This window comes from Mesorhizobium sp. WSM4307 (assembly GCF_007003945.1).
GTDB lineage: Bacteria > Pseudomonadota > Alphaproteobacteria > Rhizobiales > Rhizobiaceae > Mesorhizobium.
The window spans coordinates 400,860-514,061 of the sequence record NZ_VFTB01000005.1 but is presented as its reverse complement, the minus strand read 5'-3'; the positions used below and the strand labels follow the sequence as shown (position 1 = coordinate 514,061).

Sequence of the window (113,202 nt, the reverse complement as noted above, 5' to 3'; positions counted from 1 at the left end):
AAAGGAGAATATTCATGCGCGTCCTGTTGATCGAGGACGAACCGGAAATGGCCTCCGTGCTGAAGGCCGCTCTCGAGCGTGTGGACATCATCGTCGACCATGCCGCGACATTGGCCGATGCCGAGGCGATGGCCCGCCTGGGCTATCACGACGCGGTGGTGCTGGACCGCCGGCTGCCGGATGGCGACGGTCTCAGCCTCATACCGCGCCTGCGTGCCTTGCATCTGGATGTGCCTGTCATCGCATTGACGGCGATGAGCGGGCTGGACGACCGGGTCGCCGGGCTCGATGCCGGCGCCGACGATTACATGGTCAAGCCCTTCGCCACGGTGGAACTCGTCGCGCGGCTTCATGCCTTGCACCGGCGCTCGTTCACATCGCGCGCCAACCAGACAATGGTCGGCCGCCTCACCTATGATTTCCGCCATCGCGAGGCGCTGATCGAGGACCAGGCGCTCGATCTGCCGCGGCGCGAGAGGCTGGTGCTGGAAACGCTGATCCGCCGGCCGGGCCGGACCATCATGCGCAGCGCGCTGGAAGAGGCTGTCTATGCCCTCGACGACGAGATCGGCTCCAATGCGCTCGATGCGCATATTTCGCGGCTGCGCCGCAAGCTCGACGATGTCGCCGCCGGCATCGAGATCCGGGCGATCCGCAATCTCGGCTATCTCCTGCGGGCGGTCTCGTGAAAAAGGTCCGCACCGGCTCGCTGCAATGGATCCTGGTCCGGCGGCTGATCCTGCTGCAAGCGGCGACGCTGCTCATCTTCATCGTGCTTTGCGCGGCAGCCCTTTGGATCGCCAATCCGCGCCTTTTGATCGACAACGAGGCCGCCGTCGCGGCCGTCAAGGATGCCGTCGACCGGGACAAGGACGGCAGGCTGATCGTGCGTGAAACGGAGGAACTCACCGCGTTTCGCGAGAGCTTCCCCAATGTCTGGTACCTCGTTCGCGATGGCAGCGGCGAGAGCGTCCGTGCCGGCAACATACCCGACATCTACACCAAAGGCTTCGACGAGTTGCTTGGTGCGGCCGATCACGCCACGATCGGGTTCTCCGACAAGGACGTGCGGCCGGAAGCCTATATCGAAAACGCTTCGACCAAAGCCGGCATGGTGCAGATCATCGCCGCGACGCAGTCGTCGCGCCAGCAGACCGACGGCCTCGAAATCAACATTTCGGCCACCGTCGAAGTCGCCCGCAATCCGGACGGCAGCAGGAACTGGGAGCGCGCCCTGCCGGCGCTCGCGCTCGTCATCGCGATCCTGCTTTTGCCCATCATTCTCGTCATGGGCACGACGACGCTGGTGACGACGCCAGCCGTGGTGCGCCGTTCCTTCGCCGGCCTTGTCGAAACGGTCCGCCAGGCGGCGCGCATCGACATCGGCACCCGCGCCATGCAACTGCCGGTCAAGCAGGTGCCGCAGGAAATCGCGCCGCTCGTGCATGCCTTCAACGAGGCGCTTGCCCGCCTCGCCCAGGGTTACGACCGCCACAACCGTTTCCTCACCGACGCGGCGCACGAACTGCGCACGCCGATCGCCATCCTGCGCACACGCGCTGAACTTTTGAAGGAGGAACCGCAGAGCGCGCGGCTGCTGCGTGACATCGAACGCCTGTCGCATCTTGCCCAGCAACTGCTCGACCATCAGTTGCTCGACCGCCCGTCGGACCAGCGCCAGATCGTCGATCTCGACGATCTCGTCAGCCGGGTGGCGGCCGACTTCGCACCGCTCGCCATCGAGGCCGGCTATGACCTTGCCTTCGAACCGTCGCCAAACAAGGCCCGAGTAGAGATCAATGTCCTGCAGATCGAGCGGGCGCTCGCCAACCTCGTGCGCAACGCAATCGAGCATGGCGGCGGCAGCGGCACGATCACGATTGCCATCGACGCGGCCGGTGGCATCGAGGTGCGCGACGAGGGGCCGGGCATTCCCGCGGAAGAGCGCGAGAACGTTTTCGAGCCCTTCTACCGCTTGCAGCCGCAGTCGCGCGGCGCGGGGCTGGGACTGAACCTCGCCCGGCAGATCGCGCTGCTGCATGACGGGACGATCCGCATCCTGACGGGCTCCTGGCGCGGCGCCCGCATCCGCATGGAGTTGCCGGTGCGTTCGTGACGTGCCGAGCCCATCGCGTCGGCCGGCCGATGATCCGATGTCGATCCCTGGCTTATCTGTTTTCTAACCAATTGCCGCTATTGCCATGGCAAGAGCGGGAGCCAGGCTTTGGTGGGAACGGGAAAAATCGGCGCGCACCGCGCGGTCACGCTGTCGGTCGTCGTGCCATGCTACAACGAGCGCGACGGCGTGGCCGAGCTTCACCGACGCGTCAGCGCCGTATGCCTCGAGCAAGGCCGTTCCTACGAGATCGTGCTTGTCATCGATGGGGCGACCGACGGCACCCGCGAGGCCATTTTCGAACTGGCCGAAAAGGACGACCATGTGGTCGCCATCGACCTTGCCCGCAATTACGGCCACCAGATCGCCTTGAGCGCGGGGCTGGAATTCTGCCGCGGCGAGCGCATCCTCATTCTCGACGCCGATCTCCAGGATCCGCCAGAACTGCTCGGCGCGATGATGGCGAAGATGGATGAAGGCTTCGACGTCGTCTACGGCCAGAGGGTCAAGCGCGACGGCGAAGGCTGGTTCAAGCTGGCCTCCGCCTCGATGTTCTACCGCCTGCTCGGCCGGATGGTCGATGTCGAGATCGCACCGGACTCCGGAGACTTCCGGCTGATGAGCCGCCGGGCGCTCGACCATCTGAATGCGATGCCCGAACGCTACAGGTTCATTCGCGGCATGGTGAGTTGGATCGGGCTCAGGCAGGTCGCCTTTCCTTACGAGCGGCACCGGCGCTTTGCCGGCACCACCCACTATCCGCTGAAGAAGATGATCCTGCTGGCGGTCGACGCGATGACCAGCTTTTCGATCGTGCCTTTGCGGTCTGCCTCGATGCTGGGGATAATGTTCGGCCTGCTCGGCCTGGTCGTGCTCGGCTACACGCTGATCGAATGGTCCAGGGGCAACGTGGTGCCCGGCTGGACGAGCCTTGCCGCGATCATGCTGATCCTGGGCAGCGTCCAGCTTCTAGTGCTCGGCATTTTCGGCGAGTATCTCGGCCGCATGTACATGGAGACGAAGCGGCGGCCGCTGTATTTCGTCAACGAAATCGTTTCGCGCGACCAGCCGGCCAAGGACAGCGACCTGCCCGTCCATCGCCTGCAGGAGATGGCGAAAAGAGCCGCGCGTGGCTGAGGCGAAGGGCGAGCGGATGCAACGGGAACGGCATGGGCAGGATGCGGTCGGCTCTTCCGTTTGATGTCTCGCGGATGCTGCGCTTTGGCGCCGTCGGGCTTCTCTACTCGGCGCTCGGCTATGCACCAGTCGTGGCGGCGACGCCGCCACCTGGAGCCGCTACATGAACCAGACCACGGCAATCGCGGCGGCGAGGCCGTCGCTCGGGGACGCGCAACGCATCAGGCTGATACTCTGCCTTCTCTGCGCCTGCCTGGTGGCCTATCTGCTTGCCACCTTGGCCAGCGCGATGCTTCAGGATCCCGACAGCTGGTGGCAGGTGAAGGTCGGATTGGACTTTCTGGAAAACCGGACGTTTCCCGTCGTCGACCCCTATTCCTATACGTTCGCCGGTCAGCCCTGGATCGCCAAGGAATGGCTGGGGCAGGTCTTTCTGGCCCTCGCCTACCGTGCCGGCGGCTGGAATGGCGTCGTCACACTGATCATCGCCACGGTCAGCCTGACGGTCTTCCTGATGGGATGGTTCCTCAGCGCATGGCTGAAGCCGACACTGGCGATAGCGCTGGCCTTCGCCGCGGCTTTGCTGATCGCCCCGATCTATACGGCCCGTCCACACGTCTTCACCTTGCCGATCATCGTCGTCTGGACGGCAATGCTGTTTGGCGCCGCGCAGGAAGAGAGAGCCCCGCCCCCGTGGCTGCTGGTGCTTGTGGTCTTGTGGGCCAACCTTCATGCCACGTTCACCTTGAGCTTCGTCATCGCTGCCTTTGCCGGGCTCGATCTCCTGGCGCGCTCGGGCCTGTCGAAACCCGCCCTCCTGGCAAAATGGGTTGCTTTCGGCCTGCTCTGCCCGCTGGTCAGCCTGATGCATCCCTATGGGATGAAAGCCATCCTGGCGACGTTCACGGTGGCCTATGGCAACGAGGCGGTGCCACTCATCCTGGAGTGGCGGGCGTTCAACGCGCAGGAGCAGATCCTCCAGGAAGCGGTGATGCTGTTGGCGCTTTTTGGACTTTTGGTATCGAGGCTGCGGATCGGTTGGGCCAAGGCAGTGTTCATCGTCTTCGCCTTGCATGTCTATCTCGCCCATCTGCGGTTCGTATATCTGCCCTTCCTGCTGATCCCCTTGGTGATCGCGGTCGAAGTCGCCCGGCAATACCCCTCGGTCTCGACCCCGACCTGGCTGGCGGAAAAGCGTGACGGACTGGAAAGACTCTTCGCCAGCCAGTTTTACGCGATCTGCGGCGCAATCGCTGTCCTGCTGATCGGTGCGGTCGTCATCCTCGGCAGTGCCTACCAGGTGGCGCCGAGCCCGAAGACAGCGGCCAACGGCGCCCTCGCATACGCACGCGATCACCAGCTTTCCGGCAATGTGCTGAATTCCTATAATTTCGGCGGCACGCTGATCTTTCACGGCATCAAGACCTACGTCGACGGCAGGACGGACCAGCTGTTCCTCGGCGGCTTCACGAAAGCCGAGGACGCGACGGGACACAGCGACGGAAAACCGCTGCTCGAGGCCCAGTTGAAGAAATACGCGATCGGCTGGGCACTCCTTACGGCCGACGATACCCGCATCCCATTCTTCGCGCAGTTGGGCTGGAAGCGAGCCTATGCGGACGACGACGCGGTGATCTACCTGCCTCCCGCCTGATCCACAGCCTCCGTTCGAAACCGGTTTCGTCAGCGTTCGAAGATCTGGCATCTGCCTTGACATGGATGTTGCAGTGCAGCAAACTTGTGTTGCAGAGCACAGTCCGTGAAACCCAAGAGCCACGATTTTTCGAACGACGGGGACATCGCCGCATGAGGAGCATGTCAGGTTCCGCCGCACGTCTGCCAAGGGCCATGGCGTACGGACCCGCCGAATGAACTACAGGCGTGATATTGATGGCCTGCGGGCCGTTGCGGTGCTGCCCGTCGTGCTCTTCCATTTCGGCGTATCGGCCATTCCCGGCGGCTTCACCGGTGTCGATATCTTCTTCGTCATATCGGGCTATCTGATCAGCGGCAGCCTACTCGACGACCTCGAGCGCGGCCAGTTCTCGATCGGCCGCTTTTACTGGCGCCGCGCGCGGCGCATCCTGCCGGCGCTGACCTTTGTCATCCTGCTCGCCAGTATCGCCGCCTGGTTCATCCTCCTGCCGTCGGATCTCCACGAGTACAGCCTCAGCGTGATCGCGGCCTCGACCTTCTGGTCGAACATCTATTTCTGGAAAACGACCAACTATTTCTCCATCGACGCGGAACTACGGCCGCTGCTGCACACATGGTCGCTTTCGGTCGAGGAGCAGTACTATATCTTCGCACCGGTCCTGGTGTATCTGATCTACCGATACGCCTCGAAGCGCTGGCTGACGATATTGCTGCCGATTGCCGTAGGCAGTTTTGCCCTGGCGGTCATGGCAACCACGCTGGCGCCGACCGCCGGCTTCTACCTGTTGCCGACGCGCATCTGGGAGCTGGCGCTGGGCGCCATGCTGATGCTGAGAAAGCCGCCGGCGCTTGCCAGCCGTCCGCTGACGGAACTGATCGGGCTGGCCGGTTTTGGCCTGATCGCCTTCGGCTTTCTGACGATTTCGGAAAGCGATCCGTTTCCGGGCTACAATGCCCTGTTTCCCTGCATGGGAACGGCGCTGCTCATCTATGCTGGCCAGCCCCATGCGGACAGGCCGGTCCCCGTCGCCACGCAGGTGCTGCGGCTCGCACCGCTGGTGTGGATCGGCCTTATCTCCTATTCGCTCTACCTCGTTCACTGGCCGATCAATTCGTTCGTCCGCTATCTCTCGCTCAAGGCCATCGGCGTGCCGACGATCATGGCGATGATCGTGGCGAGCGTCGCGCTGGCGACGTTCTCGTGGAAATATGTCGAGCAGCCCTTCCGCCAGAAGCGAGCCTTCACCGCCCCCCTGCCCATCTTCGCCTTCTCGGCCGCGGCGATCGCCCTGCTGTGCGTCGGCGGCCTGGCCGGTGCGCTGGGCAAGGGTTTTCCGCAACGGTTCCCGGATTTCTCGACGGAATGGGTCCTGGTGGGTGACTGGCGCAATGGCGTCTGTTTCAACGAGGGCGCGAGCCGGATCGAGAACTGGAACCTCGCCGACTGCACCCGAACGCACGGCTTTCCCACCAATGTGCTGCTGTGGGGCGATTCCTTCGCCGCGCACTACGTGTCGGGGCTGGAAGCCAATGCGCAGAAAATCCAGGCCAATATCATCCAGTATACCTATGCCGGCTGCCCGCCCAATCTGAGCTACTTTTCCTATGCCCGGCCGGCCTGCACGCGTTTCAACGAACGGGCGTTGTCGATCATCCACGATGCCAACATCCAGGCGGTGATCCTGAGCGGCCGGTGGACCGACTATCAGGCAAGGGGCTTCGACGGCCTGCAGAAGACAGTCGACCGGCTGCGCGACATGGGCGTCAAGGTCTATGTCATCGGCCAGTCTCCGGAGTTCATCGCCGACGTCCAGAAAATCGCCTTCTTCGCAAGAAGGGAGCACGTCGCGAACACATCCTGGCCGATGGCCATGGATCCGGACATCAACAAGCAGGTGCTGCCATTCGTCAAAGGGGCGACTTTCATCGACCCGCTGGCCTATCTGTGCGACGCGGCCGGCTGCTCCTATGCCGACGCCGGCACCAGGCAGTTTCTCTACTTCGACTACGGTCATTTCTCGTCCGCCGGCGCGACGCTCGCCATCTCGAAATACTGGCCAAGCTTTGCCGCCAGCAACAAAGTCGCCAAGGCAAAATAGGAATCACGGCCAGCGCCGAGGACCAGCGAAAGCGTTTGTTCGAGGGAACCGCTTTGCGATTGCCCGAAGGCCGAACCTCATGGTAACGAGGGCACGCGCGGGTATGATGTAATGGCAGCCTGTCAGCTTCCCAAGCTGAACGCGCGGGTTCGATTCCCGCTACCCGCTCCAGCTTGCGGACAGGGACCGCAACTCCTGAGCCTGTCTGATTGAAATTGGGATTGGTTTCCGCCACGTTGCGTCTCCTGGGGCGGGAGCGCAATGCGGTCTCTTAACCGGGCGCGCCTTTTGCTGGTTGCACCCGATATCATTCAAACTGGCGTAAAGATTCGGTCAGGCAACTCTATTCTTGTAAGGACGCGCTTGCCCGCATTCCTGATCGCCTGTTCGAATGATGCCAGCCTCTTGGGTTCGGCGCATTTTTGCCCCAGCCGGCGGCAACCCACATACCCCAACAAACCGCCGGTTAGGCCCGGCTGCTGACCAAGTGCCCCAATCGTCAACCGCCGGGCCGCCAGGGCTTATGCTCCATGCAGAGGAAAGCGCGGAATTGGTCGATCCGCCTGGCGTGATGGCGCGACGCCGGCGCCATGCTGGTGCCGGTTTTTCAGGTAGCCCGCAAAGATCGACAGCTTCTTTTCATAACCTATGCGCACCATAGCTTTGCAGCTGTCGCATCTGAAGCTTCCGATTGTGCGGAGCCAGGAACCAGGCCTTGCCATAGGGTGTGAGCAGGCCGGACAGTGGAACTCCATCGTCACGTCGCTCAGTTCATCGCACAAAGCCATTTCCGTATTTCTCCCAACCGGTGTCCCATTGAGAACAAACAAGAGTGGCGGAAAATGTTCCAGGCTGGGCCTTCTGGCGGATCGGGAAGGGACTTCAGTCCTTTGATGGAGGCCGGACTTGACGCCCCAGCGGTCGATCGCGGTCCACATGAGCCCCGGGAACAGGCCGCTTCAACCGACATGCGGGTCGACAAGGAACGACGCGGCAATCAGGTCGTCGCCCTCGATACGCCCATGGACATCCTCCAGAAGGGCAGCCACCTTCTGGAATGTCTCGATCTCGCCGTCTGTAATGTTCGCGTCGAGCATTCGGGTCTTGAGATCGACGACGCGCGACGCCAAAGCCTCGGAATTCCCAACCTCACGATGTGACATGGTGATACCTATCGCAATTCCTCGTAAAGCCCGCCGCCAATGAAGGCGACGAGCTGTTACATCAGATCAGTTGTAGACCTTGATGATCTTACGCGTGCTCGGTTCCACAAGAACCGTCCGGTTGTCGATCACAACGTAGCGGTATTTGACGTTCGGAACCTCGTGCAACTCGACCGTATCCGGCAGAGCTGTGCCGACGTTGAGTTCCACTCCCGGAAGCTTGACGGAAGCCAGCGGCTGCTTCTTCACGTATTCGCGTACTACGGTATCCTGCTCAGGTGTGATGACAACATCCTCCGCGGCCACTGCGCCAACGCCGGCAAGCAGGACGAGCGCCGCCGCGGCGCTGGTTAGATGCATTCTCATAATTTTCTCCTCTTGTAATCTGACGACAGCGGGACCTTCCGCCCGCCGCTGTTCCGAACTTACCGCCAGCGGCATGGTTCCCTGACGGCGGACTTCAGTCGGATACTGGTCGGACCAAAGGCCCATCTTGCTCTCGCGCGGCCCTTTGGAGGGAACTTAAGTCAGGAAAGACGCTTACTGGCCCATGGGCACACATGGCGTTGAAATCTTCGCCAAACCGGTTTCACCGGACCATCTATCCGATGATCCGTTGGTGGCGACCCATATATCAAACAGGATTTTAGAGGCGGCTGAGAATTCCGAGACAGCGGCGAAGTCAGAGCGGGCAGGGGCGACTGAGGCGACTGAGGCGACTGAGGCGACTGAGGCGACTGAGGCGACTGAGGCGAACAAAACTCCACGTATCGGAGTGGTAGGAAACAAAGACGAGGTATTGCACAATGAAATTTCGAACCCTCTAGTCCGGATGATCCTGACAGCCTACCGCAGTGACTTTTTCCCCATCCTTTTACTCCTTGCGGGCTATACGCTGTTTGCGTTGGGTGCGGCTCTGTTCGTTCTTCTAGTGTGGATCGTGTATGCTGCCTAGAAAGGCGCAAAATAGGGTGCCGTCAATCGGAGCTTCCTAGAAGGACTTTCCAGCCCGCATCCTGGCCCGAGCAATGGCAAGCTGTGTTTCCGTCCTCGCGTACTTTGTCTGGGCCATGTTGTCAGCCGCGATAGTAGCCCCAAAAGTAATGTTATCAGTGACTTATATCACGATTGGCTAAAAGCTCGACAAGGCTGGCCTTGAAGGAATGGTATCGAAGCGCCGCGACAGCAAGTCCGCGGCGGTCCGTCGACGACTGGCTGAAGGCGAAATGCTACCCGGTCGATGAATACGAGTTGCTCGGCGTCGAGCGCAAGGCTCGAAGGCCGGCCTTTGCCCTGATGGCGGATCGGGCGACCGGCCGCTATGTCGGGTCGGCCTTCATCAATTCCAGCCGGGCCATGCGAAACGGGCGGCTGAGGCCAGGCATTCCTGGCGAAGAGATCGATGAAGAAATTGGCACGATCTACATATTCATGATGCAGGGATGCGCTAGTGGAGCGCTGGGAACCGAGTTCGGTAATCCACGTTTTTTCCCAAGGTCATGCTGAATGACCCAACGACGGAGGAAACAATGAATATCAAGATGCTCACAATGGGCGCGATGGCGCTTGCGATGATGACCGGTTCGGCTCTTGCCGCCGGCAACACATCTGCACTCGACGATCCGGCAAAGATGTCGCCGTTCTTCACCGATGCCGGCATGAAAACTTTGAAGACGGAAAAGGATTTCAAGGCCGCATGGACGGCCATGAAACCCGATGAACAGAAAGCGGTGTTGAAAGATTGCGGCGATACCACGCTCAACAAGTCGCACGCAGATTTCTGCGCCATGGCAAAGAAGATGGGCGGCTGAATCTAGGCTGGACTCGAAGGCGGGCCTAGGTCCGCCTTCGAGTAACGGCGGCTCGTGCCGTGCCTACAATTCCTCAGCTATAAAGGCTTCCCGGCTCGCATCATGGCCCGAGCAATGGCAAGCTGTGTCTCCCTCCTCGCGTCCTTTGTCTGGGCCATGCTGCCCGCCGCGATGGGTAGCAATAAAATGTAATGTTATCAGTAGCTTATGTCACGATTGGCTAAAGGCCCGACAAGGCTGCCCTTGAAGGAATGGCATCGAAGCGCCGCGACAGCAAATACCACAGGCGAAATGCTACTCGGTTGACGAATACGAGCTGCCCGGCGTCGAGCGCGCAAGGCTGGAAAGCCGGACTTTGACCTGATGGCGGATCGGGCGACAGGCCGTTATGTCGGGGGCCATCCGAGAGCGGTTGTGGGAGCGCATCCGGGAGCACGCCGGGCCGGCGCCGAAGGGCATGAAGCACCCGGCGACGCGATGGGTGAAGCCCGCAATCATCGGCCGGATAAAGCACTTGCGCGGCGAAGAAGACTTACGGCATGGTTCCCTTCAGGATTTGCGGGAGGAAGATCATGCCAATTCGGCGAAAGGCGACTGAAGCCGGCATTTTCGACGCAACCGAATTGGCGCTCTTCGGCAGGGTTTTCGACAAGCTGAAACTTGAGCATCCGCCACCGGACACCCTCGACATGATCGCATCGCGGGTTATCGCAAATTATATGGCCGGCATCAAAGACGAGGCTGAACTCGTCTCGCTTTCGCGATGGCCGCTCGGTCGCTAGGAATCTTCGAGGCGGCCCGGCCAGCCTTCAGGTTGACACAGGATGACTAGCCGGGCCGCGCCGGCCGTTTGAGGAAGCCGGGCGAAGAGCCAAAATCCTACTCTCCTGTCGTCTCATTTCAATTGAAAATGAATGTACGATTTTTACGGTGTCGTGATTACCTAAAGCAACTTGCCCGCGCGCATCATGGCCCGGGCAATGGCAAGCTGTGTCTCCGTCCTGGCACGCAGCGGTGGCCGGCCTTTTCGTCAACGGGTCGTCACAGCCAGACGCGGAGCCACACCCGCTCGCGCCAGCAACGCACATGACGGCGTCCATGGCGCCAATACCGACGGCAAACCCTTCTCCAGCCGCGGCGCCGCCGCCGCCTCTCTCCGTAATAGCGATCTCCGTAGTAGCGATGATGCCAACGACGGTGAGAGACCTTTTCCACTTCGAGGTCGTCATCGCCTTCGAAGACAGCCGGATCCGGCTTGTCTAGTTCATCGAGAATTCCGTCGCCCTGAGGAATGCCGGCAACCGCGCTGCCAGGTCCGGCTATGCCCGCAAACGCCACGGCCCCCGCAACGCCCAGCATTCCTGTGAGAAACAACCGACGTTCCATCAAAATCTCCCGAGTTGTTGACATCGGCATCTCGTTCCCTCGCCCAAAACGAGCTCCAGCGAGCATGCCGTTTGGCCTGAACGTGTGACTGCACTTCTTGTTCCATCACCCCACTTCGCGCAGGATGAAATCGTGCAGCATCTTGGCGGCCGGCGACAGCGCGCGATTCCTGACCGTGATCAGGCTGTAGGGCCTGACCTCGATGTCGAACTCGGTCTGGACGACATCGATGGCGCCGGCGAGTCCGTCGGGATTCTGGATGAATTTCGCCACCTGCACCGAGACCGGCGCGATGGCGTCGGACTGCGCTACCATGACCAGCGTCAGGAGCAGCGAACTGGTGTTGAGGATCCGGTCCGGCAGCGCGATGTTGCGGTTGAGGAAATTGCTCTCCATCGCCTGACGCAAGGGCGAGCCGCCCGACTGGAAAACCCAGTCATAGGCGGCAGTGTCTTCCAGCCGCACCACACTGCCCCTGGTCAGCGGGTGGCCACGACGCACGATCAGGCAGGCTTTCTCGACGCCGATGACACGCGATTCGAACAGCCGCGGATTGAGATCGTCGGGGATGCGCGCAATGATGAAATCATGGCGCGAGGCGATCAGTTCGCGCGCCAGCACATTCGAGGTCTCGACCTGCATGGTGATCTCGATGCGTGGATAGATGCGGCGGATTTCGCGGATCGCCGGCACCGCCAGTTCGATCGCCGGCGCCGTCACGGCACCGAGAAACACGGAACCGCCCTTGCCCGCCTTGAGCTCGGAAATCTCGCGATCGACCTCGCGCATCTCCAGCAGGATCGAACGCGCACGCCTGGCCAAGGCCTTGCCGTAGGGCGTGAGCGTGATGCCGCGCGGCAGCCTCTCGCACAGCTTGACCGCGAGCACCGCCTCCATCTCGGCAATCATGCGCGATGCCGCCGGCTGCGAAATGTTCATGACCTGCGCCGCCGCGCTCACCCGACCGTGATCGTCGAGCGCGACGATCATGCGCATATGACGCAGGCTGAGGCCGCTGCGCAGCAGGGTTTCGCCATCGCCTGGGGTCTCGTTGTAATCATTTGAACCCGCAGCCGGATTCCGTAACGCCGCCATGGTTTTTCCTGCCTCCGCCCGCCGCCCGCAGGCATTTGCCAGCAGCCCGTCAAGCGTCATAACATATACCACTTGCGGTATAGCAACCATCAAAGATCGCATTTGACAGTTATGGCAAAAGGACGGCAACGTCAGCCCGTTCCGAGACGCAACGGTCGCCGACGATAAAATCGTATCGATTGAAATCAGCGGCTCGGGGCCATGGGAGGATACCGGAGATCGATATGACGGCAGCAGTGCCTTGGCGCTTCTGCACGATTGCGCGGCCCGCGACCCCCGGGGTGCTGCGTCCATCAACCAGGGAGAGTTACGTGAAAATCATCAAGACACTGGCCGCAGTCGCGGCGCTTGGCATCGCTGCCATGACCTATTCGTCGGCGCACGCGGCCGACAAGGGTCTCGTCGGCGTGCTGATGCCGACCAAGACTTCGCAGCGCTGGATCAATGACGGCGACGCCGTCAAGTCCCAGCTCGAGGCTCTCGGCTACACCGTCGACCTGCAATATGCGCAGGACGACATTCCCAACCAGCTCAGCCAGCTGGAGAACGAAATCACCAAGGGCCCGAAGGCGCTGATCATCGCCTCGATCGACGGCACCACCCTGTCGGATGCGCTGCAGAAGGCCGCTGACGCGGGCGTCGTCGTCGTTGCTTATGACCGTCTGATCAAGAAGACCGCCAATGTCGACTATTACACCACCTTCGACAATTTCGGCGTCGGCGTGATCCAGGCGAATTCGCTGGTCAAGGGCCTCAAGGAGCGCTTCCCGAACACCAAGCCGTGGAACGTCGAACTGTTCGGCGGCTCGCCCGACGACAACAACGCCTTCTTCTTCTACAACGGTGCGATTTCCGTCCTGCAGCCGCTGATCGACGACGGCTCGATCAAGATCAAGTCCGGCCAGACCGGTATGGACAAGGTCGGCACGCTGCGCTGGCTGGCGGCAACCGCCCAGGCGCGTATGGACAACCTGCTGTCGGCCAACTACTCGGACGGCAGCCGCGTCGATGGCGTTCTGTCGCCCTATGATGGCCTGTCGCGCGGCATCACCGCCTCGCTGCGCGCCGTGGGTTACGGCACGGCCGCTCAGCCCTGGCCGATCGTGACCGGTCAGGACGCCGAGACCGCCTCGGTCAAGCTGATCATCTCGGGCGAGCAGTATTCGACCGTGTTCAAGGACACCCGCGAACTGGCCAAGTCGACCGTCGAACTGGTCGACAAGGTGCTCTCGGGCGGCAAGCCTGACGGCCTCGACACCAAGACCTACAACAACGACGTCAAGGTCGTTCCCTCGATCCTGCTGACGCCGCATGATGTCGACAAGTCGAACTACCAGAAGCTGGTCGTCGACTCCGGCTACATCAAGGCCGAAGACCTGAAGTAATCTCTGTTATGAAATCTGGGGTCCTGCGCGACGCAGGGCCCCTTTTCGTTCACAAGCGACCCCGGTATTGTTACTGCCGGCCTAGAGCAATTCCAGGAAACGCGCGTAACGCTTTCCCCTGGGAATTGCGTAAAAACAAGAAAGTCTAGGAGCTTGCCCTGATGACCTCGACGATTTTGGAGATGCGCGACATCACCAAGACGTTTCCCGGCGTGAAGGCGCTGTCGAATGTCAACCTCAGCGTCGAGGAAGGCGAAATCCACGCCGTGGTCGGCGAGAACGGCGCCGGCAAGTCGACGCTGATGAAAGTGCTGTCGGGCGTCTATCCCGCGGGCACATATGAAGGCCAGATCATCTTTCAAGGCCAGGAATGCCAGTTCAAAGGCATCCATGACAGCGAACACAAGGGCATCGTCATCATCCACCAGGAGCTTGCGCTGGTGCCGATGCTGTCGATTGCCGAAAACATTTTCCTCGGCAACGAACACGCCAAATACGGCATGATCGACTGGGACGCCAACGAGGCGCGCACCAGCGCGCTGTTGAAGAAGGTGGGCCTCAAGGAGGACCCCAAGACGCTGATCACCAATATCGGCGTCGGCAAGCAGCAGCTGGTCGAGATCGCCAAGGCGTTGAGCAAGGAAGTCAAACTGCTGATCCTCGACGAGCCGACCGCATCGCTCAGCGAGAAGGACAGCCAGGCGCTGCTCGACCTTTTGCTCGAGTTCAAGCGGCAAGGCATGACCTCGATCCTGATCTCGCACAAACTCAACGAGGTGAACCGGGTCGCCGACAAGGTTACCGTCATCCGAGACGGGCGCACCATCGAGACGCTGGCCAAGAAGGATATCTCGGAAGACCGAATCATCACCTCGATGGTCGGCCGTTCGCTCGACGACCGCTATCCGCCGCGGGAACCAAAGATCGGCGAGGTCGTCTTCGAAGTGAAAAACTGGTCGGTCTATCACCCGATTCATGCCGAACGGCAGGTGATCAAGGGCATCGACATCAATGTGCGCAAGGGCGAGGTGGTCGGCATAGCCGGGCTGATGGGCGCCGGCCGCACCGAATTCGCCATGAGCCTGTTCGGCCGCTCCTATGGCCGCCACATCAGGGGCGAGGTGCTGCTCAAGGGCAAGCCGATCGATGTCTCGTCCGTGAGCAAGGCGGTCGAACACGGCATCGCCTACGTGACCGAGGACCGCAAGACTTACGGTCTCAACCTGATCGACCATATCAAGCACAACATCACGCTTGCCAATCTCGGCGGCGTGTCGCGTCACAGCGTGATCGACGATCTGGGCGAACTCGCCGTTGCCAACGATTATCGCAAGAAGACCAACATCCGCGCTTCGAGCGTCTATCAGATGACGGGCAATCTTTCCGGCGGCAACCAGCAGAAGGTGGTGTTGTCGAAATGGCTGTTCGCCGATCCGGATTTGCTGATCCTCGACGAGCCGACGCGCGGCATCGACGTCGGCGCCAAGTACGAAATCTACACGATCATCGCGCGTCTTGCCTCGGAGGGTAAGGCGATCGTGGTCATCTCGTCGGAAATGCCGGAATTGCTCGGCATCACCGATCGCATCTACGTCATGAACGAAGGCCGCATCGTCGGCGAAATGCCCGCGGCGGACGCAAGCCAGGAAAAAATAATGCGCGCCATCGTTCGGGGAGAAGGAAAAGCAGCATGAGCACCGACAGCGCCCCCGCCCCGCAGGGCAACATCGCCGAGGACCAGCGTCCACGCATTGCCGTCTCGGCGCTGACGACGAACCTGCGCGAATACGGTCTCATCATCGCGCTGATCGTCATCATGCTGTTCTTCCAGTTCACCACGTCGGGAACGCTGTTCAAGCCGGTCAACCTCAGCAATCTGGTGCAGCAGAACTCGTTCATCATCGTGATGGCGCTGGGCATGCTGCTGGTCATCGTTTCCGGCTATATCGACCTCAGCGTCGGCTCGGTCGCCGGTTTCATCGGCGCCCTGGCGGCAAACATGATGGTCATCTGGCAGCTCGGGCCGCTCAGCAATCCGCTGGTGGTTTCGATCGTATGCCTCATCGTGGGCGGCCTGATCGGTGCGGCGCAAGGCTATTGGATCGCCTATCACCGAATACCGAGCTTCATCGTGACATTGGCCGGCATGCTGATCTTCCGCGGCATCTGCCAGGCGCTGCTGGGCGGCGGCTCCTCGGTGGGCCCGCTTCCAGACGGCTTCAAGGCGCTGAGCTCCGGCTTCATCCCGGACGTTATCGGCCCGCTGACGTTGATCCCGCCCACGGTGAACGCCGCCGGCAAGACCATCGTGGGCAGCGGCCTGACGCTGCACATGACGACGGTCGTGCTCGGCCTGATCGCCGTGCTGGCCTATGCCTATTTCGGCGTGAGGACACGACGCAAGCGCGAACGCCACGGCTATGAAGCCGAGCCCTTCCCCCTGTTCGTCGTCAAGACGCTGGTCGCCAGCGCGCTGGCACTGTTCCTGGTCTATGAGTTCGCCAGCTACAGGGGCCTGCCGGTGGTGCTGCTCGTCATGGGCGTGCTGATTTCGCTGTTCGTCTTCGTCACCAAGCGCATGACCATCGGTCGCCGCATCTACGCGATGGGCGGCAATCCCAAGGCGGCGCAGCTGTCGGGCATCAACACCGAGCGGCTGACGCTGCTGGTGTTCATCAATATGGGCGTGCTGTCGGCGCTGGGCGGCCTGATCATCGCGGCTCGCCTTGGCCAGGCCGTGCCGGCGGCCGGCCTGGGCTCAGAGCTCGACGTCATCGCCGCTGTCTTCATCGGCGGCGCCTCGGCGATGGGCGGCGTCGGCCAGGTCATCGGCGCCGTGGTCGGCGGCTTCATTATGGGCGTGATGAACAACGGCATGTCGATCATGGGCGTCAATGTCGACTGGCAGCAGGTGGTCAAAGGTCTGGTCCTGCTCGGCGCCGTGATCTTCGACGTCTACAACAAGAACAAGGCCTGACAGGAACAATTCCGGGAAAGCGCATCGCGGTTTTCCCACGGGAATTGCGTGAAAACAAAATACCGGGAGCGGACCGAACCGCTCCGGCGAGGCAACGAGGAAGGCATACGGGTCACATCGCGGCGCTGCCGGCAACCGACCGGCACGAAGAAGTTCCCTCAAGGAACCAGGCCCCGCGAGCGCAATCCGAACGGAGAATTTCACCCGTGGCATGGGCGACGTCCCAGCCGCGCTTGGGAAGGTTTGCCGCCGCGGCAGCCATGCCAAGGCACATGAGAGAGGATTGATCATGCTGATCTCGCAGATTCTCGATGACGCCGAGACCATCCGCGTCGTTGCCCGCAATGGCGGCAAGACCCGGATCATCAACGGCGCGCGCAGCGTCTATTCGCTGGCGATGGAGGCGGCCCGCACCGGCGTCGGCCTGGCCACCCTGATCGAGCGCAAGGGGCTCGGCGAGACGGTCGACCTCGATGCCGCCTACAAGAAGGGGCGGCTGTTGTCGCCGATCAATCACCCCGATCCGGCGCATCTGCACCTCACCGGCACCGGCCTGACCCATCTCGGCTCGGCGGCGACGCGCGATTCCATGCACAAGAAGCTCAGCATCGATGGCGAGGAGCAGCTCACTGATTCCATGAAGATGTTCCGCATGGGACTGGAGGGGGGCAAGCCCGCCAAGGGCCAAGTCGGCGTGCAGCCGGAATGGTTCTACAAGGGCAACGGCACGATGGCCGTGGCGCCGGGTGCCGCACTCCTGTCACCGGCCTTCGCCAAGGACGCCGGCGAGGAACCTGAGATCGCCGGCATCTATGTCATCGGCGATGACGGCGCCGCCTTCCGCGTCGGCTTCACGCTGTCGAACGAGTTTTCCGACCACGTGACCGAGCGGGTGAACTATCTCTTCCTCGCCCACTCCAAGCTGCGCAACGCCTCGTTCGGACCGGAGATCCTGATCGGCGACCTGCCTTCCGACATCCGCGGCACCTCGCGCATCGTGCGCGACGGCAAGACGCTATGGGAAAAGCCGTTCCTGTCGGGCGAAGCGAACATGTCGCACACCATTGCCAATCTGGAACACCATCACTTCAAATATTCGGCGTTCCGCCAGCCGGGCGACGTGCATGTGCATATGTTCGGCACCGCGACACTGTCCTTCGCCGACGGCGTCAAGACCGAGGCCGGCGATGTGTTCGAGATCGAGGCCGGGGATTTCGGCCTGCCGCTGCGCAACCCGCTCGAGATCGAAAAACCAGTAAAGGTGGCGGTGAAGGCGCTTTGAGATAGCGCCAATATCCTGGGAGAGAAAATGAACGGGATGGGGCTTGGTTTCATCTTAGCGGGCTTGGCCCTATCCCTCGCCTGTTCTTCCTCCGTGGCTTACAGCGCCGGGCGGCGCCTGCCGCCGACAGGATCCATTTCGAGATCTGCATTTTCTTGTTCGCCTTGAGCGCCGCCATCCCGACGACCGACAGGCCAGCCACGCATGATGTGCCGGCAGGCAAGTATCTTGCCTGGCGGCAATCGGGGTTCAGCGCGCGGCGCGGAAATGCTTGGAGAGCTTCAGGCCCTGTGCCTGGTAGTTGGAGCCGAGATCGGTGCCGTAGAGCGCCTGCGGCCGCTTCAGCATGTGCTCGTAGACCAGCCGGCCGACGATCTGGCCATGGTCGAGGATGAACGGCACTTCGTGGCTGCGCACTTCAAGCACCGCCCGGCTGCCGGTGCCACCGGCCGCCGAATGGCCGAAGCCCGGATCGAAGAAGCCGGCATAATGGACGCGAAATTCGCCGACCAGCGGGTCGAAGGGCGTCATCTCGGCAGCATAGAGCGGCGGCACATGCACCGCCTCCTGGCTGACGAGGATGTAGAATTCGTCCGGATCGAGCACCAGTTCGCCGGCGCCGCTCTTGTGGATGGGTTCCCAGAAATCGACGACGTCCTGCGCGGCGCGCTTGTCGACATCGACAAGGCCGGTGTGATGCTTGCCGCGATAGCCGACCAGCCCGTCACCGTCGCCCTTGAGATCGATCGACAGCGCGATGCCGCCGCCCGAAATATTCGGCGGCTCGGTGGCGACCAGCATCTGCGCGCGGTGCAATTCATGCAATTCGGCTTCCGAGAGCAGCGCGTTGCCGGTGCGGAAGCGGATCTGCGACAGGCGCGAGCCGGTGCGCACGACGATCGGAAAGGTGCGCGGGCTGACTTCCAGGTAAAGCGGACCGTTGTAGCCGGCGGCGATCTTGTCGAACTCGTGGCCACGGTCGGTCATGACGCGGGTGAAAATGTCGAGCCGCCCGGTCGAACTCTTCGGATTGGCCGAGGCGGACACGGTTGGGGGCAGCGCAAGGCTTTCCAGCAGCGGCACGATGTAAACACAGCCCGTTTCCAGCACGGCGCCGTCGGCGAGGCTGAACTCATGCAGCTTCAGCCGGTCGAGTTTGTCGGCAACCCGATGATCCGGACCCGGCAGGAAGGACGCCCGCACCCGCCAGGCCTTGTCGCCGAGCCTGAGATCGAGGCTGGCCGGCTGGATCTGGTCGGCATCGAGCGCGCGCGGCGACTTCAGCGCGCCGGACTGGAACAGCGCCGAGATATCCTGATCGGGAAGAATGCCTGTCTGCCGCAAGGCTCCGCTCCTAGGCCAGACGATTTTCCTGCCGCAGGTTCTCGCCGCAAAACCGTGAAACGCTTTTGCGGAACCTGCTTGGTACAAACCTCTTAATGAAGCCGGCAATTGACGCAAGCGTGGTACGGGTCTAAAGGGTCGTTATCCCGTGGTGATTTGGCCGGTCGGCTTGCAGCCACGTTAAACAAGTCGCTAAAGGACCGTTGGCCGCGAGGCCGTATGGACCGGTTGCGACTTTCGCGACCGGTTTTTTTGTGTCTGGAACAAAAGCAATGAGCAGCAAGAAGCGCAACTGGAAGCCTCAAACAGCCCTCGTGCATGGCGGAACCCTGCGTTCCGGCTTTGGCGAGACCTCCGAGGCGATGTACCTGACCCAGGGCTATGTCTATCAAACGGCGCAAGCCGCCGAAGCCCGCTTCAAGGGCGAGGAGCCGGGCTTCATCTATTCGCGCTACGCCAATCCGACCGTCGACATGTTCGAAAAGCGCATGTGTGCGCTCGAAGGCGCCGAGGATGCGCGCGCCACGGCATCGGGCATGGCGGCAGTAACGGCGGCGCTTCTTTGCAGCGTCAAGGCCGGTGACCACATCGTGGCGGCGCGCGCGCTGTTCGGCTCCTGCCGTTGGGTGGTCGAGACGCTGGCACCGCGCTACGGCATCGAGGCGACGCTGGTCGACGGCACCGATATCGCCAACTGGGAAAAGGCGGTCAGGCCCAACACCAAGCTGTTCTTCCTGGAAAGCCCGACCAACCCGACATTGGAAGTGGTCGACATCGCCGCTGTGGCTGCGCTCGCCAATTCGATCGGCGCGCGGCTTGTCGTCGACAATGTCTTTGCCACGCCTCTCCAGCAGAAGCCGTTGCAGCTCGGCGCGCATATCGTCGTCTATTCGGCCACCAAGCACATCGATGGCCAGGGCCGCTGTCTCGGCGGCGTGATCCTGTCGGACAAGAAGTGGATCGACGAGAATTTGCATGACTATTTCCGCCACACCGGCCCCAGCCTGTCGCCCTTCAACGCCTGGACGCTGCTGAAGGGCCTGGAGACGCTGCCGCTGCGTGTGCGCCAGCAGACGGAGAGCGCCGGCAAGATCGCGGATTTCCTCGCCGAGCAGCCGCAGATTGCCCGCGTCATCTATCCCGGCCGCGCCGACCATCCGCAGGCCGAGATCGTCAAGAAGCAGATGTCGGGCGGCTCGACGCTGATCTGCCTCGACGTCAAGGGCGGCAAGCAGGCGGCTTTCGCCCTGCAGAACGCGCTCGACATCGTGCTGATCTCGAACAATCTCGGCGACGCCAAGAGCCTGATCACCCATCCGGCGACGACCACGCACAAGAATTTGAGCGAAGAGGCGCGCGCCGAACTCGGCATCGGGCCAGGAACGCTCAGGCTGTCGGTCGGCCTGGAGGATACCGACGACCTTCTGGAAGACATCGCCCAGGCGCTGAAGGGCGCCAAATAGGGAGCCGTCGAGGCAGCGTCGTCCGCGCCGCGATCAGGCGCGCGACGACGCCTCTTCCAGTTCGGCGGCCTTGGTGCCGATGATCATCGCATTGCCGCGCCAGTCGACGGCGCCGCCGAGCCAGCCGCGCGCCCACATGGTTGGAAGCATCAAGTCCCGCGCAATCATCGCCGCGACCGTGCGCGGCGACAGGTGCCAGCCCTTGGACCAGGCCAGGGCGCATTCCGGTAGATAAAAGGCCGCCAGCACGGCGATGGCCGTCAGCGGCAGGCTGAAGCCGGCGCTTGCCGCCGCAACCAGCGCAAGCGCCAGCGGCACCACCGCGCCCGTCAGGATTTCCGGCGCGAAGAACCGCGGGAAGGTTACGCGGCGCAGGCGCGCCCAGCGGGCCTGGCGTGACCAGATCGCGCCAAGCGTGCGCCTGCCAAGCGGCTGCTCGAAGGGTGCCGCGACGAGATTGACGCATAGGCCAAGCCCATTGACCAGCTTGGTCGCGGCGGCGTCCTCGGCGATTTCGGCGGCCAGCGCGCGGATGCCGCCATTGGCATCCAGCATCGGCTTGTTCCACAGCATGCTCTTGCCCTGGGCAAAGCCAAGGCCGAGCGCCTCGCCGGCATATTGCCAGCGGGCCTGCAGCGTGTTGAGGAAGGCGCATTCGACCTCGGCCCAGAAGCCCTCCGGCCGCGAGCCGATCGGTGTCGAGCAGACAAGGCCGGTATCCGGCTGCCACGCCGCCATCAGATGCTGGATGTAGTCTCTCGGCATCAGCACGTTGGAGTCGGCGAGGACGACCCAGTTGTGCCGCGCGGCTTCCCAACCCTTGACGCAATTGTTGAGCTTGGGATTGGCGCTGACGCGGTCGTCACCGATCAACAGCCGGGCCGGCACTTTTGGAAAGCGGCCAATGGCGGCGCGGATCAACCTGACCACCGGATCGTCGCCATGGGCAACGCAGAAGATCAGCTCGTAGCGCGGCCAGTCGAGCGAGAAGGCGCGCTCCAGCGTCTCCTGCGTGAACGGCTCGACGCCGCGCGAGGGTATGACGATCGATACCGGCGGCGATTTGCCGACCGGCGGTGCGATCGCGGTGCGCCGTCTCAGCTGTGAGGCGGCGAGCAGGATGCTGGCGAGGTTTGAGGCAATGAGAGCGGACGACAGCGAGGCGGTTATGAGGGTGAGTTCCATCGAGATCCGGTCACTCCAGAAAAACCAGCCGGTGTGGCGGCCGTTTTCGACAGTTCGACAGAGCGCCCGAGTCGCCCGGCATTGGTCGGCGCACCCCATCATTGTCATGTGTCACTTAAATGACATTCTTTGCCGGCACCTGCGTTTCAAGACGAGGCGCGACAAGACGCGCTCGTTGATCTGCTCGCCGGGAGCGCCGAAAGGTATCGGATCGTTTTGGAGCCGCTTATGTACCGCGCCGTCACGCGCAACATCGAAGTGCAGGTCAGGCCGTTCTACCTCGAGGACCGCTCCGATCCTTCCGAGAACCGCTATGTCTGGGGTTATCAGATAACGATCGACAACCAGTCGGACGAATTCGTGCAGCTTCTGTCGCGTTATTGGCACATCACCGACGGTGCCGGCAGGGTCGAGGAAGTGCGTGGCCCGGGTGTCGTCGGCGACCAGCCCGAACTCAATCCCGGCGACAGCTATCAATACACGTCCGGCTGCCCGCTCTCGACGCCATCAGGCATCATGGTCGGGCACTACACGATGCGCAACAAGCGCGGCGAGACTTTCGACATCGCCATCCCGGCATTTTCGCTGGATCTGCCGGGGACCAGGCGTACGGTGAATTAGCGTCCTTCTCCCCGTTTTACGAGGAGAAGGACTGGCTTTATTGCGCGGCAAATTCCGCCGGATCGAAGTCGTACTGTGTCGAGCAGAATTCGCAGGCGACGTGGATGCCGCCATCCTCGGTGCTGTCCTTGATCTCCTGCGCGGAGAAGCCCTCGAGGATGCCGCGGATCTTGTCGCGCGAGCATGAGCACTGGTCGGCGACGGGAACGCCGCCGAAAACCCGCACGCCATGCTCGTGGAACAGGCGATAGAGCAGCCGTTCGGTACCGATCGTCGGATCGATCAGCTCAGTCGGCTCGATGGTGCCGAGCAGCGCCAGCAATTCCTGCCAGGAATTGTCGGTGGGATCATGGATCTCCTCGCGCGGATCGCCATCGCCGCCGTGCAGGTCCGGAACGCGCATGCGATCGGACGCCTGCGGCAGGAACTGCGCCAGGATACCGCCGGCGCGCCATTGTTCGCGCGCGCCGCCGACGCCGGGCGTCAACAGCTTGGCCACGGACAGCCTGATATCCGTCGGGATCTGCTCCGACTGGCGGAAATAGGTGCGCGCCGCGTCTTCCAGCGTTTCGCCGTCGAGCTGGACGATACCCTGATAGCGCTGCGTATGGGCGCCCTGGTCGATGGTCAGTGCCAGCACGCCACCGCCGAGCAGTGTCTGCTGGGACGTTTCGCCTGCGGCGACCAGTGCCTCGAGGCGATCGGCATCGAAGCGCGCATAGGCACGCAGCGCCGACGGCGTGGTGAAATCCGCCACCAGCATGTCGACCGGCCCATCGGTGCGGGTCTGCAGGATGAACTTGCCCTCGAATTTGAGCGAGGTGCCGAGCAGCACCGTCAGCACACAGGCTTCCGCCAGCAGGCGGGCGACCGGCTCGGGATAATCGTGGCGGCTGAGAATGGCGTCGAGCATCGGCCCGAGTTGCACGGTACGGCCGCGCACGTCGAGCGGGCCGACCTCGAACGGCACGACATGGTCGTCGCCGGCATAGCCGAACTCGCCGAGTTTGGGGTGATGTTCAGTCACTTGATGCGTTTCCAACATGACAAAGCTCCAGGGCGCGGCCATGCCGCCCCCTGGGGTGCATGCGTCCAAACGCGCTTGATTTGCGTGATGCGGCGCAGATAGGCATCGCGCCTCCGCAGATCAAGCGCCCGGACCTTTCAAACCCCAAGCCACTTCGAACCCCAAGACACTTCAAGCCCCAAGACACCAGGCAAGCACCGCCTTTTGGGCGTGGAGCCGGTTCTCGGCCTCGTCGAAGACCACCGAATGGGGTCCGTCGATGACCTCGTCGGTGACTTCCTCGCCGCGATGCGCCGGCAGGCAGTGCATGAACAGCGCGTCCGGCTTGGCATGCGCCATCAGCTTGGCATTGACCTGGTAGGGCGAGAAGACGTTGTGGCCGCGGGCGCGATGCTCCTGGCCCATCGACACCCAGCAATCGGTGACGACGCAGTCGGCCTGGTCGACGGCTTCCTCGGGCGAGCGGGTGAAGTGCAGCTTGCCGCCATGCGCCTTGGACCAGTCGATATGCTTCTGCGCCGGCTCGCTGCCTTCCGGCACGGCGACGTTGAGGTTGAAGCGGAACCGCGCCGAGGCCTCGAGCAGCGAATGCAGCACATTGTTGCCGTCGCCGGTCCAGGCGATGGTCTTGCCGGCCACCGGACCGCGATGCTCCTCGAAAGTCATGATGTCTGCCATCAGCTGGCAAGGATGGGTGTCATCCGTCAGCCCGTTGATCACCGGAACCGTGGCGTTCTCGGTCAGCTCCAGCAACCGTTCATGCGAGGTGGTGCGGATCATGATCGCGTCGACATAGCGCGACAGAACCTTGGCGGTGTCGGCGATGGTTTCGGAGCGGCCAAGCTGCATTTCGGTGCCGGTCAGCATGATGGTCTCGCCGCCGAGCTGGCGCATGCCGACATCGAAGGAGACGCGCGTGCGCGTCGACGGCTTGTCGAAGATCATCGCCAGCACCTTGCCTTCGAGCGGCCGGGTCCGCTCGCCGGCCTTGAGGCGCGCCTTTCGCACCACCGCGTCGTCCAGCATGAAGCGCAGGTCGCCTTCGGAAACGGTGGAAAGATCGGTGAAATGGCGAACTGACATCGGCAATTTTCCGGAATTACTTCGCGGCGGCCACGGCGATGGCATCCGCCAGGCCTTTGGCACCGGCGCGGATGCGGTTGAGCGCTTCGTGGATCTCGGCGTCGGTGACGGTGAGCGGCGGCAGCAGGCGAATGACGTTGTCGCCGGCCGGAACCGCCAGCAAATGCTGGTCGCGCAGCGCCATGTTCACCTTGGTGTTGGGCATGGCGCATTTGAGGCCAAGCATGAGGCCGGTGCCCCGGATGTCTTCGATGACATCGGGAAACTCGTCGGCGATCGCCGCCAGGCCCTGCTTGATCAGCAATGCCTTGCGCTGGACGTCTTCGAGGAAGCCCTCTTCCAGCACTACGTCGAGCACGGCGTTGCCGACCGCCATGGCCAACGGATTGCCGCCGAATGTGGTGCCGTGCACGCCAGCCGTCATGCCGACGGCTGCTTCGTCGGTTGCAAGGCAAGCGCCCATCGGAAAGCCGCCGCCAATGCCTTTGGCGATCGCCATGATGTCGGGCGCAACACCTGACCATTCATGCGCGAACAGCTTTCCGGTGCGGCCGATGCCGCACTGGACCTCGTCATAGATCAACAACAGGCCGTGCTGGTCGCAAAGCTGCCGCAGTCGCTTCAGGGACTGCGTCGGGACCGGGCGGATGCCGCCCTCGCCCTGCACCGGTTCGATCAGGATCGCGGCGGTTTCCGGCGTAATCGCCTTCTCGGCGGCATCGATGTCGTCGAAGCCGACCTGGTCGAAGCCTTCGACCTTGGGGCCGAAGCCTTCGAGGTATTTGTACTGGCCGCCGGCCGCGATGGTCGCCAGCGTGCGGCCATGGAAGGCGCCTTCGAAGGTGATGACGCGGAAGCGCTCGGGATGCCCCTTGACGAAATGGTAGCGCCGCGCCGTCTTGATCGCGCATTCCAGCGCCTCGGCGCCGGAATTGGTGAAGAACACCTTGTCGGCGAATGTGGCATCGGCCAGGCGCTCGCCAAGCCGGCTCTGCCCGGGAATCTCGTAGAGATTGGAGACGTGCCACAGCTTTGCCGCCTGCTCGGTCAGCGCAGCGACCAGATGCGGATGGCCATGGCCGAGCGAATTGACCGCGATGCCGCCGGCGAAATCGAGATATCGCTCGCCCTTGTCGGTAACCAGCCAAGTGCCTTCCCCGTGGTCGAAAGCCAGGGGAGCGCGAGCAAAGGTCTCGTAAAGCGCCGAACCGCTCATTATATGCGTCTCCGGTACCGGAAAATCAAAAAAGCCGCCAAAGCGGCGGCCTTGTGCGGCTTATCGTGTTTTTCGGCCATGAAGTCAACGAAAAGGTCGCGTAGTGGCACGCGGCAAGCCCCCTGACGAGACGCCGGCTCATAAGCGACCGGCAAGTTGGGGAAAACCGAAAAAACCGATTCGTGTTGCACTTGGGACTCTTGTCACCGAGTCTGCGCATAAGGTAATTGTAGTCGAGAAATAACTAGATTTCGTGCGGCGGACCTAATCACCAGATATATGTGGTGTCTGCCCCAGCAGTGGTGCTGGGTCGGGAAAGGATTCTGATTGCCGCACGCTTAGCAGGAGCGCGGTCTCATGAACTGGACTGACGAGCGGGTCGAACTTCTCAGAAAATTGTGGTCGGAGGGTCTGAGCGCAAGCCAGATTGCTGCCCAGCTTGGAGGGGTGAGCCGAAATGCCGTCATCGGCAAGGTGCACCGTCTGAAGCTGTCGGGCCGCGGCCGCGCAACGGCGACGCCGGCACGCCAGAAGAAGACGACACAGAGCTCGACCGTTCAGAAATCGGTGGCGCGCGCCGCGAGCACGGCTCGCCACGTCACGACATCGATCGGCGCGACCGCCCTTCAGACGCAATTCGACGCCGAGCCGGTGGCGCGGCATTATATCCGCCCAGTCGAGAATGTCGTGGTACCGATCTCACGGCATCTGCAACTCGTCGAGCTGACCGAGCGCACCTGCAAATGGCCGAACGGCGATCCGCTATCGGAGGACTTCAACTTCTGCGGCAACGAGGCCGCCGAAACCGGTCCTTATTGCAAGTACCACGCCCGCGTGGCCTTCCAGCCAGCGGCGGAGCGGCGGCGGAGTCGGTGAGTAGTGAGTAGTGGGGCGCGTGGAGCACTGTTCACTCCTCACTAATTTCTACTGGCCTCCTTTCACAGCCACCCATTCTTGCGAAACCGCCAGTAGAGAAACGCGCAGATCGCCGCGATGGTGGCCAGCACGATGGGGTAGCCATATTCCATCTTCAGTTCCGGCATGTCGGTGAAGTTCATGCCGTAGATGCCGGCGAACGCCGTCGGCACCGCCAATATGGCCGCCCATGAGGCGAGTTTCTTGGAAATCGCCGTTTCCTGGCTCTGACCGACCAGCAGGCTCGCCTCGAAGGCGAAGGCCAGCACCTCGCGCAGGCTGTCGATCTTTTCCTGGACGGTGCGGATGTGATCCGTCACATCGCGAAAGAGCGGGTGCATGGCTGAATGGATCTGCGGCAGGTCGGCGCTGGTCAGGCGGCGGCAGACCTCCACCAGCGGAAGCGCCGCATTGCGCAGGCGCAGCAGATCGCGGCGCAGCATGTAGAGCCGCTCGATATCGGGGCCGGTCATCGGCTTCAAAAGCACCCGGTCCTCGATCACCTCGACCTCGTCCTCGATCTGTTCGAGCACCGGCATGTAGTTGTCGACGATGAAATCGAGAATGGCGTAGAGAACGAAATCCTCGCCCTTGGCCAGCGAATGCGGGCAGCTTTCCCAGTGCTGGCGCACGGCGGCGTAGGAGGTCGACGGGCCGTGCCTGACGCTGACGATGTAGCCCGAGCCGACGAATAGATGCGTCTCGCCGAAAGTCACCCGTCCTTCGATCAATTGCGCGGTGCGGGCGACGATGAACAGCGCATCGCCATATTGCTCGATCTTCGGCCGCTGGTGCGGATGCTCTGCATCCTCGATCGCCAGCTCATGCAGATGGAACTGGGCCTGGACGCGCAACAGAAGCTCGCGATCCGGTTCGAGCAGCCCGATCCAGACGACATGTCCCGATTTCTTGGCCCATTCGCCGGCTTCCTCGATCGAAATGTCCGCGATGCGCCGCCCGGCCATGTAGACACTGGAGGCGATGATGCCTGATGTCGGCGCCGCGGGCTTGAACTCTCGGACATATTCCATCGCAGCCTCCTGAAAGCAGGCCCCTTATCAAGGCCTGAGAAGCTTAACGCCGGGATAGTTTAGCGCAATATGATCTGGCGTTCGAGAGGATGAACGTTCATTTCGCCGGAAGCGGCGCCGAAAGGCTGATCTTGTCCGTCTTGTCGCCTTTCGGCCGCTCGGCCGGCATCTGGTCGCCGGTGACGATGTAATAGATGGTCTCGGCGATGTTGGTGGCATGATCGCCGATGCGCTCGATGTTCTTGGCGCAGAACAGAAGATGCGTGCAGGGCGTGATGTTGCGAGGATCTTCCATCATGTAGGTCAGCAGTTCGCGAAACAGCGACGTGTACATGGCATCGATCTGATCGTCACGGTCGCGCACGAAGCCGATCTTGTCGACCGAGCGCGATGCGTAGACGTCGAGAACTTCCTTGAGCTGGGTCAGCGCCAGATTGGCCAGGGCCTCCAGACCGCGAAACAGGCTGGTCGGCTGGCGGCCGTCGGTGACGGCGACCACCCGCTTGGCGACGTTCTTGCCGAGGTCGCCGACGCGTTCGAGGTCGGCCGAAATGCGGATGGCGCCGACGATCTCGCGCAGGTCGGTCGCCATCGGCTGGCGCTTGGCGATGATGATGATCGCCTTGTCGTCGATCTCGCGCTGCCCCTCATCCAGCACTGCATCGTCGTTAATGACCTTCTGGGCCAGCCCAGGATCGGCATTGACGAGAGCGGCGACCGCCTGCTCGACCATGCGCTCGGCATGGCCGCCCATCGCCGCGATGCGCTTCGACAGATATTTCAGCTCCTCGTCAAAGGCGCTCATTATGTGCACGGACTGCATGGACGAAATGCCTTCCCACGGGTTCTTGAGTCGTTTCCTCGAATCCCCGCTGATACGCTAGCCGGATGACAGAAAAAAGAAACGCTTCCAGGGGAAACTAGGGCACTATCAGTGCGTCGGCAAATGAACCGAGAAGGCGGCGCCCTTACCGACCTCGGATTTGATCGTCAGCCTGGCATTGTGGCGCGTCAGGATGTGCTTGACGATGGACAGGCCAAGGCCGGTGCCTTTCTGGGTCCGGCTGGTCTCGACATCGATGCGATAGAAGCGCTCGGTGATGCGCGGAATGTGCTCCTCGGGAATGCCGGGACCGAAATCCCGGATGGTGACGTCGATGCCGGGTTCGGAACCGTCATCGGCGCGCGCGATCGAGACCACGACACGGCCGCCGGACTGGCCGTATTTGCAGGCGTTTTCCAGCAAGTTCTCGAAAACCTGGAACAGCTCGTCGCGATCGCCCGGCACATTGAGTGGTCCCTTGGCGAAATCACGCTCGATGACGACGCTATTTTCGCGGGCAAGCGGGGCCAGTGAATCGATGACGCTGTCGACGGTCTGGCGCAGGTCGACCTCGGTTCCGGGCTTCAGATAGGGCTTCATCTCCAGCCGGGACAATGACAGCAGGTCATCGATCAGACGCGCCATGCGGCCGGTCTGGTTCTGCATGATCTGCAGGAACTGCTCGCGCGCCGCCGGATCGTTGCGGGCCGGTCCGCGCAGCGTTTCGATGAAACCGGCGATCGAGGCGAGCGGGGTGCGCAATTCGTGGCTGGCATTGGCGATGAAATCGGCGCGCATGCGGTCGATCCTGCGCGTTTCGCTCTGGTCCTTGAACACCAGCACATACAGGTCGGTGCCGTGCCCGACCGAGGACGCGCTGACCCGGTAGGCCCGTTCGACCGGGAGCTTTTCGGTATAGTCGACCACATCAGAGGCGATACTGCCCGACAGCACGCTGTCGAGCAGCGTCTGCATTTCCGGCGCCCGGAATTTCAGCGGCAGCGACAGGCCCGGTGCGATGCCGCCGAAAGCGGCAAAGGCGGCGGCGTTGGCATGGACGATGGTGGCGGAGCGGTCGAAAATGATCAGCGGATCGGCGACGGCGGCCGCAAGATATTCGCCTGACAGGCGTTGCAGGCCGATCGCCTCGATCGCGGCGGCATTCTCGCCGGACTGGCGCAGGCCTGCGGCTGGCAGCATCGCAGCGACAAGCAACAGGAGCAGCGCCGGCACCAGCACGTAGGCGGAAATATTGGCAAAGGCAAAAGCTGTCAGAACCGCGACGACACCGGCCGCAAGCAGCCAGCGGCTGTTCCACAGCCGGATGGCCATGGCTTGCGCCACACTTGCCTGCTCTGCGCTTTGCTCAGCCATCCGCGCATCCTATAGCCCTCTCGGGCGCTGTCCGGCCGTATGGCAACTTCCTGCTAGACCGGCATGGAGGCTCCCAATAGCATGAGTCCGTAAGCTGGAAAGGGTTCGTCTCGATGAAAAAGGCCAAGGAAAATCCCGCAACAGCGACGTCAGGTCCGCTGAAGATCAGGATCGACGGCAAGGAGCGGGCGTTCGACATCGAGAATCCCGAGCTCCCGGACTGGGTCGAGGACAACAAGCTGACCGCGGGCGGCTACCCCTACGACAAGAAGATGAAAAGCGACGACTATGACGAGACGCTCGAGAAATTGCAGATCGAGCTGGTGAAGGCGCAGGCTTGGCTGCAGGCGACCGGGAAGCGGGTGATGGCGCTGTTCGAGGGCCGCGACGCCGCCGGCAAGGGCGGCACGATCTTCGTGGTGCACCAGTATCTCAACCCGCGCACGGCGCGCAACGTGGCGCTGACCAAGCCAACCCCCACCGAACTGGGACAATGGTACTACCAGCGTTATGTCGATCATTTCCCGACGGCAGGCGAATTCGTCACCTTCGACCGTTCCTGGTACAACCGCGCCGGCGTCGAGCCGGTGATGGGCTTCTGCACGCCCGAGCAGCACGAGAAGTTTCTCGACGAGACGCCGCATTTCGAACGAATGATCGTCAACGACGACATCCATTTCTTCAAATTCTGGCTGAACATCGGCCGGGAAACGCAGCTCGAGCGTTTTCACGATCGCCGCTACAGCCCGCTGAGGAGCTGGAAGTTCTCGCCGATCGATGTCGCCGGCATCACGAAATGGGACGATTACACCAAGGCGCGCGACACCATGTTCGAGCGCACCCACAAGGCATTCGCGCCATGGATCATCGTGCGGGCCAATGACAAGCGCCGCGCGCGGTTGGCGGTGATGCGGCGCATCCTGTTGTCGGTACCCTATGAGGGGCGCGATCTCGATATCATCGGCAAGGAAGACAAGAAGATCATCGGCGAAGGGCCGTCATTCCTCGGCAAGGAAGGCTAGGCCTTCCCGCGCCGCGCGGCCACCTGGCAGCGCGGCGCGTGGCTCTTGACGCGGTTGCTCAGGCCGCGAGCCGGGCGATCCGCTGCAGGCGCCGCAGCGTGGTGTCGTCTTGCAACGCCTGCTGGAACAGCGATATCTCCTGGTCGATGCGGTCGCACAGCGCACCGGTGTTGCCCTTGAGCAGGCCGCGGGTCTGCAGCAGGGCGGCAACCGGCTTCTTGGCGAGCTGCCTGGCGCGGCCAAGTGTCGCCTCCTCCACGCCGTCATGCACGATTTCGGCGACGAGGCCGAGTGCCCTGGCGTCCTCGGCGTGAAGCGTGTCGCCGAGACAGAAGAAGCGGAAGGCGCCGGCATAGCCGAGCTTCTGCGGCGCCAGGATGCTGGTCGCCGCATCCGGCACAAGGCCGAAATCGACGAACGGCACGCGGAACGTGCTTTCATTCGAGGCGATCACCATGTCGCAGTGGAACAGGATGGTGCAGCCGACACCGACGGCATCGCCGTCGACGCAGGCGAGGATGGGCTTGGGGAATGTCGCCAGCGTGCGGAACATGTCGGTGACGGCGGCGATCAGCTTCTGGTGCTTGGTGGCGTCGAGGAATTCGGAAAAGTCGCCGCCGAGGCAGAAGCAGCCTGCCAGGCCACGCAGCACGACGACACGGACCTCGTCATTGTCGGCGGCTTCATGGAACGTCCTGGCAAGGCTTTCATAGGCCCTTCTGTCGAGCACCGGCCGGCCGTCATTCGACGACACGGTGACGATCAGCGTGTGGTTGCGCAGTTCCGGTTGCGGGTGCGGGTTCATGGCGGTCTCCAACCTCATGACGCCCTCCTTTGGCCGAACATGTCGGGATATCCCCGGGCCAGGACGGGAGCGTGGTGGTTGCGGCGCGAACGCACAACGTCCAGCGTGTGCTCATTGAAGGAGAGCAGGGTCGCCACGACCTGCTGATTGCCATAGGTGCGCTGGTAGCCCAACGGCGTCGCCAGGAAATGCAGCTGCAGGGCGCGCAGCACCCACATCGGCTCGAACTCGATGATCACCTTGTCGACACCGCGCTTCAGCCCCCACTCGACGAAGCCGGCGATCAATTCGGTTCCGACGGTCGAGACGCCGCGACGACCATCGCGAAAGCCGGGAGCCACCGCATAGCGGGTCAATTCCCAGATGTTGGGGCCCGATGGTGGCGTTCCTTCGGAAAGGTCTGCCAAGACCTCGGTCAGCAGATGGGGCCGCGTGGTCGGCAACATCCGTTGATAGCCCGCGACTTCGTTGCCTCTGATGACGATCTGATGCACCGCCTCGTCATGGTCGAACTGGTCGACCTCGAATCCGTCCGGCCGCCGCAGGTCCTCCCACCCCATCTCTTCGACAAATATCTGGTAGCGTAGACGATGGACGGCCTCCCAAAGGTCGGGACGTTCCATCAATTCCTGAGTTGTAAGACAAAAAAGCATGCCGTCGTCTCCTGGGTTTAAGAGGAAGATACGGCCGTGCCTCAACGAGAAAATTGCGTGATCACGTAGGCAAGAAATTCTAGGTCGGCACGGCCGACCTAACTAATGTAGCCGCGCCTTATCGCTTCGGCGACGGCCTGGACCCGGTTGACGGCACCGAGTTTGCTTTTGGCGTTAAGAAGATGTTTCTCCGACGTGTGTTCGGAGATGCCGAGGATTTGCGAAATCTCCCATTCCGACTTGCCGACGGCGGCCCATTGCAGGCATTCGCGCTCGCGCGGGGTCAGTTCTATGTGGTCGATGGTCTTGGTCGCCATGGTGTGGATTTGCATGGCGCGGCCAACGGCATAGGTCGAGACCAGCGACACAAGGCCGAACTCGGCCGCCGACAGCTGCACGGCCTCGCCACCCAGCGACACCATGACGATCTGGCCATCGAGCGTGATCAGCGGGAAGGCCAGCCCGTCGCGCAGCTTGAAGGCGCCGGCATCGCCCATCACCTCATCGCTGCTCTTGTCGAAGCTAATGCCCTGGGCGGCTTCGCGCCACTGGAACGGCGCCTGCAGCTGCTTCATGTGGCTGACCACCGGATCGTGATCGACATAGTTGCGCGCCACGTAGCGCTCCAGCCATTCGACAGGCCAGTCGCAAAGCAGCACATGCTGCTTTTGCTGCCCTGTCGGTGTGCCTGGCTGCGGAACGGTTCCCGCCATCAGCGCGGTCAGACCGAAATCCGAGGTTATGCCCAAAAGTTTCTCGCAGACCGCCGCCGCCGTTCCGGCGTGCTGCAGTTGGTCTATGTATTCCAGCGTGCGATCGAATTGACCCATCGCAACATAACCCCATGTTGCCTCATGCATTGAGATCAATGGTCCATGCGTTGTCTGCATTTGGCCACCGACCACGGATTGCAACACGCACATTCTCGGTTGTGGTTCTCGACCCGGGTCCCCCAACCAGGGCAGCCACCGCTGTTTGCAAACGTGCTAAAGCATAGCCTGAAATTGGCGCGTTGAAATCAAAAACCATTGTGCCTGTACCATTTTCGTACCAAAACCGGTGCTAATCGAGGGCGCGGAGTTCTATCGTGGCGTTCCAATGGAGGTTCCTGGTCCTGGCGTCGCTGCTGATCGCGGCACTGCCATCGGCTCCTGCGGCGCGCGCGGCCGAACCGCAGGTACCGGTATTGTGGGACGCCAAGGAGCGGTTGCCGAAGCCCGACCTCTCGGCACTGCCACGGCTGCGATTCCTGACGACCACGGATTTTCCGCCTTTCAATTTCCTCGATGGCGCGGGAAAGCTGTCCGGTTTCCACATCGACCTGGCGCGCGCCATCTGCGCCGAACTCGGCATTGCCGACAAATGCCAGATCCAGGCATTGCCCTGGGGCGAGCTTGAAGGGGCCCTCGAGAAAGGCGAAGGCGAAGCAATCATCGCCGGCATCGCCGCGACGCCGCAATCGCGCCAGACATACGCCTTCTCGCGCTCCTATCTGCCGTTTCCGGCGCGCTTCATCACGCCGAAGAACAAGGCACTTGCCGAACCGGTCTTCGACAAGCTGCGCAGCAAGCGCGTCGGCGTTCTCGCCGGCTCGGCGCATGAGCGCATGCTGCGCGACTATTTCAGCACGGTCCAAATCGTCTCCTTCGACGGACCGGAAGCCCTCTACAGCGATCTCAAGGCGGGCAAGATCGATGCCGCCTTCGGTGACGGCATGCGTTTCGCCTTCTGGCTGGGCGGCTCGGATGCAGCCCGGTGCTGCCGTTTTGCCGGCGGTCCCTATCTGGCGCCCGAATATCTGGGCACGGGCATGGCTATCGCCACACGGGCGGACAATCCGGCGCTGGCCGCAGCGATCGATTACGCGCTGCAGGAGATCTCGATGAAAGGCACCTTCGCCGAATTCTACCTGCGCTATTTCCCGGTCAGTTTTTTCTGATTCAGAGCACGGCCCAGGGTTGTTGAGATTCAGGTCAGGGTGCGCAGCCGCGCCTTGGCCGCGCGGCCGATGGCGGCGACGGTCAGCGTGTCGAGATCGAGCTTGCGGCGGATCAACTGCAGCACCCGGACTTCCTCCATGCGCATTTCGAGATCGACGGCGGCCACTTCGAAGGCGGCGGCGTAGGCGGTGTCGCGCAGGCGCTCCGGCAGGGCGTCGCCAATTTGGGCCAGGACACCCTCGAGGCCATCCTTTTCCTGCAGCAGCTTCTGGCAAGCCTGGGCGACGGGAACCAGGCGGTCCTGCTTGAAATCCTCGAACACCGGCCATGAGCGGACAACGTCGCCGATCCGGGCCAGTTCGACATCGGTCATGTCGCGGTCGGAGGCCGAGGTGATGACCATCAGGTAGATCAGGGCTTCATGCGGGGTCGGCGACGGCATTCTTTACTCCTTGAACGGGTTTCGAAGCTAGGAACGGGGGTCGAAGGTCGCAAGGAAAAAGCGCCCCACGCGTTGACGCTCCGGCCATGCGCGCCTAGAGGACCGGTTGAAAATCGACACTGCGACCATACCGGCGAATGATCTGGCCGGCGAACAATTTGGAAAACGCGACCATGGCGGGATCAAACATAATCGATCTCAACCCCGAACTGCTGGCGGCAGCGGCCGAGAGCAAGGCATGGCCGTTCGAGGAAGCCAAAAAGATCATCGAGCGCTACAAAGGCAGCGACTTCCCCGAGACGATCCTGTTCGAGACCGGCTATGGCCCGTCGGGCCTGCCGCACATCGGCACGTTCGGCGAGGTGGCGCGCACCTCGATGGTGCGCCATGCATTCCGCGTGCTGACACAGGACAAGGTCGCCACCAAGCTGCTGTGCTTCTCCGACGACATGGACGGGATGCGCAAGATACCCGACAACGTGCCGGATCGCGCGGCACTCGAGCCGCATCTGCACAAGCCGCTGTCTTCGGTCCCCAATCCGTTCGGCGGCGACTATGCGAGCTTCGCCGACCACAACAATGCGATGCTCTGCCGCTTCCTCGACACGTTCGGCTTCGACTACGAATTCGCCAGCGCGACGCAGTACTACAAGTCAGGCCGTTTCGACGCCATGCTGCTGCGCGCCGCCGAGCGCTACGACAAGATCATGGCGGTGATGCTGCCGACGCTCGGGCCGGAACGGCAGGCGACCTACAGCCCGTTCCTGCCGATTTCTCCGAAGAGCGGCCGTGTGCTTTACGTGCCGATGAAGCATGTCGACGCCAAGGCCGGCACCATCACCTTCGACGATGAAGGCACCGAGACCACGCTTTCGATCGCCGGCGGCCGGGTGAAGCTGCAGTGGAAGCCGGATTTCGGCATGCGCTGGGCAGCGCTCGGCGTCGATTTCGAAATGTTCGGCAAGGACCATCAGACCAACGCGGTGGTCTATGACCGCATCTGCAACATCCTGGGCGGGCGCGCGCCGGAGCATTTCGTCTACGAGCTGTTCCTCGACGAAAACGGCCAGAAGATCTCGAAGTCGAAGGGCAACGGCCTGACCATCGACGAGTGGCTGACCTATGCGCCGACCGAAAGTCTCGGGCTCTACATGTACCAGCGGCCGCGGCAGGCCAAGAAGCTCTATTTCGACGTCATTCCGAGGGCGGTGGATGAGTATTACACCTTCCTGGGCGCCTACCCCAGGCAGGACTGGAAGGAGCGGCTGGGCAATCCGGTCTGGCACATGCATGACGGCAATCCGCCTGATATCGACATGCCGGTGCCGTTCTCGCTGCTGCTCAACCTGGTCAGCGCCTCCAATGCGCAGAACAAGGACGTGCTGTGGGGCTTCATCTCGCGCCATACGCAAGGCGTGACGCCAAAGACGCATCCCGATCTCGACCAGCTGGTCGGCCACGCCATCCGCTATTTCGACGATTTCGTGCGGCCGACGAAGACCTTCCGTGCGGCCGACGAGGTCGAACGCGAGGCGCTCGAGGCCCTGGACGCGGCACTTGGTGCATTGCCGGCGGATGCCGGCGGCGAAGCGATCCAGAACGCTTCGCTCAATGTGGCGCGCAAGATCGAACGCTATCAGGATCATTCCAAGCAGAGCCCGGAGGGCGGCCCGGGCGTTTCGGGCGCCTTCTTCCAGATGATCTACCAGGTGCTCATCGGCCAGGAGCGCGGTCCGCGCTTCGGCTCGTTCGCCGCGCTCTACGGCGTCGCCGAGACCCGCGCGCTCATTCAGCAGGCGCTGGCTGGTCAGCTGGCTTGAGGGCGCCGTCGACCTCTTCCAGGATCGAGCCCGGCGCCTGAGGCGCCGGGGCTGGCGCGGGCGGAACCGCTGACATGCCGGCCAGGTTCGGCGCCGACCCGAAAATGCCCTTCTTCGCGCTTTGCGCCTTTTCACCGGCCGCGACATAGGGTCCGCCCTTGGCGGCACGCGCCCAGCCATTGTCGACCAGCCATTGGCCGACGTCCTGCTTGCCGATCCGGCACTCCGCCGCGATGCGGTCGCGGCCGCCTTCGGGCGGCACCGTGCAGACCACGGCGCGGCCGCGCAGGAAAGCGCGGAACGCCGTGCGCGCACGAATGCCGCACGGCCAGGACTTGCCGTCGGTGGTGCAGGTCTCGTCCTGCCCGACGGCATCGATGCCGGAGATCGCGACCGAATAGCCTTTCGCCTCGATCAGGCCGGCGGCGGTCGCGACCGGCTGGAACAGCTTGGTGCCATTCCAGTCATCGGGCATCTTCGGCTTGGGCGGCATGGCCAGCGCCAGCTTGCTCAGCGGCTGGCGCGGCTCGACCCGCTCGAGTTCCCCAACGCGCAGTTCCGGCGGCGCGACGACGTCCGGATCGATCGCCCGCGAATGCACCGCCGCCTTTGGCGGTGGCGGAACGGCCGGCGCGGGAATGGCTGAGGTGGCCGGCTCGTCAGACCCGGCATCGGTGCCGGCCTGAGAGATCGTGCCCGCGCCGGGATCGATCTGATCCACCGCGACGGTGCCTTGGCTTCCTTTCAGCGTGCGGCCGCCGGCGACGACCAGGGCCGCCATCACCGGGATCATCAGAACCGCCACAATGAGATGAGGTACCCGCACCAGCCCGACCTACTGGCTTGCCCAGACAATCCGCGCCACCCATTCGACCTCGCGCATGGGAATGTCGCGGTCGGGATGATCGGGATTGAGTGAGACCAGCGCGATCGACTTGACGGTCTGGCGCTCGAGCACCTTGGCCATCACCTCGCCCGATATGGTCTTGACGACGACGCGATCGCCCTTGCGGGTGATGGCTCCCGGCTCGACGATGAGGACGTCGCCATTGCGATAGAGCGGCAGCATGGAATCGCCCTGCACCTGCAGCGCATAGGAGCTTTCGGTCGATTGCGCCGGCAGTTCGACCAGATCCCAGCCCTGCCCGGCCGGAAACCCGGCATCATCGAAGAAGCCACCGGCACCGGCCTGGGCAAAGCCGAGCAGCGGCACGGAGCGCCTGTAGGCGGGCGCAGCGCCTATGCGGCCTTCGATCAGCCCGGTGAATTCGTCGAGCGAGGCACCCGTCGCCTCGATGATCTTGGCCAGTGATTCGGTCGAGGGCCAGCGCGGCCGGCCATCCGAGGACAGGCGCTTCGACTTGTTGAAGGCGGTCGAATCGAGGCCCGCGCGCCTCGCCAGACCTGACGCCGAAAGCGAATAGCGCTCGGCAAGAGCATCGATGGCAGCCCAGACACGCTCATGCGAGAGCAATCTCGCTCTCCTCGAAACAGGAAAAAATGCCTCTTCCTGTCTAGCGCGCATTCGCCGCCATGTCCACCGGGCGCAGGTAGTGTCTTAGTTTGCGGAGCGGCAATGGCGAGAGGCGCGCCTAGCGCTTCCAGCGGCTTTCCGCCTCCTTCTTCGCGATCTCGGCGCGCCGTGCTGGCGTCATATTCTCGGCGCGCTTCTTGCCACCCTTCGAATCAAGCTCTTTGGCGGCGGCGCTCTTGCCGTCGACCTGCAGATCGTCGGCTTCCTCGTCGGTAGCAATGCGCATGGTGCGGACGGCATTGCCGATCACATCGGCGGGGCGCTTTTGACCTTTCGGTCCGGTTGGTATCTTCTACTGACCAACCACCGACGCCGCTGGCCGTCCCGACGTGATAGGATCGGCGTGACGTAGAACGATCCTCCACACGCCATCCTCCCGCCGGAAAATAGTGGTGGTCCGAAGCGCAATCGGCGCCAGTTTATCGGCGCCGCCAACCTTGGATCGGACCCGCTCGATCTCCATGATATAGCCCAAGTCTGCCGTCGCGTACTCGGCAATTCGCTCAAAGCCGATGACCTCGCCATCCCGGTAGTTGGTGGCAGCTCGATCCATGGTCTCAGCAGCCTTTGTCCATCCCCTGGCCGGTGGACCGAACGGGTTCGCGATTATCACGTCATCGCGTCGCGAATACAGGCTTTTCAGGGGCTCAGGATCGCCCTTAACAAAAGCACCCACAGCCAAATGATCCTGTTCGATGACATTCGTGAGGTCGGAGGACAACATTCCAATGCCCATCAAATTTGGCTTTCCCAAACAAAATCATACCGCATCGGAAGGGCAAGAGCGAGCAGCGCGTAAAGGCCGCCGGATTTCAAACTGAGACACTACCCGGGCGCAGCTGGCGGATCGCTAACAAAACTGCGTGCCGCCACGCCCAGACGGCGCGCCCTTGGCCGCGCGAAGAGCGCGGTTTCAGCGGTCGATGGTCGGAGATCAGCCTATCCGGGCGCAGGCCCTGATGGGAGGTTATGAACATCCGCTTGGCCACGGCTGCGTGCCGTGGCCATCATGCGCAAAATGAACGTGCTATGGCGTCCCTTGTGTGTCGGCCAGCCTTTGTGTTTCGGCCGGCGTCAGGCGGCCTGTTTCACGTCGCCCTTGGCGTAGGGGTCGAAGCGCTGGTAGAAAGTTTCGCCCTTTTCGGCCATGTCGAGGAGCAGCTTGGGCGCCTTGAACTCGGCGCCGTATTTCTTCTGCAGTCCCTTGGCGATCTTGACGAATTCCTTGGCGCCAATGCCGTCGATATAGGACAGCGCGCCGCCAGTGTAGGGCGCGAAGCCGAAGGCCAGGATCGAGCCCACATCGGCCTCGCGAGGATCGGTGACGATGCCTTCCTCCATCACCCGCGCCGCTTCCAGCGCCGTGGTGACCAACAGCCGTTGCTGCAGCTCCTCGTAATCGACCTTCTCGGGCGCAAGCTGCGGATAGAGGTCCTTCAGTCCCGGCCACAGCTTCTTCTTGGCCGGCTTGGCCGGATAATCGTAGAAACCCTTGCCGTTCTTGCGGCCGAAGCGGCCATGGTCGTCGACCATGGTGTTGATCAGCGCCATCTGCTTGGGGTCGACGGCCTTGTCACCGAGATCCCTGCTGGTCTGCTTCATGATCTTCTGGGCAAGGTCGATCGCCGTCTCGTCGGTCAGCGCCAAGGGACCGACCGGCATGCCGGCGGCCTTCGCCGCATTCTCGATCATCGGCGCGGGCACGCCCTCGATCAGCATCTTGTAGGCTTCCGACATGTAGCGCAGCACGCAGCGGTTGACGTAGAAGCCGCGCGTGTCGTTGACGACGATCGGTGTCTTCTTGATGGCTCGGACAAAGTCGATCGCGGTGGCGAGCGCCTTGTCGCCGGTCTTCTTGCCCAAAATGATCTCGACCAGCATCATCTTGTCGACCGGCGAGAAGAAGTGGATGCCGACAAAATTCTTCGGCCGAGCCGAATTCTTCGCCAGCGAGGTGATCGGAATGGTCGAGGTGTTCGACGCGAAGATCGCGGACGACTTAAGCACGGCTTCCGCCTGTTCTGTGGCGGCCTTCTTGACGGCCGAATCCTCGAACACCGCCTCGACCACGAGGTCGCAGCCGGCAAGATCGGCATAATCGGCTGTCGGCGTGATCAGCGACAGGAGCTTGTCCTTCTCCTCCGGCTTGGCGCGGCCCTTCCTGACCTGATCCGAGACCAGGCTGTCCGAATGCGCCTTGCCCTTTTCGGCCGACTCCATGTCGCGGTCGAGCAGCACCACCGGAATGCCGGCCTTGGCCGTGACATAGGCGATACCGGCGCCCATGAAGCCGGCGCCGAGAATGCCGATCTTCTTGAACTTGGTTTCCGGCACGCCGTCCGGGCGGCGGGCGCCCTTGTTCAGTTCCTGCAGTGACACGAACAGCGAGCGGATCATCGCCGCCGCTTCCCTGGTCTGCATGATCTCGGTGAAATAGCGCTGTTCGATTCTCAGAGCGGTGTCGAACGGCACCAGCAGGCCTTCATAGACGCATTTCAGGATGGCGGCGGCGGCCGGATAATTGCCATAGGTCTCGCGACGAAGGATGGCGATGGCCGGCGGCCACAGATTGAAGCCGGCCGGCGAATAGATCTGACCGCTGGGCAGCCTGAAGCCCTTCTCGTCCCAGGGCTGGACGGCTTTCAGTCCGTTCCTGATCATGGCCTTTGCAGTCTCGACCAGCTTGGCCGGCTCGGCGATCTCGTGGATCAGGCCCATGGCCTTCGCCTTCTGCGGCGACAGATTCTGGCCGGAGGTCAGCATCTGCAGCGCCTGCTGCTGATCGGTCAGCCGCGGCACGCGCTGGGTGCCGCCGGCGCCGGGGAAGATGCCGACCTTGACTTCCGGCAGGGCCATCTTGACCTTGTCTGAATCGGCGGCGACGCGACCGTGGCAGGCCAGCGACAATTCGAAGGCGCCGCCCATGCAGGTGCCGTTGATCGCCGATACCCAGGGCTTGCCCGATGTTTCGAGCTTGCGCCACAGACCGCTCATGCGACCGGCATTGTCGAACAGCAGCTTTGCCGCCTTCTCCGGGTCCTTGGTCTTTTCCCTGGCGAACACGGCAAGCATCTTCTGCAGCATGGTCAGATCAGCGCCGCCGGAGAAGCTGTCCTTGCCCGAGGTGATCACCGCACCCTTGATGCCGGCGTCGGCCACCACCTGGTCGATGATCTTGTCGAGTTCGCCCATCACCTCCTCGGTGAACACGTTCATCGAGCGATCCGGCATGTTCCAGGTGACGAGCGCAATGCCGTCAGCGTCGGTATCGAGGGTGAAATTGATGTAGCTCATTGTTTCTCTCCCCGTCAGACGCGTTCGATGATCGTTGCGGTGCCCATGCCGGCGCCGATGCACAGCGTCACCAGCGCGGTGTTCAGATCGCGGCGCTCGAGTTCGTCCAGCACCGTGCCGAAGATCATCGCGCCGGTGGCGCCGAGCGGATGGCCCATGGCGATGGCGCCGCCATTGACGTTGATCTTGTCGTGCGGGATCTCGAAAGCCTGCATGTAGCGCAGCACCACCGAGGCGAAGGCCTCGTTGAGCTCGAACAGGTCGATGTCCGACAGCTTCATCTTGGCGCGCTTCAGGAGCTTCTCGGTGACATCGACCGGGCCGGTGAGCATCAGCACCGGCTCGGAGCCGATATTGGCGAAGGTGCGGATGCGCGCGCGGGGCTTGAGGCCCATCGCCTTGCCGGCCTTCTTCGAGCCGAGCAGCACGGCCGCCGCGCCGTCGACGATACCGGACGAGTTGCCGGCGTGGTGGACGTGGTTGACCTCTTCCACCTCGGGGTGCTTCTGCACCGCGACCGCATCGAAGCCGCCCATTTCGCCGGGCATGACGAAGGATGGGTTGAGCGATGCCAGCGACTGCATGTCGGTCGAAGGCCGCATGTGCTCGTCATGATCCAGAATAGTCAGGCCGTTCTGGTCCTTGATCGGAATGACCGAATTCTTGAAGCGGCCGTCGGACCAGGACTTGGCGGCCCGCTTCTGGCTTTCGACCGCATAGGCGTCGACGTCGTCACGGGAGAAACCGTATTTGGTGGCGATCAGGTCGGCCGAGATGCCTTGCGGCACGAACCAGCCGGGCAGGCCGACCGAAGGATCCATGAACCAGGCGCCGCCAGAGGCACCCATGCCGACGCGCGACATGGATTCGACACCACCGGCGATGACGATCTCGTCGGCGCCCTGCGCAATCTTGGCGGCGCCGAAATTGATGGCGTCGAGACCGGAGGCGCAGAAGCGCGAGATCTGCATGCCAGGCGCCTTGGTGTCGTAGCCGGCCTCGAAGGCGGCGGCGCGCGGAATGACCGAACCCGCCTCGCCGACCGGATCGACGCAGCCGAAGATGATGTCGTCGACGGTGCCGGTGTCCAGCCCGTTGCGGTCGCGCAGCGCTTCCAGCGTCTTGGCGGCAAGCCGCACCGCCGGCACTTCGTGCAGCGATCCATCCTTCTTGCCCTTGCCGCGCGGCGTGCGCACGGCGTCATAGACGTAAGCTTCGGCCATTTTCGTGCTCCTTGGGTTTGCCGGTCGCCGCTCTCAGAGCGAGCGGCCGATCAGCAATTTCATGATCTCGTTGGTGCCGCCGTAGATGCGCTGGACGCGAGCGTCGCGGAACATGCGGGCGATCGGATATTCATTCATGTAGCCATAGCCGCCGTGCAGTTGAAGGCATTCGTCGACGACTTTTCCCTGCAGGTCGCTCAGCCAGTACTTGGCCATCGAGGCCGTCACGGGATCGAGGCCGCCATTGATGTGGCGGGTGACGCAGTCATTGTAGAAGACGCGGCCGATCGTCGCCTCGGTCTTGAGCTCGGCCAGCTTGAACTGGGTGTTCTGGAAATCGATGATCGCCTTGCCGAAGGCCTTGCGTTCCTTGACGTAGTCGATGGTCAACGCCAGCGCCCGCTCGATCATGGCAATGGCGCCTGTGCCGATCTGCAGCCGCTCCTGCGGCAATTGCTGCATCAGCTGGATGAAGCCCTGCCCTTCTTCGTGGCCGAGCAAATTGGAGGTCGGGACGCGCACGTCGTTGAAGAACAGTTCCGACGTGTCGTTGGCCTTCAGGCCGATCTTGTCGAGGTTGCGGCCGCGCTCAAAACCTTCGACCTCGTCGGTCTCGACGACAATCAGCGAGGTGCCCTTGGCACCCTTTTCCGGATCGGTCTTGGTGACGACGATGATGAAGTTGGCCAGCTGGCCGTTGGTGATGAAGGTCTTGGAACCATTGATCCTGTACTGGTTGCCGTCCTTCTCGGCCCGCGTCTTGACGCCTTGCAGGTCGGAGCCGGCGCCCGGTTCGGTCATGGCGATGGCGCCGATCAGCTCGCCGGTGGCGAGCTTCGGCAGCCACTTCTTCTTCTGCTCCTCGGAGCCGTAGTGGAGGATGTAAGGGGCGACGATCGAATTGTGCAGGCCGATGCCAAAACCATCGACGCCGACATGGCCGATCGCCTCGATGATGGCGCTCTCATGCGCGAAGGTGCCGCCGGAACCGCCATATTCCTCCGGCATCGAGGCGCAGAGCAGGCCGGCGGCGCCGGCCTTGCGCCAGCTCTCGCGGTCGACCATCTCGTTCTTCTCGAACTCGTCGTAGCGCGGCGCGATCTCCTCCGACATGAAGCGGGTTGCCATGTCGTAGAGCATGCCGACCTCGTCCGCCGCCCAGGCGGGCTTGGGAAGGCCAAGTATTTCGGCGGGGCTGGTCATGTGGATATGGTACTCCTCCCAGAGCGCATCGTCAGCGTTGACGCCGGCGCACGTCACGCTGGCCTCAACCGCCCTCCCCCCGAGGGAGAGGGCAACCATCTTTAGAACGCTTCCGCAGGCAGGGCCATCAGCGTGTCCGCGCCGCTCGAAATACGGGCGAGATGCGCCGACGTCTCCGGCATGATCCGCTCCATGAAGAAGCGCGCCGTCACCACCTTGTTGTCGTAGAAGGACTGGGTGCCGTTGGCGCCGGTCTTGCCCTGAGCTGCCTTGGCCATCTGCGCCCACATGTAGCCCAGAGCAACAAGGCCGAAGAGGTGCATATAGTCGGTCGAGGCCGCGCCGGCATTGTCGGGCTTGGCCATGCCGTTCTGCACCAGCCACATGGTCGCCGCCTGCAGATCGTTCAGGCCCTTCTTCAACCCCTTGGTGAAGGGCGCCATCTTCTCGTCGGCGCGGTTCTCCTCGCAGAATTCGCCGACCTCCTTGAAGAAGGCCTGGATGGCGCGGCCGCCATTCAGGCCGAGCTTTCGGCCGACGAGGTCGAGCGCCTGGATGCCGTTGGCGCCTTCATAGATCATGGCGATGCGGGCATCGCGCACGAACTGGCTCATGCCGTGCTCTTCGATATAGCCGTGACCGCCGAACACCTGCTGCGCCATGACGGCGTGGTCGAAGCCCTTGTCGGTGAGCACGCCCTTGACCACCGGCGTCATCAGGCCGGTGTAGTCGTCCGCCGCCTGGCGGTCCTTGTCGTCGGCGGAGCGATGCGCGATGTCGGACTTGATCGCCGTCCACAGCGCCAGCGCACGGCCGGCCTCGTTGAAGGCCTTCATGGTCATCAGCGAGCGGCGGATGTCAGGATGGACTATGATCGGGTCGGCCTTCTTGTCCGGCGCCTTGGCGCCTGAGAGCGAACGGCCCTGCAAGCGGTCCTTGGCGTAGGCAACGGCGTTCTGGTAGGCGATCTCCGACAGCGAAAGCCCTTGCAGGCCGACGCCGAGGCGGGCCTCGTTCATCATCGTGAACATCGCCTTGAGGCCGCCATTCTCCTCACCGAGCAGCGTGCCTTCGGCCTCGTCATAGTTCATGACGCAAGTCGAATTGCCGTGGATGCCCATCTTCTCCTCGATCGAGCCACAGGAGAGCGTGTTGCGTTCGCCCGGATTGCCCGCAGCATCGAGCTTGAGCTTCGGCACGATGAACAGCGAGATACCCTTGACGCCTTCCGGCGCGCCCTCGATGCGGGCCAGCACCAGATGGACGATGTTGTCCGACATGTCGTGCTCGCCGGCCGAAATGAAAATCTTTTGGCCCGAGATCTTGTAGGTACCGTCGCCGTTCGGCACCGCCTTGGTGCGCAGCAGGCCGAGATCGGTGCCGCAATGCGGTTCGGTCAGGTTCATGGTGCCGGTCCAGGAGCCCTCGACCATCTTCGGCAGCCATTTGGCCTTCTGCTCGTCGGTGCCGTGGGTGATGATCGCCGCGATGGCGCCCTGGGTCAGGCCCGGATACATCATCAGCGACATGTTGGCCGAGACCATGTATTCGGCGACGGCGGTGTGCACGGCATAGGGCAGGCCCTGGCCGCCAAACTCGACCGGCGCCGCCAGCCCCATCCAGCCGCCTTCGCGATACTGGTCGAAGGCCTCCTTGAAGCCTTTGGGCGTGGTCACCGAGCCGTCGTCGTGACGCACGCAGCCTTCCATGTCGCCGACGCGGTTGAGCGGATGCATGACGTTTTCGGCGAGCTTGGCGCCTTCGGCCAGGATCGCTTCCAGCACGTCGGGCGTGGCGTCGGCAAATCCGGGAAGGTTCGAATAGCGCTGATAGCCCAGCACCTCGTTGAGTACGAACAGCGTATCCTGGACCGGCGCCCTGTATGTCGGCATGCTTTTTCTCCACCCTGCGGACCTGGTCCGAAAGCCCCCGAATTGATGTCAGGGCAGCATGCAGACCCGTGTTGAAGTCGGGATAGCAAAAATTGACGTTTGCGTAAACGTCAATTTTTTGATGCGACAAGATTTCCCGACCACCCAGCTTGGGGAAGCTAGAGTGTTTCACCGTTTCACGGAAACGGCGAAACGCTCTATCTCATTGTTTTAACGCAAGTCCGGACGGAAAACCGCTCACACTTTTCCTGGAATTGCTCTAGCGGCGCGACGTCAAGCAGGCCAGCGCCGAAGGAACCAGTCAGGCGGATGCAGGCAACGAAAAAGCCGCGCGGCAGAGCCAACGCGGCTTTGATGGTCGAGACTCCGACGAAGTCGGAACCGGTAGATTGCTTCAGCTCGCGACGCTTGCATGTGGAGCCGTGCGTTCGGCCAACATCTGGCGCACCGCGGACATCGAGCCGGAGAGCTCGTTGATGGCGTCATCGATCAGCGCCCGCTGCTTCTGCAGGCGGGCGAGCTGCTTCTCCGACTTGTCCAGCGCCAGCCGCAGCTGCTTGGTGTTGGAACCGGTCGGATCGTAGAGATCCATCATCTGCTTGACGTCGCGCAGCGAGAACCCGACCTTGCGGCCGAGCAGGATCAGCTTCAGGCGGGCCTTGTCGCGGCGCGTGTAGAGACGGGTGGAGCCGTCGCGCTGCGGGTTGAGCAGGCCCTTGTCTTCGTAGAAACGCAGCGTGCGCAGCGTCACGCCGTATTTCTTGGCCATTTCGCCGATGCGGGCGAGGTCCTCGCCGGCTTCGACAGATACATTATTGGTATTGGCCGCGGTCTCGCCGGCCGAGATAAGCTTCATGGTCACTGGCTTTCCCCGTCTGGTGGCGTCGCGGTCCTGGACCATGCGTCGCCTGACTGGAAGCGGGGGCGTGCTTCCAGTCGTGGTTTCGACAAACAAAATCGCAAACAGCACACTCAAATGCGCCTTTTACGTTTACGTCAATTCTATACCGATAGCCGCCTCATGACGCAAGGGGCGTTCTGTGAAGGTGCTTTATGCCGCACCGTGGCAGCGAGAGCGAACTTCCTTCCAACTTCTTAAGCTTGGTTAACGCGTTGTTTACCACGTTGGGGGAAATGTGGGCGCGTCGGCTACCCGTGTTTATCCTGTATCGAATTTTTCACGGTTTTCGGAGCGCGGGTGAAACCCCGGGAAGCTTGTCTTCCACCGTGGAAGCGCGGTCGCCTTCGTTCCGGCAGGGACTTGGGGAGCTGGTCGCAAGCCGGCCAATCTGAAAGACGGACGCACCGATGAACAGCAAGCGGTCCTATCTCGACACACTCAACGCCGGCAGGCAGCGCAAGCCGCAGACCACGCTCGAGCAACTGAACCGCTCGCTGGAGACGCTGGAACAGCGGCTGGGGCAGACCCGCGAGGAGGTGACGGCACGTCCCGCTCCGCGCCAATACGGCGCGGACCCGCGCTATCCCGCCGTCGACCCGCGTTATCCAGCCGCCCAGCCAACCGGTCAGCAGCGCTGGTATGAGGAACCGCGGCCGGCGGCGCGCCCGCAGACCCCGGCGCCAGCCCCCGCCTTCGACCAGAACTACCAGGCCATCGCCCGTGACATCGACCGCGTGCGCGGCCAGGAAGACAGCGTCGCCATGGTCGGCAAGATTGCCGGCGAATTGCGCGGCATGCGCGAGGAACTGCGCCACCAGATGACGGCGGGCCTGCAGCGCGAATTCGATGCGCTGCGCAAGGATATCGACCGCGCCTTCCAGGCCAACGCCAGGTCCGGCACAGCGGGCAAGGGCAGTGCCGAACTCGGCGTCGAATTCGAACGGCTTTCCGGCGCCATCAAGTCGCTGTCGGAGAAAAGCGACGACAGAAGCGTCAACATGCTGCGGCTGGAACTCGAGCAGGTGAAGGCCGCGCTCGACACGCTGGCGCGCGAGGAGAGCGTGCAGAAGGTCGACCGCCGCTGGGACGATTTCGACCGCCGCTGGACGGCTTTCGAGGACCGCGTCGACGCCGACCAGCGCAAGCGCTCCGACGACCCCGCCCTTGCGGCCCTGACCGACCGGCTGGAGCAGATCAGCAACGCCGTCAACAATCTGCCTGAATCGCTGTCGTTGCGCTCGCTCGAGGAAAAGGTGCGCACGCTGGCCGGCGCCGTCGAACACTTCGCGGGCCAGCAGGACAATCGCGGCGGCGACACGCTTGCCATGATCGATGAGCGGCTGGACGAGATTTCCCGCGCCATCGTTGCCTCGACCGTCGCGGCACAGGCCAATTCCGTCGACCACGAAGCCTTCGACCGTATCGAGAAGCGCATCGACTCGCTCGCCCGGCAGATCGAGGAGGTGGCGCAGGATCGCCCCGGCAACGCGGTCATGGATCGCCTGAGCACCCTGTCGAGCCGCGTCGACGAACTCGCCGGCCGCGCTAATTTGCCCGAACAGGCGATGGAACGGCTGGCCAAGCAGATCACCCTCATCGCCGACAAGATCGACCAGGCGCCGGCCATGCCCGACGCCGACTACATCTTCCACGGGCTCGAGCAGCGCTTCGACGTGCTGTCCGGCATGATGGAACGCCGCCAGGGCGATGCCATCGAACAGGGCAACATGCTGTTTCGCGATCTCGAGCGCCGTCTCGACGAGGTTGCCGACCGGCTCGACCAGCGCCTCGCGCCGCAGATCGACAGCGCCGGCATCATGGAAGCCATCGACGCCCGCTTCACCGCACTCGCCACGCGCATGGAGAGCCGCGCCGCCGATCCCGCCGGCGAAGCGGCGATCCGTGGACTGGAAAGCCGGCTCGAGGACATTTCCAGCCGGCTCGACGCCTCGGCGGCCCAAGTGGCCGGCATCGATCCGGCGCTGATCCGCAGCCTGGAGGCACAGGTCGCCGGCCTGTCCGCCCATCTGTCCAGGCCCAGCACGCCGCTGCCGGAATTCGAGGACATCAGCCCGCGCCTCGACGAAATCGAGAAGGCGCTGGCCGGCACCCGCGATTCCATCCTCGGCGCGGCACGCGAAGCGGCCGAGAACGCGGTGCGTTCGCTGGCCGGGTCGAACGCCAATGCGTCGGCGGTTTCCGGACTCGCCCAGGACCTGAAAACGCTGGAAACGCTGACGCGGCGCTCCGACGAGCGCAATTCGCGAACTTTCGAGGCCATCCACGACACGCTGCTCAAGATCGTCGACAGGCTGGGTTCGCTGGAAACCAACGAGCCGTCCGAAGCGGTGAGCGAGCTCCTGGCCACGCGCCAGGACGAGGCGGCCGGCAAGCGCCGCACACGAACCGCCAAGATGGCTGTCGAAGCGCCGTCGATGGATATCGACGAGCCGATGCTGCTGAGCGGCGACATGGCCGATCTCGATGCCCGCGCCGCCGCCATAATGCGTAACGAGGGCGCGCGTGGCGACCTGGGTACGCGTGGCGACCCGGGTACGCGTGGCGAGCTGGGCACGCGAACGCCGGCGGAAGCCGCCGCCGCCGCCGCTATGGCCGCACTCGGTTCCGACACCATCGCCGAGAAGGACCAGCCGGCAGGCCGCAAATCGATGTTCGGCGGGCTGGCCCGCGCCTTCAAGGGCAAGAAGGTGGCGGCGGACGTCCCGCCGCTGGCCGGTTCGCCGCCGAGCAGCGATATTCCGACGGTCGATCTTGACGAGCCGCTCGACCCGAAAGTGGCCAACCGCCCGCTGGAGCCAGGCTCCGGCGCGCCCGACCTCAATGCCATCATGAAGCGGGTTCGCGACGAGCGCGGCCAGCCGGCAAAGCTTGGCGAAAGCGACGCCGCCAAATCGGATTTCATCGCAGCCGCGCGGCGCGCCGCGCAGGCCGCCGCCGCGGAGGCCGACGCCCTGAAGCGCCAGTCGACGGTGAAAGGCCCGGTGAAGGCGCTCAGGATCGGCGACCTGCTCAAGGCGCGGCGCAAGCCGATCCTGATGGCGGCGGCGGCGATCATGCTGGCGCTTGCCGGCCTGCAGCTCGGCAAGGCGTTCCTCTCTGATCCCGTTCAGGTGGCAAACAACGACGCCGCACCGGTCGTTGCCGCGCAGCCGGTGCAGACTGCATCCGTCGACACGGCGAGCCAGCCGAAGGCGGAAGCCCAGCCGGCAGCGACGGACGACGAGCCGGCCCGTGCCGTCAGGCAGGCCGAGCAATCCGCGCCCACGACCAAGGACGACATGGTGGCGCAGACCGCCATGGCGATGCCGTCGGACACGGACGCAATGGCGAATACGGCGCCGGTTGCAGAGCCCGCTGCTCCTGCCGCCTCTTCCGGCCCCATGGCTTCGGCCGCTCCAGCACCAGTTGCGCCTATCGCCGCGCCCCCTATGGATGCGACGGCTTCAGAGCCGGCCGCTGCTACCGGCGGTGCGCAAGCGACGGATACCGATACCCAGCCGGTCGCAGCGCCAACGGCGGCCAACGACGCCATCGCCAAGGACACGACCGGTGCCGTTGCACCGACGGCTGCCCCTGCGACAGCAGCCGCGGCCAAGTTCGACATTCCGGCCGATGCCGGCCCGGCCGCGCTGCGCGATGCCGCCGCTGGTGGCGACGCCAAGGCGCTGTTCGAGATCGGCTCGCGCTACGCGGAATCTCGCGGCGTCAAGGAAGACATGGCGGCAGCCGCCAAATGGTACGAGAAATCGGCGGAACTCGGTTTCGCCCCGGCCGAATACCGCATCGGCAATTTCTATGAGAAGGGCATCGGCGTCGCCCGCGACATCAAGAAGTCGAAGACCTGGTACCAACTGGCCGCCGAGCAGGGCAATGCCAGCGCCATGCACAATCTGGCCGTGCTGTTCGCCATGGCCGCCGATGGCGTGACCGACAATGAATCGGCCGCGCACTGGTTCCAGGAGGCCGCCGATCTCGGCGTCAAGGACAGCCAGTTCAATCTCGGTATCCTGGCCGCCAAGGGCGTCGGCATGAAGCAGAACCTCGAGGAATCCTACAAATGGTTCGCTCTCGTCGCCAAGACCGGCGACAAGGACGCTGCCGCCAAGCGCGACGAGATCGCCAATGCGCTGCGGCCCGAACAGCTCGAGCGGGCACGCGCCGCGACCGAACTGTGGAAGGCCAAGCCGCTCAATGCGGCGACCAATTCGGCCGACATTCCCGAATCCTGGCAGGAAGGCACGCCGCAGACGACCGCCGGCATCGACATGAAGAAGGCGGTCAAGAACATCCAGCTCATCCTCAACAAGAACGGCTATGACGCCGGCGGCGCCGACGGCGTCATGGGCGAGAAGACCAAGACCGCGATCATCGCTTTCCAGACCGACAACAAGCTGCCGGCGACCGGCGCCGTCGATGAAAAACTGGTGCGGGCGCTGCTGGCGCGCAAATAACAGAGAAGCGTCGTTTCCACGACGCTCTTGCCACACATTTGCCTGTTAACTGATTGAGATATTTTTTGTTTCGACGCGGCGACGAGGTTTGACCTCGCCGCCGCGTCGGCGCAAGGAAAAATTGGCTTTTCGGTGCGAGACTGCCCAGAACGGCTGTATTCGCCGACAGGCAAACTGATCGAGACTGACGGGTGGGCATCTATCTCCCGATTGCGGAAATTTCCGTCAACGTCTTCGTGCTGCTGGCCATGGGCGCTGCGGTGGGCTTCCTGTCGGGCATGTTCGGCGTCGGCGGCGGGTTTCTCATCACGCCACTCCTGATCTTCTACAACATCCCTCCGGCGATCGCGGTCGCCACCGGCGCCAACCAGGTCATCGCCTCGTCGGTCTCGGGCGTGCTGTCGCACATGAAGCGGGGCACGCTCGACTTCAAGCTCGGCGGCGTGCTTCTGGCCGGCGGCATCATCGGCTCCACCGCCGGTATCTACGTGTTCGCCTTGCTGCGCCGACTTGGTCAGCTCGACCTGTTCATCTCGCTGCTCTATGTCGTGCTGCTCGGCACGGTCGGCGGGCTGATGCTGGTCGAAAGCATCAATGCGCTGCGCGCCACACGCAGCGGCGCCGCGCCGGTGCTGAAGAAATCCGGCCAGCACAACTGGATACACCGGCTGCCGCTGAAGATGCGCTTCAGGGCGTCGAAACTGTTCGTCAGCGTCATCCCGGTGCTCGGCCTTGGCGCCGGCATCGGCTTCCTGTCGTCGATCATGGGTGTCGGGGGCGGCTTCATCATGGTGCCGGCGCTGATCTATCTGCTCAAAGTGCCGACCAATGTCGTTATCGGCACCTCGCTGTTCCAGATCATCTTCACGTCCGCCTACACCACGCTGGTACACGCCACCACGAACCAGACGGTCGACGTCGTGCTGGCCTTCCTGCTGATGGCGGGCGGCGTCGCCGGCGCGCAATATGGCGCCAAGGCCGGCCAGAGGCTGCGCGGCGAGCAGCTCAGGGCGCTGCTGGCCTTGCTGGTGCTGGCTGTGGCGATCAGGCTGGCCATCGATCTTTTCGTCACCCCGCCCAATCTCTATTCGCTGTCCAGCGCGGGCCTCAACTGATGGCGGGCCCGAAGGCATTCGCAGGCGCCATCCTCCTGTCACTGCTTACCGCCGCCGCGCCGGCGAAGGCACAGACGCCGCTGACGGAAGGCATCCAGATCGGTCTCTCCACCGACAATGTCTCGATCACCGCCGGTTTTTCCGGCGCCGACCTGACCATCTTCGGCTCGCTGGAAAATCCCGACCCGCTGGTCGCCCGCCAGGGCCGCTACGACGTCATCGTCGTGCTCGAAGGGCCACCCAAGCCGGTGGTGGTACGCCGCAAAGACCGGGTGCTCGGCGTCTGGGTCAATCTGGACTCCGAAACCTTCGAGAACGTGCCGGTCTCCTATTCGGTGGCGACGACGCGGCCGCTGCAGGACATCACCGAACCAAACAGCTACAAGCAACTGTCGCTCGGGGCCTCCAACCTCTACATGCAGCCCGCCGACGCCGGCGACGGCCCGGCAACGATCGAGGAATTCACCGCGGCGCTGCGCGAACGCAAGGGCGCAGCCGGCCTCTACAGCGAGAATGTCGGCGGCGTGCAGTTCCTGTCGCAGAACCTGTTCCGCGCCACCGTCAGGCTGGCACCGAATGTGCCGGTCGGAACCCATAAGGCCCGCGCTTTCCTCTTCAAGAGCGGCCTGTTCATCAAGGAAAGCTCAGCCCAGCTCGAAATCCGCAAGTCCGGCTTCGAACAGTCGATCTTCCGGGTCGCCCATGACTACTCCTTCCTCTACGGCGTCTTCGCCATATCGCTGGCCATGCTGACGGGCTGGCTCGGCAGGCTGATCTTCCGCAAGGATTGAGCGGCCAAAAGGGGTTTCCCTTTCCCGCGTCATGCTATAGACCGCACCTCCCCGCCCAACGGGCAAGCACGCACAATTCAATTCGGCAGAGCGGTCCGGTCGCCCGGAACCACAGCGCACGCTTCTCCCGCGAGCGCCGATCCGCTGTCTGCCGCCAATGACAGGAGGCTGCCTTGCGACCAGCATTCGCCGGTATCGACTTCGGCACTTCGAACTCCACGGTCGGCGTGGTCCGCAACGGGCAGCCCCACCTCGTCGCGCTCGAAGGCGGCCAGGTCACGCTGCCCAGCGCGGTGTTCTTCAATTTCGAGGACGGCCGCATCTGTTTTGGCCGCCAGGCCATCGCCAACTACACCGACAGCGTGGAAGGCCGGCTGATGCGCTCGCTGAAGAGCGTGCTGGGCAGCTCGCTGGCGCATGAGAAGACGCGCATCAAGGCGCGCTCGATCGGCTTCATGGAGATCATCGGCCTGTTCCTCGGGCATCTCAGAAAGAAGCTTGAAGAAGATGGCGGCGATCTGGTCGAGACCGTGGTGCTCGGCCGTCCGGTGCAGTTTGTCGATGACGACCCACAGGCCGACGCGAACGCGCAGAGCGACCTGGAAAAGGCCGCGCATGCCCAGGGCTTCAAGCACATCGCCTTCCAGTTCGAGCCGATTGCCGCGGCGCTCGACTACGAGCAGAGGGTGACGCGCGAGGAGCTGGCGCTGATCATCGACATGGGCGGCGGCACGTCCGACTTTTCAGTCGTGCGCGTCTCGCCTGAACGTGCCCGACTGCCGGACCGCAAGGACGATATCCTGGCCAGCCGGGGCGTCCATATCGGCGGTACGGATTTCGACCGGCTGCTCAGTATTGCCCATGTGATGCCGCAGCTCGGCTATTTGACCCAGACCAAGGACGGTAAGCGCAATCTGCCAGCCAGCTACTTCATCGATCTCGCGACATGGCAGCGCATCAACCTGGTCTACACCGCCAAGGCGATGACGCATCTGCGCCAGATCCGTTACGAGGCCGCGCGCGCCGACCTGGTCGATCGCTTCATCCACATTGTCGAGCACCGTTATGGGCACGCTTTGGCGGCATTGGTGGAAAAAGCCAAGATAGAGTTGACCGACCTGTCATCGGCCGAAGTCGCGGTGAGGCTATCCGACGTGGAGTTCGCCGCCGAAATCGCGCGTGACGGGCTGGACGCCACCATCGCCCGGGACATCGGGCGGGTCACCGCAACGGTGGCTGAGACCATGCGGGACGCGCAGGTCAAGCCGTCCGACATCACCGCGGTGTTCCTGACCGGCGGCTCGACCGCGATCCCGCTGGCAAGACGCGAAATCCTGGCGCTGGTGCCGCAGGCTTCGGTCATCGACGGCGACATGTTCGGCTCGGTCGGGCTTGGCCTGGCACTGGATGCGCAACGGAAGTTCGGCTGATCAGGCTGAACCGCTTCGGGTCGTCTCGGCGCCGAGATGCGCCTTCAGCGCCATCTGGGCCAGGCTTGCCTGGCGGTCGCGGTGGGTGATCATGGCGAAGTCGCGTTTCGGCAGTTCGAGCGGCACGGACCGCAGGCTGCCTTCGGCGACGGCGCGTCCGACGACGAGCTCCGAAATGATGGTGGCGCCGGCACCCGCCTCGACCGCCTGGCGAACCGCCTCGTTGCTTGGGAGCACCAGGAACACCTGCAAATCGGCAAGCGAAATCCCCTCACGCCGCGCCAGATCCTCCAGCACCTCGCGCGTGCCCGACCCGCCCTCGCGGATGATCCAGCGCAGGCCCCTGATGTCGGGACGGCCCGGCGCGGTTTCGACGATTTCGGGATGTGACGCGGCAACCACCAGCATCAACCGGTCGGTATCGACCTTGGCCCGGCGCAATATGTCGGATTCGGTGCGCCCCTCGACCAGGCCGAGATCGGCGGTTCCATCCAGCACGCTGGCCTCGACCTGCCTCGTGTTACCGATGCTGACGCTCAGCCGCACCGCGGGATAGGCCTCGTGAAAGGACGCCAGCCGGCGCGGCAGCCAGTAGCTGGCGATGGTCAGGCTGGCGGCGATGGAGAGGCTGCCGGCGACCGTCTGCGAGACATGTTCCAGCACATTGCGCGCGGCGGCGGCCCGCTCCAACACGGCCTTTGCCTCCGGCAGGAACCGGTGGCCGGTCTGGGCAAGCTCGATGTTGCGGCCGACGCGGTTGAACAGATGGACGCCGTGCTGCTCTTCAAGCGCGCGAATGGCGGCCGATGCCGCCGACTGGGAGATGCCCAGAAGCTCCGCCGCCTTGGTCATGTGGCCGCGTTCGGCGACGGCGACGAAAATGCGCAACTGATCCAGGGTCATGTCAGCATTAAGAACCAATATCGATCGAATTTACAAGAACAACTGATTAGACGGATCGATAGCTTCATTCTACATTTTCAAGCGAAGTTAGAAAAAATTCGCCAGAGAATGGCAGAGACTAAAATGATCGGGCGGTTCAAGTCCCTTCTCGCGCATTGGACCCGCGGCATCCGCAGACGGCTGGCCGGCGATCGCTATCACCCGGAAGAGCACTACATGCGCGGCCCCGGGCCGAAGACACGCGCCAAATCGGCCGGCCGCGCGGGCACACCCGGATCATGACGCATCCAACGCCGCGCGGCGCGAATTCGGCACCATCGCAACGCCCGCTTGCCGACACGCGCGCGCCCGATGAAGGCGACGGCGTCGACACCTCGCCTGGCATTTCCGACAGCATCGCCAAGACGACCTGCTATATGTGCGCCTGCCGCTGCGGCATCGACGTGCACATCAAGGACGGCAAGGTCCGCTACATCAACGGCAACAAGGACCATCCGGTCAATCGCGGCGTGATCTGCGGCAAGGGCAGTTCCGGCATCATGCAACATTACAGCCCCGCCCGGCTGAAGAAGCCGCTGCTGCGCACCGGCCCGCGCGGCTCCGGCGCGTTCCGCGAGATCGAGTGGGAGGAGGCTTTTTCGATCGCGACGCAGCGGCTCTCGGCCATCCGTCGCACCGATCCAAAAAAACTCGCCTTCTTCACTGGCCGCGACCAGTCGCAATCCTTGACCGGTTGGTGGGCGAGCCAGTTCGGCACGCCGAATTTCGCCGCCCATGGCGGCTTCTGTTCGGTCAACATGGCGGCCGGCGGGCTCTATTCGATCGGCGGCTCGTTCTGGGAGTTCGGCGAGCCCGACTGGGACAACACACGATATTTCATGCTGTTCGGCGTCGCCGAGGACCATGATTCCAACCCGATCAAGATCGGGCTGGGCAAGCTCAAGGCGCGCGGCGCCAAGGTGGTGTCGATCAATCCCTGCCGGACCGGCTACAACGCGATTGCCGACGACTGGATCGGCATCCGACCAGGTACCGACGGCCTGTTCGTCTTCGCGCTCATCCACGAATTGCTGAAGGCCGGCCGTGTCGATCTCGATTATTTGCTCCGCTACACCAACGCCCATGTCCTCGTCGTGCAGGAGCCAGGCGCGTCCGACGATGGGCTGTTCGTCAGGGATGCCAACGGCAATCCACTGGCCTGGGACAGGGTGGAGAAAACCGCCATCAAGGCAACCGACCCAGAAGCGAAGCCGGCGCTGACCGGCAGCTTCGAAGTCGGCGGCCGCCGTTGCACGCCGGTGTTCCAGTTGATCGCCGACCGCTATCTCGACGACAGCTATGCGCCGGATGCGGTCGCCGAGCGCTGCGGCATTGCCGCCGATACGATCCGCCGGATCGCCGCCGAGCTTGCCCATGTCGCCTTCGAACAGACGATCGAACTGGCTATTGCATGGACCGACTGGGCCGGGCGCCGGCACGTGACGATCAAGGGCCGGCCGGTTTCGATGCATGCCATGCGCGGCATATCAGCCCATTCGAACGGCTTTCACTCTTGCCGCGCCATCCACCTGCTGCAAGTGCTTCTGGGCACGGTGGATGTTCCCGGCGGCTTTCGCTTCAAGCCGCCCTATCCTCGTTCGGCGCCGCCGGGGCCGAAACCCGCCGGCAAGACGGTCAAGCCGATGACGCCGCTGGACGGCATGCCGCTTGGTTTCGTCTGCGGGCCGGACGACCTGCTGGTCGACGAAGACGGCACGCCGACCCGCATCGACAAAGCCTATTCCTGGGACGCGCCGCTCGCCGCGCATGGGCTTATGCACACCGTCATCCGCAATGCCTGGGCCGGCGATCCCTATCCGATCGACACGCTGATGATGTACATGTCGAACATGGCCTGGAATTCCTCGATGAACACCGTCGAGACGATGCGTATGCTGACCGACCACGACGAGGCGGGCAACTACAAGATCCCCTTCATCATCTATTCCGACGCCTATTATTCCGAGACAGTGCCGTTTGCCGACCTCGTGCTGCCGGACACCACCTATCTCGAGCGCCATGATTGCATCAGCCTGCTCGACCGGCCGATCAGCCATGCCGACGGGCCGGGCGATGCCATCCGCCATCCCGTCGTCGAGCCTGACCGCGACGTCAGGCCGTTCCAGTCGGTGCTGATCGAGCTTGGCGCCCGGCTTGGCCTACCCGGTTTCGTCGGCGAGGACGGAGCGGCCAGATATGCCGATTATGCCGACTATATCATCAATCACGAGCGCACACCGGGCATCGGACCTCTGGCCGGCTGGCGCGGCAAGGATGGGACATCGATTGGCAAGGGCGAGGTCAATCCGAACCAGTTGCAGCGCTACATCGACAATGGCGGCTTCTGGCATCACGACTTCGCCGACGACCAGCGCTACTACAAGATGGCCAACCGCTCCTATCTCGATTTCGCGGTGCAGATGGGTTTCATCCCGAAGGCCGAGCCGATCGTCTTCCAGCTCTATTGCGAGCCCCTGCAGCGCTTTCGGCTCGCCGCACGCGGCCATGGCCGTGTCCTGCCGCCGGAGGCCGAGCGGCAGCGCATCGAGACCTACATGGATCCGCTGCCGTTCTGGTACATGCCATTCGAAGAAGCGGCGGTCGACCTCGAAAAATACCCCCTGCACGCGCTGACGCAGCGGCCGATGCACATGTATCATTCCTGGGGTTCGCAGAATGCGTGGCTGCGGCAGATCACCAGCCAGAACCGGCTGTTCGTGCATCACCGGACCGGCGCCGGCCTCGGTCTCGTCGATGACGACTGGGTGTGGATCGAGAGCATCAACGGCAGAGTGAAGGGGCAGATCAAGCTGGTCGACGGGGTGAACGAAAGCACGGTCTGGACCTGGAACGCGATCGGCAAAAGGCGCGGCAGCTGGGGACTGAAAGATGATGCCGCCGAGAGCAATCGCGGCTTCCTGCTCAACCATATCATCGGCGACCAGACCTCGTCCGACGCTCAGGGCAAACGCTATTCGAATTCCGATCCCGTGACCGGCCAGGCGGCATGGTTCGATCTGCGTGTGCGCATCGTCAAATGCAGCGCGGAAGAGGCCGGCTTCAGCGAGCCGCAATTCGAGCGTTTCAGCCAGCCGCCGCATTTCGAGCCTTCGCCCGACATCCTTCGCTTCGGCGCCGAATTCCGCCGGGCAAGAGAGGCCGCCGAATGACCTGCCTCCCCGCCCATACCGGCAAGAAACTCGGCCTGGTCATCGACCTCGACACCTGCGTCGGCTGCCAGGCCTGCGTCACCGCCTGCAAGGAGTGGAACACTGGCGGTCACATGGCACCGCTGACCGACATCGACCCCTATGGCGGCCATGTCGACGGCGTCTGGTTCAACCGCGTGCACAGTTACGAGCACACGACAGAGATGGGTGGGCGCACGGTGAACTTCCCGCGCTCCTGCCTGCATTGCGAGACGCCGGCCTGCGTCACCGTCTGCCCGACCGGCGCTTCCTACAAGAGGGCCTCGGACGGCATCGTGCTGATCGACGAGGACAAGTGCATCGGCTGCAAATTGTGCAGCTGGGCCTGCCCCTATGGCGCGCGCGAATTCGACACCGATGTCGGCGTGATGAAGAAATGCACGCTATGCGTCGACCGCATCTACAACGACAACCTGGCCGAAGAAGACCGCGTGCCGGCCTGCGTCGCCGCCTGCCCGACCAGCGCGCGGCATTTCGGTGATCTCGGCCATCCCCAGTCCGCCGTCTCGCGACTGGTGGCGGAGCGCGGCGGCGTCGACCTGATGCCGGAACTCGGCTATCAACCGACCAACAAATATCTGCCGCCGCGCGCCCATACGCAGCGCGGCGCATCGGTGCCGGCGAAGGCGCTGGAGCCGGTGCGGGCCGAAGGCGGCTTCCTCGGCTGGGTCGATCGCATGCTTTCGAACTGACCATGCATCCAGCCTTCTCCGTCGTCTTCTTCACCACCGCCACAGGTGCCGGCTACGGCCTGCTGGCATTGCTCGGCGTGCTGGCTGGATTGCAGATCGTCCCGGCCGATTTCTGGCTCGGCTTCGTCGGCCTGGGCTTGGCGCTCGGCCTGATCGCGGCGGGACTGTTGTCCTCGACCGGCCATCTCGGCAGGCCCGAGCGCGCCTGGCGGGCGTTCTCGCAATGGCGCAGCTCCTGGCTGTCGCGCGAAGGCGTGTCGTCGGTCATCACCTTCATCCCGGCGGGACTGTTCGGGCTCGGCTGGGTGTTGTTGGGCCGCACTGGCGGCTGGGTGGCGATTGCCGGATTGCTGGCCGCCATCGGTGCAATCGTCACCGTCTGCACCACCGGGATGATCTACGCGTCGCTGAAACCGATCGCCCAATGGCACAGCCGCTATACTTTGCCGGCCTATCTGATCTTCGCGGCCATGACCGGCAGCGTTCTGTTGAACGCGCTGCTGCAGGGGTTCGGCATCGGCTCGGTGGCCGTGCTGGCGTTGTCGCTGCTGGCCACTCTTGCCGGCTGGGGCTGGAAGCTCGCGACCTGGCGGCACAATGACCGTCTCGAGATCCCGACCACCGCCAATACCGCGACCGGTTTGGCCGGCGGCTCGGTGCGGTCGATCGAATGGCCGCACACGGAAGAAAACTACCTGCTCAAGGAAATGGGCTTTCGCATCGCGCGCAAGCACGGTGCGAAGCTGCGCATGCTCACACAGGGATTGGCCTTCGCCCTGCCCGTTCTGCTGCTCGCGGCCACTTTCGCCTTGCCGTGGCCCTTTGGGGCGATCCCGTCGGTGCTCGCTGCGATCGTCCAGTTCGCCGGGATGCTGGTCGAGCGCTGGCTTTTCTTCGCCGAGGCAAAGCACACGGTCACCCTATATTACGGCAGATAGGGCTGCTCAGCCTGGCCGCAGCATCGAGCGGGAGATGGCGAAGATGCGGTCGCTGCCAAGCATGTAGGCCATCAGCGATTCCAGGCGAAACAGCCCGGCATAGGCGCGATCGAGCACGTTGAGCGAACCGGTGTAGGCGCCGAAGGCCGGCATGATCATGCGGCCGCCGTCGCCGGCAAAACAGCGCCGCCGCACCGAACGGCCGCGCTGGACGATGCGCGCGCAGGGATGCAGGTGGCCCGCGATCTCGCCCTCGACGCGCACTTTCGACGGCTCATGCCGGAACAGCAGCGAGCCTATGGCCAATTCCCGCACCGTTTCACCGGGAAGATCGGCCGGCGCTTCCGGATCGTGATTGCCGGCGACCCAGAACCAGTCACGGCCTGCCATCAGCGCTTCCAGCCGCTCGCGAAAACTCGCGTGCATGCGCTCGGCACCGCCGCCATCGTGAAAGGAGTCGCCCAGGCTGATGACGATCGACGGCTGGTAGTCGGATATGACGGCCTGCAGTCTGAGCAAGGTCGCGCCGGTGTCATAGGGCGGGATCAGCGTGCCGCGCCTTGCCAGCGAAGAGCCTTTTTCCAGATGCAGGTCGGAGACCGCCAACAGCCTGAGCTCGGGAAAATAGAGCACGCCGCGCGGATCGCAGACCGCACGTTCGCCGGCGATGCCTATCATGTCGGCCTCGCCGATCAGCGTCGTGCGCGCCAGCGAAAAATTCATGCCTCGCTCATTTCCGGCCCCATGGCCTCCTCGACCAAAGTCGCCGCATCCATCAGCAGTGTTTCATCGGCTTCGCCGTTCACCGGCATCTTGCCGATCTCGAGCATGATCGGCACGGCCAGTGGCGAAATCTGCTCGAGATTCTTATGCATGATTCGACCCTGGACGCGCGAGAGCATGTCGGCAAGTCTGCTGACATCGAGCAGGCCGGCCGCCGCATCCGCACGCGTCGCCTGCAGCAGAATATGGTCCGGCTCATGGCTGCGCAGCACATCGTAGATCAGGTCGGTCGACACGGTGACCTGACGGCCGCTCTTCTCCTGGCCCGGATGGCGCTTCTCGATCAGCCCCGAAATCAGCGCGCAATTGCGGAAGGTGCGCTTGAGAAGCCAGCTGTCGGCCAGCCAGGCTTCGAGGTCGTCGCCCAGCATGTCCTCGTCGAACAATGCGCCGAGAGACGGTTTCCTGGCTTTGAACATCGCGCCCATGTCGCCCAGCGACCATATGGCAAGGGCGTAATCGGTGGCGACAAAGCCGAGCGGCCTGGCGCCGACCCTGTCGAGGCGCCGGGTAAGCAGCATGCCGAGTGTCTGGTGGGCCAGCCTGCCTTCAAACGGATAAGCGACCAGATAGTAGCGGTTGCCGCGTGGAAAGGTCTCGATCAGCAGGTCATCGCGTTTGGGCAGAACCGATTTGTCGGCCTGGAATCGCAGCCAGTCGGCCACCTGCTCCGGCAGCTTCTTCCAGCGCTGCGGATCGTCCAGCATGATGCGGACCTGCTCGGCAAGGTAGGTCGAAAGCGGGAACTTGCCGCCGCCATAATAGGGCACCTTGGCGTCGCTGCCGGGCGCGTTGGACACGAAGCATTCGTTCTCGCGTATGCCCTCGAAACGCAGCACCTTGCCGGCGAACATGAAGGTGTCGCCATGCGTCAGCGTTTCGAGGAAGGCCTCCTCGATCTTGCCGAGAACGGCGCCGCCGCGTGTAGCCGAGCCTTTGCTGCCTGCTTTGACGTAACGCACGTTGAGCGCCGGCACTTCGATGATGGTGCCGACATTCAGCCGGTATTGCTGAGCCACGCGCGGGTTGGAGACGCGCCACAACCCGTCCTTGTTCAGGCGGATACGAGCATAGCGCTCGTAATTCTTCAGCGCATAGCCGCCGGTGGCGACGAAATCGATGACGCGGTCGAAGGTAATCCTATCGAGGCTGGCGTAGGGTGCCGCCGTTCGTACTTCCTCGTAGAGATCGTCGGCACGGAAAGGTGCGCCGCAGGCGCAGCCGAGCACATGTTGCGCCAGCACATCGAGGCCGCCATCGACCAGCGGCGGCGTGTCCTGCGCGCCAAGATAATTGGCGTCGAGCGCTGCCCGGCATTCGAGCACCTCGAAGCGATTGGCCGGGATCAGGATCGCCTTGGATGGCTCATCCATGCGGTGGTTGGCACGGCCAATGCGCTGCGCCAGCCGGCTGGCGCCCTTCGGCGCGCCGACATGCACAACCAGGTCGACATCGCCCCAGTCGATGCCGAGGTCGAGGGTCGAGGTGGCGACGATGGCGCGCAGCGCGTTGTCGCCCATCGCCTTCTCGACGCGCCGGCGCTGGGCGACGTCGAGCGATCCGTGATGCAGCGCGATCGGCAACGTGTCCTCGTTGACCCGCCACAATTCCTGGAAAAGCAGCTCCGCCTGGCTGCGGGTGTTGACGAACAGCAACGTCGTCTTGTGGCGCTTGATCTCGCGGTAGATCTCCGGCGTGGCATAGCGGGCCGAATGCCCCGCCCACGGCACGTGCGCCTCCGAATCGAGTATGGAAATTTCGGGCTTCGCACCGCCGGTGACGACGATCAATTCGGCCATGTCGCCCGGTGGATTCTGGCTGACCAGCCAGCGCCGCAATTCGTCGGGCTCGGCCACCGTTGCCGACAGACCGATCGTCTGCAGGCCGGGCACAAAGCTGCGCAGCCGCGCCAAGCCGAGCGCCAAGAGATGTCCGCGCTTGGACGTCACCAGCGAATGCAATTCGTCGAGCACGACGTAGCGCAAATCCGCGAAGAAGCGCTTTGCATAACCTGCCGCGATCAGCAGCGCCAGTTGCTCGGGCGTGGTCAGCAATATATCCGGCGGCGCCAGCTTCTGGCGCTGGCGCTTGTGGGAAGGCGTGTCGCCGGTGCGCGTCTCGATGCTGATCGGCAGACCGATCTCCTCGACCGGCTTGCCGAGATTGCGCTCGATGTCGACGGCCAGCGCCTTGAGCGGCGAGATGTAGAGCGTGTGGATGCCGCGATGCGCCTGCCCCGGCTTTCGCCTTGGCCTGACGGCGAGTTCAGTGAGCGAGGGCAGGAAACCGGCCAGCGTCTTGCCGGCCCCGGTCGGCGCGATCAACAGTACCGATTGGCCGCTTTGAGCCTTCGCCAGCAATTCGATCTGATGGGCGCGCGGCGACCAGCCTTTCTCGCCGAACCATCGGAGGAATGGCTCGGGCAGGGCAATGGCGGCATTCTGCTCGGCAAGGCGCGGCTCAACTGTCACGCGCCAGAGGTAGCGCGGCTACGGGCGATCGCCAAGGAAAATCGGAACAAAAGGGGATCGTAGCGTTCCTCGCCCCGTTTACGAGAGGAGGAAGAAGCTCACGGCCTTCGAAACCCGGTCGGGCCGCCATAGAGGTAGCCGATGCGGGCGATGGCGTCCTTCAGCCCTTCGCGCGAGACCAGCATGGTGTGGCCGTTGGCGTGGATCATGGTCTCGGCATCGGTCATGACAGCGACATGGCCTTTCCAGAAGACGAGGTCGCCCCGGCGCAATCCGGCATAATCCGGACCCGGTTCGAGCGGCTCGCCAATGCTTGCCGCCTGCATGTCGGAATCGCGCAGCACGTTTTTGCCCGCCATGCGCATCGCAAGTTGCACCAGGCCGGAACAGTCGATGCCGAAGCCGGACGCGCCGCCCCACAGATAGGGCGTGCCTAGAAACGTCTCGGCAACCGCGACATAGTCGGCGGCAATTTCTGCGATTGGCCTGAGGTGACCCGCGATGATCGCTTCGCCCGACGGCAGGACGGCGTAGTGTGTGCCGCGCGTCTCGGCGGCTCCCCTCACCGTCACCGTCGACCCCATCGACAGCTGTCCCGCGATCGGAAAGCGCAGATCCGGACCGGGATAGAGAAAGGTGCGGGGCACCGAGACGATATGGGTAGGCGCGTGTTCCCGTCCGCCCAGCTCGGTTGCGGCGACGTAGCCGACATAGCCGTCGCGTTCGGCCTGGATCCAGGCCCAGCCCTCGGCATCCTCGAAAACCAGCACATCGTCGCCGAACAGGGCTTGCGTGTTGATGCCGGCATCCGCGCGCGGTGCCTTGCGGATGTCGGCCACCGAAGCCGAAATCCGCGCCGGCCCGCCTGCGACAAAACGCTCGGCGGAAACCTCGCCTTTCAGCCTTGCGTCGGCAAGGTCGGAACGGAAGGCGTGGAGACGGGCATCGTGAGCAGTCAAAATCGGCAACCCTGTTGTATGGGCAAGATGGTCAGATGGGCAGTTCAAGCGCCCTGGCGATGATACCATCGCCGAAGCGCTCGACAAAGAGCGCGCCCTCGACCGTGCGCTTGATCAGCACGTTGCGCTTGTCGAGTTCGTCGCGATGGCGCGACACCAGCTTCAGCGCGCCCATCGTGTCGAGCGCGCGGGTGATCACCGGCTTGGTGACGTTGAGGCGGGCGGCCAGCCCGCGCACCGTGTGCGGCGGCGGATCGAGATAGATGGTGAACAGGATCGCCGTCTGGCGCATGGTCAGGTCGGGCGCATCGTCGCGCACCTGCGACAACATGACTTGCTGCCACAGTCGCAAGGCCTGGCTCGGACGCATCGCAATCGACATCGCGCCAGCATGACGGCAAATTGTTTCGGTTCCGTTTCAGTTTTAGCGATTTGCCGGCGCTGCTTGCTGCCACCCCGTCAGCCAAAGCGTGTCGAGATGACCCGCTCCAGCGCGCGAATGCCTTGCGCCTCGCCACCGGCGGGCCCATGCGGGCGATCGGCGGGGTTCCAGGCAAAGATGTCGAAATGCGCCCAGCTCGCCGTCTTCTCGACAAAGCGCTTGAGGAACAGCGCCGCCGTGATCGAACCGGCGAAACCGTCCGTGGTGACATTGTTGATGTCGGCGATCTTCGACGACAGTTTCGCATCGTAAGGCCGCCACAGCGGCAAGCGCCACAGCGGATCCTCGACCGCCATTGACGCCACGGCGAGGTCCGAGGCCAGCGCCTCGTCACCGGAATAGAAAGGCGGCAGATCAGGGCCAAGCGCGACACGGGCCGCTCCGGTCAGCGTCGCCATGTCGACCAGCAGCTGCGGCTCCTCGTCATCGGCCAACGCCAGCGCGTCGCCGAGCACGAGCCTGCCTTCGGCGTCCGTGTTGCCGATCTCGACAGTGATGCCCTTGCGGCTCGCCAGCACGTCGCCGGGTCTGAAGGCATTGCCGGCAATCGAGTTCTCGACCGCGGGGATCAGCACGCGCAGCCGCACCTTCAACCCGGCGGCCATGATCATCGAGGCCAGGCCAAGCACATTGGCGGCGCCGCCCATGTCCTTCTTCATCAACAGCATGCCGGATGACGGCTTGATGTCGAGACCGCCTGTGTCGAAGCAGACGCCCTTGCCGACCAGCGTCACCTTCGGCGCGCCCGGTTGCCCCCAGATCATGTCGATCAGACGCGGCGCACCTGATGAAGCGCGGCCGACGGCGTGGATCATCGGAAAGTTCTGGGTCAGCAGCTCGTCGCCCTTGATGACGGAGACTTCGGCCTTGTGAGCCGCGGCCAGGGTGCGCACCGCCTTCTCCAGATCATCCGGTCCCATGTCGCTGGTCGGTGTGTTGACCAGATCGCGGGCCAGGAAGACGCCATTGGCGATGCGGCGAACGCGCGCCGCGTCGACGCCGGCCGGCACGTCGAAACGCAGCGCCCTGCCTGGCTTCTTGCCGTAACGGGTGAAGACATAGCCGCCGAGCGCCAGCGCGATTGCCGCGAGTTCCGGCTCGGCAGGAAGGGAGGCGAAATGCCAGTCGCCTTCCGGCAGGGTTTTCGACAGTGCACCGAGCGCGAGTGAACCTTCCCCGTCGCCGGTGCCGAACAGGGCGCCGGCAAGTGCGCCGTTCTCGCCGGGCACGGCCAGCGTCCTGCCTGCCTCGCCGGAAAAGCCGTTGGCCCTGGCCCATCCGACAGCAGATGGCGCAAGACCCGCGGCCTCCAGGCCGTCACGGGCCACCAGATGCACCGGCAGCGCACCTTGCAATTTCGTCTCGACGAGTTCGACAGGCATTCGATGTTCTCTCCTGCCGACCCTTCGCGAGTCGGCGTTTCTTAACTCTCCGTTAGGGTTAACAGAATATTTCTGCGGGAGGGAAGATGGCCACGCAATGGCCGCGCATGAATGGAGGCTTAGGTGTCGATGCCGACCAACCGCACAATGAATGCCAGAGGAAAACGGCTCGCCACCACCGCCCTCATGCTGGCGCTCGCGGCGGGCGTCGCCGGATGCGGAACCAGCAGGATGACCACCGGCTCGATCGCTCGTACCAGCGGCAAGCCGCTGGAGAGCATGTCGGCGGGAGAAGTGCACAATGCCACGGCCGCCCTCGGCCAGTCCTACTCCAGGAATCCCAACGACAAGCGAATCGCAACCAACTTCGCGGCCGCGCTGCAGATGGACGGCGATGCCGACCAGTCGCTTGCCGTGATGCGCAAACTGGCGATCGCCTATCCCAAGGATCGCGACGTGCTCGCCGCCTATGGCAAGGCGCTGGCCGCCAATGGCCAGTTCGAGGCAGCGCTCGACGCCGTGCGCCGCGCACAGACACCGGAATATCCCGACTGGAAGCTAGTGTCGGCGGAAGCGGCGATCCTTGATCAGCTCGGTCAGAAGGACGATGCGCGCCAGCTTTACCGAAAGGCGCTCGAACTCAAGCCGAACGAGCCCTCGGTTCTCTCCAATCTCGGCATGTCCTATGTGCTGGAGGGGGATCTGCGCACCGCGGAAACCTATATGCGTTCGGCCGCCCAGCAGCCCAACGCCGATAGCCGCGTGCGCCAGAACCTGGCGCTGGTCGTCGGCCTGCAGGGCCGCTTCGACGAAGCCGAGAAGATCGCCTCGCAGGAGCTCTCGCCCGAGCAGGCACAGGCCAATGTCGCTTATCTCAGGCAGATGCTTGCGCAACAGAATGCCTGGAGGCAGCTCAAGGATCAGGACAAGCCGAAGACGGCAACCAACTGACGCGACGATCTACAAAGGCCCCAATTGAACGAAGAAGCCGCGCTGAGTTCAGCGCGGCTTCTTCGTTTGTCTCCATGTGCCTCGCCGCTACTTGGTCGATGATGACGGATGATCGGTGCCGAATATGCCGCGCTGGCTGACCTGGATGCCGGCCGGACCCAGGATGATGGCGAAAAGCACCGGCAGGAAGAACAGGATCATCGGCACGGTGAGCTTGGGCGGCAAGGCGGCGGCCTTCTTCTCGGCGGCATTCATGCGCTGGTCCCGGCTTTCGGCGGCAAGCACGCGCAATGCGTGCGCCACCGGGGTGCCGTAGCGTTCGGCCTGGACGAGCGCCTGCGACACCGATTTGACCGATTCCAGACCGGTACGGTTCGCAAGATTCTCATAGGCCTGCTTGCGTTCCTGCAGATAGGAGAGCTCGGCGTTGGTCAGGATGAATTCTTCCGCCAGAGCCACCGACTGCGCGCCGATCTCGTCGGCGACCTTGCGGAGCGCGGCTTCCACCGACATGCCCGACTCCACGCAGATCAGCATCAGGTCCAGCGCATCCGGCCACGCCATCTGGATCGACTGCTTGCGCTTGGTGGCGCGATTGTTGACATAGACGACCGGGGCATAGAAGCCGCCATAGGCGACCAGGATGCAGACGAACAGCCGGATGACCAGGGGTTTGTCGGGCAATCCTCCGAGCACGAATATGTAGACCAGCCCCAGCGCGAAGCCGACAAAAGGCAACACGAGGCGGAAAAAGAGAAACCGCGTCAGCGGGTTCTGTCCGCGAAAGCCGGCGACCTTGAGCTTCTGCAAGGTGCTCTCGTCGGCCAGTGCGCGCCGCAGGTCGAGCCGATCGACAATGTTGCGCATGCCGACCGACTGTTGCTCGCGCAGGCCCTTGCGGCGGCGATCGGCCTCGCTCGCGAGCCGCGCGCGCTGCTTGGCGCGAAGCTCATCGCGCTCCAGCGCGACCGACTTCATGCGCGACTTGAGCTGGTTTCCGCCGAATGCCGGCAGCAATGTAAAGACCGTCGCGAACACGGCGATGGCGACCAGCAGCGCGATCAGCAGGCTGGGATCCGTCAATGATTTGATGACTTGGTCGGTCATGCCGCGGCCCTAGACTTCAAAGTTCATCATCTTGCGCATGACCAGGATGCCGATCGACATCCATACAGCGGCACAGCCCAGTATCAGATTGCCAACGCTGGTGTTGAACAGCGGCATCAGATAGTCGGGGCTGGAAAGATAGACGAGAAAGGCAACGATGAAGGGCAGCGCGCCGATGATGGCGGCGGACGCCTTCGCCTCCATGGACAGCGCCTGCACCTTGGCTTTCATCTTCTTGCGATCACGAAGCACGCGTGAAAGGTTGCCCAGCGCCTCGGACAGATTGCCGCCGGCCTGCGACTGGATCTGGATGACGATGCCAAAGAAACTCGCCTCGGTGCACGGCATGGTTTCGGGCATGCGCAAGGTCGCATCGGGGATCGACAGGCCCATCTGCTGCGAATCGACGATGCGGCGAAACTCCATCTTCACCGGCTCGGGGGATTCGTTGGCGATGAGGCGTACGGCATCGTTCAGCGGCAGGCCGGACTTGACCGCGCGCACGATGATGTCGAGCGCGTTTGGAAATTCGTTGAGGAATGCCTTGACCCGGCGCGCGCGGCGAAACGATACGAACCAGCGCGGCAGGCCGAGCGCGCCAGCCAACAACACACCGGGCAAGACAAGCATCGGCGCACCGGCCACGAACGCGACCACCGTCAGCGCGAGACCGCATATGGCGGAATAGATGTAGAAACGCTCGATTGAGACCTTCATCCCGGCCTGCCGGAGTTGCGCCTTCAGCGGCGGCTTCTTGATGGCGCTGTCCTTGGTCTTCTGCTTTTCGTCGAGTTCCTTCAGCGAATCCTGCACGGATTTCCGGCGCTTGGCTGCATCCGTCGCGCGGTCGCGGGTGGCCTTGACGACGGACCGGTCCGTCTCGGCGGCCTTGATCGTCTCCAGCCGCTTGCCAGCCTGTTTCTCGTTGCTGATCTGGTTGAACAGGAATGCATAGGCGACCGCGCCGGCGCTGAAGCCGGCGAGCACGACAAACGCCAATACGGTGCCGTCAATTCCAAACATCGACCAGAACCCTCAACGCCGCGTCAGTCAGCGCGTTTCTCCATAGCCTCGAGCGCAACGGCGAGGCGCTGCTCCTCGCCGTAGTAGCGAGCCCGATCCCAAAAATGCGGGCGGCCGATGCCGGTCGAGACATGCTCGCCCAGCAGCCTGCCGTTGGCGTCCTCGCCCTTGATGTTGTAGAGGACGATGTCCTGCGTGATGATGACGTCACCTTCCATCCCAATCACCTCGGTGATGTGAGTGATTCGACGCGATCCGTCGCGCAGACGCGCCGCCTGGATGATCACGTCGATGGAACCGACGACGATTTCACGCACGGTTTTCTGCGGCAGCGAATAACCGCCCATGGCGATCATGGATTCAATACGATTCAGGCATTCGCGCGGGCTGTTCGAGTGGATCGTTCCCATCGAGCCGTCATGGCCGGTGTTCATCGCCTGCAGAAGATCGAACACTTCGGGTCCGCGCACCTCGCCGACGATGATGCGCTCGGGCCGCATGCGCAGGCAGTTCTTGACCAGGTCGCGCATCGTCACTTCGCCTTCGCCTTCGAGGTTGGGCGGTCGGGTTTCCAGACGCACGACATGTGGCTGCTGCAGTTGCAGTTCGGCCGAGTCCTCGCAGGTGATGACGCGCTCGTCGCGGTCGATGTAGTTGGTGAGGCAGTTGAGCAGTGTCGTCTTGCCGGAGCCGGTGCCGCCCGAGATGACGATGTTGCAGCGAACACGGCCGATGATCTTGAGGACTTCGGCGCCCTGCGGCGAGATGGCCCCGAACTTGACCAGCTGATCGAGCGTCAGCTTGTCCTTCTTGAATTTGCGGATGGTGAGCGCGGTGCCGTCGATGGCGAGGGGCGGAGCGATGACGTTGACGCGGGAGCCGTCGGGAAGGCGGGCGTCGCAGATCGGGCTGGATTCATCGACACGGCGACCGACCTGACTGACAATGCGCTGGCAGATGTTGAGAAGCTGCTGGTTGTCACGAAAGCGAATGCCGGTCTGCTCGACCTTGCCATTGACTTCGATGTAGACGTTCTTGGAGCCGTTGACCATGATGTCGGCGATGTCGTCGCGGGCGAGCAATGGTTCGAGCGGCCCATAACCAAGCACGTCGTTGCAGATGTCCTCGAGCAATTCCTCCTGCTCGGCGATCGACATTGCGAAATTCTTGATCGCGATGATGTCGTTGACGATGTCGCGGATTTCCTCGCGTGCGGTCTCCGGGTCGAGCTTGGCCAGCTGCGACAGGTCGATCGTGTCGATGAGCGCCGAGAAAACCTGGCTCTTGGTGTCGTAATAGGTTTCGCTCTTTTCGCGTTGGGGCCGCCTCGCCTCCGGCGCGATGGGCGGCGCCTCGACGGCGCGGCGAGCCGGCGGCGCCGCAGGCGCGCTTGGCTGCAGCGGTGCCGTGGGCCGGGCAAGAACCGCCGTGTCCGCCGAACCCGCTGGCGGCGGCGCGGCCGGCGCCGGTGCTGGCTGGCGGAATTCCGGCGTGAACCGGTTGCCGTCGTCGTTGCCTCTTTTACCGAACATGATCGACTACCGATTCCAAAAGCGTCACTTCTTGTTGCGCGAGAGCTTGCCGAGCAGACTGCCCAGGCCGGCCTTCTTTTTCGTCCGGATCTCGCTTCGCCCGGTCAGCACGTGGGCAATCTCGTTGATGATCGCGACAACCGGGTTCTTGGCATCCATCTCGCCGAGCATCCGCCCGTTGTTGGCGGCATTGCCGAACAGCAATGGATCGAAGCCGATGACCGACAGCGGCGTCAGGCCGAGCGGCTCGGCGAAATCGGACGGCGAAATTTCCGGCCGCTTGGGAACGCCGGCCTGGTTGATGATCAGCTTCGGCGGCGGGTCGTTGGGGCGAAGCCGCTTGAGCATGTCGACCATGTTCTTGGTGTTGCGCAGATTGGCCAGTTCCGGGGTCGCCGTGATGACGATCTCGTCGGCCTTGACCAGCGTGTTCTTGGCCCAGCCCGTCCAGACATGGGGGACGTCCAGGACCAGGAGCGGCACGCTGCGCTGCGCGGTATCGACAAGCTGAGCAAAGGCGTCGGGATCGAAGTCGTAGACGCGTTCCAGCGTCGAGGGCGCGGCGAGTAACGACAAATGCTCGGCGCACTGCGTCAGCAGCCGGTCGAGATAGACTTCGTCGACGCGCTCGGGCGAGAACACCGCTTCGGCGATGCCCTGGGCCGGATCCTGGTCGAAATTGATGTTGGCCGTGCCGAAGGCGAGATCGAGGTCGGCGACGACGACCTCGGATTTGAACAGGGAGGACATCGCCCAGGCGACATTGTGGGCGATGGTGGAAGAGCCGACACCGCCCTTGGCGCCGACAAAGGCGATCGAACGGCCGATGGGTTCAGCCTCCGGATCGACGAAAATCGACGACACGACACTGACGATGTCAGCCATCGAAACGGGCGCGATGACATATTCGGAGATGCCGGAGCGGATGAGCTCGCGATAGAGACCGACATCATTGTAATGGCCGATCACCACCACTTTCGAGGATGGATCGCAGTATTCAGAGAGCTGGGCGAGCTGCTCCAGCAATTGCTTGGGTTCGCTGCGTGACTCCAGCAGGATCAGGTTCGGGGTCGGCGCCGATTGATAGAACTCGATCGCCGTGGGAATGCCGCCCATATGGACTTTGAGATGCGCCTTGGTCATACGGCGGTCCTCGCCGGCGCGCTCGACCGGATTGGCGACGCCCTCGGTCTCGCAGAATGCCTGGATCGAGATGCGCGGAACCGGCCGCAACGCCTGCATCGCGGCGATGTCCTGCGGTGATGTATCACCGCCGTCCACGGTGGCGTCATAGGCAAGATTGCTCATGGTCATGCTCTTTTCCGTGGCTTCTCTTCCTCGAGGGCTCGGCTCAGTACGTCACTTCCGAATTGCCGAGGAATTCATCCGAAATACCTCTTGCACGATAGACATCGATCACCTTGCCGCGGTTTTCAGCGTCGATGGTGGTCTGCTTGCGCGGCCCGAGCAGATCGGCCGGGTTGGCCATCTGGGCAGCGAGATTGTTTTGATAGGAACAGCCGAAGTCGGCATAGTGCTTGTTTTCCGACGTCTCGAGCACATCGTCGGGCCAGCGTCCGCATTTGTCGGTCTGCGCCCTCACCGCGATATAGGAGACGCGAACCGGAGCGGATGTCTCACTCGAGCCGGCCTGGTAGGAGACCACGACGATCCGGTTGCGCTTGATACCGCTGGCGACCGCGAGCCTGGCGAAATCACGGCCGGCCGCCGTCGCGGCGACCTCGTTGGCCGATCCGCTCGGAATCTGGATGGTCAATGTCGGAGCAGCACTCTTGTCGTAGCCATCGAGGAAACCGAGCAGCGTGTCGCGCTGCGAACCGGTCATGCCGCGGTCGCCGGCGCCGACAGGCAGGTCGATCTTCTGGTTCTTCTCCGCGATGACGATCGGATGGTTGGTGCGATAGTCGTCCGGAACGGCGCCGACGGTGATGCTGTCGCGCTGGGCGCACCCGGCCAGCAGAGCGGCGGTCATCGTCACCGCCAGAACCGGCAGCACCCGCAGGCCGGTCCGCGAACGGCAGGCGCGCATCGTCGTGGCGATGGTCCTTGTCTTCAACGCTGACTGAGACATGTCCGCTTCCCCATTCACTTGTAGATGTAGCCGACAACGCCGTGGTAACGGCCGTTGGGCTTGTCTGTCTGCATGGTGCCGTAGACGCGATTGACCTTGCCAAGAAAATTGGCGGCGCCGTCGCTGGCAGGGTTGAAATTGTCGTCCGGCTTGGCGAGATCGTTGCGCGCCACTGGCTTGGTGAGATAGGGCGTGATGAAAATCACCAGCTCGGTCTCGTTGCGCACGAAGTCTCTACTGCGGAACAAGGTGCCAAGGACCGGGATCTTGGTGAGACCTGGCAGTCCGGAGACCGCTTGACGCACGTCGTCGCGGACCAGACCCGCAATCATCATGGAGCCGCCGGAAGGCAATTCGACCGTGGTGTCGGCAAGGCGCTTACGGATAGACAGCAGTGTGGTGCCAGGTAAGGACCCCCCCGCTTCCAAGGTCGTGCCACCTTCCGTGGTCGGCTCCGAAACGGCCGTCCTGACCTTGAGACTGATACGCCCAGCCGACAGCACGACCGGTTGGAACTCGAGGCCAATACCGTATTCAATCTGCTGGTTGGTGTATGTCACCTGGCCGGTCTGGTTGTCCGTGGAGACGTTGCTTGTGCGCCCGGTAATGATATTGAACTCACCGCCGACCTTGAATGTCGCCTTCTCACCCGAGACAGCCGTCAGTGTCGGTTCAGCCAGGGTTTTCATGACTCCCGACTGTTCCATCGCATTTATGTAGGCCTGAAAGGGTGAGGTTGCGCTTCCAAGGCTAAAGCCTGAATTCTGCGATAGTGGTTTGCCCAAGCCGTAATTCGGCGAGCTTAGCGCGTTCCAGCTGATACCGTTGCTGTTGCCGCTGCCAACCATGTTGACACCAAGCTGCTTCATCACAGAGCGACTGACTTCAGCGACGGTCACCTTGAGCGTGACCTGGTCGTCGCCGATGATCTGCAGAAGATTGACGATCTTCGAGACGCGTCGTTCCTGGTCGGGGTTGTTGATGTCGACGCCGCTCTGGGCCGAGCCGCCGGCCGCGGTCTGCGAATACTGCCCGGTCGTTGCTTCACCGCCTGAGACGAAGATCGTCGCCAGGTCGACCGCCCGCTTCGCGTCCAGCGGCGTATCGACCATTCCGGTCAAGACGACATTGTCGTTCAGCAGTTCCACCTTCACGTCCGAGGTCGGAAGGAAGCGCTTGATATAATCTTCCAGGCCGGCGACGTCGCGTTCGACTGCCAGGTCCAGGCTGGCGATCTGTTCGCCGTTCGGGCCGAAGACGAAAATGTTGGTCTCGCCGACCGATTTGCCGAACAGATAGATACGCCTTGCAGTGCGGGTCACCGCATCGGCAACGGTCGGGTTGGCGACGAGAATGTCGTAGGCATCGCTCGGCAGGTCTATGACCACCGATTTGTTGAGGCCTAGCTTGACGCGCTGCGTGGCTGTCGTGGCCGACACCTGCGTGCTCTTCGCCTCGACGACGCCATGCACATTCGTTCCGACGAGCAGCAGGCTGAATGCCGCGGCTGCGATTGCCGGCAGTTTACCGCTTAGCCTCATTTCCTTGCCCCTACTTCGGAGACTTCGCCCGACTTGATCAGTCTCACCGTTCCCTTGCGGCCATTGCCGGAAACGAGATAGTCGGCCTCGCCCACATTCTTTTCCTGGGTGTCCGCGACCGCGCGCAAGGCCAGCGTCAGGCGATCCGCCATCTGCTGGGCGACGGTGATGATCTCCGCCTGCTTGGGCGTCAGCTCCAGCGTGGCGGTCTGGCCCACCCTGGTCTTCTTGCCCTCCTCGTCTTCCTGGATCGTCTGGTCGATCGCCAGGACGCGGATGTTCTTGAGGATGGTTTCGGTGTTGAAGCCGGTGCTGCCGCTGTTGGCATCCGCCCTGCGGGTCATGATGACGTCGACGAAGTCGTTGGGAAGGATGAAGCCGCCGGCCGAAGTGTCGGCCGAGATGGTCGTGGCGACCGCCCGCATCCCGGAGGGCAGGATGGACGACATGAAGCTCTGCCCCTCGCCGATCAGCTTGGAGCGCCGCACCGGCTCGCCGGCATACATCGGCACGCGGGCGATCGATCCCTTCAATTTCTCCAGGGCGTCGGGAGCATTGGCCTTGGTGATGAAATTCGCGTTGACCCCGTCGGCCGGCCAGGATTGCCAGGAAATGTTGTTTTGAAGCGCGTTGCCCATCGCGACATCGCCCGAGAGCACAAGCACGTCCTGCAGGGGCACGGCGGGAGCCTGGGGGCCGGAATCGACCACGATCTGCGGCGGCGGCGCGGTGACCATGTTCTTCGCGACATAGCCAGCGCCACCCGCCGCGGCCACCGCCACGCTAAGAATAATAAGTCGGGATGCTGGCATCTGTCCGAACCTCGCCCTTGGCAAACCACGTAGCCAAGCCGGACTTTGCAGCGGCAATCGTCAAAACAAGGTTAATGTAATGCTTACGATCGTGATTAATTTAAGGTTTACATAAATTGTCTGGATCGCGCCGCCACGGATCAAAGGGGCCTAGCGAAGGCTCATTTCAAAGCCGGCCGGGCAATGCGGTGGGGGAAACGGAAAACGATCGCGTTCAGCTCGCAAGCCTGGCCAGCGCCCACACCATCAAAGGTGAGTCCGGATAGGTCAGCAGCCCGCCAAGGCCGAGCGCGATCCCGTAGGGAATCCCGACCGACTCTTCCGCGAAATGGCGCAGGAACGGATTGCTGCCCGTCATAACCGCCAGCGGCGACTTCCGGTAAAGCAGGATGGCGATCGTCAGCAGGCCGCCGATGAGTGTCGAGACAACAAGGTATTCGACGAGTTGGATGTTCAACCCCATCCACACGGCCGTCGCGGCCAGCAGCTTGGCATCGCCGCCTCCCATGCCACCCATTGCGAACAGGCCAAACGTCACGGCAAGGACCAGGGCGCCGGCGGCGAAATGCCAACCATAGGCTGCCCATTCCATACCCGTCAGCGGCGCGACCAGCGCGAACACGACGACAAGCAGCACCGACACGCGATTGGCAATTGTCATCGACAGCATGTCGGAGATCGCTGCAAACAGCATGCAGAACGGAAAGACGACGAAGATCAGGGCTTCAAGCATCGGCGCTCATGCCTATTTGTAGGGGCTTCCAAGCAATTCAATATAGGCCGGTTCGATTAACGTTCGATGAGACCCGTAAAGAGAGACGCCCACCCTTGCCAACGAGAACAAAACAGGGGCCGCTATGTAGCGGCCCCTGTCCAGAACATTAGCTGAGCGTTCAGCAATAGGCAGATCAGCTGCCGCTGCTGTTCAGGGTGGTTCCGATCGACGTGAACTTGGCGTTGATTGCATTGCCAAGGGCGCCGGCGCCGGTGATGATGGCGAGCGCGATGAGGGCGGCGATCAGACCATATTCGATAGCGGTCGCGCCGGATTCGTCCTTCACGAAACGTGCAAAAAGGTTAGACATTCGAGAGCTCCTACTCCACGTGTTACAGCACTTCCGTCAACTTCTGTGATGGTTGATCGGATGCTGCCAATCTAGGGAGAAGCTCTTTCGATCGGCTTAATAAACAGCCTTACCGATTCCTTTCCCGGCTCGAACGGAATGCGTGGTTAACCCGACGCTAAGCGCTGGCTAACCTACTGTTTCCCAAGCCAATGCCGCGAAAGACAAGGCTTTGGCAAAGCTTGCGACTGGCGCGAATCCAACCCCGTGAACAGCCACGTCGATCGCCACATCCGGCGCCGGCAAGCCGACTTAACCGTTGGTTCACCAATCTCGTTCATGTTCCGTTGAACAGTTTGCTTGCGGGAGCGCATCGATGGCCGTGCAGAGATCCTCAATCCTGATTGCCGTGCTTCTTGCCGCCACGAGCTTGATCACGCCAGCCGTGGCCGCCGCCGATATCGAAGTGACGATGAATCAGGCCAAGATCGTGAAGTTGTCGCGTCCCGCCGACACGATCGTCGTCGGCAACCCGGCCATCGCTGATGCCTCGGTCCAGGACGCCTCCACGATCGTGCTCACCGGCAAGGGTTTCGGCGTCACCAATCTCGTCGTTCTCGACCAGGAGGGCAGCCCGATCGTCGACGCGCAGGTTACCGTCGTGCGGCAGGCGGCCTCGTCGGTTCGCATTTACCGGCGTGCAGAGGTCCAGACCATGTCCTGCACGCCCTATTGCGAAAGCTCCTACAAGAGCGAGGCTGAAAAATCCTCCGAGGCCGAGATGAGCGTGAGCAAATAGGCTGCGCGGCGCCACCAGCCTGTCCAGGTTACCGGCCAGTTAAGGCGCCGGCGCCGACTTTAACGATCATTCAAACCGGGCCTCAATTGGTTTGCGCTAGTACACCTGTCGGAACCGTCCAGGGGTGGCAGGAACAGGACATGGGCAACGAATTCAGCTCGACAGATCAGCACAAGTCGGAGCGCGCCGGGTTTCTGACGCGCTTCCTTCGCAATCGCCGTGGCAGCACCGCCATCGAATTCTCGATACTTGCATTGCCGTTCGCCCTCCTCATATTCGCCATCCTTGAAAGCTGCATCTCGTTTGCCGGCCAGGAAGTGATGGCCAACATCACCGACGATGTCGCGCGTCAGTTGCGCACCGGCCAGCTGCGGCCGGCGGATGTCGCCGGGAGCAAATTGACGACCCTGATCTGCGGCAGGCTGCAGATCATCGTCTCCACGGATTGCCCGCAACAACTGCTCGTGGACCTTCGCGAGTATCCGACCTTCGCGGACGCGGCCACCGCGACCTTCAAGATCCAGAACGGCGATGTCGTGCTGATGCAAGGCACGAACTCACAGACTTTCGCAAACACGCCTGGCCTGGCGGAATCTAAGAACATGCTGCGGGTCTTCTACAAATGGCCTGTCATGACCGATCTGATGGCCAAGTCGATGGCCAATCTGAGTGGTGGCAGGACGCTGCATTTTGCGTCGGTGACCTGGCAGAACGAGCCGTTCGACAATTGAGTTCAGAACGACCAACAAGAAAAAGGCAAATGCCATGATGCGTGCGGGGGCACATCTGAAAATCTCGGAGTCCTGGAGCAGAGCCATCGGATTCTGGTCTAATCGCAAGGGCATCGCGGCGGTCGAGTTCGCTCTTATCGTTCCGATCCTGCTGGTCTTGTACTTCATGACCATGGAGGCTTCGCAGGCCATCGAGACCAGCAAGAAGGTCAGCCGCATCGGCAGCATGGTTGCCGATCTCGTCACGCAGCAGCCGACCATCGTCAAGACGGATCTCGACGCCATCATGAAGATCGGCACCTCGACCATTCAGCCCTACAACCGATCGACGCCGAACATCACGATCACGGCAATACAGGTCACGACCGACGCAACGCCGCTGGTGAAAGTGGTGTGGTCGCGCAAGGTGGCGGGTGGCGTCTACGGCGTCGGTGCCGCCGCGGGCACGACCACGACGGTTCCGGCAACGCTCAGGGTCGCCGGAACCTTCCTCATCCGCGTCGAGAGCAATCTGGCCTATACACCGATCATCGGCTGGACGACGGACACCCAGCAGAAGCTCGGATTGACCCAATCCCTTACCACCACGATCCCGATGGGCGAGACCTACTACCTGCGTCCGCGCAGAAGCCTGACCATCCCCTGCGGCGATTGCTGAAGCCTTTTACTGCCGGCCGCCATCGGCCGACACCAGGCGCACGATGGCTTGCGCCGTCGCATAGTCTTTTGGGGCGACGGTCAGAAAGCCGCCGGAGTGCTTCGATTCCAGGAGATCGTAGACATCCGGCGTCGTCGATTTGAGGTTGGTGAGGAACACGGTCAGCCGGCGCCTGGCTTCCGGGTCGAGATCGCTGCGCACAGCATGGGGACCGTATCTCAGCAGGCTCGACATCCACACCACCTGGAGAGCCGACGGCGAAAGGCCGGCCGCTTCGAGCCTGGCCTGCGTGCCGCCGGATAGCAGCGGCTGGCCGTCGGCCGCGGCCCTCACCCAGCCGAACGTGGCGTCGGCATGGCCGTCGACGAGCATGGCTTCCGCCGCGGACGCCGTATCGGCATGGAGCAGAAACGGAGCATCCTCGGCGATCTCTGCGTGTTCGGCGGCCAGCTCCGTCAGCGGCAAAAGCGAGCCCCCGACGCTGTCCGGCGGCGGCATGGCGATCCGGTGCGTCTCCATCGCCGCCAGGCCTGACAGCTTGCCGTCCCGGGTCAACAGCACGGAGCGGATGCCGACCGCACCATCGGAATCGACCGGAGCCACAAGCGGTTCGACACATCCGCAACGCTGCAGCGCCGTCGCGTAGGCCGTCGCCGAATAGATGGCGTACTCGATCCGGGCGTTGGCCTGCGCCTCGATCAGTGCCGCGTAGTCGCGCGCGACGACAAACTCCACCTTCATGCCAAGCGCGTTGGTAAAGGATTGCGTCAACAGCGCCAGCCCCGGGACAGTGTTGCCGGCGCCAGGCTCGGCGACGATGCCGATGCGGAATGTGCCGATATCGTCGCGCCAGTCGGCCCGCGCCGGACCACAGCAGAGTGCGCCGTGCATGACCACGAGGGCAGCATATGTCTTCTGCGCGGCGCTCATGACAAGACCGTCCTGCGTTTCCTTCGATCCATGTCCAAGCCCGTGCGTCGTGCTTTCCATCTCGGATTGTATCTGTCGTCGTTGCCCCAACCCGCGCGCACTTGGGCGACATGCTCTCTTGGTTTGTCCATGCCGTTGTCCCAAAACCGCTGCACGTTTTCGGGCGACATGGACTGGACTGTCGCGCCAAGCCGTTGCCGTTTGGTTTCCGAATTGCCAATGCCGTCTTGGAACCCTATGTCTGGGCGTCCAAACTGGCAACAATGACCGATGGCGCGCGCTTTCCTCTTCGTCCTGGACTCTTTCGGCATCGGCGGTGCGACCGACGCCGAACGCTATGGCGACGCCGGCGCCAACACGCTTGCGCACATTGCCGAAGCTTGCGCCGAAGGGCGCGCGGATCGCGAGCGGCTTCGGCAAGGGCCGCTGTTTGTCCCGCACATGGCGTCGCTCGGGCTTGGCAAGGCAGCGGAGACGGCGACAGGGTTGGGTTTTGCCCACTTCGGGACGGATCTGGTCGCCAACGCCTTCCATGGCGCGGCGCAGGAAGTTTCGAGCGGCAAGGACACGCCCTCCGGCCACTGGGAGATCGCCGGGCTGCCGGTGCGTTTCGACTGGGGTTACTTCCCGGATACGGTTCCGGCCTTTCCCGCTGATCTGACCGCGGCGATGATCCGCGAGGGCGAGGTGCCAGGCATCCTCGGCAACTGCCATGCGCCGGGCACCGAAATCATCGAACGGTTCGGCGAGGAACACATCCGTACCGGCAAGCCGATCTGTTACACCTCCGTCGATTCGGTCCTGCAGATCGCCGCGCATGAAGTTCATTTCGGGTTGGATCGGCTTTATGAATTCTGTCAGGTGGTGCGCCGGCTGGTTGATCCGCTCAGAATCGGGCGCGTGATCGCACGACCGTTCGTCGGCGAGACCGCCGCCACCTTCCAGCGGACCTACAATCGCCATGACTATGCCGTGCCACCTCCGGAGCCGACCTTGCTTGACCGGCTGACGGCGCGGGGAAGCCGCGTCATCGCCGTCGGCAAGATCGGTGACATCTTCGCCCATCGCGGGATTTCGGAAGTGCGCAAGGCCGCCGGCAACATGGCCATGTTCGACAAAGCGCTCGGTGCGATGGACGATGCCGGCGACGGCGATCTCGTTTTCGCCAATTTCGTCGATTTCGACACCGAATTCGGCCACCGCCGCGACGTCGCCGGCTATGCCGCCGCGCTCGAGGCCTTCGACCGACGGCTGCCGGAAGCATTCGCCAAGCTGCGGCAGGGCGACCTTCTCATCCTGACGGCCGACCACGGCAACGATCCGACCTGGCGAGGGACCGATCACACGCGTGAACGCATCCCGGTGATCGGCATGGGACCGGACCTGGCAGGTGGCGACATCGGATTGAGAACGACATTCGCCGATATCGGCGAAACCGTCGCCGAACACCTCGGGCTGGCGCCCGGCCGCTACGGCACTTCTTTCCATCCGATGATTGGCGGCCATGCCTGAATTGCCCGAAGTCGAAACGGTCCGGCGTGGCCTGCAGCCGGTCCTGGAAGGTGCCCGTCTGACCGGGGTCGAGGCGCGTCGGCCAGACCTCCGGTTTCCCTTTCCCGAACGGTTTTCGGAAAGGCTGACGGGCAGGACCATCACTGCACTCGGCCGCCGGGCCAAATATCTGACCATGCATGTGCAGGACGGCCCCGTGCTGATCTGCCATCTCGGCATGTCGGGCTCCTTTCGCGTCGAGACCGACGACGACGGTGAGACACCCGGCGTGTTCCACCACGAGCGCTCGAAAAGCACGGCACACGACCATGTGGTGTTCGATGTGGTCGGTGCCGACGGCGCCCGGTCCCGCGTGATCTTCAACGACCCGCGCCGCTTCGGCTTCATGCTGTTTGCGGAAGGATCGCCGGAGACGCATCCGATGCTGGCCGGGCTGGGCGTCGAGCCAACGGGCAATACGCTGGACGGCGCGCTGCTGGCCTCGTTGCTGCAAGGCCGCGGATCGCCGCTGAAGGCAGCACTTCTTGACCAGAAGCTGATCGCGGGACTTGGCAATATTTATGTCTCGGAGGCGCTTTGGCGCGCCGGCCTGTCGCCCTTGCGCGAGGCGGGCACCATCGCCAAGCCGGGCAAGAAGGCCAGGCAACAAAGCGAACGCCTCGCCGAGGCGATCCGCTCGGTCATATCGGATGCCATCGCCGCCGGCGGGTCTTCGCTGCGCGACTACATGCACACCGATGGCTCGCTCGGCTATTTCCAGCATTCCTTCGCCGTCTACGACCGTGAGGGCGAGCCCTGCGCGAAGCCCGGCTGCGGCGGCCATATCGAGCGCGTCGTGCAGAGCGGACGCTCGACCTTCTATTGCCGGACGTGTCAGAGCTGAGTTAGACCGGGGTGGAGCGAGGAGAAGCAGCCATGGCCTATGAAACGATCATCACCGAGACGCGCGGCAAGGTCGGACTGGTCACTCTGAACCGGCCAAAGGCGCTCAATGCGCTGAACCTTCAGCTTCTGGCCGAACTGGTCGGGGCCGTGAAGGACTTCGACGCCGACGCCGGCATCGGCGCCGTGGTCATTACAGGTTCCGACAAGGCCTTTGCCGCTGGCGCCGACATCAAGGAAATGCAGGCAATCTCCTTTGCGGACGCCTATCTGCAGGACCTGTTCGGCGGCTGGGAAGACCTGACGCGGGTGCGCAAACCCGTTATCGCCGCGGTGGCCGGCTATGCGCTCGGCGGCGGATGCGAACTGGCAATGATGTGCGACTTCATCATTGCCGCCGACACGGCCAAATTCGGTCAGCCCGAAATCACGCTCGGCGTCATTCCCGGCATGGGCGGGTCGCAACGCCTGACCCGGTTTGTCGGCAAGTCGAAGGCAATGGACATGTGCCTGACCGGACGGATGATGGATGCGGCGGAAGCCGAGCGCTCAGGTCTGGTGTCGCGGGTCGTGCCCGCCGCCGAGCTTGTCGAGGAGGCGGTCAAGGCGGCCGCCAAGATCGCCGACTTCTCGCTGCCGTCGGTGATGATGGCGAAGGAAGCCGTCAACCGTTCCTATGAGACGACGCTGGCCGAGGGATTGCGGTTCGAACGTCGTCTGTTCCATTCGCTTTTCGCGCTCGAAGACCAGAAGGAAGGCATGGCGGCCTTCGCCGAAAAGCGGAAGCCGAATTTCGCCAATCGGTAGAGCCTTGCCGGCCCGCGATCGAAACCCTGTGGCGTCGGCCAAAAAGAACGCCAGGCAGCGTTGACGCGCCGGAAAAGCTGAACTATAAGCCGCACCAACCGAGGCGGCCCTGTGGCTGCCCGTTTGTTTTTTGCGCCCTGCGGCATGCCGCGTGCGCCGACCAGATCAGAAGAGAGGCATCATGGCCAACACATCCTCGGCCAAAAAGGCAACGCGCAAGATCGCCCGCCGCGCGGCGATCAACAAGAACCGCCGCTCGCGCGTGCGCACCTATGTCCGCCAGGTCGAAGAGGCGCTCGCCTCCGGTGACAAGGCAGCCGCGCAGGCCGCCTTCAAGGCCGCCGAGCCGGAATTGATGCGTGCCGCAACCAAGGGCGTCATCCACAAGAACACGGCGTCCCGCAAGGTGTCGCGCCTGGCCGCACGGCTCAAGGTGCTGTCGGCCTAACATCGCTATACAGACTAGCTTGTCTAAAACCCGGCCGATCGCGCCGGGTTTTTTTCGTTTGCCGGCAAGTACTTAAAAAGAATGCTCGGAAACGGCGCCTAGGGCGGCTTCCAAGCTTTCAAATGCTTTGCCGGCACATACATGCCCGCCGATGGTTGGCACGCTTAAAAAGCGTCGCCCAGGAAATCCTTGGCTATCAGAAATAAGCAATATTTTTCAGACAGTTAGCAATGGTCATCCACAGCATGTCCACAGCGCTCCAAAGGGACGGGAGGACAACTGGCTGTCAAGCGAATTATTTCAGAATATTTCGTATCGGCCCGGCTTTTTCATATTCGCCGGAAAAGGGTTTGAATCACAATGGCTTTGTCAAAATACGCCGCTGCGGTATGGCGCCCGAAGGCGCCGGAGGTAACCAGATTCCTTAAAAATCCGTTAGACGTGGCCTTGCCCTATCCACAGCGATTTCGGTAATGTCCATCCATCGAAGGGGACGGGCCTCTGGTCCTTAACCCAGCCTGACGCGGCCAGCTTAAATTGGCGGGATTTGCGACGCGGATCAATTCCGCGGACGGCTTTGGTTTGCTCTTTTCGATACGGTAGGGGACTGGCGTAACGAGACATGGCAGGTTGACAGCGCGCCGGCGTTTTTCGCCGGACGATGTTGTATTGCCCTGACATACCCAACGCGGACTGGCTTCCATGGGCCGGCACCGGTTCCCTACGGATTGTGGCGACGTTCATTGCCGGCGGCGGCAACGGGCATCGTAGCGAAGACACAGTCGCTGGAACAAGGATGCAGGAGGCGCATCCCCGGCGGAAAACAGGTACAGAAAGACAAGGAACTCGATCATGCAGAGCGGCATCGAAAGGGAGCTTACGGGCGACCTCCCATTTCCTGGAACTTTGATCGGAGCAAACGAGATGGCGGTCTCCAGCGACGCGGAACAGAAGTTCGACCGGGTCAAAGCCCAGTTGAAGGCGCGTCTGGGAGCTGAAGTCTATTCGAGCTGGTTCGGCCGCATGAAGGTCGCGGAAGCGTCCAAGGGCATTGTCCGCATCTCGGTCCCCACCGCGTTCCTGCGCTCGTGGATCAATGGCCATTACCTCGACCTCATCTCCGAACTGTGGAAGCAGGAGGATGCCGATCTCCTCAAGATCGAGATCGTGGTGCGCACGGCCACTCGTCAGGGGCGCAGCCATGTCGAACCGGAATTGGCGCCGGCTCGCAAGATGACACGGCAGACGCAGACGGCGCTGGCCGCCGGCACCGTAAGCCCCGGCAGGGTCGAACGGCCCCCGGTACCGCGCCCGGGTGCGGCGGTCGAGAGCGAGTTCCGCCATAATGTTCTGGGGTCGCCGCTTGATCCGCGCTACACGTTCGGCTCCTTCATCGAGGGGCCGTCGAACCGGGTGGCGTTCGCCGCCGCCAAGGCCGTGGCGGAATCGCAGTCGAGCGCCGTGCGTTTCAATCCACTATTCCTGCATGCGACCGTCGGGCTCGGCAAGACCCACCTGCTGCAGGCCATCGCGGCGGAATCGCTGAAGCAGAACCCGAAGTCCCGCGTCGTCTATCTCACCGCGGAATATTTCATGTGGCGCTTCGCCACGGCGATCCGCGACAACAACGCGCTGACGCTCAAGGAGCAGCTGCGCGACATCGACCTCCTGATCATCGACGACATGCAGTTCCTGCAGGGCAAGTCGATCCAGCATGAATTCTGCCATTTGATCAACATGCTGCTCGACAGCGCCAAGCAGGTCGTTGTCGCTGCCGACCGGCCGCCGTCGGAGCTGGAATCGCTGGAGCCGCGCGTCCGCTCGCGTCTCAATGGCGGCGTCGCGCTTGAAATGTCGGCGCCCGATTTCGCCATGCGCCTCGGCATGCTCAAGCTGCGCCTGGCCACGGCCAGGGTCGACGACGCATCGCTCGATATTTCCGAAGAGATCCTCAATCACGTCGCCCGCACCGTGACCGGCAGCGGACGCGAACTGGAGGGCGCCTTCAATCAGCTGCTGTTCCGGCAGTCGTTCGAGCCGCAGATCACCATCGACCGCATCGATGAGATCCTCGGCCACATCTATCGCACCGGCGAGCCGAAGCGGGTCCGCATTGAGGACATCCAGCGCATCGTGGCGCGCCACTACAATGTGTCGAAGACCGAATTGCTTTCCAACCGGCGCACGCGCACCATCGTCAAGCCACGGCAGGTCGCGATGTACCTGTCGAAGGTGATGACGCCCCGCTCACTGCCGGAAATCGGACGGCGCTTCGGCGGCCGCGACCACACCACCGTGCTGCACGCCGTGCGCAAGATCGAAGACCTTTCCGGCAATGACAACACGCTGGCACAGGAACTCGAGCTGCTGCGACGGCTGATCAACGATCAGGCCTGATCGGGCCCGGAACAGGCAAGCCGGAACTGCGTTAGAATTCAACGGCTTGCCTGCCCAGCTGTCGGTCCGGAATGGGCTCGCGGCATCGACCGGCGACGATCCAGATTCCGGAATCAGCACACCGGCAGGAGGTCTTCGCGGCGTTTATCCCCAGAAAGCCCGCGAAGCCGGCCCGAACCGGTGTCGCGGGCTTGCGTTTGCTAGCTTTTTCCTGTCAGTTTACGCAGATTCTGAGCCTGTTCAGACCTTTCGCGGGGCGCCGCCAGCCGGAGACCCGCTCATCCTTTCAAGCGAGCCTGTTTCGTCATGCGTGTTATCCTGGAACGGTCAAATCTCCTGAAGTCGCTCAACCACGTCCACCGTGTGGTCGAACGGCGCAACACGATACCGATCCTGTCCAATGTGCTGCTCAGCGCCGAAGGCGCCAGCCTGGAAATGAAGGCCACCGACCTCGACCTGGAGGTGACGGAAGCAACGCCAGCCAAGGTGGAGCGTGGTGGGGCGACGACGGTCCCCGCGCATCTGCTCTACGACATCGTGCGCAAGCTTTCGGACGGCGCCGAGGTGATGCTGAAAACGGACGAGGACGGCAACGCCATGACGGTGACGTCGGGCCGCTCGAGCTTCCGCCTGCAGTGCCTGCCGCAATCCGATTTCCCCGAACTTTCGGCCGGATCGTTCTCGCATATCTTCCGGCTCGACTCGGTTGCCCTGAAGGGGCTGATCGAGAAGACGCAGTTCGCCATTTCCACCGAGGAGACGCGCTATTATCTCAACGGCATCTACCTGCACACGCATGAAGTCGGCGGCAAGCTGAAGCTGCGCTCGGTGGCGACCGACGGCCACCGCCTGGCGCGCGCCGAAATCGACGCGCCAGCAGGTTCCGAAGGCATGCCGGGCATCATCATTCCGCGCAAGACGGTGAGCGAGCTGCAGAAACTGGTCGACGATCCGGATGTCGCCGTGACCACCGAACTATCCGATACCAAGATCCGCTTCACCATCGGCAGCGTGGTCCTGACCTCGAAGCTGATCGACGGCACCTTCCCCGATTATCAGCGGGTCATTCCGACGGGCAACGACAAGAAGCTGATCCTCGACCGCCAGAGCTTTGCCGCTGCGGTCGATCGCGTCTCGACCATTTCCTCCGAACGCGGCCGCGCGGTGAAGCTTTCGATCAGCGAAGGCCAGGTGACGCTTGCGGTCAACAACCCGGATTCCGGCAGCGCCACCGAGGAACTGGCTGCCGATTACTCGTCCGACCCGATCGAGATCGGCTTCAACGCCAAATATCTGCTCGATGTCGCCGCGCAGCTGACCGGCACGGAAGCCAAATTCATGCTGGCCGATGCCGGCTCGCCGACCCTGATCCACGACATGGCCGACGAGACCGCGCTTTACGTGCTGATGCCGATGCGGGTGTAGCCGGCGCTGCATCATCGATCCGGCGCTGCGACAGGACCGGCGGCAAGAACAATGATTGCGGCACTTCTACAGGCGGATAGCGGTTGCCGGCACAGACGCATATAAGTAAGCTTACACTTACTAATTTCCGCAACTATGCGGCGCTGGCGATCGATCTCGCCCCGGGCGCAGTCGTGTTTTCCGGCGACAATGGCGCCGGCAAAACCAACCTGCTCGAAGCGATTTCCTTTCTGACGCCCGGGCGTGGCTTGCGCCGTGCCCCTTACGCCGATGTCGCGCGCGAAGGCGGCGATGGCGGCTTTGCGCTGCATGCCCGGCTCGACGGGCCCGACGGCCAGGTCGAGATCGGCACGGGCATTTCCGTCGGCGAGGGCGAAGGCGGAAGGCGCGTTCGCATCAACGGCGCGACCGCCCGATCGGCCGAAGACATGCTGGAATGGCTGCGCGTGGTGTGGCTGACGCCGGCCATGGACGCGCTTTTCACCGGACCGGCCGCGGATCGCCGGCGCTTTCTCGACCGGCTGGTGCTGGCGATCGATCCCGGCCACGGCCAGCGTGCGCTCGCCTACGAAAAGGCCATGCGCGGCCGTAATCGCCTGCTTACGGATGGATCTCGCGACGATCGCTGGTTCGAGGCGATCGAGACGCAGATGGCCGAAACCGGCGTCGCCATTGCGGCGGCGCGCGCCGAACTGGTGCGCCTGCTCGCCGCCATGATCGACAGGCTGCCCGACACGGGGCCGTTCCCGCAGGCCGACATCAGCCTTTCGGGCGATCTGGAAGCCGAGGTTTCCAGCGCGCCGGCGGTCGATGTCGAGGAGCGGTTCCGCCGCGCGCTCGCCGGTGGACGTGATCGCGATCGTGCCGCGGGACGAACGCTCGAAGGCCCGCACCGTTCCGATCTCCTGGTGCGGCACCGGCCCAAGGCGATGCCGGCCGAGCTTTGTTCGACCGGCGAGCAGAAGGCCTTGCTGGTCGGCATCGTGCTCTCGCACGCACGACTGACCGGCGAGATGTCCGGTATGACGCCGATCCTGCTGCTGGATGAGATCGCCGCCCATCTCGACGGCGGGCGGCGGGCGGCACTGTTCTCGATCCTCGAGGAGTTGAACTGCCAGGCCTTCATGACGGGAACCGATGCCGCGCTGTTCTCCAGCCTCAGGGGGCGTGCGCAATTCCTGACCGTCGACCATGGCACGGTTGGGCCAACCGAAGACGCCTGACAAGGTTTTTCGGCCGCTGTATTGTCCTGACATGACCACTGCGCTCACCGCCGACGAGATCGAACGCTATGCCCGCCACATCGTGCTGCCGGAGGTCGGCGGTGCGGGCCAACAGAAACTCAAGCAAGCGCGCGTCCTGGTGATCGGCGCCGGCGGGCTGGGCGCGCCGGTGCTCGAATACCTTGCGGCGGCCGGCGTCGGCACGCTCGGCATTGTCGACGACGACACCGTGTCGCTCTCCAATCTGCAGCGTCAGGTCATCCACGACACCGATACGGTCGGTAAACTGAAAACCGACAGCGCCAGGGCGGCAATCGCCCGCATCAATCCCAACACCGCGGTCGAGACGCACACGTTCCGGCTGAGCGCCGACAACGCCCCTGCCCTCGTCACCCGCTATGACATCGTGGTCGACGGTTCCGACAATTTCGAGACCCGTTATACGGTGGCCGACGCCTGTGCGAGCGCGCGGAAACCCCTGGTGCATGCCGCCGTTGGCCGCTTCGATGGGTCGGTGACGGTGCTGAAGCCTTTCGAGGTCGGCAAGGATGGCAGGCCTAACCCGGGCTATCGCGATCTCTTTCCCGAAGCGCCACCGCCAGGCCTGGTGCCGTCCTGCGCCGAGGCCGGGGTGCTTGGTGCGCTCACCGGCGTCGTCGGCACGCTGCAGGCGATGGAGGCGATCAAGCTGATCACCGGCATTGGCGAGCCGCTGGTCGGCCGACTGCTGCTCTACGACGCGCTCGCCGCGCGCTTTGAGACGATCCGCTACGCCAGGCGCTGATCTTGGAGCGGACCATGCCCTTCTCCATCGACCGCATTCCGGCCGATTTCGGCCGCTGGGACGAGGTGCTTGCCTTGATCATGCGTGCTTTCGCCTTCATGGACGGCGTCATCGACCCTCCGTCCTCGGCTCACCTGCTCACCGTCGACACACTGCGCGACAAGGCCCGGCGGGAGACCGGGTTCGTGGCCATCGATGGCGACAGGATCGTCGGCTGCGTCTTCGCTGAGGAAAGGGCCGACGATCTTTACGTCGGCAAGCTCGCCGTCGCCCCGGACTGCCAGGGGCAAGGCATCGGCCGGCGACTGATGCAGTCGGTCGAACGTCTCGCGCTCGATCGCGGCAAGGCGGCGCTGGAACTGCAGACGCGCATCGAGCTTACCGCCAATCACGCCGCCTTTGCCCGCCTCGGCTTTCACGAGACCGGGCGGACGGCGCATGAGGGCTACGCCAAGCCGACATCGATCACCATGCGCAAGGCCCTTTCGTAAGCCTTGGCTTGCATTTGAAGAACAGGGAGCGCGGCGCGCGATACCGTCAGGTTCTGAGCGGCAGCACGCGGTCGGGCGGGCGGTGACCGTCAACGAAGGCCCGGATGTTGATGATGACTTTCTCGCCCATGTCGATGCGGCCCTCGAGCGTCGCCGAACCCATATGCGGCAAAAGCACGACCTTGTGCCGGGCGGCAAGCTTGAGCAGCTTGGCATTGAGCGCCGGCTCATGCTCGTAGACGTCGAGGCCGGCGCCGGCGATCTTGCCGTCCTGGATCAGCTTGACCAGCGCTTCCTCGTCGATGATGTCGCCGCGCGCGGTGTTGACGACATAGGCCGTCGGCTGCAGCAGCGCCAAGCGACGTGCCGACAGAAGATGGAAGGTCGCTGGCGTCGACGGACAATTGACGGAGATGATGTCCATGCGGGCCAGCATCTGGTCGAGGCTCTCCCAATAGGTCGCCTCCAGCCCGTCCTCGACCGCCGGCAAAACGCGATGGCGGTTGTGATAGTGGATGGACAGGCCGAAAGCCTTGGCCCGACGCGCGACGGCCGTGCCGATGCGGCCCATGCCGACGATGCCCAGCCGCTTGCCCCAGATGCGCCGGCCAAGCATCCAGGTCGGCGACCAGCCGGCCCATTTCTTGTCGCCGGTGAGCACATTGGCGCCCTCCGCGAGCCGGCGCGGCACCGCCAGCATCAGCGCCATGGTCATGTCGGCGGTGTCTTCGGTCAGCACATTAGGCGTGTTGGTGACGGTGATGCCCCTCTTGGCGGCAGCGGCCACGTCGATCTTGTCGACGCCGTTGCCGAAATTGGCGATCAGCTTGAGGTTGTCGCCGGCCTGGGCGATCAGCGCCGCGTCGATCTGGTCGGTCACCGTCGGCACCAGCACGTCGGCTTCCTTGACCGCGGCGACCAGCTCGGGCTGCGTCATCGGCCTGTCCTCGACATTCAGCCTGGCGTCGAACAGCTCGCGCATGCGGGTCTCGACCGGGTCGGGCAGCTTTCGCGTGATGACCACGAGAGGCTTCTTTTTGCCTACCATTGTTTCCCTCGTTGAGACCTCTTTAACCAAGACCGGCGAAACTGAAAGCCGGTCGCGGTAGCCGATTTACCCATGTAACAAGCGGTGCCGCCGAAGACAAAGAAAAAGGGGCGCCAAGGCCACCGGGCCGGCGCCGAAAGGAACGAAAGTGTCTGGTTTCGCGTCGCTTCGCCTGGCCATCAGCGCAGCATTTCTCGGCGCTCTCCTCTATTCCCCGCTTGCCGTGGCGCAGGGCGCGGCCGCGCCCGCCCAGAGCGCCGTCACGCTCGGGCCGAGCGGCCTGCCGCTGCCGCGATTCGTCAGCCTGAAGTCGGGCCGCGTCAATTCGCGCGTCGGCCCCGGCGCCAACTACTCGGTCGACTGGATGTATATGAAGGCCGGCCTGCCGATGGAGGTCGTCCAGGAATTCGACACGTGGCGCCGCGTGCGCGACGCCGATGGCTCGGAGGGCTGGATCAACCAGTCGCTGCTGTCAGGCCGGCGCACGGCGATCATCGCGCCCTGGCAGCGCGGCAAGGGTGCCCAGATCAACCTTATGAAAAGTCCCGACAAGGATGCTCGTGTGGTGGCGATCGTCGAGCCGGGCGTCATGGGCACGATCAAGTCCTGCGACGGCCAGTGGTGCGAAATGACGCTCGACGGCCACACCGGCTGGCTCGCCCAGGCCGCGGTCTGGGGCGCCTATCCCGGAGAGCGGGTCAAGGACTGAGCTCGTCCCGCTTACGCCCGATGCGGCCGAGGTGGGTGTCCTGAAAACCGGTTGGCAGTTTCAGGCCGTAGCCCAGTGCGCGGTCGATGGCGATGTGGGCGATCCAGATCAGTGCGACCGCGATCGCGACCGCATGACCGGACAGGTACCCGACGAGCAGCAGCAGCACCGGTACGATGAGGATGTGCAGGGCGTTGTAGGCGATGGCGCCGGTGCGCGGCCCGCCGAGATACCCGAACATTGACAGGTCCGGCGCCAGGATGAGCAATCCGAAGAGCCACCAGGAAACGCCTGACCAAGCGTAGAAGACGATCGCAACGGCCGCCACGACAGCCCATTCGAGGCGGATTATCAGGGCGAGGGGCTTCATCCCTGGCAGATTACTCTGGCCTGACAGATTATTCTGGCCTGACAGATCACTGCCGGCCGATCCGATTGTTCTGGCCTCACCGGTCATTCCTGGCGCTTGGGGCGCAGCCTCACCACGATGTCGACATTGGCGATTTCCATGCCCTCGGGCGGATCCGGCAGGTTGGTGACCGTCACCGGACCGTTCGCGATGTCGAAAATCCGGTTTTCGCCTTCGATGTAGAAATGATGGTGGTCGGAGGTGTTGGTGTCGAAATAGGTCTTGGCGCCCTCGACGGCGAGGATGCGCAGCAGCCCCGCCTGTGTGAACTGGTGGAGCGCGTTGTAGACCGTAGCCAGCGACACCGGCACGCCGGCGGCCAGCGCCTCCTCGTGCAGTTCCTCGGCCGAGAGATGGCGATCGCCCTTGGCGAAAAGCAGGTCGGCCAGCGCAATGCGCTGCCGTGTCGGCCTCAGGCCGGCCTCACGTACCCGCTTGTCCACAGCGACATTTTCCTTCCGGCAGCCCCGGTCCATCTGGTCTTCCAAGCCAACAGTCCCGCTTCAAGACACGCCCAGAATGGCAAAAAAATGAATGTCTGCCGAAACCGGACCCCTGTTGACATATATTCGGTCGTCCGAATGCGATCAATAGCGCGCATTGACCCGGGCAGACTGGCGGGTTAAGCGCAAACGCCGGTTTCCGGCCTGAAACAGATTGTGTTAGGACACCAACGACAAGGGCGCGCTACCGCCCGGACGATATGGGGACGAGATTGATGCCGGGTAAATCCAGCTACGACTACGAAGAATTGCTGGCCTGCGCCCGCGGCGAGCTGTTCGGAGAGGGCAATGCCCAGCTGCCCTACCCGCCGATGCTGATGTTCGACCGTATCACCGAGATCAGCGAGACCGGCGGCGCCTTCGACAAGGGCTTTATCCGTGCGGAGTTCGATATCAAGCCGGACCTGTGGTTCTTTGCCTGCCATTTTATCGGCAATCCGATCATGCCAGGGTGCCTCGGCCTGGACGCCTTATGGCAGTTGACCGGCTTCTACCTTGGCTGGCTCGGCGAACCCGGCAAGGGAATGGCGCTGTCGACCGGTGAGGTCAAGTTCAAGGGCATGGTCACGCCATCGGTCAAGAAGGTCGAGTATGGCGTGGATTTCAAGCGTGTCATGCGCGGCCGGTTGGTGCTGGGCATCGCCGATGGCTGGATGAAGGCGGATGGCGAGCCCATATATGCGGCGACGGACCTGAAGGTCGGTCTGTCCAAGCAGTCGGCGGTCGGTTGACCGCACCCTTGGCCGACCCACTGGCCAGCATCCCTGGAAGGAGTTGCGAATGAGACGTGTCGTAGTCACAGGCCTCGGCATCGTGTCGTCGATCGGCAACAATGCCAACGAGGTGCAGACCTCGCTGCATGACGCCAGATCCGGCATCAGCTTTTCCGATTCCTTTGCCGAGCACGGCTTCCGCTGCCAGGTCTGGGGCGCACCGACACTCGACCCCTCGGCCATGATCGATCGCCGCGCGATGCGCTTCCTGAGCCAAGGAGCTGCCTGGAACCACGTCGCCATGGACCAGGCGATCGCCGATGCGGGCCTCGGCGAAAGCGACATCACCAATGAGCGCACCGGTATCGTCATGGGCTCGGGCGGCCCCTCCACCCGCACCATCGTCGAGGCGGCCGAGACCACGCTGAAGAACGGCAGCCCCAAGCGCATCGGCCCCTTCGCGGTGCCGAAGGCGATGTCGTCGACCGCGTCGGCAACGCTGGCCACCTGGTTCAAGATCCACGGCGTCAACTACTCGATCTCGTCGGCCTGCTCGACCTCGGCGCATTGCATCGGCAATGGCTACGAGCTGGTCCAGTGGGGCAAGCAGGACATGGTCTTTGCCGGCGGCCACGAGGATCTCGACTGGACGATGTCGGACCTGTTCGACGCCATGGGCGCCATGTCGTCCAAGTTCAACGACAGGGCCTCGGCCGCTTCCCGAGCCTATGACGTCAATCGCGACGGCTTCGTCATCGCCGGCGGCGCCGGCGTGCTGGTGCTGGAAGAACTGGAGCATGCCAAGGCGCGCGGCGCCAAGATCTACGCCGAGATCGTCGGCTACGGCGCGACCTCGGACGGTTTCGACATGGTGGCACCCTCCGGCGAAGGCGCGGTCCGCTGCATGCGCCAGGCGCTGGCGACGGTGTCCACGCCGGTCGACTACATCAACACCCACGGCACCTCGACGCCGGTGGGGGATTCCAAGGAAATGGGCGCCATCCGCGAGGTGTTCGGCGAAAAAATGCCGTTCATCACCTCGACGAAGTCGCTGACCGGCCATTCGCTGGGCGCGGCCGGCGTTCAGGAGTCGATCTATTCGATCCTGATGATGCAAGGCGGCTTCATCGGCGAAAGCGCCCATATCGAGACCCTCGACCCCGAATTCGAGGGCATGCCGATCGTGCGCAAGCGCATCGACAACGCCAAGATCGATACCGTCCTGTCAAACTCCTTCGGTTTCGGTGGCACCAACGCAACGCTGATTTTCCAGCGCTATGCCGCATAAGGCCAGCGGTTTTCTAAAAGGATTGCCTGCCATGGACGGATTGATGAAGGGCAAGCGCGGGCTTGTCATGGGTGTCGCCAACGATCATTCGATCGCCTGGGGCATCGCCAAGAAATTGTCCGAACATGGGGCGGAGCTCGCGTTCACCTATCAGGGCGACGCCTTCGGCCGCCGGGTCAAGCCGCTCGCCGACAAGCTCGGCGCCTCGCTGGTCGTTCCCTGCGATGTCGAGGACAGCGCTTCGGTCGCCGCCACGTTCGAGACGCTCGGCAAGGAATGGGGCGGACTGGACTTCGTCGTCCACGCCATCGGCTTTTCCGACAAGAATGAGTTGAAGGGCCTCTACGCCGACACCAGCCGGGACAATTTCGTCCGCACCATGGTGATCTCCTGCTACTCCTTCACCGAAGTGGCGCGCAACGCCGCGGCCCTGATGACGGAAGGCGGCTCGATGATCACGCTGACCTATGCCGGTTCGGTGCGCGTCATGCCGAACTACAATGTCATGGGCGTCGCCAAGGCCGGCCTCGAGGCCAGCGTGCGCTACCTTGCCAACGACTACGGTCCGCGTGGCATCCGGGTGAACGGCATCTCGGCGGGCCCGGTACGCACGCTCGCCGGCGCCGGCATTTCGGACGCCCGTCACATGTTCTCGTACCAGCAGCGCAACTCGCCGTTGCGCCGCACGGTGACCATCGACGAGGTCGGCGGCTCCGCGCTTTATTTGCTGTCCGACCTTGCCTCGGGCGTCACCGGCGAAATCCACTATGTCGATTCCGGCTATCACATCGTCTCCATGCCGACGCTCGACGAGTTGAAGCAGACGGATGGCTAACCGGCCCTTACGGATCAAGGCGCCACGCTTTGGGCAACCGTTTGGAGAAATGGCTCTCTTTCCAGTAAAGAAAATAATCTTCTCCAGTAAAATTGGATACATTCGCGGAAACTCATTTTAAGGGGATTTCCGCTATAGAGTCCCGCAATCTGGGGACCTTTGAATGACTGCCGTCAGCAACCCGAAGCGAACACCGGTGTTCCGACTGCTCACGATAGCGAGTTCGGGCATTGGCAGTTTTGTCCTCGGCATCTGGGGCCTGAAGCACGGCCTCGGCGATGGGTTTGCCGGCATATCGATGGACATGATGGTCGCGATCATGGCTGCGCTTTGCGCGCTGGCGGCGTCGGTGGCGGCCATGTCGTTCTTCGCCGGCGTCGATGAATCGGCGGATTTCGTCTTCAACGAAACCCATTTCGACAAGCTGACCGGACTGCTGGCGCGCCCGGCGATGGTCGGCAAGGTCGCCGAGGCGGCATGCGCGACAAGCCGGACCGGAGAACCGGTGTTCCTGATCGACATCGACATCGACCGGTTCAAGCAGATCAACGACGCGATCGGCTATACGCAGGGCGACGAGTTGATCCGCGCCTTCACCAAGCGGCTGCAGACCTGCGTGCCCGCACGCGCCCTGGTCGGGCGTATCGGCGCCGGCGAGTTCGCGGTGCTGCTTGCGGATCATCAGATCCAGGGAACGATGGAAAGCATGGTCGAAAGGCTCATCGACGAAATGATGGAGCCCTATGAACTGAGCACCCATCAGCAATCGGTGAGCCTGTCGGTGGGTATCGTGGCCATGCCCAAGGATGGCGTCGATCCGGTCCCTATCCTGCGCCGCTCCAACCTGGCGCTGCAGAATGCGCGCGCCGGCGGGGTCGGCAACTGGTCGGTGTTCAACAGCGAGATGGGGCGTGTCGCCGATCATCGTCAATGGGTCGAATCCGAACTGCACACCGCTTTCGAGCGCGGAGACTTCGACCTGCACTATCAGCCACAGCTCGACCTGCCGACCGGCCGCATCATCGGCTACGAGGCGCTGATCCGCTGGAACCATCCCGAACGCGGCATGATCCCACCCTTGGAGTTCATCCAGATCGCCGAGGAAACCGGGATGATCCACCCGATCGGCGAATGGGTTCTGCGCAAGGCCTGCAGCGATGCCCGTCATCTGCCGGACGACTGTTTCGTCGCCGTCAACATCTCGCCGGTCCAGTTCATGACCAAGGACTTCGTCGGCATCGTGCGCGACACCATGCGGGCCACCGGCATCAAGCCCTCGCGGCTTGAGCTGGAAGTCACCGAGACGGCGATGATGCAGGACCGCGACCGCGCGGCCGCTATCCTGAAAGAGCTTGCCGAAATGGGCATCTCCGTTGCCGTCGACGATTTCGGCACCGGTTATTCGAACCTCAGCTATCTCATCGACTTCTCATTCGGCAAGCTGAAGATCGACCGTTCCTTCGTCAGCCGCATCGATACCGATTCCAGCTCCGGCGCTGTCGTCTCGACCATTGTCGGGCTTTCGCGCGCGCTCGGCGTCAGCATCATCGCCGAAGGCGTCGAGACCGAGAGCCAGGCGACGCTGTTGCGGGCGGCCGGCTGCGAGGTGGTGCAGGGTTATTTGTTCGGCCGGCCGGCGCCGCTCCAGTTCAGGCTTGGCGACGAGCACGCCACCGACGAGGTCCGGCGCGTCGCCAACCTGCATTGAGCAAGTCAGCGCCGAGCGGAAAACACCTTGAACATGCCGTCGCGGGCAAGCTCCGCGTGGCTGGCAAAGGCGGCCGACAGCACGGGCTCGTAGGGAAGCTGACGGTTGGCGACCATGAACAGCCTGCCACCGGGCTTCAACGCCTTGGCCGCCGCGCGGATCATGCCGGCGCCGATCTCCGGCTCCGCAGCACGGCTGCGATGAAAGGGCGGGTTCATGGCGACGACGTCGTAACGGCGCTCGACAGGCTCGGCGAGCAGATCCATCCAGAAGAAGCCTTGCGCCACTGTGTTGGCCAAGTTGCCCTTGGCCGCCTCCAGCGCATCGAAATCGGCCTCATAGAGATCGAGACCCGACAGGCCTGACGAGCGGGCAGCCATCTCAGCCGCGACATATCCCCAACCAGCACAGAAATCGGCCGCATTGCCGCGCAGGTCACTGGGCAAATTGTCGACCAGCAGTTTCGAACCCGCATCGACGCGATCGAAGGAGAACATACCAGGTGCGGTGTGGAACCGCTCCTCGATCAGCAAGGCGGGATTGGCGGCGCGAAGCGTGGCTGCGGCCTGCATATCCACAGGGCGGCGCAGCCAGAAGGCGATGCCGTGATATTTCGGCATATGGCCGTCGAGCGGCACGAGCTCGTCGACGCGCTTGCGCAGGCTAGCAATGCCGTCGTCCTTGCCGCCGGCGACGACGACAAGCCCGCCTGGCGCCACGCGCTTGAGGGCCTCGGCGATACGCAGTTCGTTCTGGCCGCGGTGACGGCCCGCGAGCACCAGGGCGGCATCAAATCCGTCCCCCTCGGTTTGCGGCGTGACGGAAAAGCCCGCTGCCTGCAATGCACGGAAATATGGCCGAAAGCCCTGTACGAGATGCAGCGTGGCCTCGAAACCCGACGGCACGCGCAGGCCGGGCTCGGCGCCGAGGAAGAGGATGCGCTCGCCCTTTCGCGGCAAGGCAAGAGCCTCGGCCTCGAACGGATGGAAAAGTGTCTTCAGCGCTTCAGCGGACATGGAAGTGCTCCCAGAGTCTTACGCAATTCCCAAGGGAAAGCGCCTCATACTTTCCTGGAACCGCTCCAAACGAAAACGGGCGCGACATAAGCCGCGCCCGCTTCGATTTTTCCGTCAGATCGCTCAGGCGGCGTCTTCTTCGCCTTCGGCCTTCTTGTCGCGCACGATTTCCTTGCCGGTGGCCTGGTCGACGACCTTCATCGACAGGCGGACCTTGCCGCGCTCGTCGAAGCCCATCAGCTTGACCCAGACCTTGTCGCCTTCCTTGACGACGTCGGAGGTCTTGGCGACGCGCTCGTTGGCGAGCTGCGAGATGTGGACGAGGCCATCACGCGGACCGAAGAAGTTGACGAAGGCGCCGAAGTCGGCGGTCTTGACGACCGTGCCTTCGTAGATTTCGCCGACTTCCGGCTCGGCGACGATGGTGTGGATCCACTTCTTCGCCGCCTCGATCTCCTTGGCGTTCGAAGAAGCGATCTTCACCGTGCCGTCGTCCTCGATGTTGATCTTGGCGCCGGTCTTCTCGACGATCTCGCGGATGACTTTGCCGCCCGAACCGATGACGTCGCGGATCTTGTCGGTCGGGATGTGCATGACCTCGATGCGCGGCGCGAATTCGCCGAGTTCGGGGCGGGCGCCGGTCAGGGCATGAGCCATTTCGCCGAGGATATGCTGGCGGCCGTCCTTGGCCTGATCCAGCGCGATCTTCATGATCTCCTCGGTGATGCCCTCGATCTTGATGTCCATCTGCAGCGAGGTGATGCCGTTGGCGGTGCCGGCGACCTTGAAGTCCATGTCGCCGAGGTGATCCTCGTCGCCCAGGATGTCGGAAAGCACGGCGAAGCGCTCGCCTTCCTTGATCAGGCCCATGGCGATACCGGCAACCGGCTTGGCCAGCGGCACGCCGGCATCCATCAGCGCCAGCGAGGTGCCACAGACGGTGGCCATCGAGGACGAGCCGTTGGACTCGGTGATCTCCGAGACGACGCGCAGCGTGTAGGGGAACTGGTCAGCGCTCGGCAGCATCGGACGGATGGCGCGCCAGGCGAGCTTGCCGTGGCCGATTTCGCGGCGGCCCGGCGAACCCATGCGGCCGGTCTCACCGACGGAATAGGGAGGGAAGTTGTAGTGAAGGAGGAACTTCTCCTTGTACATGCCGGTCAGCGAATCGACATACTGCTCGTCTTCGCCGGTGCCGAGCGTGGCAACGACCAGCGCCTGGGTCTCGCCACGGGTGAACAGCGCCGAACCATGGGTGCGCGGCAGGACGCCGACTTCGGAAACGATCTTGCGGACAGTCTTCAGGTCGCGGCCATCGATGCGCGAGCCGGTGTCGAGGATGTTCCAGCGCACGACCTTGGCCTGCAGTTCCTTGAACACCGAGCCGATCTGCTCGGAGGTGTACTTGGCCTCTTCGCCTTCGGCCGGAGCAAAGGCTGCCTTGACCTTCGCCTTGACGGCGTCGACGGCGGCATAGCGCTGCTGCTTGTCGGTAATCTTGTAAGCCTCACGAAGCTCGTCGCCGACGATCTTCAGCATCTCGGCTTCGAGCGCGGAATAATCCGGCGCGGTGAAGTCGCGTGGCTCCTTGGCGGCAACTTCGGCCAGCTTGATGATGGCGTCGATGACCGGCTGGAAGCCCTTGTGGCCGAACATGACAGCGCCGAGCATCAGCTCTTCGCCAAGTTCCTTGGCTTCCGACTCAACCATCAGCACGGCGTCGGCGGTGCCGGCGACGACTAGGTCGAGCTTGGATTCCTGCATTTCGTCGATGTGCGGGTTGAGGACGTATTCGCCGTTGATGTAGCCGACGCGCGCACCGCCGACCGGGCCCATGAAGGGAACGCCCGACAGGGTCAGAGCGGCCGAGGTGGCTACGATCGACAGGATGTCCGGATCATTCTCGAGGTCATGCTGGACGACCGTGACGACGATCTGCGTGTCGTTCTTGTAGCCGTCGGCGAAGAGTGGACGGATCGGGCGGTCGATGAGGCGCGAAACCAGCGTTTCCTTTTCGCTCGGACGGCCTTCCCGCTTGAAATAGCCGCCCGGGATCTTGCCGGCGGCATAGGTCTTTTCCTGGTAGTTGACGGTCAGCGGAAAGAAATCGAGGCCTGGCTTGGGCTCCTTCATCGAAACGACGGTGGCCAGAACCTTGGTCTCGCCGTAGGTGGCGAGCACAGCGCCGTCAGCCTGACGGGCGATCTTGCCGGTTTCGAGGATGAGCGGGCGACCGCCCCATTCGATTTCCACTTTGTGCTGATTGAACATGTCTTGTCCTTTGTATGAGGAAGGGCCGCGCCGTTTCAGCGTGCGCGGGTGCCCTTTCTTCTGGCTTCCTTTCTCGGGCAGCCACGGGCAAGACAACGGGAGGCTCGGGTCTGTCGGCACGGTGGCCATACGAGCGTCCTGCAATCCTGCCCCATGACCGTCCATGGGCGGCTCCGAGTGGCCCTCTGCACGCTCGAAGCCGGATATGGCCAATCGATCGATCGGCCTGCGCATGACCCCGAAACCCACGGCTTACGGAACGCGTCATGCGCAATTCAACTTTTCGGAGCGTCCGTCCGGCATCCCGATGGGCTGCGCGGCGCTCCAGTCCTGCATTCGAGATCGGATTGGTCCGGTGCTCGAATGCGCGACCGGCGGACTCCTTGAGGGAGCCCGCCGGTCAATTCGTCAACGGCGCAGACCGAGCTTCTCGATCAGTGTCTGATAGCGCGCGTCGTCCTTGCGCTTGAGGTAATCAAGCAGGCTGCGGCGCTGGGACACGAGAGCGAGCAGACCACGGCGGGAATGGTTATCCTTCTTGTGGTCCTTGAAATGGTCGGTCAGGTTCTTGATGCGCTCGGAAAGGATGGCCACCTGGACTTCCGGAGACCCGGTATCGCCCTTGGCGGTCGCGAATTCACCCATCAATTCCTTCTTGCGCTCGGCAGTAATCGACATCGTGTTTTTCCTTATCTGTTTGAGGAAACGGGTCGCCCTCAGCCGGGATGTCGTCCAGCAGGGGCCGGTGCAAGCAAAGCGTCGTGGCGCTATGCTGCGGCGCATATAGTGCAATTCCCGGCAAAACACCAGCCCAATTCACCAAGCCGGCTTTTCAGCCCCAAATGCCCGGTTTTATCGGCGTCAGAGCCATTTCTTCCATTTGAAGAAGGCAATCAAGCCGACCGCGACAAGCAGCATGAAGACGAGTGCCGCCGGATAGCCATAGTAAGACCGCAGCTCCGGCATGTTCCATGGCGAGGTATCGGGACTGAAATTCATGCCCCAGACGCCGACCAGGAAGGTGAGCGGCATGAAGATGACCGAGACGATGGTGAGATAGCTGATGACGTCGTTGGTGCGCGCCTGGCTCAGCGACAGATGCATCTCGATCAGCCCGGTCAGCATATCGCGCTGGGTCTCGACCAGTTCGATCAGCCTGAGTGAGTGGTCGAGCGTGTCATTGAGGAAGACCTTGGTCTCGGCTCCAACATAGGGCACGTCGTTGCGGATCAGCGTCGCCAATGCATCGCGCATAGGCCACAGCACGCCCTTCAGCACGTTGGCGTCGCGCCGCAATTCGTGCAGTTGCCGCATCTGATGCTTGTGCGGCGAATGCAGCATCTCATCCTCGATGCCGTCGACCAGGTCGCCGGCCGCCTCGATCGGCGGGAAATAGCTGTCGACGATGGCGTCGATCAACGCGTAGGCCAGATAGTCGGCGCCGCGCGTGCGCAAGCGGTTGGGCGCCGAACTCTCGATGCGCTTGCGCACCGGGTCGAACGGATCGCCCTCGCGCTCCTGAAAAGTGACGACGAAGTTCTCGCCGACGAAGACGGCGATCTGCTCGTAGCGATGCGCGGTGACATCGTCGATCATGCGCACGACGACGAAGGCATGATCCTCGAAGAAGTCGACCTTGGGCCGCTGGCCGGTGTTGACGACATCCTCCAGCGCCAGCGGATGCAGGCTGAAGATGCGGCCGATCTCCTTGATCAGCTGGATGTTGGCGAGGCCGGTGCAGTCGAGCCAGATCACCGGCCATTTGTGGCAATTGGCCTCGACATCGTCGATGCTGGCATTGTCGATGGTCTTGAACTTCTGCGGCGAGATCAAGGTCAGCCGCAATTCGGAGCGTCGCGCCGCCGGATCGGCGATCAGCGTGCCCGGCGAAGCGCCTACCGGCGGCCGCCTCATCTTTACAGGCGCCCGCTTCTTCACCGCCTCGGCCTTTGCCATGTGCCCCTCGAGCGTAGAGTCGATGTGAAGTTAGCCGAGAGCCGTCAACCGGCAAAGACCCGCTTGGGCTTGAACATGCCTTGTTCGATCGCGCCGATGGCCACCAGCTTGCCGCGAGCCGTCGCGCAGGCTTCCTCGGCCTCGACAGGCGCATCGCGGCCGCGAATGATGACCGGATTGCCGAGGCGGATCTTGGTCGCCGCATCGTCGCTGATGGCGATCTGCGGCAGGCAGTCGAGAGCCGCCGACGTGTCGACAAGAAGCGCGTCGATCGCGCCGAAGTCCACCGGCACGTCAATCGCATCGGCGTCGTCGGCAGGCTCCGGCTTGTCCTCGCCTTGCGCACCGAAACGGGCCGCTTCCAGCTCGGCGATGGTGACGAAATCCTCCGATGTGAACGGCTCGACCTCGACCCGGCGCAAATTGCTGATATGGCCGAAGCAGCCGAGGTCGCGGCCCATGTCACGGGCCAGGGAACGCACATAGGTGCCCTTGCCGCATTCGACCTCGAAAACGGTATGGTCGGCGTGGTGTTCGACCACGTCGAGGCGGCCGATCTCGATCTCGCGCGCGGGAATATCGACTGTCTCACCTTCGCGGGCGAGGTCGTAGGCGCGTTCGCCCGCGATCTTGATGGCCGAAAATTGCGGCGGCGTCTGCATGATGACGCCGGTGTATTTCGGCAGCAGCGCCTTGACCTCGGCCTCCGCCGGACGGAGGTCTGAACTCTTCGTCACCGGTCCTTCAAGGTCGTCGGTCGAGCGCTCCTGCCCCCAGGCGACGGTGAAGCGGTAGATCTTGGCGCCGTCCTGCACATAGGGAACGGTCTTGGTGGCCTCACCGAGCGCGATCGGCAGCATGCCGGAAGCCAGCGGATCGAGCGTGCCGGCATGACCGGCCTTTTCCGCCTGGAACAGCCATTTGATCTTGGACACGGCCTCGGTCGAGCCCATGCCCACGGGCTTGTCCAGCACCACCCAGCCGGAGACCGGCCGGCCCTTCTTCTTGCCGCGGCGCCCCATTATTCGCTGCCCCTGTCGTCTTTGGCCTTGTCGTCTCTGGCCCTGTCGTCTCTGGTCTTGTCGTCGTCCGCATCGAGATCGCGCGCCACTTCAGGCGACTTCAGCAGATCGTTGATCCTGGCGAAATTGTCGAAGGAGGTGTCGAGCTTGAAGCGGAACTCCGGCATGAACTTCATCTGCCGCAGAGCGCCGGAGACACGGCCGCGGACGAATTTCGCATGCTTGTTCAACGCCTCCACAACAGCATTCGCGTCTTTGGCGCCAAGCGGCGAAACGAAAGCGGTGGCAACCCTCAGGTCGGGCGACATGCGCACTTCCGAGACCGACACAACGGTATTTTCGATCAGCGGATCGATGATCTCCCCGCGCTGCAACGTTTCGGACAGCGCGTGGCGCACCTGTTCGGCAACGCGCAGCATACGCTGAGACGGGCTGGATGTGGTTGGACGGGACATTTTTCTCAATCCTGAAAGCGTGAGGCACGGGATAGGACCGTGCCGCATGTCTCATATGTCAACGCATCGGCCCGAAATCGAATTCGGTTTCGAAAAGCACGATGCGCAATTTCACAATCAACTCCAGGCGGCGGTCTTTCGACCACCGCCTGGCATGGACAAGTCACGCGAACTCAGAGCGTCCGGGTCACCATCTCGACGCGGAAGCACTCGATGACGTCGCCGACGCGCATGTCCTCGTAGTTCTGGAATGCCATACCGCACTCCTGGCCGCCGGGGACTTCCGAAACCTCGTCCTTGAAGCGCTTCAGCGTCTTCAGCGTGCCTTCGTGAATGACGACGTTGTCGCGGATCAGGCGCACGCCCGCGCCACGCTCGACCTTGCCTTCGGTGACACGGCAGCCGGCGATCTTGCCGACCTTGGTGATGTCGAATATCTCGAGGATCTCGGCATTGCCGATGAAGGTCTCGCGACGCTCCGGCGACAGCAGGCCCGACAAAGCCGCCTTCACATCATCCACCAGGTTGTAGATGATCGAGTAGTAGCGGATTTCGATGCCCGCGGCGGCTGCCGCGGCACGTGCCTGTGCGTTGGCACGGACGTTGAAGCCGATGATTGCCGCACCAGACGTTTCCGCCAGCGAGACGTCGCTTTCGGTGATGGCGCCGGCGCCAGCATGGACGATGCGCGCACGCACCTCGTCGGTGCCGAGCTTGTCCAACGCGGCGTTGATCGCCTCGATCGAACCCTGCACGTCACCCTTGATGACCAGCGGGAATTCCTTCAACCCGCTCGTCTGCAACTGCGACATCATCTGTTCGAGCGAGCCGCGCTGGCCGGCATGCTTGGCCACCGCCTTCTCGCGCGCCAGACGCTGGCGATACTCGGTGATCTCGCGAGCGCGGGCCTCGTTGTTGACCACGGCGAAGCGGTCGCCGGCCTGTGGTGTGCCCTGAAGGCCGAGCACCTCGACCGGCATCGCCGGCGGCGCTTCCTTGATCTGCTCGCCGCGATCGTTGACCAGAGCGCGTACGCGACCCCATTCGTTGCCGGCGACGAGGATGTCGCCCGGCATCAAGGTGCCGGTCTGCACCAGCACGGTGGCGACGGGGCCACGGCCCTTGTCGAGTTGCGCTTCGATGACGACACCCTCGGCGGTACGGTCCGGATTGGCCTTCAGGTCGAGGATTTCGGCCTGCAGCAGGATCGCCTCGAGCAACTTGTCGAGATTGGTGCCCTTGGTCGCCGACACTTCGACGTCCAGCACTTCACCGCCCATCGATTCGACGAAGACCTCATGGCGCAGCAGTTCGGAGCGCACCTTCTGCGGATCGGCGTCATGCTTGTCGATCTTGTTGATGGCCACGATGATCGGAACGCCGGCGGCCTTGGCATGGCTGATCGATTCGATCGTCTGCGGCATGACGCTGTCGTCGGCCGCCACCACCAGGATAGCGATGTCGGTGGCCTGGGCGCCGCGGGCACGCATCGCCGTGAAGGCAGCGTGGCCGGGCGTGTCGATGAAGGTGATCTTCTGACCGTTCTTCTCGACCTGATAGGCGCCGATATGCTGGGTGATGCCGCCGGCCTCGCCGGAGACGACATTGGCGTTGCGGATGGCATCGAGCAGCGAGGTCTTGCCGTGGTCGACGTGGCCCATGATGGTCACGACCGGCGGACGCGGCACCAGGTCCTCGGCGTTGTCGGCGATGTTGAACAGGCCTTCCTCGATGTCGGATTCGGCGACGCGGCGGACCGTGTGGCCGAATTCGGTGGCGACCAGTTCGGCCGTGTCGGCGTCGATGACGTCGCCCGGCTTCAGGATCTGACCCTGCTTCATGAAGAACTTGACCACATCGACCGCACGTTCGGACATGCGCTGCGCCAGTTCCTGGATGGTGATGGTCTCGGGCAGGATCACTTCGCGCATGACTTTCTCGCGCGGCTCATTGTGCATCGCGCGCTTGAACTTCTCCTGACGGCGACGCATCGACGACAGCGAACGGGCCCGCGCATCCTCGTCGGAAAGCGCGGAATTCAGCGTCAGCTTGCCACGGCGACGATCTTCCTCGCCCTTGGTCGGCTTGGCCGGACGCGCCACTTCGGGCGTAACCAGGCGACGCACTGGCGCGCCCGCGCCAGCCCGCTTCGGCTTGACCTCTTCTTCGTCCGCCGTTGCCAGTTCCGCGGCCAGCGGCGCGCGGCGGCGTGCTTCTTCCTCGGCACGGCGGCGCGATTCGGCCTCGGCCTGCAGCCGTGCCTCTTCCTCGGCCTGGCGGCGTGCGGATTCCTCGCGCTCGCGCTTGCGGCGCTCTTCGTCCTCGGCCCGGCGCTTGGCTTCCTCGGCGGCGCGCTGACGGTCTTCGACCTCGCGGACCTTGGACCCTTCCAGCGCCCTGCGGCGGGCTTCCATTTCGCTGCGCGACAGTTCGTTTAGCACCATGCCGCTGCGCTCGACCGGAGCCGGCGGGGCAGGCGGAGGCGCAGCCTTCGGCGCTTCCTGCACGACGGGGGCCGCCGCGACCGGCGGCTTCGGCGTGAAGACGGGCACAGGGGCCGCGGCAGCCGGCTCCGGCTTGTCGCCGGGCAGGGAGAATTTGCGCTTCTTGGTCTCGACCACGACCGACTTGGTACGGCCATGCGAGAAGTTCTGGCGCACGGTGCCCTGTTCCATGCCGGGGCGCTTCAGCGTCAAGGTCTTCTTAGGTGTAACACTCAACGTCTTGTCGTCGCCCGATTTCGTATCGCTCATTCCATATCCTCTGCGGCCTCATCTTCGTCAGCAACGGCCGCAAGCATTGCCAGATCGTCCGGGGTACCGCCCCGATACCGGTCGAGCGCAACCATGCGCTTCTGGACCGCCTTACCCGCGTCTCCCGCGAGGACGGCAGCATGTATCACATTTGTACCCCCCAATGCCAAGCTCAACTCGGCCTCGGAGAAAAGTTTGTAGGCAAGGATGGAAGGGCCGCCGATATGGACGGTCGCCCGCCGCGCCTGGCTGATCTTGCGCACGCCATCGTCCGACGCTTCGGTCGCGTGGAGCACGAAAAGCGCCAGTCCGCCGCGCACGGCACTCTCAACCTTGGTGGCGCCAAGAGAAATTGCGCCTGCCTTGCGGGCGAGACCCAACATGCCCAGAGCGGATCTGGAAAGCAGCCCATCGACCATGCCGCCAAGATCCGACGGCACAACCACCTGTGCCTTGAAGGCGCGGGCAAAAAGATTCTTGGCCGCCGCCTTCTCAATATGTAGGCGGTCGGCACTCACCCAGCAACCGCGGCCGGGCAGATTTCTCTTGAGATCGGGAACGACGGCCGAATCCGGGCCGACGACGAACCGGATCAGTTCATCCGGTTCGGCCTGCTTGCGGGTAACGATGCAGGTGCGATCGTTCATCTCGTCCAAGGGCGGGTTGTGTGCGATGCGGTTTCACCTCACGCACCAACGGCTTCGTCAGCCGATGCTTCTTCGGCCGCAAGCTCGTCTTCGGAAATCCAGCCGGCCTTGAGACGGGCGTTGAGCACCATCTGTTCGGCATCGGCGCGCGAAACGCCGTGATTGGCCAGCACGCCCGGATAGACCTTGGTCTCGCCGTCCTTGCGTTCCTTCCAACCGGTCAGGTCGTCGGCGGCATAGCCGGCGAAATCCTCGATCGTCTTCACACCATCCTCACCGAGCGTCACCATCATGGCGGTGGTGATGCCGGGGATTTCGCGCAGTTCGTCCTTGACGCCCAGCGCCTTGCGCTTCTCGTCGTGCTCGGCCTCGATCTTTTCGAGGTACTCGCGGGCGCGGGTCTGGATTTCGGAAGCGGTGTCGTCGTCGAAGCCGTCGATCGAGGCGATTTCGCCGGCGTCGACATAGGCGACCTCCTCGACGCTGGTGAAGCCTTCGGAGGCCAGCACCTGGCCGACCATCTCGTCGACATCGAGGGCTTCCATGAACAGCGCCGAGCGCTCGACGAATTCCTTCTGGCGGCGCTCGGATTCCTCGGCCTCGGTCAGGATGTCGATATCCCAGCCGGTGAGCTGCGAGGCGAGACGCACGTTCTGGCCGCGGCGGCCGATGGCCAGCGACAGCTGATCGTCGGGAACCACCACTTCGATACGCTCGGCATCCTCGTCGAGCACGACCTTGGCGACTTCCGCCGGCTGCAGCGCATTGACGATGAAGGAGGCGGCCGAGGGCGACCACGGAATGATGTCGATCTTCTCACCCTGCAGTTCGCCGACGACGGCCTGGACGCGGCTGCCGCGCATACCGACGCAGGCGCCGACCGGATCGATCGAACTATCACGCGAGATGACGGCGATCTTGGCGCGCGAGCCCGGGTCGCGGGCGACCGACTTGATCTCGATGATGCCGTCATAGATTTCCGGCACTTCCATGGTGAACAACTTGGCCATGAACTGCGGATGCGTACGCGACAGGAAGATCTGCGGGCCGCGCTGCTCGCGGCGCACGTCGTAGACATAGGCGCGGACGCGGTCGCCATATTTGTAGTTTTCGCGCGGAATGAGCTCGTCGCGGCGGATGATCGCCTCGCCACGGCCGAGATCGACGATGACATTGCCATATTCGACACGCTTGACGGTGCCGTTGACGATCTCGCCGATGCGGTCCTTGTATTCGTCATACTGGCGGTCGCGCTCGGCCTCGCGCACCTTCTGCACGATGACCTGCTTGGCGGACTGCGCGGCGATGCGGCCGAAATCCATCGGCGGCAGCTGTTCGGCGATGAAGTCGCCGAGCTGCGCGTCGGGATTGCGCTCGCGAGCCGAGGAAATGGCGATCTGGGTGGCGTAGTCGTCGACCTTTTCGACCACTTCCATCAGCCGCTGCAGCTTCATCTCGCCGGTGTTCGGGTTGATGTCGGCGCGGATGTTGGTCTCCTGGCCGTAACGCGAACGCGCCGCCTTCTGGATCGCATCGGCCATGGCGGCGATGACGATCGACTTGTCGATCGACTTTTCACGCGCGACGGCGTCGGCAATCTGCAGCAGTTCAAGTCTATTGGCGCTTACAACCATGTTTTTTCTCCCGAGCCTGTTTGCCGGACTTTTCGGCCCGGCAGCTCAATCAACTTTCCTGTTCGTGTTCTTCCGTGGCGTCCGCTTCCGCACCCTCGGGCGCGTCGTCATCCGGTTCGCCGCGGCGTTTCTTGGCTTCCTTGCGCGCCCTGTTGTCCTTCGACAACGCATCGCGGATGAGATCGTCGGTCAGGATCAGCCGGGTTTCGGCAATGGCGTCGTAAGGCACGCGCACCGTCGGTTCCTCGCCATAGGCCGCCTTGTCGCGCTCGATCAGCACGTCGTTCTCACCAGCCTCGGCGATCTTGCCCTTGAAGCGCTTGCGATCCGCGACGATGACCGATGTTTCCATCTTCACCAGATGACCGGTCCAGGTCACGAAATCGGATTTGCGCACCAACGGCCGGTCGATGCCGGGCGAAGAGACTTCGAGATGATAGGCCTTTTCGATCGGATCATCGACGTCGAGCGCCGGCGACACCGCGCGGCTGACCTCTTCGCAATCCTCGACGGTCATAGTGCCGTCCTCGCGTTCGGCCATGATCTGCAGCGTCAGTCCGTTCTGGCCGGACAGATGCACCCGCACGAGGCGAAAGCCGATGCCGCGCAGCACCGGCTGAACGATCAGCGCAATGCGCGCATCGATGCCGCTTTCGCGGATGATGCGGTCGTCACCTTCGCTTGCCGTTGCAGTCATCAAGTACCTGTCGTTTCGAACCTATCGGCAGGTAATAAAAAAGAGCGGGACCGGGTGGACCCACTCTTCGTCATACCGACCAAGAATTTGAGGTTGATATAAACGAACATGGCCTGTGTTTCAAGCCCGCCGTGCCGAACCGGCAAAAGGGCTGACAGCGTCAGCATTGCTCCAGGCGCATGGCCACCATGCGCCAATCCCCCTGTGAGAGCCGGCGGAGCGCTCTTATTTGTTAGCCACGACACGAACAGAAGAGGCGCGCGGTGGCGCGCGAAAGGACAAGATCATGAGCAATCGCAGACTGTTTTCCGCCTTGGGCGAGATCTTCACCGCATTCGGCGGCGCCGTTGCCGCGTCACGCTCGGTGGAAGCCGGGCGCAAGCCTCGCGCCGACGATTTGCGCAAGCTCGGCATGGATCCGGCCATCTTCAACAGAATCGGCCGTTTCTGAAAATCTGGCGAGGGGCGCGCCTATTTCCTCACAAAGGTCAGATAGGCAGGCCGCCGGCCCTCGCGAACGGCCTTCGCCTCGTAACGCGTGCCTGGCCAGCCCTCATAGGGGCGATGCCAGTCGGCGGCTTCGGCCGCCTGCCATGCGAAGGCGCCATGCGCCCGGCAATGCAGCAAGGTCCAGTTCACATAGGTGTCGATATCGGACGCGAAGCGGAATTTTGAGCCCGGTTTCAAGACCCGCGCGAAACGCTCGAGATTGACCGGACTGACGAAACGCCGCTTCCAGTGCTTCTTTTTCGGCCATGGATCTGGATAGAGAAGATCGATGCCGTCGAGCGAGGCCGGCGGCAGCCAGTCGAGCAGCCGGGTGGCGTCATCGTCATGGACCCGCAAATTGGCCAGCGGCGTTGCCCGCACCGCCATCATCATCTTGGCCATGCCGTTGACGAAGGGCTCGACACCGATGAAGCCTGTTGTCGGCGCCTCGATGGCGCGGTGCAGAAGATGTTCGCCGCCGCCAAAGCCGATCTCGAGCCTGACGGCCGCAACGTCACTTTCAAACAGAGTGTGCAGATCCGACGGCGCATCAGCCGTCAGATCGAGCCGGTAGGCGCCAAGCCCGCTTTCCAGGGCCGCCGCCTGCTGCGGACGGACGGGCTTGCCGCGCCGACGACCGAAAAAGGCTTCGGTCGTACGGCTTGGCCTGTCTTGCGGGCTCATCTGGCGGCGCTGGGTCTGTCGCAGCGTTCAGGCCGCGACAGCATCCTTGAGCGCCTTGGCGAGATCGGTCTTTTCCCAGGAGAAAGACCCGTCGCGGCCGGCCTTGCGGCCGAAATGGCCGTAGGACGACGTCTTGGCATAGATCGGCTTGTTGAGGTCGAGGTGGCGGCGGATGCCCGACGGCGACAGGTCCATCACCGTGCGCAGCGCATCCTCGAGCTTCGCCTCGTCGACCTTGCCGGTGCCGTGCAGGTCGACATAGACCGACAGAGGCTGGGCGACGCCGATGGCGTAGGAAAGCTGGATGGTGCAGCGGTCGGCAAGCTTCGCTGCCACGACATTCTTGGCGAGATAGCGCGCTGCATAGGCTGCCGAACGGTCGACCTTGGTCGTGTCCTTGCCCGAGAAGGCGCCGCCGCCATGCGGTGCCGCGCCACCATAAGTGTCGACGATGATCTTGCGGCCGGTGAGGCCGGCGTCACCGTCCGGGCCGCCGATGACGAACTTGCCGGTCGGGTTGATGTACCACATGCAATCGTCGGCGATCTTGAGCTCACCAAGCGCCTCGCGGATGTAGGGTTCGACGACCTTGCGGACCTTCTTGGAGTCCCATGTCGCGTCGAGATGCTGGGTCGACAGCACGATCTGCGTTGCCTCGGCGGCCTTGCCGTCGACGTAGCGGACGGTGACCTGGCTCTTGGCGTCCGGGCCGAGCCTGCCGGCCTCGCCGTTGTTTTGGTGGCGGGCGGCGGCCAGCAGTTCGAGGATCTTGTGGCTGTAGTAGATCGGCGCCGGCATCAGGTCCGGCGTCTCGCGGCAGGCATAGCCGAACATGATGCCCTGATCGCCCGCACCTTCCTCGCCTTGGCGGTCGGCGGCGTTGTCGACGCCCTGGCCGATGTCGGGCGACTGGCCGTGCAGGAGAACCTCGATCTTGGCCGTCTTCCAGTGGAACCCGGCCTGCTCGTAACCGATCTCGCGGATCGCCTTGCGGGCGACGGATTTGAATTTTGCCGGATTCACCACCGGGTGGCCCGCGGCGTCCTTGAGGATGTTGCCAGCCTTGTCCTTCTTCAGCAGCGTCTCGGGAACGCGCACTTCGCCGGCGATGACGACGCGGTTGGTGGTCGCGAGCGTCTCGCAGGCGACACGGACTTTCCATGGGTCCATGCCGGTCTTTTTGGCCTCACGGTAGACCAGATCGACAATCTCGTCGGAGATCCGGTCACAGACTTTGTCGGGATGGCCCTCGGCAACGGATTCCGAGGTAAAGAAGTAGTTCTGCCGCGTCACGGGTGTCCCCTCTTGAAAAACGATCGGCAGGCTGCCGATTTTGGCGCGCCACGTGTTAGCGGGGCAAAGCGTCGCTCGTCAAGCGTTGCCGCCATGCTGGCACGACTGTCGATGTCGATATCTTGTGCCACCGGCGGCGAATGCCGCCGGTTCGAGGTGCATCGAGGGTCAGTCGAGATCTTCGGCGGCGAGCGACTTCACCAGGTCGATGATCCTGCGGCGGACCTTGACGTCGGCGATCTTGACGAAGGCCCGGTTGAGCTGAAGGCCTTCGGGACTGCCGCAGAATTCGACGGCGAAAGCCATCGACGCATCCTCGGAAAAGCCGCGGCCGACCGCCGCCTCCTGGCCCGGCGCATCCTCGAAGAAGAAGGCGACGGGCACGCCGAGTATCGAGGCTATCGCCTGCAGCCGGCTGGCGCCGACGCGGTTGGTGCCCTTTTCATATTTCTGGATCTGTTGAAATGTGATGCCGAGATTTTCGCCCAGCTTTTCCTGGCTCATTCCGAGCATGTTGCGGCGAAGCCGGATGCGGCTTCCAACGTGAATGTCTATGGGATTGGGTTTCTTCTTGTTTTCTTCTGTCATTTTTTCCTCGCCGAATTTTTTCGGCTTTGTGATTTTTTCCCGCCCAAAAAAAGCCGGAGGCGACTGCCCCAACAGATCGATCCACCGACTTCGAGAAATTTTCAGGCGATACAGTATGAGTTTCTAATGTGTCGACTGTCAATTCACCCGTAGCCTTTGCCTTACGCTCAACAGCGCTCCCCCGAGCGCAAACAGCAACATGATCAGCATTCCGTTAATGCGCCTCTGTCCCGAGGAAATGACCGTCTGTCCGGCAATCGGCACCTTCACATCGATGGCTCCGCGCGCGTCGATGCCCAGTGCATCGACGATGCGTCCGTGTGGATCGACGACGGCCGAGATGCCGTTGTTGGCAGCACGCAGCAAGGGCAATCCGTTCTCCACCGCGCGAATCTGGGCCTGCCTGAAATGCTGATACGGTCCCGGTGTGTCCCCGAACCAGGCATCATTGGTAACGTTCACAATAAGCTGTGCTGACGTTGCGTCAACTGCCACAAGATCGGGAAAGATCACCTCGTAACAGATAAAAGGCAGGGCACGGATGCCGCCCGGCAGTGTGATGGCGTGGCGCTCGTTGCCGGCAGCGAACGTCACCGGTCCGGCGACAAGCTGCGCGATGCCGAAACGGTTGAGCAGGTCGGCGAAAGGCAGGTACTCGCCGAACGGCACCAGATGGACCTTGTCGACGGCATCGACGATTTCGCCCCTGTCGTTGATCGCCACCACGGAAT

At 63.1% G+C, this 113,202-nt stretch carries 104 protein-coding genes, 1 tRNA gene and 1 riboswitch (1 of these 106 cut by a window edge); of the genes, 47 read left to right on the top strand and 58 right to left on the bottom strand.

Annotated features, from left to right (window positions below; all coding sequences use genetic code 11):
- Positions 1–14 precede the first annotated feature (14 nt).
- The 6 genes from FJV83_RS15125 to FJV83_RS15095 all read left to right on the top strand — a co-directional run bounded on the left by FJV83_RS15125 (position 15) and on the right by FJV83_RS15095 (position 7,179).
- Positions 15–689, top strand: coding sequence for a response regulator transcription factor (locus FJV83_RS15125; protein ID WP_140888118.1), 675 nt, complete (start codon positions 15–17; stop codon positions 687–689).
- Complete coding sequence (locus FJV83_RS15120) at positions 686–2,116, top strand: HAMP domain-containing sensor histidine kinase (RefSeq protein ID WP_142886605.1); 1,431 nt, start codon at positions 686–688, stop codon at positions 2,114–2,116. Before FJV83_RS15125 ends, FJV83_RS15120 begins: the two co-directional genes overlap by 4 nt.
- 111 nt (positions 2,117–2,227) lie before the next feature.
- Positions 2,228–3,253: a glycosyltransferase family 2 protein gene (locus tag FJV83_RS15115; RefSeq protein ID WP_142886604.1), complete on the top strand. Its 1,026-nt coding sequence runs from the start codon at positions 2,228–2,230 to the stop codon at positions 3,251–3,253.
- 163 nt (positions 3,254–3,416) lie between these two features.
- On the top strand, positions 3,417–4,907 hold the full coding sequence (locus FJV83_RS15105) for a hypothetical protein (protein ID WP_142886603.1): 1,491 nt from the start codon (positions 3,417–3,419) through the stop codon (positions 4,905–4,907).
- A gap of 214 nt (positions 4,908–5,121) precedes the next feature.
- Entirely contained in the window at positions 5,122–7,008 is a 1,887-nt protein-coding gene (locus FJV83_RS15100; protein WP_142886602.1) for an acyltransferase family protein, read from the top strand.
- 97 nt (positions 7,009–7,105) lie between these two features.
- Positions 7,106–7,179 (top strand) — tRNA-Gly (locus FJV83_RS15095).
- A gap of 788 nt (positions 7,180–7,967) precedes the next feature.
- On the opposite strand, the gene FJV83_RS15085 is transcribed toward FJV83_RS15095, so the two are convergent.
- Together FJV83_RS15085 and FJV83_RS15080 are read right to left on the bottom strand one after the other, a co-directional pair.
- The gene (locus FJV83_RS15085) at positions 7,968–8,171 is read right to left on the bottom strand and encodes a hypothetical protein (RefSeq protein WP_142886601.1); all 204 of its coding nucleotides are present in this window, start codon (positions 8,169–8,171) and stop codon (positions 7,968–7,970) included.
- 66 nt (positions 8,172–8,237) lie between these two features.
- Entirely contained in the window at positions 8,238–8,537 is a 300-nt protein-coding gene (locus FJV83_RS15080; protein WP_095787315.1) for a DUF1236 domain-containing protein, read from the bottom strand.
- Between the two features lie 184 nt (positions 8,538–8,721).
- On the opposite strand from FJV83_RS15080, the gene FJV83_RS15075 reads away from it, so the two are divergent.
- From FJV83_RS15075 to FJV83_RS15055, 4 genes are all read left to right on the top strand, one after another.
- A complete protein-coding gene (locus FJV83_RS15075) occupies positions 8,722–9,126 on the top strand; it encodes a hypothetical protein (RefSeq protein WP_142886600.1) in 405 nt (134 codons plus the stop codon).
- A gap of 296 nt (positions 9,127–9,422) precedes the next feature.
- Complete coding sequence (locus FJV83_RS36980) at positions 9,423–9,677, top strand: hypothetical protein (RefSeq protein ID WP_246691865.1); 255 nt, start codon at positions 9,423–9,425, stop codon at positions 9,675–9,677.
- 23 nt (positions 9,678–9,700) lie between these two features.
- Positions 9,701–9,982: a hypothetical protein gene (locus FJV83_RS15065; protein ID WP_095787349.1), complete on the top strand. Its 282-nt coding sequence runs from the start codon at positions 9,701–9,703 to the stop codon at positions 9,980–9,982.
- A gap of 572 nt (positions 9,983–10,554) precedes the next feature.
- The gene (locus tag FJV83_RS15055; RefSeq protein ID WP_095771897.1) at positions 10,555–10,764 is read left to right on the top strand and encodes a hypothetical protein; all 210 of its coding nucleotides are present in this window, start codon (positions 10,555–10,557) and stop codon (positions 10,762–10,764) included.
- Between the two features lie 259 nt (positions 10,765–11,023).
- Here FJV83_RS15055 and FJV83_RS15050 read toward each other — a convergent pair whose 3' ends face one another.
- Positions 11,024–11,368, bottom strand: coding sequence for a protamine-2 (modular protein) (locus FJV83_RS15050; RefSeq protein WP_095771977.1), 345 nt, complete (start codon positions 11,366–11,368; stop codon positions 11,024–11,026).
- Between the two features lie 105 nt (positions 11,369–11,473).
- Positions 11,474–12,463: a LysR family transcriptional regulator gene (locus FJV83_RS15045; RefSeq protein WP_095771976.1), complete on the bottom strand. Its 990-nt coding sequence runs from the start codon at positions 12,461–12,463 to the stop codon at positions 11,474–11,476.
- Positions 12,464–12,774: 311 nt separating this feature from the next.
- Between FJV83_RS15045 and chvE the strand changes: the two genes are divergently transcribed.
- From chvE to araD1, 4 genes are all read left to right on the top strand, one after another.
- Positions 12,775–13,848 carry a multiple monosaccharide ABC transporter substrate-binding protein gene (chvE, locus tag FJV83_RS15040; RefSeq protein ID WP_095771896.1) on the top strand — a complete coding sequence of 358 codons (1,074 nt, stop codon included), beginning with the start codon at positions 12,775–12,777 and terminating at the stop codon, positions 13,846–13,848.
- 161 nt (positions 13,849–14,009) lie between these two features.
- A complete protein-coding gene (mmsA, locus tag FJV83_RS15035; RefSeq protein ID WP_095787313.1) occupies positions 14,010–15,542 on the top strand; it encodes a multiple monosaccharide ABC transporter ATP-binding protein in 1,533 nt (510 codons plus the stop codon).
- Positions 15,539–16,825 (top strand): multiple monosaccharide ABC transporter permease, encoded by a 1,287-nt coding sequence (gene mmsB, locus FJV83_RS15030; protein WP_095771894.1) that lies wholly within the window; start codon positions 15,539–15,541, stop codon positions 16,823–16,825. Before mmsA ends, mmsB begins: the two co-directional genes overlap by 4 nt.
- Positions 16,826–17,114: 289 nt before the next feature.
- Positions 17,115–18,107: an AraD1 family protein gene (araD1, locus tag FJV83_RS15025; RefSeq protein ID WP_142886599.1), complete on the top strand. Its 993-nt coding sequence runs from the start codon at positions 17,115–17,117 to the stop codon at positions 18,105–18,107.
- Between the two features lie 249 nt (positions 18,108–18,356).
- On the opposite strand, the gene FJV83_RS15020 is transcribed toward araD1, so the two are convergent.
- On the bottom strand, positions 18,357–19,451 hold the full coding sequence (locus tag FJV83_RS15020; RefSeq protein ID WP_095771893.1) for a 2'-deoxycytidine 5'-triphosphate deaminase: 1,095 nt from the start codon (positions 19,449–19,451) through the stop codon (positions 18,357–18,359).
- Between the two features lie 138 nt (positions 19,452–19,589).
- Positions 19,590–19,667: riboswitch (SAM riboswitch) on the top strand.
- A gap of 56 nt (positions 19,668–19,723) precedes the next feature.
- Here FJV83_RS15020 and FJV83_RS15015 point away from each other — a divergent pair.
- Positions 19,724–20,914 (top strand): O-succinylhomoserine sulfhydrylase, encoded by a 1,191-nt coding sequence (locus FJV83_RS15015; protein WP_095771892.1) that lies wholly within the window; start codon positions 19,724–19,726, stop codon positions 20,912–20,914.
- Between the two features lie 33 nt (positions 20,915–20,947).
- Here the strand turns inward: FJV83_RS15015 and FJV83_RS15010 are convergent, their stop codons facing one another.
- A complete protein-coding gene (locus tag FJV83_RS15010; RefSeq protein ID WP_142886598.1) occupies positions 20,948–22,099 on the bottom strand; it encodes a ceramide glucosyltransferase in 1,152 nt (383 codons plus the stop codon).
- A 228-nt stretch (positions 22,100–22,327) separates the two neighbouring features.
- Here FJV83_RS15010 and apaG point away from each other — a divergent pair, with 228 nt between their 5' ends.
- Positions 22,328–22,720 carry a Co2+/Mg2+ efflux protein ApaG gene (apaG, locus tag FJV83_RS15005; protein ID WP_010913396.1) on the top strand — a complete coding sequence of 131 codons (393 nt, stop codon included), beginning with the start codon at positions 22,328–22,330 and terminating at the stop codon, positions 22,718–22,720.
- Positions 22,721–22,757: 37 nt separating this feature from the next.
- Here apaG and FJV83_RS15000 read toward each other — a convergent pair whose 3' ends face one another.
- The 3 genes from FJV83_RS15000 to FJV83_RS14990 form a co-directional block, all read right to left on the bottom strand.
- Positions 22,758–23,789 (bottom strand): Hsp33 family molecular chaperone, encoded by a 1,032-nt coding sequence (locus FJV83_RS15000; protein ID WP_095771890.1) that lies wholly within the window; start codon positions 23,787–23,789, stop codon positions 22,758–22,760.
- 129 nt (positions 23,790–23,918) lie between these two features.
- Positions 23,919–24,830 carry an ornithine carbamoyltransferase gene (gene argF / locus FJV83_RS14995; protein ID WP_095198318.1) on the bottom strand — a complete coding sequence of 304 codons (912 nt, stop codon included), beginning with the start codon at positions 24,828–24,830 and terminating at the stop codon, positions 23,919–23,921.
- 16 nt (positions 24,831–24,846) lie between these two features.
- Positions 24,847–26,046, bottom strand: a complete 1,200-nt coding sequence (locus FJV83_RS14990; protein WP_095771889.1) for an aspartate aminotransferase family protein — start codon at positions 26,044–26,046, stop codon at positions 24,847–24,849.
- Positions 26,047–26,403: 357 nt separating this feature from the next.
- Here FJV83_RS14990 and FJV83_RS14985 point away from each other — a divergent pair, with 357 nt between their 5' ends.
- Positions 26,404–26,922, top strand: coding sequence for a GcrA family cell cycle regulator (locus tag FJV83_RS14985; RefSeq protein WP_142886597.1), 519 nt, complete (start codon positions 26,404–26,406; stop codon positions 26,920–26,922).
- A gap of 62 nt (positions 26,923–26,984) precedes the next feature.
- On the opposite strand, the gene FJV83_RS14980 is transcribed toward FJV83_RS14985, so the two are convergent.
- The 3 genes from FJV83_RS14980 to FJV83_RS14970 all read right to left on the bottom strand — a co-directional run bounded on the left by FJV83_RS14980 (position 26,985) and on the right by FJV83_RS14970 (position 30,189).
- Positions 26,985–27,992, bottom strand: a complete 1,008-nt coding sequence (locus tag FJV83_RS14980) for a magnesium and cobalt transport protein CorA (protein WP_142886596.1) — start codon at positions 27,990–27,992, stop codon at positions 26,985–26,987.
- 97 nt (positions 27,993–28,089) lie between these two features.
- Positions 28,090–28,815 carry a phosphate signaling complex protein PhoU gene (phoU, locus tag FJV83_RS14975; protein WP_095771886.1) on the bottom strand — a complete coding sequence of 242 codons (726 nt, stop codon included), beginning with the start codon at positions 28,813–28,815 and terminating at the stop codon, positions 28,090–28,092.
- 108 nt (positions 28,816–28,923) lie between these two features.
- Positions 28,924–30,189, bottom strand: coding sequence for an ATP-binding protein (locus FJV83_RS14970; RefSeq protein ID WP_142886595.1), 1,266 nt, complete (start codon positions 30,187–30,189; stop codon positions 28,924–28,926).
- A gap of 113 nt (positions 30,190–30,302) precedes the next feature.
- Between FJV83_RS14970 and ppk2 the strand changes: the two genes are divergently transcribed.
- A complete protein-coding gene (ppk2, locus tag FJV83_RS14965) occupies positions 30,303–31,211 on the top strand; it encodes a polyphosphate kinase 2 (RefSeq protein ID WP_142886594.1) in 909 nt (302 codons plus the stop codon).
- A gap of 58 nt (positions 31,212–31,269) precedes the next feature.
- Here ppk2 and FJV83_RS14960 read toward each other — a convergent pair whose 3' ends face one another.
- From FJV83_RS14960 to FJV83_RS14950, 3 genes are all read right to left on the bottom strand, one after another.
- On the bottom strand, positions 31,270–32,034 hold the full coding sequence (locus tag FJV83_RS14960; protein ID WP_245437728.1) for an enoyl-CoA hydratase-related protein: 765 nt from the start codon (positions 32,032–32,034) through the stop codon (positions 31,270–31,272).
- The gene (locus FJV83_RS14955; protein ID WP_095771883.1) at positions 32,031–32,669 is read right to left on the bottom strand and encodes an acyl-homoserine-lactone synthase; all 639 of its coding nucleotides are present in this window, start codon (positions 32,667–32,669) and stop codon (positions 32,031–32,033) included. The genes FJV83_RS14960 and FJV83_RS14955 overlap by 4 nt, the downstream gene beginning before the upstream one ends.
- 98 nt (positions 32,670–32,767) lie before the next feature.
- On the bottom strand, positions 32,768–33,499 hold the full coding sequence (locus FJV83_RS14950; RefSeq protein WP_095771882.1) for a LuxR family transcriptional regulator: 732 nt from the start codon (positions 33,497–33,499) through the stop codon (positions 32,768–32,770).
- 257 nt (positions 33,500–33,756) lie between these two features.
- Here FJV83_RS14950 and FJV83_RS14945 point away from each other — a divergent pair, with 257 nt between their 5' ends.
- Positions 33,757–34,608 (top strand): transporter substrate-binding domain-containing protein, encoded by an 852-nt coding sequence (locus FJV83_RS14945; protein ID WP_095787309.1) that lies wholly within the window; start codon positions 33,757–33,759, stop codon positions 34,606–34,608.
- 29 nt (positions 34,609–34,637) lie between these two features.
- Here FJV83_RS14945 and FJV83_RS14940 read toward each other — a convergent pair whose 3' ends face one another.
- Positions 34,638–35,051 carry a tellurite resistance TerB family protein gene (locus FJV83_RS14940; protein WP_095787308.1) on the bottom strand — a complete coding sequence of 138 codons (414 nt, stop codon included), beginning with the start codon at positions 35,049–35,051 and terminating at the stop codon, positions 34,638–34,640.
- Between the two features lie 173 nt (positions 35,052–35,224).
- On the opposite strand from FJV83_RS14940, the gene FJV83_RS14935 reads away from it, so the two are divergent.
- Positions 35,225–36,871 (top strand): lysine--tRNA ligase, encoded by a 1,647-nt coding sequence (locus FJV83_RS14935; RefSeq protein ID WP_142886593.1) that lies wholly within the window; start codon positions 35,225–35,227, stop codon positions 36,869–36,871.
- Here the strand turns inward: FJV83_RS14935 and FJV83_RS14930 are convergent.
- The 9 genes from FJV83_RS14930 to FJV83_RS14890 all read right to left on the bottom strand — a co-directional run bounded on the left by FJV83_RS14930 (position 36,837) and on the right by FJV83_RS14890 (position 46,873).
- The gene (locus tag FJV83_RS14930; RefSeq protein ID WP_348645169.1) at positions 36,837–37,697 is read right to left on the bottom strand and encodes a thermonuclease family protein; all 861 of its coding nucleotides are present in this window, start codon (positions 37,695–37,697) and stop codon (positions 36,837–36,839) included. The two genes, FJV83_RS14935 and FJV83_RS14930, sit on opposite strands and share 35 nt — an antisense overlap.
- Before the next feature lie 9 nt (positions 37,698–37,706).
- Positions 37,707–38,345: a helix-turn-helix transcriptional regulator gene (locus FJV83_RS14925; RefSeq protein WP_095771878.1), complete on the bottom strand. Its 639-nt coding sequence runs from the start codon at positions 38,343–38,345 to the stop codon at positions 37,707–37,709.
- Between the two features lie 118 nt (positions 38,346–38,463).
- Positions 38,464–38,655 carry an RNA-binding protein gene (locus FJV83_RS14920; protein ID WP_245437729.1) on the bottom strand — a complete coding sequence of 64 codons (192 nt, stop codon included), beginning with the start codon at positions 38,653–38,655 and terminating at the stop codon, positions 38,464–38,466.
- Positions 38,656–38,697: 42 nt separating this feature from the next.
- Positions 38,698–39,141, bottom strand: coding sequence for a nuclear transport factor 2 family protein (locus FJV83_RS14915; RefSeq protein WP_095791885.1), 444 nt, complete (start codon positions 39,139–39,141; stop codon positions 38,698–38,700).
- A 338-nt stretch (positions 39,142–39,479) separates the two neighbouring features.
- The gene (locus FJV83_RS14910; RefSeq protein WP_142886591.1) at positions 39,480–41,699 is read right to left on the bottom strand and encodes a 3-hydroxyacyl-CoA dehydrogenase NAD-binding domain-containing protein; all 2,220 of its coding nucleotides are present in this window, start codon (positions 41,697–41,699) and stop codon (positions 39,480–39,482) included.
- 14 nt (positions 41,700–41,713) lie between these two features.
- Entirely contained in the window at positions 41,714–42,922 is a 1,209-nt protein-coding gene (locus FJV83_RS14905; protein ID WP_095771875.1) for an acetyl-CoA C-acetyltransferase, read from the bottom strand.
- 33 nt (positions 42,923–42,955) lie between these two features.
- Positions 42,956–44,125, bottom strand: a complete 1,170-nt coding sequence (locus FJV83_RS14900; RefSeq protein ID WP_095771874.1) for an acyl-CoA dehydrogenase family protein — start codon at positions 44,123–44,125, stop codon at positions 42,956–42,958.
- 101 nt (positions 44,126–44,226) lie between these two features.
- Positions 44,227–46,017 (bottom strand): acyl-CoA dehydrogenase, encoded by a 1,791-nt coding sequence (locus FJV83_RS14895; RefSeq protein ID WP_142886590.1) that lies wholly within the window; start codon positions 46,015–46,017, stop codon positions 44,227–44,229.
- Between the two features lie 394 nt (positions 46,018–46,411).
- On the bottom strand, positions 46,412–46,873 hold the full coding sequence (locus FJV83_RS14890) for a MerR family DNA-binding transcriptional regulator (protein WP_095771972.1): 462 nt from the start codon (positions 46,871–46,873) through the stop codon (positions 46,412–46,414).
- Positions 46,874–47,325: 452 nt separating this feature from the next.
- Here FJV83_RS14890 and FJV83_RS14885 point away from each other — a divergent pair, with 452 nt between their 5' ends.
- The 4 genes from FJV83_RS14885 (at position 47,326) to FJV83_RS14870 (ending at position 54,726) form a co-directional block, all read left to right on the top strand.
- Positions 47,326–51,390 carry a peptidoglycan-binding protein gene (locus tag FJV83_RS14885; RefSeq protein WP_142886589.1) on the top strand — a complete coding sequence of 1,355 codons (4,065 nt, stop codon included), beginning with the start codon at positions 47,326–47,328 and terminating at the stop codon, positions 51,388–51,390.
- A 191-nt stretch (positions 51,391–51,581) separates the two neighbouring features.
- Complete coding sequence (locus FJV83_RS14880) at positions 51,582–52,505, top strand: sulfite exporter TauE/SafE family protein (RefSeq protein WP_095771871.1); 924 nt, start codon at positions 51,582–51,584, stop codon at positions 52,503–52,505.
- Complete coding sequence (locus tag FJV83_RS14875) at positions 52,505–53,296, top strand: TIGR02186 family protein (protein WP_142886588.1); 792 nt, start codon at positions 52,505–52,507, stop codon at positions 53,294–53,296. Before FJV83_RS14880 ends, FJV83_RS14875 begins: the two co-directional genes overlap by 1 nt.
- A gap of 173 nt (positions 53,297–53,469) precedes the next feature.
- On the top strand, positions 53,470–54,726 hold the full coding sequence (locus tag FJV83_RS14870; protein ID WP_142886587.1) for an Hsp70 family protein: 1,257 nt from the start codon (positions 53,470–53,472) through the stop codon (positions 54,724–54,726).
- On the opposite strand, the gene FJV83_RS14865 is transcribed toward FJV83_RS14870, so the two are convergent.
- Complete coding sequence (locus tag FJV83_RS14865) at positions 54,727–55,629, bottom strand: LysR family transcriptional regulator (RefSeq protein ID WP_095787299.1); 903 nt, start codon at positions 55,627–55,629, stop codon at positions 54,727–54,729. It abuts the gene before it with no gap.
- Positions 55,630–55,752: 123 nt separating this feature from the next.
- Between FJV83_RS14865 and FJV83_RS36420 the strand changes: the two genes are divergently transcribed.
- From FJV83_RS36420 to FJV83_RS14850, 4 genes are read left to right on the top strand one after another with little or no spacing between them, the layout of a single operon-like run.
- On the top strand, positions 55,753–55,911 hold the full coding sequence (locus tag FJV83_RS36420; protein WP_185973430.1) for a hypothetical protein: 159 nt from the start codon (positions 55,753–55,755) through the stop codon (positions 55,909–55,911).
- Positions 55,908–58,838 (top strand): molybdopterin oxidoreductase family protein, encoded by a 2,931-nt coding sequence (locus tag FJV83_RS14860; RefSeq protein ID WP_142886586.1) that lies wholly within the window; start codon positions 55,908–55,910, stop codon positions 58,836–58,838. The genes FJV83_RS36420 and FJV83_RS14860 overlap by 4 nt, the downstream gene beginning before the upstream one ends.
- The gene (locus tag FJV83_RS14855; RefSeq protein ID WP_142886585.1) at positions 58,835–59,569 is read left to right on the top strand and encodes a 4Fe-4S dicluster domain-containing protein; all 735 of its coding nucleotides are present in this window, start codon (positions 58,835–58,837) and stop codon (positions 59,567–59,569) included. Before FJV83_RS14860 ends, FJV83_RS14855 begins: the two co-directional genes overlap by 4 nt.
- Positions 59,570–59,571: 2 nt before the next feature.
- The gene (locus FJV83_RS14850) at positions 59,572–60,507 is read left to right on the top strand and encodes a dimethyl sulfoxide reductase anchor subunit family protein (protein WP_142886584.1); all 936 of its coding nucleotides are present in this window, start codon (positions 59,572–59,574) and stop codon (positions 60,505–60,507) included.
- Between the two features lie 6 nt (positions 60,508–60,513).
- Here FJV83_RS14850 and pdeM read toward each other — a convergent pair whose 3' ends face one another.
- The 5 genes from pdeM to FJV83_RS14825 all read right to left on the bottom strand — a co-directional run bounded on the left by pdeM (position 60,514) and on the right by FJV83_RS14825 (position 66,544).
- On the bottom strand, positions 60,514–61,230 hold the full coding sequence (gene pdeM / locus FJV83_RS14845) for a ligase-associated DNA damage response endonuclease PdeM (RefSeq protein ID WP_142886583.1): 717 nt from the start codon (positions 61,228–61,230) through the stop codon (positions 60,514–60,516).
- Complete coding sequence (locus FJV83_RS14840) at positions 61,227–63,761, bottom strand: ligase-associated DNA damage response DEXH box helicase (RefSeq protein WP_142886582.1); 2,535 nt, start codon at positions 63,759–63,761, stop codon at positions 61,227–61,229. The genes pdeM and FJV83_RS14840 overlap by 4 nt, the downstream gene beginning before the upstream one ends.
- Before the next feature lie 98 nt (positions 63,762–63,859).
- Entirely contained in the window at positions 63,860–64,720 is an 861-nt protein-coding gene (locus FJV83_RS14835; RefSeq protein ID WP_142886581.1) for an NlpC/P60 family protein, read from the bottom strand.
- 31 nt (positions 64,721–64,751) lie between these two features.
- Positions 64,752–65,102 (bottom strand): MarR family winged helix-turn-helix transcriptional regulator, encoded by a 351-nt coding sequence (locus FJV83_RS14830; protein WP_095787293.1) that lies wholly within the window; start codon positions 65,100–65,102, stop codon positions 64,752–64,754.
- Between the two features lie 77 nt (positions 65,103–65,179).
- Positions 65,180–66,544, bottom strand: coding sequence for a M17 family metallopeptidase (locus FJV83_RS14825; protein ID WP_142886580.1), 1,365 nt, complete (start codon positions 66,542–66,544; stop codon positions 65,180–65,182).
- Between the two features lie 129 nt (positions 66,545–66,673).
- Between FJV83_RS14825 and FJV83_RS14820 the strand changes: the two genes are divergently transcribed.
- Complete coding sequence (locus FJV83_RS14820; RefSeq protein WP_095771854.1) at positions 66,674–67,495, top strand: tetratricopeptide repeat protein; 822 nt, start codon at positions 66,674–66,676, stop codon at positions 67,493–67,495.
- Positions 67,496–67,582: 87 nt separating this feature from the next.
- Here the strand turns inward: FJV83_RS14820 and FJV83_RS14815 are convergent, their stop codons facing one another.
- The 9 genes from FJV83_RS14815 to FJV83_RS14775 form a co-directional block, all read right to left on the bottom strand.
- Entirely contained in the window at positions 67,583–68,602 is a 1,020-nt protein-coding gene (locus tag FJV83_RS14815; protein WP_095771853.1) for a type II secretion system F family protein, read from the bottom strand.
- A 9-nt stretch (positions 68,603–68,611) separates the two neighbouring features.
- Positions 68,612–69,625, bottom strand: coding sequence for a type II secretion system F family protein (locus FJV83_RS14810; RefSeq protein ID WP_095771852.1), 1,014 nt, complete (start codon positions 69,623–69,625; stop codon positions 68,612–68,614).
- A 23-nt stretch (positions 69,626–69,648) separates the two neighbouring features.
- The gene (locus tag FJV83_RS14805) at positions 69,649–71,157 is read right to left on the bottom strand and encodes a CpaF family protein (RefSeq protein WP_142886579.1); all 1,509 of its coding nucleotides are present in this window, start codon (positions 71,155–71,157) and stop codon (positions 69,649–69,651) included.
- A 24-nt stretch (positions 71,158–71,181) separates the two neighbouring features.
- A complete protein-coding gene (locus tag FJV83_RS14800; RefSeq protein ID WP_142886578.1) occupies positions 71,182–72,471 on the bottom strand; it encodes a CpaE family protein in 1,290 nt (429 codons plus the stop codon).
- Between the two features lie 37 nt (positions 72,472–72,508).
- A complete protein-coding gene (locus FJV83_RS14795; protein WP_142886577.1) occupies positions 72,509–73,249 on the bottom strand; it encodes a CpaD family pilus assembly protein in 741 nt (246 codons plus the stop codon).
- A 14-nt stretch (positions 73,250–73,263) separates the two neighbouring features.
- Complete coding sequence (locus tag FJV83_RS14790; RefSeq protein ID WP_142886576.1) at positions 73,264–74,790, bottom strand: type II and III secretion system protein family protein; 1,527 nt, start codon at positions 74,788–74,790, stop codon at positions 73,264–73,266.
- Positions 74,787–75,602, bottom strand: a complete 816-nt coding sequence (gene cpaB / locus FJV83_RS14785; RefSeq protein WP_095771848.1) for a Flp pilus assembly protein CpaB — start codon at positions 75,600–75,602, stop codon at positions 74,787–74,789. The genes FJV83_RS14790 and cpaB overlap by 4 nt, the downstream gene beginning before the upstream one ends.
- Positions 75,603–75,816: 214 nt before the next feature.
- A complete protein-coding gene (locus FJV83_RS14780; protein WP_095771847.1) occupies positions 75,817–76,335 on the bottom strand; it encodes a prepilin peptidase in 519 nt (172 codons plus the stop codon).
- 175 nt (positions 76,336–76,510) lie between these two features.
- Positions 76,511–76,687 (bottom strand): Flp family type IVb pilin, encoded by a 177-nt coding sequence (locus FJV83_RS14775; RefSeq protein WP_027043512.1) that lies wholly within the window; start codon positions 76,685–76,687, stop codon positions 76,511–76,513.
- A 355-nt stretch (positions 76,688–77,042) separates the two neighbouring features.
- Here FJV83_RS14775 and FJV83_RS14770 point away from each other — a divergent pair, with 355 nt between their 5' ends.
- The 3 genes from FJV83_RS14770 to FJV83_RS14760 all read left to right on the top strand — a co-directional run bounded on the left by FJV83_RS14770 (position 77,043) and on the right by FJV83_RS14760 (position 78,854).
- Positions 77,043–77,465, top strand: a complete 423-nt coding sequence (locus FJV83_RS14770) for a pilus assembly protein N-terminal domain-containing protein (protein WP_095771846.1) — start codon at positions 77,043–77,045, stop codon at positions 77,463–77,465.
- A gap of 140 nt (positions 77,466–77,605) precedes the next feature.
- Complete coding sequence (locus FJV83_RS14765; RefSeq protein WP_142886575.1) at positions 77,606–78,196, top strand: TadE/TadG family type IV pilus assembly protein; 591 nt, start codon at positions 77,606–77,608, stop codon at positions 78,194–78,196.
- A 34-nt stretch (positions 78,197–78,230) separates the two neighbouring features.
- Positions 78,231–78,854, top strand: coding sequence for a TadE/TadG family type IV pilus assembly protein (locus tag FJV83_RS14760; RefSeq protein WP_095771844.1), 624 nt, complete (start codon positions 78,231–78,233; stop codon positions 78,852–78,854).
- Between the two features lie 6 nt (positions 78,855–78,860).
- On the opposite strand, the gene FJV83_RS14755 is transcribed toward FJV83_RS14760, so the two are convergent.
- Complete coding sequence (locus FJV83_RS14755) at positions 78,861–79,784, bottom strand: phosphate/phosphite/phosphonate ABC transporter substrate-binding protein (protein ID WP_185973429.1); 924 nt, start codon at positions 79,782–79,784, stop codon at positions 78,861–78,863.
- A 270-nt stretch (positions 79,785–80,054) separates the two neighbouring features.
- On the opposite strand from FJV83_RS14755, the gene FJV83_RS14750 reads away from it, so the two are divergent.
- From FJV83_RS14750 to FJV83_RS14710, 9 genes are all read left to right on the top strand, one after another.
- A complete protein-coding gene (locus FJV83_RS14750) occupies positions 80,055–81,296 on the top strand; it encodes a phosphopentomutase (RefSeq protein WP_142886573.1) in 1,242 nt (413 codons plus the stop codon).
- Positions 81,289–82,179 carry a bifunctional DNA-formamidopyrimidine glycosylase/DNA-(apurinic or apyrimidinic site) lyase gene (gene mutM, locus FJV83_RS14745; protein WP_142886572.1) on the top strand — a complete coding sequence of 297 codons (891 nt, stop codon included), beginning with the start codon at positions 81,289–81,291 and terminating at the stop codon, positions 82,177–82,179. The genes FJV83_RS14750 and mutM overlap by 8 nt, the downstream gene beginning before the upstream one ends.
- Before the next feature lie 32 nt (positions 82,180–82,211).
- Positions 82,212–82,985, top strand: coding sequence for an enoyl-CoA hydratase (locus FJV83_RS14740; protein WP_142886571.1), 774 nt, complete (start codon positions 82,212–82,214; stop codon positions 82,983–82,985).
- A 181-nt stretch (positions 82,986–83,166) separates the two neighbouring features.
- Complete coding sequence (gene rpsT / locus FJV83_RS14735) at positions 83,167–83,433, top strand: 30S ribosomal protein S20 (protein ID WP_010913342.1); 267 nt, start codon at positions 83,167–83,169, stop codon at positions 83,431–83,433.
- 852 nt (positions 83,434–84,285) lie between these two features.
- Positions 84,286–85,830: a chromosomal replication initiator protein DnaA gene (dnaA, locus tag FJV83_RS14730; RefSeq protein WP_142886570.1), complete on the top strand. Its 1,545-nt coding sequence runs from the start codon at positions 84,286–84,288 to the stop codon at positions 85,828–85,830.
- 306 nt (positions 85,831–86,136) lie between these two features.
- Entirely contained in the window at positions 86,137–87,255 is a 1,119-nt protein-coding gene (gene dnaN / locus FJV83_RS14725) for a DNA polymerase III subunit beta (RefSeq protein ID WP_010913340.1), read from the top strand.
- 83 nt (positions 87,256–87,338) lie between these two features.
- Positions 87,339–88,478 (top strand): DNA replication/repair protein RecF, encoded by a 1,140-nt coding sequence (recF, locus tag FJV83_RS14720; RefSeq protein ID WP_142886569.1) that lies wholly within the window; start codon positions 87,339–87,341, stop codon positions 88,476–88,478.
- A gap of 31 nt (positions 88,479–88,509) precedes the next feature.
- Positions 88,510–89,262 carry a molybdopterin-synthase adenylyltransferase MoeB gene (locus tag FJV83_RS14715; RefSeq protein ID WP_095787285.1) on the top strand — a complete coding sequence of 251 codons (753 nt, stop codon included), beginning with the start codon at positions 88,510–88,512 and terminating at the stop codon, positions 89,260–89,262.
- A gap of 14 nt (positions 89,263–89,276) precedes the next feature.
- Positions 89,277–89,753: a GNAT family N-acetyltransferase gene (locus FJV83_RS14710; protein WP_142886568.1), complete on the top strand. Its 477-nt coding sequence runs from the start codon at positions 89,277–89,279 to the stop codon at positions 89,751–89,753.
- Between the two features lie 46 nt (positions 89,754–89,799).
- Here the strand turns inward: FJV83_RS14710 and FJV83_RS14705 are convergent, their stop codons facing one another.
- Positions 89,800–90,801, bottom strand: coding sequence for a D-glycerate dehydrogenase (locus FJV83_RS14705; protein WP_019863085.1), 1,002 nt, complete (start codon positions 90,799–90,801; stop codon positions 89,800–89,802).
- A gap of 148 nt (positions 90,802–90,949) precedes the next feature.
- Between FJV83_RS14705 and FJV83_RS14700 the strand changes: the two genes are divergently transcribed.
- Positions 90,950–91,510: an SH3 domain-containing protein gene (locus FJV83_RS14700; RefSeq protein ID WP_095771836.1), complete on the top strand. Its 561-nt coding sequence runs from the start codon at positions 90,950–90,952 to the stop codon at positions 91,508–91,510.
- On the opposite strand, the gene FJV83_RS14695 is transcribed toward FJV83_RS14700, so the two are convergent.
- Positions 91,500–91,967 carry a DUF4260 domain-containing protein gene (locus FJV83_RS14695; protein WP_246691864.1) on the bottom strand — a complete coding sequence of 156 codons (468 nt, stop codon included), beginning with the start codon at positions 91,965–91,967 and terminating at the stop codon, positions 91,500–91,502. The genes FJV83_RS14700 and FJV83_RS14695 overlap by 11 nt on opposite strands.
- A complete protein-coding gene (gene irrA, locus FJV83_RS14690; RefSeq protein WP_010913333.1) occupies positions 91,964–92,395 on the bottom strand; it encodes an iron response transcriptional regulator IrrA in 432 nt (143 codons plus the stop codon). Before irrA ends, FJV83_RS14695 begins: the two co-directional genes overlap by 4 nt.
- 242 nt (positions 92,396–92,637) lie before the next feature.
- Between irrA and fabA the strand changes: the two genes are divergently transcribed.
- The 4 genes from fabA to FJV83_RS14670 all read left to right on the top strand — a co-directional run bounded on the left by fabA (position 92,638) and on the right by FJV83_RS14670 (position 96,966).
- Positions 92,638–93,153, top strand: coding sequence for a 3-hydroxyacyl-[acyl-carrier-protein] dehydratase FabA (fabA, locus tag FJV83_RS14685; protein ID WP_095771834.1), 516 nt, complete (start codon positions 92,638–92,640; stop codon positions 93,151–93,153).
- Between the two features lie 49 nt (positions 93,154–93,202).
- Positions 93,203–94,423 (top strand): beta-ketoacyl-ACP synthase I, encoded by a 1,221-nt coding sequence (gene fabB / locus FJV83_RS14680; RefSeq protein ID WP_142886567.1) that lies wholly within the window; start codon positions 93,203–93,205, stop codon positions 94,421–94,423.
- Positions 94,424–94,454: 31 nt separating this feature from the next.
- Positions 94,455–95,258 (top strand): enoyl-ACP reductase FabI, encoded by an 804-nt coding sequence (gene fabI / locus FJV83_RS14675; RefSeq protein ID WP_010913330.1) that lies wholly within the window; start codon positions 94,455–94,457, stop codon positions 95,256–95,258.
- Positions 95,259–95,421: 163 nt separating this feature from the next.
- On the top strand, positions 95,422–96,966 hold the full coding sequence (locus FJV83_RS14670; RefSeq protein ID WP_142877135.1) for a bifunctional diguanylate cyclase/phosphodiesterase: 1,545 nt from the start codon (positions 95,422–95,424) through the stop codon (positions 96,964–96,966).
- 5 nt (positions 96,967–96,971) lie between these two features.
- On the opposite strand, the gene FJV83_RS14665 is transcribed toward FJV83_RS14670, so the two are convergent.
- From FJV83_RS14665 to rimP, 10 genes are all read right to left on the bottom strand, one after another.
- Positions 96,972–97,982, bottom strand: coding sequence for a class I SAM-dependent methyltransferase (locus FJV83_RS14665; RefSeq protein ID WP_142886566.1), 1,011 nt, complete (start codon positions 97,980–97,982; stop codon positions 96,972–96,974).
- A gap of 123 nt (positions 97,983–98,105) precedes the next feature.
- The gene (gene pnp / locus FJV83_RS14660) at positions 98,106–100,253 is read right to left on the bottom strand and encodes a polyribonucleotide nucleotidyltransferase (protein WP_095771830.1); all 2,148 of its coding nucleotides are present in this window, start codon (positions 100,251–100,253) and stop codon (positions 98,106–98,108) included.
- Between the two features lie 408 nt (positions 100,254–100,661).
- Positions 100,662–101,036, bottom strand: coding sequence for a 30S ribosomal protein S15 (gene rpsO / locus FJV83_RS14655; protein WP_269465810.1), 375 nt, complete (start codon positions 101,034–101,036; stop codon positions 100,662–100,664).
- Between the two features lie 78 nt (positions 101,037–101,114).
- A complete protein-coding gene (gene corA / locus FJV83_RS14650; protein ID WP_095787281.1) occupies positions 101,115–102,209 on the bottom strand; it encodes a magnesium/cobalt transporter CorA in 1,095 nt (364 codons plus the stop codon).
- Positions 102,210–102,253: 44 nt separating this feature from the next.
- Positions 102,254–103,231 carry a tRNA pseudouridine(55) synthase TruB gene (gene truB, locus FJV83_RS14645; RefSeq protein WP_095771828.1) on the bottom strand — a complete coding sequence of 326 codons (978 nt, stop codon included), beginning with the start codon at positions 103,229–103,231 and terminating at the stop codon, positions 102,254–102,256.
- Complete coding sequence (rbfA, locus tag FJV83_RS14640; RefSeq protein WP_142886565.1) at positions 103,231–103,686, bottom strand: 30S ribosome-binding factor RbfA; 456 nt, start codon at positions 103,684–103,686, stop codon at positions 103,231–103,233. The genes truB and rbfA overlap by 1 nt, the downstream gene beginning before the upstream one ends.
- A gap of 173 nt (positions 103,687–103,859) precedes the next feature.
- Positions 103,860–106,439 (bottom strand): translation initiation factor IF-2, encoded by a 2,580-nt coding sequence (gene infB / locus FJV83_RS14635; protein WP_095787278.1) that lies wholly within the window; start codon positions 106,437–106,439, stop codon positions 103,860–103,862.
- The gene (locus tag FJV83_RS14630) at positions 106,436–107,086 is read right to left on the bottom strand and encodes an RNA-binding protein (RefSeq protein WP_095771825.1); all 651 of its coding nucleotides are present in this window, start codon (positions 107,084–107,086) and stop codon (positions 106,436–106,438) included. Before FJV83_RS14630 ends, infB begins: the two co-directional genes overlap by 4 nt.
- Positions 107,087–107,124: 38 nt before the next feature.
- Entirely contained in the window at positions 107,125–108,720 is a 1,596-nt protein-coding gene (nusA, locus tag FJV83_RS14625; protein WP_010913320.1) for a transcription termination factor NusA, read from the bottom strand.
- Positions 108,721–108,769: 49 nt separating this feature from the next.
- Positions 108,770–109,417, bottom strand: coding sequence for a ribosome maturation factor RimP (rimP, locus tag FJV83_RS14620; RefSeq protein WP_095771823.1), 648 nt, complete (start codon positions 109,415–109,417; stop codon positions 108,770–108,772).
- 286 nt (positions 109,418–109,703) lie between these two features.
- Here rimP and FJV83_RS36415 point away from each other — a divergent pair, with 286 nt between their 5' ends.
- Positions 109,704–109,868, top strand: a complete 165-nt coding sequence (locus FJV83_RS36415; RefSeq protein ID WP_095771969.1) for a hypothetical protein — start codon at positions 109,704–109,706, stop codon at positions 109,866–109,868.
- 20 nt (positions 109,869–109,888) lie between these two features.
- Here the strand turns inward: FJV83_RS36415 and FJV83_RS14615 are convergent, their stop codons facing one another.
- The 4 genes from FJV83_RS14615 to lnt form a co-directional block, all read right to left on the bottom strand.
- Complete coding sequence (locus FJV83_RS14615) at positions 109,889–110,590, bottom strand: tRNA (guanosine(46)-N(7))-methyltransferase TrmB (protein WP_142886564.1); 702 nt, start codon at positions 110,588–110,590, stop codon at positions 109,889–109,891.
- 27 nt (positions 110,591–110,617) lie between these two features.
- Positions 110,618–111,883 (bottom strand): methionine adenosyltransferase, encoded by a 1,266-nt coding sequence (gene metK / locus FJV83_RS14610; RefSeq protein WP_142877129.1) that lies wholly within the window; start codon positions 111,881–111,883, stop codon positions 110,618–110,620.
- Positions 111,884–112,051: 168 nt separating this feature from the next.
- Complete coding sequence (locus tag FJV83_RS14605) at positions 112,052–112,471, bottom strand: helix-turn-helix transcriptional regulator (RefSeq protein ID WP_095787343.1); 420 nt, start codon at positions 112,469–112,471, stop codon at positions 112,052–112,054.
- A gap of 138 nt (positions 112,472–112,609) precedes the next feature.
- Positions 112,610–113,202 carry the 3' portion of an apolipoprotein N-acyltransferase gene (gene lnt / locus FJV83_RS14600; protein ID WP_142886563.1) on the bottom strand. It continues 1,000 nt past the right edge of the window, so the window shows 593 of its 1,593 coding nt (coding positions 1,001–1,593); the start codon falls outside the window, past its right edge — the gene reads right to left on this strand; the stop codon is at positions 112,610–112,612.

Excerpts from the sequence above, each read along its gene's own strand:
- FJV83_RS15125 (WP_140888118.1), top strand. The coding sequence starts at position 15 with ATGCGCGTCCTGTTGATCGAGGACGAACCGGAAATGGCCTCCGTGCTG.
- FJV83_RS15105 (WP_142886603.1), top strand. The coding sequence starts at position 3,417 with ATGAACCAGACCACGGCAATCGCGGCGGCGAGGCCGTCGCTCGGGGAC.
- FJV83_RS15100 (WP_142886602.1), top strand. The coding sequence starts at position 5,122 with ATGAACTACAGGCGTGATATTGATGGCCTGCGGGCCGTTGCGGTGCTG.
- FJV83_RS15085 (WP_142886601.1), bottom strand. The coding sequence starts at position 8,171 with ATGTCACATCGTGAGGTTGGGAATTCCGAGGCTTTGGCGTCGCGCGTC.
- FJV83_RS15080 (WP_095787315.1), bottom strand. The coding sequence starts at position 8,537 with ATGAGAATGCATCTAACCAGCGCCGCGGCGGCGCTCGTCCTGCTTGCC.
- FJV83_RS15075 (WP_142886600.1), top strand. The coding sequence starts at position 8,722 with ATGGGCACACATGGCGTTGAAATCTTCGCCAAACCGGTTTCACCGGAC.
- FJV83_RS15065 (WP_095787349.1), top strand. The coding sequence starts at position 9,701 with ATGAATATCAAGATGCTCACAATGGGCGCGATGGCGCTTGCGATGATG.
- FJV83_RS15055 (WP_095771897.1), top strand. The coding sequence starts at position 10,555 with ATGCCAATTCGGCGAAAGGCGACTGAAGCCGGCATTTTCGACGCAACC.
- FJV83_RS15050 (WP_095771977.1), bottom strand. The coding sequence starts at position 11,368 with ATGGAACGTCGGTTGTTTCTCACAGGAATGCTGGGCGTTGCGGGGGCC.
- FJV83_RS15045 (WP_095771976.1), bottom strand. The coding sequence starts at position 12,463 with ATGGCGGCGTTACGGAATCCGGCTGCGGGTTCAAATGATTACAACGAG.
- mmsA (WP_095787313.1), top strand. The coding sequence starts at position 14,010 with ATGACCTCGACGATTTTGGAGATGCGCGACATCACCAAGACGTTTCCC.
- mmsB (WP_095771894.1), top strand. The coding sequence starts at position 15,539 with ATGAGCACCGACAGCGCCCCCGCCCCGCAGGGCAACATCGCCGAGGAC.
- araD1 (WP_142886599.1), top strand. The coding sequence starts at position 17,115 with ATGCTGATCTCGCAGATTCTCGATGACGCCGAGACCATCCGCGTCGTT.
- FJV83_RS15015 (WP_095771892.1), top strand. The coding sequence starts at position 19,724 with ATGAGCAGCAAGAAGCGCAACTGGAAGCCTCAAACAGCCCTCGTGCAT.
- FJV83_RS15010 (WP_142886598.1), bottom strand. The coding sequence starts at position 22,099 with ATGGAACTCACCCTCATAACCGCCTCGCTGTCGTCCGCTCTCATTGCC.
- apaG (WP_010913396.1), top strand. The coding sequence starts at position 22,328 with ATGTACCGCGCCGTCACGCGCAACATCGAAGTGCAGGTCAGGCCGTTC.
- FJV83_RS15000 (WP_095771890.1), bottom strand. The coding sequence starts at position 23,789 with ATGGCCGCGCCCTGGAGCTTTGTCATGTTGGAAACGCATCAAGTGACT.
- argF (WP_095198318.1), bottom strand. The coding sequence starts at position 24,830 with ATGTCAGTTCGCCATTTCACCGATCTTTCCACCGTTTCCGAAGGCGAC.
- FJV83_RS14990 (WP_095771889.1), bottom strand. The coding sequence starts at position 26,046 with ATGAGCGGTTCGGCGCTTTACGAGACCTTTGCTCGCGCTCCCCTGGCT.
- FJV83_RS14985 (WP_142886597.1), top strand. The coding sequence starts at position 26,404 with ATGAACTGGACTGACGAGCGGGTCGAACTTCTCAGAAAATTGTGGTCG.
- FJV83_RS14980 (WP_142886596.1), bottom strand. The coding sequence starts at position 27,992 with ATGGAATATGTCCGAGAGTTCAAGCCCGCGGCGCCGACATCAGGCATC.
- phoU (WP_095771886.1), bottom strand. The coding sequence starts at position 28,815 with ATGCAGTCCGTGCACATAATGAGCGCCTTTGACGAGGAGCTGAAATAT.
- FJV83_RS14970 (WP_142886595.1), bottom strand. The coding sequence starts at position 30,189 with ATGGCTGAGCAAAGCGCAGAGCAGGCAAGTGTGGCGCAAGCCATGGCC.
- ppk2 (WP_142886594.1), top strand. The coding sequence starts at position 30,303 with ATGAAAAAGGCCAAGGAAAATCCCGCAACAGCGACGTCAGGTCCGCTG.
- FJV83_RS14960 (WP_245437728.1), bottom strand. The coding sequence starts at position 32,034 with ATGAGGTTGGAGACCGCCATGAACCCGCACCCGCAACCGGAACTGCGC.
- FJV83_RS14955 (WP_095771883.1), bottom strand. The coding sequence starts at position 32,669 with ATGCTTTTTTGTCTTACAACTCAGGAATTGATGGAACGTCCCGACCTT.
- FJV83_RS14950 (WP_095771882.1), bottom strand. The coding sequence starts at position 33,499 with ATGGGTCAATTCGATCGCACGCTGGAATACATAGACCAACTGCAGCAC.
- FJV83_RS14940 (WP_095787308.1), bottom strand. The coding sequence starts at position 35,051 with ATGCCGTCGCCGACCCCGCATGAAGCCCTGATCTACCTGATGGTCATC.
- FJV83_RS14935 (WP_142886593.1), top strand. The coding sequence starts at position 35,225 with ATGGCGGGATCAAACATAATCGATCTCAACCCCGAACTGCTGGCGGCA.
- FJV83_RS14915 (WP_095791885.1), bottom strand. The coding sequence starts at position 39,141 with ATGGGCATTGGAATGTTGTCCTCCGACCTCACGAATGTCATCGAACAG.
- FJV83_RS14910 (WP_142886591.1), bottom strand. The coding sequence starts at position 41,699 with ATGAGCTACATCAATTTCACCCTCGATACCGACGCTGACGGCATTGCG.
- FJV83_RS14905 (WP_095771875.1), bottom strand. The coding sequence starts at position 42,922 with ATGGCCGAAGCTTACGTCTATGACGCCGTGCGCACGCCGCGCGGCAAG.
- FJV83_RS14900 (WP_095771874.1), bottom strand. The coding sequence starts at position 44,125 with ATGACCAGCCCCGCCGAAATACTTGGCCTTCCCAAGCCCGCCTGGGCG.
- FJV83_RS14895 (WP_142886590.1), bottom strand. The coding sequence starts at position 46,017 with ATGCCGACATACAGGGCGCCGGTCCAGGATACGCTGTTCGTACTCAAC.
- FJV83_RS14890 (WP_095771972.1), bottom strand. The coding sequence starts at position 46,873 with ATGAAGCTTATCTCGGCCGGCGAGACCGCGGCCAATACCAATAATGTA.
- FJV83_RS14885 (WP_142886589.1), top strand. The coding sequence starts at position 47,326 with ATGAACAGCAAGCGGTCCTATCTCGACACACTCAACGCCGGCAGGCAG.
- FJV83_RS14875 (WP_142886588.1), top strand. The coding sequence starts at position 52,505 with ATGGCGGGCCCGAAGGCATTCGCAGGCGCCATCCTCCTGTCACTGCTT.
- FJV83_RS14865 (WP_095787299.1), bottom strand. The coding sequence starts at position 55,629 with ATGACCCTGGATCAGTTGCGCATTTTCGTCGCCGTCGCCGAACGCGGC.
- FJV83_RS36420 (WP_185973430.1), top strand. The coding sequence starts at position 55,753 with ATGATCGGGCGGTTCAAGTCCCTTCTCGCGCATTGGACCCGCGGCATC.
- FJV83_RS14860 (WP_142886586.1), top strand. The coding sequence starts at position 55,908 with ATGACGCATCCAACGCCGCGCGGCGCGAATTCGGCACCATCGCAACGC.
- FJV83_RS14855 (WP_142886585.1), top strand. The coding sequence starts at position 58,835 with ATGACCTGCCTCCCCGCCCATACCGGCAAGAAACTCGGCCTGGTCATC.
- FJV83_RS14850 (WP_142886584.1), top strand. The coding sequence starts at position 59,572 with ATGCATCCAGCCTTCTCCGTCGTCTTCTTCACCACCGCCACAGGTGCC.
- pdeM (WP_142886583.1), bottom strand. The coding sequence starts at position 61,230 with ATGAATTTTTCGCTGGCGCGCACGACGCTGATCGGCGAGGCCGACATG.
- FJV83_RS14830 (WP_095787293.1), bottom strand. The coding sequence starts at position 65,102 with ATGTCGATTGCGATGCGTCCGAGCCAGGCCTTGCGACTGTGGCAGCAA.
- FJV83_RS14825 (WP_142886580.1), bottom strand. The coding sequence starts at position 66,544 with ATGCCTGTCGAACTCGTCGAGACGAAATTGCAAGGTGCGCTGCCGGTG.
- FJV83_RS14820 (WP_095771854.1), top strand. The coding sequence starts at position 66,674 with ATGCCGACCAACCGCACAATGAATGCCAGAGGAAAACGGCTCGCCACC.
- FJV83_RS14815 (WP_095771853.1), bottom strand. The coding sequence starts at position 68,602 with ATGACCGACCAAGTCATCAAATCATTGACGGATCCCAGCCTGCTGATC.
- FJV83_RS14810 (WP_095771852.1), bottom strand. The coding sequence starts at position 69,625 with ATGTTTGGAATTGACGGCACCGTATTGGCGTTTGTCGTGCTCGCCGGC.
- FJV83_RS14805 (WP_142886579.1), bottom strand. The coding sequence starts at position 71,157 with ATGTTCGGTAAAAGAGGCAACGACGACGGCAACCGGTTCACGCCGGAA.
- FJV83_RS14800 (WP_142886578.1), bottom strand. The coding sequence starts at position 72,471 with ATGACCATGAGCAATCTTGCCTATGACGCCACCGTGGACGGCGGTGAT.
- FJV83_RS14795 (WP_142886577.1), bottom strand. The coding sequence starts at position 73,249 with ATGTCTCAGTCAGCGTTGAAGACAAGGACCATCGCCACGACGATGCGC.
- FJV83_RS14790 (WP_142886576.1), bottom strand. The coding sequence starts at position 74,790 with ATGAGGCTAAGCGGTAAACTGCCGGCAATCGCAGCCGCGGCATTCAGC.
- cpaB (WP_095771848.1), bottom strand. The coding sequence starts at position 75,602 with ATGCCAGCATCCCGACTTATTATTCTTAGCGTGGCGGTGGCCGCGGCG.
- FJV83_RS14780 (WP_095771847.1), bottom strand. The coding sequence starts at position 76,335 with ATGCTTGAAGCCCTGATCTTCGTCGTCTTTCCGTTCTGCATGCTGTTT.
- FJV83_RS14775 (WP_027043512.1), bottom strand. The coding sequence starts at position 76,687 with ATGTCTAACCTTTTTGCACGTTTCGTGAAGGACGAATCCGGCGCGACC.
- FJV83_RS14770 (WP_095771846.1), top strand. The coding sequence starts at position 77,043 with ATGGCCGTGCAGAGATCCTCAATCCTGATTGCCGTGCTTCTTGCCGCC.
- FJV83_RS14765 (WP_142886575.1), top strand. The coding sequence starts at position 77,606 with ATGGGCAACGAATTCAGCTCGACAGATCAGCACAAGTCGGAGCGCGCC.
- FJV83_RS14760 (WP_095771844.1), top strand. The coding sequence starts at position 78,231 with ATGATGCGTGCGGGGGCACATCTGAAAATCTCGGAGTCCTGGAGCAGA.
- FJV83_RS14755 (WP_185973429.1), bottom strand. The coding sequence starts at position 79,784 with ATGAGCGCCGCGCAGAAGACATATGCTGCCCTCGTGGTCATGCACGGC.
- FJV83_RS14750 (WP_142886573.1), top strand. The coding sequence starts at position 80,055 with ATGGCGCGCGCTTTCCTCTTCGTCCTGGACTCTTTCGGCATCGGCGGT.
- mutM (WP_142886572.1), top strand. The coding sequence starts at position 81,289 with ATGCCTGAATTGCCCGAAGTCGAAACGGTCCGGCGTGGCCTGCAGCCG.
- FJV83_RS14740 (WP_142886571.1), top strand. The coding sequence starts at position 82,212 with ATGGCCTATGAAACGATCATCACCGAGACGCGCGGCAAGGTCGGACTG.
- rpsT (WP_010913342.1), top strand. The coding sequence starts at position 83,167 with ATGGCCAACACATCCTCGGCCAAAAAGGCAACGCGCAAGATCGCCCGC.
- dnaA (WP_142886570.1), top strand. The coding sequence starts at position 84,286 with ATGCAGAGCGGCATCGAAAGGGAGCTTACGGGCGACCTCCCATTTCCT.
- dnaN (WP_010913340.1), top strand. The coding sequence starts at position 86,137 with ATGCGTGTTATCCTGGAACGGTCAAATCTCCTGAAGTCGCTCAACCAC.
- FJV83_RS14715 (WP_095787285.1), top strand. The coding sequence starts at position 88,510 with ATGACCACTGCGCTCACCGCCGACGAGATCGAACGCTATGCCCGCCAC.
- FJV83_RS14710 (WP_142886568.1), top strand. The coding sequence starts at position 89,277 with ATGCCCTTCTCCATCGACCGCATTCCGGCCGATTTCGGCCGCTGGGAC.
- FJV83_RS14705 (WP_019863085.1), bottom strand. The coding sequence starts at position 90,801 with ATGGTAGGCAAAAAGAAGCCTCTCGTGGTCATCACGCGAAAGCTGCCC.
- FJV83_RS14695 (WP_246691864.1), bottom strand. The coding sequence starts at position 91,967 with ATGACCGGTGAGGCCAGAACAATCGGATCGGCCGGCAGTGATCTGTCA.
- irrA (WP_010913333.1), bottom strand. The coding sequence starts at position 92,395 with ATGGACCGGGGCTGCCGGAAGGAAAATGTCGCTGTGGACAAGCGGGTA.
- fabA (WP_095771834.1), top strand. The coding sequence starts at position 92,638 with ATGCCGGGTAAATCCAGCTACGACTACGAAGAATTGCTGGCCTGCGCC.
- fabB (WP_142886567.1), top strand. The coding sequence starts at position 93,203 with ATGAGACGTGTCGTAGTCACAGGCCTCGGCATCGTGTCGTCGATCGGC.
- fabI (WP_010913330.1), top strand. The coding sequence starts at position 94,455 with ATGGACGGATTGATGAAGGGCAAGCGCGGGCTTGTCATGGGTGTCGCC.
- FJV83_RS14670 (WP_142877135.1), top strand. The coding sequence starts at position 95,422 with ATGACTGCCGTCAGCAACCCGAAGCGAACACCGGTGTTCCGACTGCTC.
- FJV83_RS14665 (WP_142886566.1), bottom strand. The coding sequence starts at position 97,982 with ATGTCCGCTGAAGCGCTGAAGACACTTTTCCATCCGTTCGAGGCCGAG.
- pnp (WP_095771830.1), bottom strand. The coding sequence starts at position 100,253 with ATGTTCAATCAGCACAAAGTGGAAATCGAATGGGGCGGTCGCCCGCTC.
- rpsO (WP_269465810.1), bottom strand. The coding sequence starts at position 101,036 with ATGCGCCGCAGCATAGCGCCACGACGCTTTGCTTGCACCGGCCCCTGC.
- corA (WP_095787281.1), bottom strand. The coding sequence starts at position 102,209 with ATGGCAAAGGCCGAGGCGGTGAAGAAGCGGGCGCCTGTAAAGATGAGG.
- truB (WP_095771828.1), bottom strand. The coding sequence starts at position 103,231 with ATGGGGCGCCGCGGCAAGAAGAAGGGCCGGCCGGTCTCCGGCTGGGTG.
- rbfA (WP_142886565.1), bottom strand. The coding sequence starts at position 103,686 with ATGTCCCGTCCAACCACATCCAGCCCGTCTCAGCGTATGCTGCGCGTT.
- infB (WP_095787278.1), bottom strand. The coding sequence starts at position 106,439 with ATGAGCGATACGAAATCGGGCGACGACAAGACGTTGAGTGTTACACCT.
- FJV83_RS14630 (WP_095771825.1), bottom strand. The coding sequence starts at position 107,086 with ATGAACGATCGCACCTGCATCGTTACCCGCAAGCAGGCCGAACCGGAT.
- nusA (WP_010913320.1), bottom strand. The coding sequence starts at position 108,720 with ATGGTTGTAAGCGCCAATAGACTTGAACTGCTGCAGATTGCCGACGCC.
- rimP (WP_095771823.1), bottom strand. The coding sequence starts at position 109,417 with ATGACTGCAACGGCAAGCGAAGGTGACGACCGCATCATCCGCGAAAGC.
- FJV83_RS36415 (WP_095771969.1), top strand. The coding sequence starts at position 109,704 with ATGAGCAATCGCAGACTGTTTTCCGCCTTGGGCGAGATCTTCACCGCA.
- FJV83_RS14615 (WP_142886564.1), bottom strand. The coding sequence starts at position 110,590 with ATGAGCCCGCAAGACAGGCCAAGCCGTACGACCGAAGCCTTTTTCGGT.
- FJV83_RS14605 (WP_095787343.1), bottom strand. The coding sequence starts at position 112,471 with ATGACAGAAGAAAACAAGAAGAAACCCAATCCCATAGACATTCACGTT.